The following is a 113,108-nucleotide window of genomic DNA, read 5'->3' as shown; positions in this document are numbered from 1 at the left end:
GACTGCCTGCCCGAGCCCGACTGGGCCCGGGAGATGGCGGGCTACATGGCGGCCGAGCCCGAGGTCGCCGCGGCGTTCGGCCATGTCGAGCCGGTACCGCGGCCCGGCTGGCGGCTGCGCACCGCCGTGCTCCCGCTGCTCGGGGAGAACGCGTGGGGCACGGCCGACTCCCCCGAAGGGGAGTTGTGGTGCCCCGCGGTCTCCGCCCCCAGCTGGCGCGCGGGCACCGTCACCGGCGAACCGACCGTTCCGTGGTGCGCGGTGGGCTCGTCGAACAACCTCGCGCTGCGGCGCAGCCGGCTGCTGCCGGGACGCCCGGCGTTCCTGCCGCACCTCGGCCCGGGCACCGGCGCCGGATCGGGTGAGGACACCGAGCTGGGCTACGCGCTGATGCGGGCCGGGCGGGGCGTGGCCTACGTGCCGCAGGCCGGACTGCTGCACGACTCGTGGATGCCGCCGTCCTCCGCCGAGCAGGCGCACCGCGGCTACATCCGGGGCAATGTGGAGGCCCTGGGCCACCACGCGCTGCGCGGCGACGCGCACGCCGCCCGGCTGCTCGCCGCCTACGTGGGGCACTTCCGCACCGACAACGACTACGGGCTGAGGGAGTTCGGCGACATCCTCGAGTGGGCGTACGGCTCCTTGTCGGCGGGGGCCGAGCGGCCCCCGCTGCGCAAGTCCGACCTGGCGCTGTCCGGCGCGGCGCCGGAGCCCGTCGCCGCCGCGGCGGTGCCGGTCGAACGCGGCGTGCCGGCCCAGGACGGGGGGCGGGCCCGGTGACCGGCCAGGACGGCGGCCGCGTGGCCGCACCCGACGGGCGCGGCGCCGGTCAACAGGGGTCCGGCGGGCGCTTCCTGCGCTGGGGCGTGCTCGGCGGCGCGCGCATCGCCGAGCACTTCGTGCTGCCGGCCATGGCCGGTTGCCCGCAGGCGCGGGTGACCGCTGTCGCGTCCCGTCGGCCCGACGCGGCCGAGCGGCTCGCGCGGGACCACGGCGCGCGGCCGTACGGCAGTTACGCCGCCCTGCTGGACGACCCGCGGGTCGACGCCGTCTACGTCGCCCTGCCGAACGCGCTGCACACCCGGTGGACCCTGGCGGCTCTGGCGGCCGGCAAGCACGTGTTGTGCGAGAAGCCGCTCGCCACGACCGCGGCCGACGCGCAGGCGGTCGCCCAGGCGGCCGCGGCTGCCGGACGTGTGGTGCGGGCGGGCTACATGTACCGCTGCCACCCGCAGTTCGCCGAGCTGCGCCGGCAGGTCCGCGAGGGCGTCGTCGGCGAGGTGCACATGGTCGAGGCCGCCTTGTCCTTCGTCCTCGACGACCCCTCCGACATCCGCATGTCGCCCGCGCTGGGAGGCGGTGCGCTGCTGGACCTCGGCTGCTACCCGGTCGACGCGGCGAACGTGGTGTTCGGGCGGTCGCCGGCGGGCGCGGCCGCGGTCCCGTACGTGGGCGCCACGGGCGTGGACGTGCACAGCTCGGGTGTCCTGGACTACGGCGGCGGGCGGACCGCCCTGGTCACCGCCAGCTTCCTCCTGCCGTGGCAGGACTCCCATCTCACGGTGCGCGGCGAGAAGGGCAGCCTCGTCCTCGACCACTGTTTCAACCCCGGTACCGGCGAGGGGCGCATGACGCGTCTGACCGCCGACGGCGAGCGCACCGTCACCACCTTCCCCGGTGTCGACATGTACGCCCGGATGCTGGCCGACTTCTCCGCGGCCGTGCACGGCGAGCCCGGTGTGCTGCCCGACCCGGTGCAGTCCCTCGGGGTGCAGCGCGGCCTGGAACTGCTCGCCGGCCAGGGACCGAACGCCGGCACCACTGCCCCCGTCCACTCGACGCGACAGGACAGGTAGCCCATGCGATCCGACGACCACCTGCTGGACGTGCCCGTCCAGCCCTTCGAACTCACCGAGCTGCGCCGCTCGAACCAGGAACTCAACATCGCCGAGTACCGCAGCGGCGCCACCGAACTGCGCAGCCGGCCGCTGGCGCTGTTCCTGGAGCTGACGCAGAACTGCAACCTCAAGTGCCCGATGTGCCGCTTCGGCGAGAAGTACAACCCGGCACTGAACATGGACGAGAAGATGTTCGACCGGCTCGCCGAGGAGCTCTTCCCTGCCGCGCACCTGGTGGACGTGCGCGGCTGGGGTGAGAGCACCATGCTCGCCGGGTTCGGCGACATGGTGCTGCGCGCCCTGGCCCACCGGGTCCGCGTCCGGGTCGTGACGAACGCGCAGATCAACCGCCCGGCGGTGTGGGACGCGATCATGCGCGGGCACGGCATCGTCACCGTGTCGTGCGACGCCGCCTCACCCGCCCTGTTCGAGAAGCTGCGGGCCGGCGGCACGCTGGAGCGCCTGGAGCGGACCTGCCGGTCGGTGGTGGAGGCGCGGGAGCGGTACGGGGTGCCCCGCGACCACGTCAACTTCAACGTGGTCTCCAGCATCGACAACCTCGACGAGCTGGCCGACATCGTGCGCCTCGCCGCGCGCCTGGACGTCTCCCCCGTCGTCATCCACCCCCTGGTGGCGCACCTGGACGACCCGTCGCACCTGCGGCGCGACCTGGAGCGGACCCAGCGGGCGTACGCGGAGGCCGCCGAGACCGGGCGCGCCGAGGGCGTCGTCGTCCAGCTCGGCGCGGCGCCCGACCCCTCCCTCGCCCTGCCCGACATGGTGCGCAAGCCCGCCTGCATGCACCCGTGGAGCTACGCGTACATCCGCTACGACGGGGCCGTCGGCTTCTGCGACCACCTCATCGGCAGCGACGAGTACACCCTCGGCACGCTGCGGGACAGCACCTTCGAGGAGATCTGGAACGGAGAGAAGTGGCAGTCCCTGCGGCGGGCGCACCTCACCGGCGACATCCCCGACGCGTTCTCGCCGTGCCGCTACACCTACGCGCAGCGTTACATCGACTTCGAGTACCTCGTGCATCCCGACCGCATCTCCGGGGTGGTCAGCAGCGCGACCCACGCGGACGTCACCCGCAGGCGCAGTTCCGCCACGGTGCCCTCGGTGCCGTTCGTCGCCGAACCGGCCGGTGCGGCGCAACCGCTGATCCCGGTCCGGATGCTGTCGGACAGTCTGCGCAACCTGCCGGCGCCCGGCGGGTCCTGACCGGCGGGACGCCCGCCCGCTCCGCCGCCCGCACACCCCCGAGGGTGAAGAGAGACGACGACAAGGAGACCATGCAACCGCTCCCGCTGGCCGACCCGGGCACGCCCGACGTACGGTCGCCCCGCAGGTTCCTGCTGTGGCTCGCGCTCCGGCAGTCGCGGACGGTCGCGGCCGCGGCGGCCCTGGGCGTCATCTGGATGCTGGCGCAGGCAGCCGTCCCGCTGCTCGTCGGCCGGATCATCGACCGGATGTTCACCGCGCCGTCGTCCGGCTCCGGCCCGGGACTGGCCGGGGCCGCGGCCGACTGCCTGCCGCTGGCGGGGCTGGCCGTGCTCCTGCACGGCTCCGGTGCCCTGCGCAACCGCTGCTCCGAGAGCAGCGCGCGCACGGCGAACTCCAGAGCGGTCCAGCTGGTGTGCCGCCGCGCTGTCGTGCCCGGCGGCTTCGGCGGAAGCCGCACGGCCGGCGGCCTGGCAGCCGTGAGCGGCGCCGACATCGCGCCGCTCGGTGACTTCCTGCGGATCGCCGCCCGGGCCGCCGGAGCGCTCGTCACCTTCGGCGCGGTCGCGGCGTTCCTCCTGGCGACGGCGCCGGCGCTCGGCTGGACGGCGCTGGTCGGCATGCCGCTGCTCGTGCTCGGCATCCATCCGCTGCTGCGCCCGCTGCTGGGCGGCCAGCACGCGCTGCGGCGGGTGCTGGACGACCTGAGCACCATGGCGGTGGATGCCGTGCACGGGCAGCGGGTGCTGCGGGGAGCGGGCGGAGCGGAGGAGTTCGCCCGCCGCTACCGCGCCCGCTCCCAGGAGGCGCGGGCGGCGAGTGTGCGGCTGGCCCGTACCGAGACCCTCGTGGACGGCGTGCAGGTGCTGCTGCCGGGCCTGTTCGGCCTGCTGGCCGTCGGGTGGTCCGCGCACCTGGCGCTGTCCGGTGCCATCAGCCCCGGCACGCTGGTGTCCCTGGCCGGCCTCGTCGCCTTCCTGGTCGTACCGCTCCAGACGGCCGCCGAGTTCTACGACAAGGCCGCCAAAGCCGAGGTCGCCGCCGGCCGGGTCCTGGCCGTCCTCACCGCACCGCCGCAGGCACCGGCTCCCCCGGCGCCGCTTCCGCTCCCGCCGCCGGGTGCGGGCCCGGAGCTGGGGGACGCGCCGGCGGACCTCGCCTTCCCCGCCGGGCGACTGACCGTCGTCCAGGCCCCGGACGCCACCACGGGCGCGGAGCTCGCCGACCGGCTGGCCGGGTACGGCGGGCCCGGTGCCTCCTTCCGCGGCGTCCCCCTCCAGGCCCTTGACCGCCGGGAGGTGCGGCAGCGTGTGCTGGTGGCCACGCCGCTGTCCGGCGTGTTCGCCGGCACGTTGCGCGAGGTGGTGGACCCGCGGGGCGAGCACAGCGAGGAGGACGTCGGGCGGGCGCTGCACGCCGCTTCCGCCGAGGACGTCGCACGCGCTCTGCCCGCCGGTCTCGCCTCCCCTGTCGGCGGCCGCGGGCACACCCTGTCCGGTGGGCAGCGGCAGCGCCTCATCGTGGCGCGGGCGCTGCTGGCCGACCCCGAGGTGCTCGTGCTGTTCGCGCCGACCCAGGCGGTGGACGCCTCCACCGAAGCGCGCATGGCGCGGCGCATTGCCGGCTTCCGTACGGGCCGCACGACGGTGGTCATCACCGACAGTCCCGCCTTCACCGCCCACGCGGATGTCCGCGCCGACCTCGCGGGCCGGCCGGCGGACGGGGAGGCGGACCGGTGAGCGGGCACCTGCCGGTCGCGGACCGGCGCGCGGTCGCCGGCTGGCTGCGCCGGGTGCGGGCGGGGCACGGCCGGACGCTCGCGCTGGTCCTGGGCGCGTACACGCTGTCGGTCGCCGCGAGTCTGGCCACCGGGCCCATCATCGGCCGGCTGGTCTCGGCGGCCGTGCACCACGACAGGCGCGTGCCGCTGGTGCCGCTGATGGCACTGGGTACGGCGCTGCTGGTGGCGCAGACGCTGCTCACCCGTTACGCCCGCCTGCGGGCCCGGGTGCTGGGCGAGGAACTCCTCGCGCAGTTGCGGGAGGACGTCATGCGCCGGGCGCTGGCGCTGCCGATGGACGTGGTGGAGGAAGCCGGCGTGGGCGACCTGCTGACCCGGACCACGCGGGACATCGCGGCCGTCGCCCGGAACTTCCGCTTCACCGTCTTCGAACTGCTCGGCGCGGTGCTGGTGATGGGCCTGACCGTGGTGGCACTGGGTGCGGTCGACCCGCTGTACGTCCTGCCGTGCCTGGTGTCCCTGGTGCTGTCCGCGGCGGTCACCCGCTGGTACCTGCGCCGCGCCCCCGGCTGGTACCTCGCCGAGAGCCAGGCGTACGCCGACGTCAGCGAGGGCCTGGTGGAGACCGGCTCGCACCCGCGCACCGTGGAGGCGCTCGACCTGGGAGACCTGCGGGTGCGGCGTACCGACCGGGACCTGGCCCGGGTGTTCCGGGCGGGTCTGCGCACCCTGAACCTGCGCACCACCTGGCTGCCTGCCGTCGGGCTGCTGTGCCTGCTGCCGCTTCCGGCGGTGCTCCTGACCGGGTTCGTGCTGCACTCCCACGGCCATGCGACGGTGGCGGCCGTGACGACGGCGGCGGTGTACGCGCAGCAGTTCGGCGAGCCGGTGAACCGGGTCTCCTACTACGTCGACGACCTGCACCTCGCGTACACCGCGCTGGCCAGGCTGCTAGGGCTGCCGGCGCCGCCCGGCGAGCCGGTCCTGCTCCAGCGCGTCCCGGCCCGCCCACCTCTCGCCGCGTCCGCGGTGCGCTTCTCCTACGACGGCGAACGCGACGTCCTGCACGGCGTCGACCTGGAACTGCGGCCCGGTGAGACGCTCGCCCTGATCGGGCCGAGCGGCGCCGGCAAGACCACCCTGGCCACGCTCCTGGCGGGCGCCCGGCCCCCCTCGGGCGGCGACATCCGCCTCGCCGGCGTACCGCTCGGCGCCCTGCCGGCGGCGTTGCTGCGCCGCCGCGTGGCCCTGGTCAGCCAGGAGCACCACGTGTTCGCCACGACACTGCGGGACAACGTCGCCCTGGCCGGCCCGCGGGCCGACCCCACCGTGTGGTCCGCGCTGCACGCGGTGGGCGCCGACTCCTGGGCCCGGCGGCTGCCGCAGGGCATCGCCACCCGGGTCGGCGCGGGCGGGGTGCCCCTGGACGCCCGGCAGGCCCAGCAGGTGGCCCTGGCCCGGGTCCTGGCCGGGGAACCGGATGTCATCGTGCTGGACGAGGCGACAGCCGACCTCGACCACGTGCTGGCCCGCCGCCTGGAGGAGGTGCTGGCGTCCCACCTGCGGGACCGCACCGTCGTCACGGTCGCCCACCGCCTGCACACCGCACGCGACGCCGACCGGATCGCCGTCGTCGCGGACGGGCGGATCACCGAGCTCGGCTCCCACGACGAGCTGCTCGCCCTCGACGGCGCGTACGCGCGGCTGTGGCGCACCTGGGCCCGGAGAACGCCCGCCCGCGGCCGGGACGCCGAACGCGTCACCGGCAGCCCCGCGCCGCGGGGAGCCATGCCAGACCGAACGTCATGAAAGGTGGAGACCACATGCGCGTCTGCGTGTTCGGAGCCGGGTACATCGGCCTCGTGACCGCCGCCTGTTTCGCGGACCTGGGCCACACCGTCGCCGTTCGCGACATCAACCCCGGCACGGTCGCCGCGCTGCGAGCGGGCCGGACCCCGCTGTACGAGCCGGGGCTGGCCGAGCTGCTGGCCGGCAACACCGAGCGGCTGTCGTTCACCCTCGACGCGGGCGAGGCACTGCGCCACGCGGACGTGGCCTACGTGTGCGTGGACACGCCGCCGACCGCCGCCGGGGACGCCGATCTGAGCCGGGTGTTCGCCGTCGTCGACTCCCTGCGCGGGGCCTCCCACCTCAAGGCCGTCGTGGTGAAGAGCACTGTTCCCGTCGGGACGGGTGCCCAGGTGCGCACCGCGCTCGACGCCGCCGGACTGCGGCACGTGGCGTACGCCGCCAATCCGGAGTTCACCGCGGAGGGCAGTGCCGTGGCGAACTTCCTGCACCCCGACCGGGTGGTGGTGGGCACCGGCGACGAGGTCGCCGCGACGTGCGTGTCCGAGCTGCACAAGGGGGTGGACGCACCGGTCGTCGTCATGGACGTGGCCTCGGCGGAAATGGTGAAGCTCACCGCGAACGCCCTGCTCGCCACGAAGATCTCGTTCGTCAACGAGATCGCGAACGTGTGCGGACTGGTGGGCGCCGATGTCGTCGAGGTCGCCAGGGCTGTCGGGATGGACCACCGCCTGGGCCCGCACTTCCTCGAAGCCGGCATCGGCTGGGGCGGTTCCTGCTTCCCCAAGGACTCCCTGGCGCTCAAGCAGATGGCGGGCAACTCCGGGTACACCCCGCAGCTGCTCAGCGCGGTGATCGAGGTGAACGACCTCCAGCGACGGCGCGCCGTCCAGCGGTTGAAGACGGCGCTGGGCGGCCTGGCGGGCGCCCGCGTGGCCGTGCTGGGGGTGACGTTCAAGCCGGGGACGGACGACATGCGCGAGGCGCCGAGCACCGTGGTGGCCGCCAGGCTGCTCGCGGAGGGCGCGGAGGTGCGCTACTGGGACCCGGTCGCCGTCCCGGCGGACGCGCACCCGTGGTCGTCGTGCACCCGCATGGCCACACCGGCCGCGGCGGCCGACGGCGCCGACGCCGCGATCGTCGTCACGCAGTGGCCGCAGCTGCTCGACGTGGACTGGGCCGCCGTGAGGCCGGCCATGCGGCGCCCCGTCCTGCTGGACGGCCGCAACCTGCTGGACCCTGGAACCATGGTCCGGCTCGGCTTCTCGTACATGGCGGTGGGCCGCGCCGCGTACGAACAGCTGTGACATCCCTCCCCGGCCCGGCAAGGAATCCCCTCATGCCCCAAGAGCAGGAACTGCGCGGCGGTTTCATCGGCACGACCGTCCTCGTCGACGGCACGGTCCGCCGCACGCCCACCTCCCCCTACGTACGGCAGGTGCTCGGCCACTTCGCCGACCAGGAGTGGCCGGGTGCGCCGCGCTGCCTCGGGTCCGACGCGCAGGGGCGGGACATGTTCACCTTCGTCCCCGGCCTGGTGCCCTGGGAGTACGACGAACGCGTCGCCGCCGTCGGCAGCCTGACGGAGCTGGCCCGTCTGGTCCGCGCCGCGCACGACCTCACCGCCGGCCACCGCCTGGCCGCCGGCGCGGAGGTGGTGTGCCACAACGACTTGTCGTACCGGAACACCGTCTACCGCGACGAGGGCCGCCTGCTGCGGCCGGTCGCGCTCATCGACTGGGACCTGGCGGGACCCGGCCGCCGGGTCCACGACGTGGCCCACCTGTGCTGGCAGTTCCTGCGGCTGGGCCCCGGCCGCGAGACGGACTGGGCCGGGCCGCGGATGCGGGCCGTCGCGGACGCCTACGGGCTGGCCGGCACCGACCGCGCCGACCTGGTGGCAACCGTGCTGTGGTGGCAGGACCGCTGCCGGCAGGGCATCGAGCAGGGCGCGGCCGCAGGCGACCCCGCCATGGTCGGCCTCTGCCGGCTGGGCGTCCCCCAGGAGGTGCGCGCCGCCCACAGCTGGACGGCCGCGCGGCAGCAGGAGCTGACCGCCTTCCTCTGAGACTTTGCGCCGCGGGGCTCGTGAACTCGGCGCCGCGGGGCTCGCGGGAAGGCGCGCCGGTGCTCCTACCCTGGAGAGGGGGGCGCGGGGAAGCCGCACAGCAGACGGAGGGAGGCGCGGGATGCGTGCTCACGTCGGGGACTGGATCGTCGTGGAGTCCGTGCATGTGGACGGCCACCGCCGCCGCGGCCGGGTCGTCGGCCTGGAGCATCCGGACGGCACACCGCCGTACACCGTGCGCTGGACGGAGGACCACCGGGAGACGCTCTTCTCCCCCGGGCCGGAGGCCCACGTCGAGGCCGAGGGCGAACACACCGGGCGCGGGGGCGGCGGCCGCTGACCGGCCGGGCGCGGCTGGACGGGCGTTCGCTGCCTGACGCCGGGTCAGGGATGTGCGCCCGGCCGTGTGGCGCGCGGCCCCTTCGGATACCCGGGTGGGGTATCCTCGCAGCGGCTGCGCCGGGAGGCGTGTGCCCAGGCGCGTTGCGAACGGAGGGGTCCGGCGGTGGCGGGCAGGCGGCAGGTCGGCGGGCGGGGCGCTGCCCGGCTGCTGCTGGCGTGCGCGGTCCTGGCCGGCCTGTTCCTGATGCACGGTTCTCCGTTCGGCGCGGCCGAAGGGTGCCATGGCGCGGCGGCCGCGCCTGCGGGCATGAGCGTCCCGGCCGCCGCCGCGATGGCGCCGAACGGCCCCGCGGCGGCGGCACACCGGCACCCCGGCAGCGCGCGGACCGGGGCCGTGCCGGCGATGCGCGGGCAACTGTGCGTATCGACCCCGGCCCGCCCCCGCCTTGTGTTGCCCGCCGGCGGGCCGCTCCTCGCCGTCGCCGTGCCGGCGGCCGCCCTCCTGGCCTTCGGCCGACTCCTGGGCGGGCCCCACCGGGCGAGGCGGCGCGGGCCGCCGCCACCGGGCGGGCGCCCGCTCCTGCTCCAGGTGTGTGTCGCGCGGACCTGACCGGGCCGCGCCGGGCCGGCAGTTCCTGCCGCGCTCCGGCGAGGTGCCCTGATGACGTCCGCGCACCCGGTGCGGGTGCGCCCACCCGGAAAGACCCCACCCATGTCTGCTTCTTCCCGCATCAGTACCGCCATGCGCCGCCGCGCCCTCGCGGCTGCCGCCGCGGCCGTACTCGCGACCGCCCTGGCCGCGTGCGGCTCCAGCGGCTCCGGCGGCCACGGCGCCATGCCCGGCACGCACCACGGCGCGATGCCGTCGGCCTCCGGCGCCGCCACAGCCACTGCCACCGCCACGTCAGGTATGCCCGGCATGCCCGGCATGGGCGCCACCGCGGGCGGCGACGGCCTGTCCGACCACGCGGACGGCTACCGCCTCACCAGCGCCGCCACCACGCTGCCCGCCGGCACCCCCGCCCCCTACCGCTTCACCGTCGCCGGCCCGGACGGCAGGCCGGTCACCGCGTTCCGGGTCGACCAGACCAAGCGGCTGCACTTCTACGCGATCCGCTCGGACCTGACCGGCTTCCAGCACCTGCACCCGGTCATGGCCCAGGACGGCACCTGGACCGCGCGCCCGGCCGCCCTCGCGCCCGGCTCCTGGCGGATGTTCGCCGCTTTCACCCCGGCGGCCGGGCCGGGCGCGGGCACCGCGTTCGTGCTGTCCCGCCCGGTCACCGTCCCCGGCGCCGCCACCGCGACCCCGCTGCCCGCCGCGTCGTCCACAGCCACCGCCGACGGCTACACCGTCACCGTCAAGGGCGACCTGATGGCGGGCATGGAGCACCCGCTGACCGTGCACCTCGCCACGTCGAAGGACGGGCGGCCCGTCACCGGCCTCCAGCCGTACCTGGACAGCTACGCGCACCTGACCGCCTTCCACGAGGGCGATGCCGCGTTCGCGCACCTGCACCCCGCCACGGCGGTCGACGGCGGCTCCGGCGGCCCGGACCTGTCCTTCCACGCCGAGCTGCCGAAGCCGGGGAACTGGCGGATGTTCCTCCAGTTCCGGGCCGCCGGAGCCCTGCACACCGCGGCGCTGACCCTGCGCGTGAGCTGACCGTGAGCTGACCCCGTCCGACGAGGGGCGCCGATCGGGCAGCGGCGCCCCCACCACCCGATCGGCCGGGCCGCCCCGCGCCTGCGCGCGGCGCCGCGCGGTCCCGCTCCCTCCACGGGGAAGGCTGTGACGTATGCACGCGATCCTGCACGCCCTGTCGATCACCGGCTCGATGGCCTGGGAGATCACCTGGGCCCTGATCCTGGGCTTCGCCCTGTCCGCCGTCGTGCAGGCGGTCGTCCGCACCTCCACCGTCGTGGCGCTCCTGGGCGACGACCGCCCCCGCACTTTGGCGCTCTCCGCCGGTCTGGGCGCGGCCTCGTCGTCCTGCTCCTACGCGGCGGTGGCGCTGGCGCGCTCGCTGTTCCGCCGGGGCGCCGACTTCACCGCGGCGATGGCGTTCGAGATCGCCTCCACCAACCTTGTCGCCGAACTCGGCGTCATCCTCGCGCTGTTGATGGGGTGGCAGTTCACGCTCGCGGAGTTCACGGGCGGCCCGATCATGATCGTCGTCCTGGCGGTGCTGTTCCGGCTGCTGCTGCGCGACCGGTTGCTGCGCACGGCCCGGGCGCAGGCCGAACGCGGCGTGGCCGGTGCCATGGAGGGCCATGCCGCGATGGACATGTCCGTACGGGGCGAGGGCTCCTTCGCCCGGCGCCTGCTGTCGCCGGACGGGTTCACCGCGACCTCGCACGTGTTCGTCATGGAGTGGGCGGCGATCCTGCGGGACCTGGTGGTCGGCCTGTTCGTCGCGGGCGCCATCGCCGCCTGGGTGCCCGACGCGTTCTGGCGCGCGTTCTTCTTCGACGGCCACCCGCTGGCGTCCAAGTTCTGGGGTCCGCTGATCGGCCCGCTGGTCGCGATCGCCTCGTTCGTCTGCTCCATCGGGAACGTGCCGCTCGCGGTCGTGCTGTGGAAGGGCGGGATCAGTTTCGGCGGGGTCGTCGCGTTCGTCTTCGCCGACCTGATCATCCTGCCGATCCTGAGCATCTACCGGAAGTACTACGGCGCCCGTATGGCCCTGTTCCTGCTCGGCACCTTCTACGCGGCCGCCGTCGTCGCCGGATACGCCGTCGAGCTGGTCTTCGGCGGCCTCGGCCTCGTCCCCGACCAGGCCGACGCCACCATCCCCGCCGAAGGCGTCACCTGGAACTACACCACCGTCCTCAACATCGCCTTCCTCCTCCTGGCCGCCGCGCTCCTGACCCGCTTCCTGCGCACCGGCGGCCTCGGCATGCTCCGCATGATGGGCGGCGCCCCCAGCACGGACAGCGACCACCCCCACCACTAGGGTCCGTCCGGCCGATCACTGCCGCCTCCGGACTCTGCGAGGCCGGGCCCTTCTCGGGCACCGTCGCCCCGGGCTCTCAGCGGACGATGGAGACCGCGAAGGGGGCGAACCCGCTGGAGCGGATCACGTGGGGCACGAACAGGATCGCGGCCTCGGTGGCGCGGGCGGTCCCGATCCCGCCGAGGTCCGTGATCCACTCCTGCTGCCAGCCGAGGTCGGTGAGCAGTTCACGGACGGCCTGCTTGGCCTGCGGGTCCTCGCCGGAGAGGAAGGCGGTCGGCGCCTGGGCGAGCGCGCCGGGCGCGGTCATCACGGGGAAGAGCATCGTGTTGAGCGTCTTGACGACGCGCGTTTCGGGGAGTGCCTCCTGGAGTTGCTCGGCCAGGCTCGAACCGGGGTAGAGCAGGTCGGCGGGCAGCCCGTCCGGTCCGTCGACGGTGGCGTTGGAGACGTCGACGAGGATCTTGCCGCGCAGTTCGTCGCGCAGTGCGGTGAGCCGCTCCAGGGAGCCGGCGCCCGGGGTGGCGTTGACGACGATCCGCGCCTCCTCGGCGGCGTCGGCGGCGGCGCCCGGCGCGCGGTCCACCGCCGTCACCCGGTGGCCTGCGCGGGTGAGGGCCTGGGCGAGGTTGCCGCCGACGCGGCCGTTGCCGAGGACTGCGATGGTGGTCATGGTGTTCTGTTCCTTCGGTGGCTGCGGGTCGTGGTGGGTGGTCAGCGGGAGAGCGTGGTGACGGCCCGGGCGTGGACGCCGGGCGCGGCGGCCAGGAAGCTCGCGCTCCGCGGGGTCCAGGGGCGGCCCTCGGCGTCGGTGATCCGTCCGCCGGCCTCGGTGACGAGCAGGGCTCCGGGGAGCAGGTCCGCGCGGGCGCCGGCGAACTGCCAGAAGGCGTCGAGCCGGCCGGCGGCCACGTCCAGCAGGTGCAGGGTCGCGGGGACGGAGACGCGGACGACGAGCGCGTCGAGGAGCATCGCGGTGATCGAGAAGCCGATGCGCCGCACGACCTTCTCGTCCTCGTCCGGCCGGGCCTGGCTGGTGGCGACCAGGCTCAGGCCGAGGTCCGCGGTCGGGGACACGTGCAGGGGCCGGCCGTCGAGGTGGGCGCCGGCGCCGGCGAGCGCGGTGTAGGTCCGGCCGGTCAGCGGCTGGTGGACCGCGGTGAGCACCGGCCGGTTGTCGCGCACGAGAGTGGCGGTAACCGCCCATTCGGACAGGGCGTGCAGGTGGTTGACGTTGCCCTCGGCCGGGTCCACGACCCACCACTCGCCGGACGGCAGCGCCCCGCCGTCCAGTTCGTTCTCCACCCAGCCGGCGTCCGGGCGCAGGCGCGTCAGGCGGGGGCGCAGGACGGCGAGGGCCGCGTCGTCGTTGGCGGCGAGCGCACCCATCAGCTCGTCACGGGTCCGATGAGCGGCCACGTCCCCGAAGCGCTCCCGCAGCACCGAACCCGCCGCGCGTACGGCATCGGCGGTCTGCGCGAGCAGGTCGGTGTCGGAGTCGGCGGGCGCGGCGATTTCGGCGGTCCGGATCGATTCGGACATGGTGGTGCTCCCATCGGAGGAGGGGGTGGTCGAGCAGACCGGGCGAAACCGCGTTCCGTTCGCGCCTGCCCTTCGAAAGTAGAGCGGCCGATCATTAACCTCAAGTGCATGTCACGCACTACTGAGATGACTCCCGCGCAATTGGATCTGCTCCCCTCCCGCAGTGCCCGCGAAGCCCGTCGAGATGCCCCGACGGGACGCCCCGACGGGACGCCCCGACGGGACGCTACTGGTCAGCAGCGTCCGGAGCGGTGAACAAGCCCTGGAGGGTCTGGGTCGCCAGGTCGAGCAGCCAGATGTGGGCGGGGTCGTCGTCGTAGCGCTGGTGCCAGAGCAGATAGAGCGGCACGGGTGGCAGGTCGAAGGGCAACGGCAGTGTGGTCAGGCCCAGTTGGTCGCGGGCGGAGCGGGTGACCGCGTCGGGGAGGGTGACCACGACGTCGGCGTCACGGGCGAGTTGCAGGGCGGTGTCCGTCGCGGGGGCGGAGACGATGACACGGCGCTCGTGGCCGAGGGCGGCGACGGCGTCGTCCACCCGGTTGCGCAGGCTCCCCCGCCGGGAGACGGTCACGTGATCGGCCGCGGCGTACCTCTCGACCGTCACCGGCCCGTCGGTGAGCGGATGGCCCGCCCGGACCGCGAGGATGATCCGGTCCTGGCCGATGAGGCGGTGACGGATGTCGGGCTGGGGCGGGGGTCCGGCGCTGGAGGCCACATCGACCTCGCCGCGACGCAGCTCAGGGGTGTCGTGGCCGGGCTCGACCGTGAGGCGCATCTTCACCTTCGGGGCCTGGCGGCGCACCGCGGCGACCAGGGCAGTCCCGCAGGCGGTGGTGAGGGCGTCGTGCAGGCGAACGGTGAACACCCGCTCCAGGTCCGCCAGGTCGAGGTCCGTACGCGAGGACAGCAACTGGTGGGCCTGCTGCACCAGGACGTGGACCTCGGTGCGCATGGCCAGTGCGCGGGGGGTGGGCGTCATGTGGCGTCCGGTGCGGACCAGGATCTGGTCGCCGGTGGCTTTGCGGATGCGGCCCAGCGAGCGGCTCATCGCCGGCGCGGTGACATGGAGCCGGTCCGCGGCTCCGGCCACGCTGCCCTCTTCCAGCAGCGCGTCCAGGGCGGTGAGCAGATTCAAGTCCAGTTGCATGGCAGTAACTATATGAATGAAGAGCATGCACTTGCTGTTAGGCGGTGTCTCTGGTGATCACGCGCGGAACCGGATGACGAGCGCCGCGCCGGACAGGTGGCGGAACGTGCCGGGCCCCGGCGGAGCACCGGTGGGCCACTGTGTTGGCGGTAGCGGGCACCCTGATGCCGCAGCGGCGGTGCCGCGGACGCCGACGGCCCTGCGGCAGCGGTCACTTGGCCGCCTCGGCGCTCCGGATGGTCCTGCTCCGCGTGCACACGTGTCCGGGCGCCCGCAGGGTGAGGTCATGGCAGAGACACGTGCCCGACAGTCCCGTGCGCCGTCCCACCGGTCCGGCTCCCGCAGCGGGCATCCGAAGGACGCGCACGACGCGGCCGAGCGGGCCGCCCACCTCCTCGGCGAGCTGATCCGGCGTCCGACCGAGGGCTGCTCCGCGGTCGCGCCGCTGGAGGAGGGCGGCTGGCGCGTCGGCGTGGACGTGGTCGAGGTCGCCCGTATCCCGGACACCACGAGCCTGCTGGCGACGTACGAGGTCGAGCTGGCCGAGGACGGCGCACTGCGCAGCTACCGCCGCGTCCACCGCTACCGGCGCGGCGCCGTCGACGAGTGACCCGCCGACCACTGAGCCGTCGCCGCTCCCGCCGCCCTGTCCCCCGGGGCCCACCCGAAAGATTGGTACCGCCGTGACCGTCATCACCGATGGAGTCGTGTGCCCCCCGCGTGCGGGCACGCTCTACGACGTTCTGGACCTCATCCTCGACCGGGGCATGGTCATCGACGTGTTCGTCCGGGTGTCCCTGGTCGGCATCGAGATCCTCAAGATCGACGCGCGCATCGTCGTGGCCAGCGTGGACACGTATCTGCGCTTCGCCGAGGCGTGCAACCGCCTGGACCTGGAGAACGACTCCACCAGCCGCACCGTCCCGGAGCTGTTCGGCGGGGCCTCCGCCGCCATAGGCAGGACCGGCGCCAAGCGGGCCGCCCGGTCGGTGGGCGACAAGGTCAAGGACGCCATCGGCGTCGGAGGCGACGGGGACGACGAGGACGAGGGCGACGAGGAGGAGCAGGAGCGGCCGCGGCGCAAGAGCTCGGCCCGCCGCTCCGGCAGTTCCTCCGGGAGCCGTTCCAGCTCTCGTTCCGGCAGCCGGTCCCGGCGTCACGACGAGGAGGACTGACCGTGGGGAGCACTTACGTCTACGGGGTGACCGCGGCGGACGTCGTCCTGCCCGGCCAGGTGCATGGCATCGGCGATCCGCCGGCCCGGCTGCGCACGCTGGTCGCGGGCCCGCTGGCCGCCGTGGTCAGCGCCGCCCCGCAGCGGCTGCGCGCCTACCGCCGGGATCTGCACGCGCACCAGAACGTGCTGCTGTCGCTGTCCGGCAGCGGCCCGGTGCTCCCGGCCCGGTTCGGCGTGGTGGCCGACGACGAGGACGCCCTGCTCGCCCAGCTGCGGACCGGCGCCGACGGCTACCGGGCCGCGCTGGCCCGGATCTCCGGCCGCGTCGAGCTGAACCTCAAGGTCTCCCCGGTCGAGGCCGGTCTCGCCGACCTCGCCCGCACCGACCCGCAGGTGCGGCGGCTGCGGGAGGAGGCGCGGCGGCGGCCCGGCTACGACACGAGTGTGCGGCTCGGCGAGGCCGTCGCCGCGGGCCTGCGCCGGCGCGCGGAGGAGGTGGGGCGGCAGGCGGCCGCCGCGCTGGCGGCGCTCGCCGACGAGACGGCTCCCGGCCCGGACGTTCCCGGCTGCGTGCTGAACGCGTCCTTCCTCGTCGCCGCCGACCGCACGGACGACTGCCGCGCCGCGGTGGACACGCTCGCCGCCCGGAACGTCTTCGGCGCCGGGCTGCGGCTGACCGGTCCGCTGCCGTGCTACAGCTTCTCCGACGTACCGGCCCTCGCGGGGACCTGACATGGGCCTCTTCACCGGTCTGCTGCTCCTGCCGCTCGCCCCGGTCCGCGGTGTGGGCTGGCTCGCCGACGTGCTGCTGGAGACGGCGGAGAACGAGATCGACGACCCGGCGGTGCTCCGCGCCCGGCTCGCCGAGCTCCACCGGGCCCTGGACGACGGCGAGATCGACCCCGAGCGGTTCGCGGCGGAGGAAGAACGGCTGCTGGACCAGCTCGAACACGGCACACTCCGGCGGCAGCGCGCCGCCCACCAGTCAGGAGACGTTCGGTGACGGACAGTTCGTGCAAGACCGCGATCGCCGCGGCGGTGGCCGGCGGCTACCTCCTCGGCCGTACCCGCAAGGCGAAGACGGCCATCGTCATCGGCACCTTCCTCGCCGGGCGCCGGTTCCCCCTCTCCCCGGCGGGGCTCGCCGCGGAGGGCCTGCGCCGGCTGCGGGAGCATCCCCAACTGGACGAGCTGCGCGCGCAGATCAAGGACGAGCTGTACATGGCCGCGAGCAAGGCCGCGTCCTCGTCCGCCGACCGGGGCTTCTCCTCCCTCGCCGGAGCACTCCGCGAGCGGGGCGCCCGCCGCCCGCAGGAGGAACCCGGAGAAGCCGGAGAAGCCGAAGACCGGGAGGACAGTGCCGAGGAGGACGAGCAGGGCCCGGAAGACGACGCCCGCGGCGGCGCGGAAAGCGCCGACGACGCGGAGGAGCCCGAGTCCCCCCGGCACGCGCCCCACCGGCACGACGGGCCGGCGGGCAGGAAGGCGGCGAAGCACGCGGCTCCGCCGGAGAAGGCCGCGGCCGCCAAGAAGACGGCAGCCAAGAAGGCGGCGGCCAGGAAGCCCGCGGCGAAGAAGGCCGCGCACAAGAGCGCGGCCGCCAAGTCCGCGTCCCGCCAGGGCGAGACGGCCCGGCGGAAGACCACGGGCCGGGCGGATTCCACGACCAACCGGCGCGGGAGGTAGACGGCGATGGCCAGGCAGAACGAGAAGTCCGACCGCCCCACCGGGCTGGAGGAACTGCGCGAGGAGTTCGGTCACTTCCTCAGCGGAATCACCCAGGGGTGGATCGACAAGGCCGGCGGCAAGGTGTCCGACCTGACCGACCGGCTGTCCGACATCGGCGAGGGCGAGGGCGGCATGCTCGGCGTGGGCAGCCGCGTCCTCCAGGGCGAGTCACCGTTCAAGGCGATGGCCGGACAGAAAGCCAAGGACGCCAAGGAGAAGGTCATGGGCACGGTCAAGAACGCCGTCGGGGGCGGCGGCGGTGGCGGCGGTGGCGGGGGCAAGGGGGACAACGTCAAGGCGGTGAACATCGTCGAGACGCTGGACGTCGGCGTCCCCCTGCGCACGGCGTACGACCACTGGACGCAGTTCGAGGACTTCAGCGGCTTCACCAAGGGCGTCCAAGGCGTCTCGCAGGAGGACGACGTCACGACCGAGTGGAACGTCAAGGTCGGCCCGTCCAAACGGAACTGGAAGGCGACGATCCAGGAGCAGATCCCGGACGAGCGGATCGTGTGGACGTCCGAGGGGCCCAAGGGCACCACGGCGGGCGCCGTCAGCTTCCACGACCTCGGCCCCACCCTGACGCGCATCCTCGTGGTGGTGGAGTACACCCCCGCCGGGTTCTTCGAGAAGACCGGCAACCTCTGGCGCGCCCAGGGCCGGCGGCTCCGCCTCGACCTCAAGCACTTCAGCCGCCATGTCACGCTGCACGCCGACGACGAGATCGAGGGCTGGCGCGGCGAGATCCGCGACGGCGAGGTCGTGCGCTCCCACGAGGAGGGCCTGGAGGACGACGAGGACGGCGAGGACAACGAGGGCGCGGAGGGCGCCGAGGACGAGGAGGAGTTCGACGAAGAAGAGGACGAAGAAGACGGCGAGGACCAGGGCGAAGACGAGGACGAGGACTGGGACGAGGAGGAGGACGAGGAAGAGGAAGCCGAGGACCAGGATGAGGACGAGGACGAGGACGAGCGTCCTCGGCGGCGCGGCCGGAGCCGGCGGTGACGGCACCGCTCGACTTCCCCACCGCCGACGACCCCTACCGCCACTCCCCCTCGACGTCCAACCTCGCCGACATCCTCGAACGCATCCTGGACAAGGGCATCGTGATCGCCGGCGACATCAAGATCGATCTCCTGGACATCGAACTCCTCACCATCCGGCTCCGGTTGTTCATCTCGTCGGTCGAGACGGCCAAGAAGGCCGGCATCGACTGGTGGGAGACCGATCCGGCCCTGTCCTCCCGCGCCGCCGAGCGCGCCCTCGCGCAGGAGAACGAGGAACTGCGCTCCCGAGTGGCCGAGTTGGAGGACCGGGAGGACGTCCCCGCCCGCAGCGCACCGTCCAGGGCGCGGACATGACGGCCCCCACCGACCGCGGTCCCGCGCCGGTCGGGCCGAGCGCGCCGGCCGGGCCGGCCGACGGGATGACGGCGACCTGCGTCTTCGCCGTCCGGCGCGGCGGCGATCCCGGCAGTCTGGCGGGCCGGAGCGGGCACACGGGCGGCGGGCCGCTGCGCCTGCTGCCGCTGGCCGGCTCCCTGCGGGCCGTCGTGCAGAGCGTCCCGGCGGCGGACTTCACGCAGGAGGCCCTGCGCCGGCGGCTGTCGGACCCGGTCGCCTTGGAGCGCTGCGCCCGCGGCCACCACGACGTGGTCGTGGCCGCCGCCGCGGACGGCCCGGTCGTTCCACTGCCGCTGGCGACCCTCTTCACCGACGACCGGCGGGCCGCCGAAGCCCTCGACCACCAGCGGCAGTTGTTCCTCGGCACGCTGGACCGGTTGGCGGGGCGCGCCGAGTGGTCCGTCAAGGTCCACCTCGGCCGGTCGGCCGGCACCGCCCCGGCCCCGGCCGCTTCCCGGACCGCGGGCACCGCGAGGGCGGCCGCTCCCGGGGCGGGCGCGGCCTACCTGTCCCGGGTGCGGGGCCGCGAGCGCGACCGCCAGTCCTGGCAGGACGCGGCGCTGCACGTGGCCCAGCGGGTCCACGACACCGCGGCCGCCCTGGCCGTGGCCGCGGTGCGCCGCCGTCCGCACGGCCCCGAGGTCACCGGCCGGGACCGGCACCAGGTGCTCAACGCCGCCTTCCTCGTCGACGACGCCCGGTCCGCGGAGCTGGCCACGGCGGTGCACGCCCTCCGGGGCTCCTTCACCGGTCTCGAGGTGCACATCGACGTCACCGGCCCGTGGGTGCCCTACTCCTTCACCGGCGGGGTCCACCCGTGACCGCCGCGACCGACACCGTCAGCTGGGTGGGGCCCGACAGCGGCGCGCCGCTGGGCGTCCCGCTCGTCGACCTGCTCGACCGCGTCCTGGCGACCGGCGTCGTCATCAGCGGCGACCTCGTCATCGCCATCGCCGAGGTGCCGCTGATCCGGCTCTCCCTGCACGCCCTGCTCGCGTCCGTCAGCGAGCGGGTGCCCGCCCCCTGGAGCGACGGAGGGCCCCTGTGACCGCCCCGACGGTGCGCCTCGACCCGGACAACGCCGCCCGGGACCTCGTCTCCCTCGTCCTCACCCTGGTCGAGCTGGTCCGCCAGCTCCTGGAACGCCAGGCCGTGCGCCGCCTGGACCAGGAGGACCTCACCGCGGACCAGGAGGAGCGGCTCGGCCTCGCCCTCATGCGGCTCGACGAGGCGATGACCGAGCTCTGCGCGCACCACGGACTCAGCCGCGACGACCTCAACCTCGACCTCGGCCCCTTGGGGCCCCTCCTCGCGGACAGCTGGCGCTGACCGCCGGGGCCCTGGCCGGGGCCGCCGCCGGGCCCTGGTCAGCGGGTCGGCGGGGTCAGGACGGTGCGGTCGAAGGGGCCGGGGTGGGCGGCGGCGTGGGCGACCGCTTCGTTGACCGCGTCGAGGCCGAAGCAGCGGACCTGCTCGGGGGCGAGGTCGAGGGCGCCCGAGGCGATCAGGCGGATGATGCCGGTGTTCGCCTCACGCGGGTACATCCACTGGCCGCGCACGGTGACCGAGTTGCGCATGATCCAGGGGTACGGCAGGGCGAAGTCGTCGCCGCCGAGCATGCCGACGCCGCCCATGAGGACCACGCGGCCGTACTCGCGCACGGTCATGGCGGCGGTGCGGGCCACCGAGCTGGGCGCGCTCGGCGGAAGCAGGTCCAGCACCATGTCGATCGGGCCGTGCGCCGCGGCGGCCATCGCGGCGGAGTCGGCGGCGCTGTCGCCGGTCAGCGGGACGGGCCGCACCCGGGTCCCGAAGCGGTCGGCGAGGAGGTCCAGCGCGGCCTGGTTGCGGCCCGGGGCGACCACGCACCCCGCCCCCATGGCCAGAGCGAGGGCGACGGCGCTGCTGCCGAGGTTGCCGGTGGCGCCGCTGACGAGCAGCGTCTCGCCGGCCGCGAGCCGGCCGGCCAGCAGCCCGCCGTAGGGGATGACGTGGCAGCCGACCGCGGACCAGCGCGCCGGGTCGTCGGCCGCCGCGGCGGGCAGCGGGTAGACGTTCTCCGTGGGGACCCGCATGAGCTGGGCGAACGACCCGTCGTGCAGGTGGCGGGCCAGCCGGGCGCCGCCCTCGCCGCGGGAGCTCCAGCCCTGGAGGGTGATGTCGGGGGTGAGGGCGTCGTCCCGCGAGCGGACCGTGCAGTCGCACCACACGAGGTCGCCGGGCCGCAGGCGGGTGGCGTCCGGGCCGACCCGGACGACCCGCCCGATGCCGCCGATGCCCGGGACGACGGGCGGGACCAGCGGGTACTTCCGCGCACCGCTGAAGACCTCGGCCGCATACGGCGCCACGCAGGTGGCGAGCACCTCGACCAGCACCTCGCCGCCGCCGGCCACCGGGTCGGGTTCCTCCCGCACCGCCAGCGGGCTGCCGAACCGGGTCAGAACTGCTGCGTACACGTGGGGCCTCCGTGATCGTTCCGGGCTGTCGTGATCGACCGTAGGAGTCCGGCCGCCCTGCGGGAAGCGACGATCCGGCATCCGTGGTATGCGTAGGTCGCATGGACATCTCCAGCACCGGCCTGCGGGTCCTGCGGCAGATCGCCGAGTCCGGCAGCTTCACCGCGGCCGCCGACCGGCTCGGCTATACCCAGTCGGCGGTCTCGCGCCAGGCCGCCGCCCTCGAACGCAGCGCGGGCGCGGTCCTGTTCGAGCGCCGCCCCGACGGGGTCCAACTGACGGCCGCGGGCCTGACGCTGCTGCGCCACGCCCGTACGATCCTGGACACGCTGGCGGCGGCCGAACACGACCTCACCGGCACCGCCCCGCGCACCGAACGGGTGCGGCTCGGGCTGTTCCTGAGCGCGGGCGCCGCCCTCCTGCCGCCCTCGCTCGCGCGCCTGGCGGCGAGCGACCCGCACGTCACCGTGACGACCACCGAGGGCACCACGCCCACCCTGGTCCGGGCGCTGCGCGCGGGTTCGATCGACCTCGCGGTGCTCAGCTCCCGCCCGCCGCACCGGCCCGTGGACAGCGAGTCGCCGCGCCTGTCGGTGGAGACCGTCGCGGACACCGAGCTGGTGGTGGCGGTGGCGTCGACCGGGGAGTTCGCCGGGCGCGACGCGGTGCACGTCGACGAACTGGTCGGCGCGCCGTGGATCGCCACTCCGTCGTCCGGGTCCGAGCCGCTGCTCGGGGTCTGGCCCGGTCTGCCCGGACGGCCGCGGATCGTGCACAGCGCGCGTGACTGGCTCACCAAGCTGCTGCTGGTCGCGGGCGGCTTCGGGGTGACGACGGTGCCCGCGGGGCTGTCCGGGGTGCTGCCGCCGAAGGTGAGCCTGGTGCGGGTGGAAGGCGCGCCGCCCGAGATCCGGCGGATTCTCGTGGCGCGCCTGCCCGGGCGGCGGTCGCCCGCGCTCGCGGCCGTCACCCGGGCACTGACGGCGGGCGCCTGACCGGCGCGCCCGCCGCCGTACGGCCGCAGGATTCCCCGGGGTTCGGGGCCTCAGGGGGTCAGGGCCTCAGGGGTGGTCCGGCGCTCAGGGGTTCCAGAAGATGGTGGCGGTCGCCTGGTCGAAGCGGCCTGCGGCGAGGTCCGGCAGGCGGATCGGCCAGTGCACGGTGAGGCCCTCGCGGCCCTCCAGCCCCGGGTGCCAGTCGGCGAGCAGCACCCAGTCCCTGGGGTTCTGCCCGTCGGGCGACTCGCGGTGGAAGCCCTCGCCGCCGTACTCGTCCGAGGGGTATCCGCCGAGCTGGAGCGGACCGCCGCCGGGGATGCGCCACCCCACCTCGTCCCACACCTCGCTCATCTGCTCGGCGCGGGGGTGGTCGCGCACCAGCGCGGTCCAGAAGTGGTCGGGGACGTCCGGGTCGCTGTACGACGGCAGGAGGACGTCCCGGCTCAGTCGCATCTCGCCCTGCGGGTACTGCTCCAGCAGCCGCAGCACCTGCTCCTGCGTCTTCGCGTCGTCGCTGAAGTCCGTGGCCCCGTCGCGCACTTCGCGTTCCTCGACGGCGGTGCCGGGCGGCAGGTACAGCGCCTCGCCCCCGCCGCCCCTGCCGTACGGGTCGTCGGCGTGCGCGAACAGCAGCAGGTGGCCGCCGGCGGGGAGTTGGAGGTCGGTCGCGTCGGCGGGGAGCGCCGCGAGGTCGATGGTGGCGATCAACGGGTAGTAGGGGTCGGGGAGTTCGGGCGGCAGCAGGAGCGGGCCCCCGAAGTGCCCCACGACCGGGCCGTCCCCGTCCGTCGACAGCGACGCGCAGGGGCGGGCGGCCGAGGCCGTCCACCGCTCCACCTCGGCGAGGGGTATGCCCTGTTCCACCGCCTCGTCGCGGAACGGGGCCAGCCGGTCGAGCAACTCTTTGTCCATACCAGGACCTTAGCCAGTCGGTCGGACAGCGCCGCCCCGCGCCCGGGCCCGGGGCGGCGGCCGTTCAGACCGTGACGACGACCTTCTTCCCGCCGTGCCGGCCCTCCTCGACATGGCGGTGGGCCTCGGCGACGTCGTCGAGGGCGAACACCTCGCCGATGGCGGGCTGGAACGCGCCGTGGCTGAGGCCCGCGCTGAGGAAGGCGGCCATGCGCCGCACCACGACGGGGTCGAAGAGGAGGTCGAAGCCGCGGTAGTTGAAGGACGTGAGCGAGGGGCCCGCCGGGAAGGGGGTCGGCCGGGGGTCCAGGAAGCCCGCGGCGACCAGGGTCGCGCCCGGGCGGACCGCCTGCACGAGGTCCTGCTGGCCCGGGCCCCGCACCAGGTCGAGGACGAGGTCGGCGCCGGCCCCGCCGGTGTGGCGGCGGACGGCCTCGGCGACGTCCTCGCGGTCGGTGACGATGACCGCTTCGGCGCCGGCGGCGAGCAGGTCGTCCGTGCGTGCGGTGTGCCGGGTGACGGCCAGGGGCACCGCGCCGAGGTAGCGGGCGATCTGCATCGCCGCCCGGCCGACGGCGCCGGACGCGGCGGTGATCAGGAGGTGGTCGCCGGGCCGGATCTTCGCCCGCTCCACGAGCGCGCCGTAGGCGGTGGAGTACGCGACCCAGACCGCGGCCGCCTGCGTGGTCCCGAGCCCGGCCGGGCGGGGGATGACCCGGCCGGCCGGGACGGTGGTGTACTCGGCGTAGCTGCCGCGGACGACCGCGTCCGGAACGGCCGTGAGCAGGACCGGGTCGCCGACCGCCAGTCCGGTGGTGTCCGGGCCCAGCGCGTCCACGACGCCGGTCCCCTCGACGCCCAGGCGCGCGTGCGGCAGGGGGACGGGCGCCGGCGAGGCGCCGGAACGCATCATCAGGTCCAGCGGGTTGACCGCGAACGCCTCGATCCTGACCCGTACCTCGCCGGCGGCCGGCTCGGGTACCGGCTCCTCGACGATCCGCATGACCTCCGGCCCGCCGAACGCGTCGAACACGACGACTCGTGGCATGGTGACTCCTCCGCATCTCGCTGTGCTGATCACTGCTGCCGATCGCTGCTGCTGAGCGCTGCTGCTGATCTCTGTGCACGACGTTACGGAGCCGCCCGTTACCTCTTGGTACCTTCGATGGTATGCAGAACGCGGCCGGACCGGTCTTCCTCACGGACTGCCCCACGCGGCTGGCGGTCGAGATCCTCTCCGACAAGTGGGCGGTGCTCGTGCTGTACGCGCTCGGCCGCCGCCCCCGCCGGCACGGCGAGATCGTCGACGCCATCGGCGGTGTCTCGCGCAAGGTCCTCACCCACACGCTGCGCCGGCTCCAGCAGTACGGCCTGGTCGAGCACCGCACCGAGGCGCGGCAGGCCGAATACCGGCTCACCGACCTCGGCCGGACCCTCGTCGAACCCATCGAGGTGCTCAACGACTGGGCGAAGCAGTACGGCGGGGCCGTCGCCGACTTCCAGGAGGCGGCGCAGGCCCCCGCCCACACCGACGGCCGTCCCCCGAACGGCCGCGCCGGTCAGGTGAGGGCGGGGTAGAGCCGGCGGGCGGTACTGGAGAGGATGGCGGCGCGGTCGGCCTCGGGGAGCACCGACAGCGCCGCGTGCGCCAGGCGGAGGAGCTCGGGCAGCGGCTGCTCGGCCGCGGGGAAGTTGGACCCCCATGCGATGCGGTCGGAGCCGAACGCGTCGAGCAGCGGCACCAGGAACCGGCCGGCGTCGGCGGTCTCGAGCGGCACGGTGTTGCGCATGGTGAGCTTCAGGAACACCTGCGGGTACTTCGCCAACGGCTCGATCTCGCCGAACGCGGCCTCCTCCCGGCCGGGGGCGATGGCGGGGTAGGCCATGTGGTCCAGCACCACCGTCACCCCCGGGAAGCGCTCGAGGACGTCGACGAGCTGCGGTATCCCCGCGATCCGCATCTGCACGCAGACCGGCAGCCCCGCCTCCTGCACCGCCGACCAGAACGGATGGGTGCTCTCGTCGCTCAGCCAGCCTGCCTGGCCGGGCATCGTGCTGCCCGTGGTGAACAGCCGGATGCCGGCGAACCGCGGAGTGCGCGCGGCGGTCCGGACCGTTCCGGCCGCGTCGGGCGCGAGCGGGTCCACGCAGCCGACGGCCACGAAACGGTCGGGGTGGCGCGCGGAGCTGTCGAGCACGTACCGGTTGTCATACCCGTAGGCGGTCGACGCCTGGACCAGGGCGGCCTTGGCGATGCCGGCCTCGTCCATGGCGGCCAGCAGCTGCTCGGCGGTGACCGGCCGGCCGGCGGCCCAGCCGGAGACCTTGCCTCCCACCGGGGCGAGCGGATAGGCGGCGGGGTCGTCGGACAGGATGTGCGGGTGGATGTCGATGATCTCGGGTGGCTGGGTCATGCGGATCTCCGGTCTCGGTTCGGACAGCGGACGACGGATGGCAGACAGCGGGGGGCGGGCGGCAGGCGGCAGGCTTCAGGCGCCGAAGGGGCGTCAGGCCGTCGGATAGTCGCCGGGCGCGAAGATCTCCTCGACCGACACCGCCGTGTCGAGCAGGTGCTGCTCGCCGGCGTAGCGGATGAGCGCTTCGAGGGACCGCGCGTTCGGCTCGATGCCGTACGGGATCGGGTCCTCGTCCTCCGGTATGGCCGCGCCCGCGGCGAGCCCGGCGACCAGTTCGGCGCGCCCCGCGCCGGCGTCCCGCTTCGCGGCGGCGAAGGCCGCGTACAGGTCGGTGGCGAGCCGGGGATGTTCGCGCGCGAGTTCCTCGCGCAGCACGATCACGCCGTGGATCGGGTAGATGCCGGTGCGGCGGTACCAGTCCCGCTCCAGCGGTTCGGGCGTGCCGAACAGCGAGTACGGCGGCTCGGCGGCCGGCTGCGGCGCGGTGTTCCCGTCCGTCCAGCCCTCCCTGGGCGCGCCCTTGCGGCCGACCCCGGCGTTGCCGGTCAGCGCGGCGTCGATCCGGCCCTGGTCGAGCAGGTCCACCAGGCTCTCGCCGGGCGCCACGGCTGACACGTTCGGCGGGGCGACGTAGCTCGCGACGTGCTCCTCGTCGTCGGTGACCCAGCGGACCGACGCCGGATCGACGCCGAAATCGTCGGACAGCAGGCCCCGCACCCACACACCGGTGGTCACCGAGTAGGCGCGGACACCGACCGTGCGGCCGACGAGGTCGCCGGGCACGCGGATGCCCGAGGTGGCGTGGCAGCGGATGTGGCCGTGGTGGAAAAGGCGCTTGGTGAAGACCGGTACGGCGATGACCGGTACCCCCGCCGCACGCGCCATCAGATACGTGGTCGGCGCCAACTCGCAGATGTCGTAGGCGAGTTCCCGGACCATCTCGCGGTAGGCCCGGATGATCGGCTTCGTCGGGACGAACTGGAGCGGGCCGCCGGGCAGCTCGACGCGGCCATCGGCGAGCGCCCGGGTGTGCGGATAGACGGTGAACGTCGACTTCAGCGAGGACACGGTTCTCAACTCCCTGTCACGGACCTGGCACAGCAATCGCGAGACAGATTGTCAGACAATGAATCTCACATCGTCAAGCAATTTGACACGATGGACGCGTGGGGCAGCCCGCGCCTACAGGCCGTATTGCCAGTACATGAGGCGTTTTGCTCCACCCTCAAGCAGCCCGCGTCCAAGTTAACCTCGTCGTAACGCTTGACAATCAATATCGAACCGTCTGACGATCCCGTCCATGGCCTCTGTGATGGAACCCACATCCCGCACTCCTGAGGCGGCACCGCCACGCAGCCGACGCGCTCTCGTGCGGTTCACTCCGGAGCGCATCGCGCTCACGCTGTTCACCCTGGCCGTGGTCGTACTGATCGCGGCACCGCTGGTGGAAGTCGTCATCCGCTCGCTCGAGAAGCAGACCGGTCTGACCAGCCACGTGTGGTCCGGTGCGAACTACCAGCAACTCAAGGCGTCGGAGATCCTGAGCTCCGCCCGCAACAGTGTGGTCATCGCCCTCGGGTCGATGGTGCTGGCCACCGTCATCGGCGTCGGACTGTCGTGGCTGGTCACCCGTACCGACCTGCCGCTGCGGCGGGCGTTCGAGATCCTCAACCTGATCCCGTTCTTCCTGTCGCCGCTGATCGGCTCGATCGCCTGGACGTACCTGGCGGACCCGAGGACCGGGTTCATCAACCGGGTGGCACGCAGCGCGGGGATCAGTCACGGCGCGATCTTCAACGTCTACTCGACGTTCGGCATCATCGTCGTGCTCGGCCTGTTCCTGGTGCCGTTCGTCATCCTGCTCACCGGCGCCGCCTTCCGGCAGATGGACTCCTCGCTGGAGCACGCGGCAGCCGCCTGCGGCGCCTCCGGCTGGCGGACGGCACTCCGCGTGACGCTGCCGCTGGCCGGCCCGGCGATCACGGCGGCGGCGATCCTGACGTTCGTCATGGCGATCGAGGACCTGTCGGTGCCGCTCGTGCTGGGGTACGGCAACGGCATCCAGACGCTGTCCACCCGCATCTACGACGCGGTCCAGACGTTCCCGCCGAACTACAACTTCGGCGCCGCCCTCGGCTGCGTGATGATGCTGATCACCGCGGTGTGCCTGTACTTCCAGCGCCGGGCGATGCGGGACCGCGGCTACGTCACGGTCACCGGCAAGGGCTCGCGGGCCGAACCGCTGCGGCTGGGGAAGCTCCGGTGGTGGGCCTTCGCGGCCGAACTGCTCTACCTGCTGTTCGCCGCGCTGCTGCCGATCGGCATCCTCACGCTGATCGCGTTCTCCAAGCGCTGGACCGGCCGGATCGACTTCGACGACCTGACCCTGGACAACTTCCACGCGCTCTTCGGGAAGGGGTCGATCGTCAAGACCGCCTTCCTCAACAGCCTGGAGCTGTCCGCGCTGTGCGCCTGCGTGGTCGTCGCGCTCAGCGTCGTACTGGTCTACGCGATCGAACGGGCCAGGATCACCGGGCGCCGGCTGTTCGAGGTCTGCCTGACGGTCCCCGTCGCGGTGCCGGGCCTGGTGCTGGGTGTCGGCCTGCTCACCCTGCTGCTGAAGACCTCGCTGTTCGGCACGCTGTGGATCATCGGCGTCGCCTACATCGTGCGGTTCCTGCCGTTCGCCCAGCGCTCGGTGTCCGCGGCGTTCCTGTCGGTGCACACCGAACTGGAGGAGGCCGCCCGCACCAGCGGGGCGTCCCTGACCCGCTACGTCTTCCGCGTACTGCTGCCCCTGGTCCGCCCCGGACTGGTGGCCGGGTGGCTGCTGGTGTTCCTCACCTTCATGCGGGAGCTGCCGATGTCGGCGCTGCTCCAGACGACCGGGACCCAGACGCTCTCGGTGGCCCTGCTCAACAGCCGGTCGTTCGACTCCCCCGGCGTGACGGCCGCGTTCACCCTGCTGCAGGCGGCCGTCCTGCTGGTGGCCGCGGCGGTCTTCTGGACGATCACCACGCGCCGCGACGGCGCCTCCTCCGACATGGCGGCCGGACTCTGATGGGTAGGAAGACCATGAAGACAACCACCGACGGGCGGACCGCGCCCACGCCGGCCCGCGCGGCCGCGCTGCCGGAGCGCACCGGACACCTGGAGGTCGCCGGACTCACCCGGGACTTCGGCTCCGGCGGGGTGCGCGACGCCTCGTTCTCCGTCGAGCGCGGGCAGCTGATCACCCTGCTCGGGCCGTCGGGCTGCGGCAAGACGACCACGCTGCGCTGCCTGGCCGGCATCGAGGTCCCCGACGCCGGCCGGGTCAGGCTCGGCGACACGACGATGACCTCGACCGCCGAGCGGATACACCTGCGGCCGGCCAAGCGCGACATCGGCATGGTCTTCCAGTCCTACGCGCTGTGGCCGCACATGACCGTCTTCGAGAACGTCGCCTTCCCGTTGCGCACCCGCGGCGAGCGCACCACCGCCATCCGCCCCCGGGTCGAGGAGATGCTCGACCTGGTCGGCCTCGAGGGCATGGGCGGGCGCCGGCCCAGCCAGCTCAGCGGCGGCCAGCAGCAGCGTGTGGCCCTGGCCCGCTCCCTGGTCTACCGGCCCGGCCTGCTGCTGCTGGACGAACCGCTCAGCAACCTCGACGCGGCGCGCCGGGACGCGGTCCGCCGCGACATCGGCCGCCTGCAGCGGGAACTGTCCATCACCGCCGTCTACGTCACCCACGACCAGGACGAGGCGATGACCCTTTCCGACCGCATCGTGGTGATGCGCGACGGCAGGATCGTCCAGAACGGGACGCCGGCCGAACTGCTCGCCGCGCCCCAGTCCCTGTTCGTCGCCGGTCTGCTCGGCCAGATCAACATCCTCGAGGGTGTCCTGGCCGCCGAGCACACCCGAACCGGCCCGAACGGCACCGAACGCGTCGGCGGGGTGGACATCGCCCTGCCCGACGGCACGACCCGGCTGACCGCCCGCATCGTCGGCGAGGCCGAGGTCGGCACGAAGGTCTCGATCGTGTGGCGCCCCGGCGACATCGCGATCGAGCGCGCGGACGACCCGTCGGACCCGGGCCGGGAGAACGCGCTGCCCGGCACCGTCACCGCGGTCCGCGTCGGCAGCTCGGTCACCGAGTACGACATCGACACCGGGATCACGACCCTGCGGGCCATCGGCCTGGGACGCGCTGCCGCGTCCGTCGGCTCCCGTGTCCGCGTGTCCTGTCCGGTGGACAGGTCCATATCCCTCAACCACTGAAGTCTGGAGACCCCTTCATGACCCTCGACAGCACGATCGTGCGATCCGCGAGCACCTTCGGCCCTATGCAGACCGACTGGGAGACCCGCATCGACATGGAGCGGCTGCGCACCGAGCGGCTGGCCAGGACCCGCGCGGCCATGGCGGCCGCCGACGTCGACTTCCTGATCGAACTGCGCGCCGAGAACGCCCGGTACAGCACCGGCATCAAGCGGCTGTACTGGCCGACCATCCAGCTGGGCGGCGGGCCGCTGGCCGTCCTGGCCGCCGAGGGCGACTCGGCGATCTGGATCATCGACCCGGACTACGCCGCCAAGAACATCCCCTGGGTGCCGGACGACCGGTTCCACACGCCGTACCAGATGGACCTGACGCAGGACGTCAACTCCTTCGTCGACGACCTGTACCACTACTTCGGCTCGAAGATCGAGAAGGCCCGCATCGCGGTGGACATCTGGTCCCCGTCGATGTTCGACGTGCTCACCAAGCGGCTGCCGGGCGCCACCTTCGTCAACGGGCAGGAGCTGATGATCGGCGCCCGCCAGATCAAGACCGCGGACGAGATCAAGGCCCTGAAGATCGCCTACGCCATCTCCGAGGCCGGCATGCAGGCCGCGGTCGACATCCTCAAGCCGGGCGTGCGCGAGTGCGAACTGGTCGGCGAGTGCTTCCGCGCCATGTGGGACCTGGGCACCGAGACCACGCAGTGCTCGGAGGTCGTCAACTCCGGCCCGGGCGCGCACCCCTACCGCCGTTTCCACAGCGACCGGATCGTGCAGCACGGCGACCTGGTCAACATGGACTTCGGCGGCTGCTTCTCCGGCTACTTCGGCGACTTCTGCCGCGCGTTCGTCTGCGGCGACCGGCCCACCCCGGCCCAGGTGGACCTGCTCAAGCGGGCCCACGAGTTGCAGTACGAGCAGCTCAACGCGCTCGGCCCCGGCGTCAGCCCGGCCGACATCTGCGCCAAGCTCGGCCGCAGGACCCTCGGCCACGGGATCGGCATCTCCGCCTTCGAGGGCCCCCACCTGCGCGCCCAGGACGACTACGAGCTCAAGCCCGGCATGACCTTCTCCGTCACCAGCCCGCCCATCGGCGAGGAGGGTGTCGGCGGCGTCCACCTGGAGGACGAGATCGTCATCACCGAGACCGGCATCGACCTGTACTCGACCTACCCGTACACGCTGGGCTGACCTTGTCCGGCAACCGTACGCCGGCCGCCGGCTGGCTCGTCGTGGGCGTGGGCCGCCATGTGGACCGCTTCGGTCTGCCGGCGCTCGCCCGCGCCCGGGGGTCCGCGGCGGTCGCCCTGTGCGGCACCGACCCTGTCCGCACCGCCGACCTGGCGGAGCGGTACGGGGTCGGCCGGCGGGGCTCGGCGGTCGAGGACCTGCTCGGGGACCCCGGTGTCACCCACGTGTACGTCTGCTCGCGCAACGAGCAGCACGAGCGGCACGTCACGCTGGCGGCCGCGGCCGGCAAGCACGTCCTGTGCGAGAAGCCGCTCGCGCAGGACCCGGCCGCCGCCCACCGCGCGCTCGCGGCCTGCGCCGGGTACGGCGTCGTCCTCGGCACCGGGTTCCACCTGCGGCACAACGCCGCCCACCGCGAGGCGCGGCGGCTGCTGGCCGAGGGCGCGATCGGCCGGCCGCTGTGGGTGGACGTCACCTACCTCCACCGGCTCGGGCACGGCGACTCCCCGGTGCGGCTGGCCGGTTCACGCCAGGTCACCACCGCCAGCAAGGGGGCGATGTCGGGGACGGGGGGCGCACGCCGTCGACCTCGCCCAGTGGCTGGCCGGCGACCGAATCGTCCGGCTGTCGGCGACGATCGCCGAACTCGACCCGACACCGGCCGGACCCCAGCGGGTGGTCCAGGTCAGCGCGACCACCCGCGGCGGGGTGCTGGTCACCTTCGCCGCGGGACGCGCCACCCACCCGGCCAACGGGCTGACCGTGGTCGGCGAGGCCGGGCGGCTGACGGTGTCGGACTCGATCGGGAACACCGGCGGCGGCACCCTGTCGCTCCGGTCGGCGCGGGGCAGCTCGGACACCGTCTTCCCCCCGCACGACGTCTACGCGGCCCAGTTCGAGGCGTTCACCGCCGCCACGGCCGGCGCCGCCGACGCGGGTCCGTTCGGCGCGTCCGGCGACGACGGCCTGTCGGCGCTGCGCGTCGCCGAGACCGTCGACCGGGCCCTGTCCGAACCATCAGCTCCGCAGGCCGTCGATCCGCAGGCCGTCGATCCGCCGGCCCGCCTGACACGAGGAACGTCGTGACCGTTGTGAACACCGTCATCACCAAGAAACTGGGCTACCTCGCCACCACCGAGCGGATGCTCGCCGGGCTCGGTCCCGTCGTCTACTGCCCGGACCAGCAGCCGGAGACGGTGCGCCGGCACCTCGCCGACGCGCGGATCGTCGTGGCCACCAAGGGCGTCACGATCGACGACTCCGTCCTGGACGGAGCACCGCACGTGCGGCTGATCGCCGCGCCCACCGCGGGCTTCGACTGGATCGACGTCGAGGCGGCGACCCGCCGCGGAATCCCGGTCGTCGCCAACACCGGCGCCGCGGCCGACGCGGTCGCCGAGTTCGCGCTCGGCGCCGTCCTGGCGCTGACCCGCCGGATCGTGGCGGCTGACCGCGACCTGCACGGCGGCACCGACTGGGGCCTGGTGCGCGACCGCTACTCCCGGGCCGACCAGCAGATCGGCTCCGACCTGACCAGCAGCACGGTGGCGATCGTCGGCCTGGGCCACATCGGGCTCAAGACCGCCGAGAAGCTGGCCGTGCTGCGCCCGCAGTCCGTCATCGGGTACGACCCGTTCGTCTCGGCCGAGCGGGCCCGTCAGGCCGGTGTCGAGGTGGTCGGCGACCTGGACGAACTGGCCGCGCGGGCCGACATCGTACTGCTGCACGTACCGCTGACGCCGCAGACCACCGGGCTGGTGGACACCGCCTTCCTGGCGAAGCTGCGGCCGTCCGCCCTGCTGGTCAACCCCTCGCGCGGTGAGGTGGTCGACGAGCCCGCGCTGGTCGCCGCGCTGCGCGAGGGCCGCCTGCGGGGCGCCGCACTCGACGTGTTCGCGCAGGAGCCGCTGCCCGCGGACTCGCCGCTGCGCGAGCTGGACAACGTCGTGCTCACCCCGCACATCGGCGGTGTCACGGCCCAGTCGGACGAGACCCGGGCCCGGGAGATCGCCGAGCGCGTCCTGGCCTGCGTCGCCGGCACGGCCCCGGTGGGCCTGGTGAACCCCGAGGTCTGGGACACCCGGCTCGCCGTCACCACTGACTGACCCGGAAGGAACGAACTACTCATGATCTTCTGCTTCTACGACAAGGGCACCCTCGGCGTGGTGCGCGACGGCCGGGTGGCCCCGGTCCCCACCGACGTGGTGCCGGCCGCGGCCACCCCGCAGCAGCGCCTCGTGGCCCTCATCGAGGGCTACGAGGCGGCCAAGCCCGGGCTGGAGACGGCCGCCGCGCACGCCGCCTCCCACGGCACGCCGCTGCCGCAGGTCGCTCTGGAGGCGCCGGTGCCCGCACCCACGCAGCTGCTGTGCGCGGTGAAGAACTACACCGACGACCGGCAGGCCGTCGAGGCCGACTTCTTCCTGAAGTCGGTGCTGTCGATCGTGCCGACCGGCAGCACCGTCAGCCTGCCGCCGGCCACGGCGCGCGTCTTCCACCACGAGCCCGAGCTCGCCGCCGTCATCGGCGTGGGCGGCACCGACATCCCGGCAGCCGACGCCATGCCGCACGTCTTCGGCTACACCGGCTTCCTCGACCTGTCCGCGCGCGACCTCGGCACCACCTACTACATGAAGAAGTCGCCGCGCGGCTTCGGCCCGATGGGCCCGGTGCTGGTGACCGCCGACGAGTTCGCCGACCCGCACGACCTCACCGTCGAGCTGTCGGTCAACGGCAAGTTGCGGCAGCGCTACTCCACCGGCCAGATGGCCAACCGGATCGACCGGCTGATCGAGGTGGCCTCGTCCGTCAGCGGACTGGTGCCCGGCGACGTGATCGCCACCGGGACGTACCACATCGGCATGGGCCCGATCCAGGACGGCGACCACGTCAGCATGACGATCCAGGGCATCGGTGAGCTGACCGTCGACGTCGTCGACCCGAGCGGGCGCGAGTGGGACGTCAGCGGGCTCAAGGTCGTCACCGACTCCGCGCCGGCCGGGGCGGCGAAGTGACCGTATCCGCCGTCTTCGGCTCGAAGTCCGCGCTCGCCGCCCTGCGGGCGCACCGGTGGGCGTCGACCACCGACACCTTCGAGTTCGCCGACATCGCGCCGGTGCACCGTGCGTTCCCCGGCGTGGTCCAGGGGGCGTACGACGTGGCCGAACTCGCCCTGGTCACCTTCCTGCAGGCACTGGACAACGGCCGGCCGGTGACGCTGCTGCCGGTCACCCTGCTCGGGCGCTTCCAGCACCACTGCCTGGTCACCGCCCGGGAACCCGGCAGCATCGCGGTCGACTCGCTGGCCGGCAAACGGATCGGCGTGCGGGCCTGGACCCAGACCACCGGGGTGTGGGTGCGCGGCTTCCTGCGCGACGACCACGGCGTGGACGTCGGCGACGTCGAGTGGGTCGTCTACGAGGGCGGGCACGTGGACGGGTTCGCCGACCCGCCCTACGCCACCCGCTCCACCAGCGGCAACACCCTGCCGGTCGACTTCCTCGCCGGCGCGGTGGACGCGGCGATCCTCGGCAACGAACTGCCCGACGACCCGCGGGCCAGGACGCTGCTGCCCGACCCGGCCCGCGCCGCCGCCGCGTGGTACGGCAGGTCCGGCGCGATCCCGGTCAACCACGTGGTCGTGGCGAGCGACGACTTCGCTCGGACAGGCGCCGGGTTGCTCACCGAGATGTGCCAGGTGCTCGCCGCGAGCGTGCCGCACCCACCGGCGGTCAGCTCCTCGCCGGACTTCCATCCGCACGGGTTCGACGCGCTCCAGCCGTCGCTGGACCTGGCCGGCCGCTACGCCTACGAGCAGGGCATCATCTCCCGGCCGATCAGCGCCGCCGAAGTGCGGGCCAGGACCGAGGAACTGACCGGCGTCGACTTCGGACGGCTCGCCGCCCCCGCCCGCCGCGCCGGCTGAGCACCGCGTGGTGAACCGGCCGCCGCCCGCGGCCGGTTCACCCCCGAGCACCACGAGGAGAAGCACCCGGACCGAGGTACGTGCCCGGGACCGGCAAGGACATCGGCGTCCTGCTGCAAGGCGCCGGAACCCGGGTGGACCTGCGAACCCCCCACACGACAGTCGCCCGCCACGTCATGACATGGCCGAAGGAGCCCTTGGTATGAACGCAACAGTGGTAGCACCCAGACGTCGCTTCCGTGTCCGCGCCCTGGTCGCGGCAGGTTGCGCCACAGCGCTGGCCGCACTGGCGGCGTGCAGTTCCAACAGCAGCGGCGGCGCGGGGGGTGGCGGCGCCTCGGTGGACATCTCCACCGTCAAGGCCCCGATCCTCACCGGCCTCAGCGGGGCCGAGCGGACCCGGGTGGCCACCCTGATCGCCCAGGCCAGGAGCGAGAAGTCGTTCACCTGGGTCGACTCGGTGGTCGCCCCGGCCACCGCGTCCGCGATGATCAGCGAGTTCCAGAAGCAGTACGGCCTCACCTTCAAGCCGACGTTCGAGCGGCTGACCTCGGGCGACCTGTCGACCCGCATCCAGCAGGAGGTCACCGCCCAGAACTTCAAGACCGACTTCTTCGGTGTCGCCTCGCCCCGGCTGTTCTCCACCCTGAAGCAGGCCGGAGCGCTGCTGGAGTACCGGTCGCCGGAGTCGTCGCACTACACGTACGCGTCGAAGTACGTCAGCCAGCAACCCGGGTACTGGATCGCGCCGGTGGCCTACTCCTTCGGCGTGATCGTGAACCCGGCGCTCTACAAGACCCCGATCACGAGCTGGAAGCAGCTGTCCGACCCCGCCCTCAAGGGCAAGTGGGACGTCGCCAACGTCAGTGCGAACGAAGGGTCGTTGTACTGGTACTACGGCCTGAAGCAGGTGCTGCCGCAGTCCACGTTCGCCAGTTGGGCGGCCAACAGCCCCACCACCTCCTCGGGCAGCTCCGCGCAGGAGGCGCAGAAGGTCGCCGAGAAGCAGGTCGACGCGACCGTCACCAGCGGTTTCCGGGCCTCGCAGATCGCGGCCCAGACGAAGGTCCCGCTCAAGGTCTACTACCCGAGCGAAGGCACGGTCCTGAACGGGCAGAGCTACGCGATCCCTTCGGGCGCGCCCGACCAGGCCATCGCGAAGCTCTTCGACGACTTCCTGCTGAGCAGGGCGGGCGAGCAGATCTACGTCGACAAGGAGGGGATAGCCTCCTTCTACCAGGGGGTGACCGCCCCGGCGGCCGACCTGCAGTACCAGCCGTCCATCGCGTCGATGAAGATCCTTCCGGTCAACACGGACAAGATCAGCACGAGCCAGCTGGACGACGCCAGGAACAGCTGGAAGAGCATCTTCTCCCGGTAGCGGGCCGCCTGATTCCATGACTACCGCACGCCGGTACGACGACCTGATTGAGGAGGGGTTCACGTTGACCTCGGAAGCCGGAGAGGACCGCTCGGAGTCCGGGAGGCTGCTGCGGGCACGCCGGGAACTCGCCCTGGCGATCCGCCGGGGCGAGTACCAGCCCAACCAGCGGCTGCCGGAGACCGAGCTCGCCGCCACCCTCGGCATCTCCCGGCCCACTCTGCGCTCGGTGTTCGTGGCGCTCGAGCAGGAGAACTACATCTCGCTCGAACGCAACCGGGGTGCCCGGGTGCGGCAGTTCTCACCGGTGGAGGCGATCGAGATCCTGCACACCCGCGAGATCCTCGAGTCCGCCGCCGCGGGGCTGGCCGCCGCGAGGATCACGCCCGAGGAGTGCGAACGGCTCGAAGCCCTCCTGGAGAAAATGGTCCCCGCCGCCGTGGAGCACGACTCGCCGGCCTACTCGTCGGCGAACCGCGAGTTCCACGGCTTGGTGATCAACGCGTCCCGGCAGCCGACACTGATCCGGTTCATCCGCTCGACGCCCTACCCGCTGGTGATGAGCCAGTACCGCGACCCGAAGACGCCCCACCCGCGGACCGAGTCGCTGCGCGAGCACAAGGCGATCCTCGCGGCACTGTGGACCGGCGACTCAGCGGCCACGGAGGCGGCGATGCGGTTCCACCTCGCCGCCACGCGCCGGGCGCTCATGCTCGGTTCGACCGAGGCGGGCGGCGCGAGGGAGGGGTCGTGACCGGCCACGGCGTCGGGGGCAGGGCCGTCGTCGTGACCGGGTCGGGCCGCGGGCTCGGACTCAGCTACGCCCGGCACCTGCTGGCCGGCGGGGCGCGGGTGGTCCTCAACGACCTCGACGCGGAGTACGTGCACGCCGTCGCCGGGGAACTCGACGCAGGCGACGCCGTCGCGTGGTGCGCGGGGTCGGTCGGCGATCCGCGCACCGCCGATGCCCTGGTGGAGACGTGCCTGCGGCGCTTCGGACGCATCGACGGGCTGGTCAACAACGCCGGGGTGCGCCCGGAGGGACTGAGCTGGGAGGAGGACCCCGAGACCACCCGCCGGGCGGTCGAGGTGAACCTGCTGGGCACGCTCTACTGCGGGGCCGCAGCGCTGCGCGTGTTCCAGCGGCAAGGCAGCGGTTCGGTGGTCAACGTGTCCTCGCGGGCCCAGACCGGCGTCGAGCAGAGCGCCACCTATGCGGCGACGAAGGGCGCCGTCGCGTCACTGACCTACTCCTGGGCGCTGGACGCGCCGCCCGGGGTCCGGGTCAACGCAATCGCACCGCAGGCGCGGGGCACGGGGACCCGGCGGGCGGGCTGGGTCTCCCGGCCGGAGGAGCCGGACCCGGACGACATGGCGCCGCTGGTGACCTTCCTGCTCAGCGACGCCGCCCGCGGTGTCCAGGGCCAGGTCGTCCGCCTGATCGGCACGCCCGACGGTCTGGCCCTGGGGCTGGTCCACCACCCGCGCGGCGGGCGGCTGCTGGCCGACCCGCGCGGGTGGACCGTCGAGCGCATCGCCGCCGCATTCGACGCCGAGTTGGGCCGCGAACAGGACCCGGTCGGCGCCCTTCCCCGCCCCGTGGCCTACCTGCGGCTGGACGAGGAGTTCCTCAGGGTGCACCAGTAAGTACGCCACCGCGGCGGCGCAGACCCAGCCGCATACCGGCGGCCGGCCGTAGGAGCGGCCCCGTCAGGGCGTCAGGAGGGAGCGGGCGGCGGCGTCCTCGCCGGCCTCCAGGAGGTTCGCGGCGGCGCCCACGATCAGCGGGTCCGGCTCCCCCACCACCGCGTCGTCACGGTCGGTGTACGGGAAGCGGGCCAGCACACTGCGCATCGCCTCGACCCGGGCGCGCTTCTTGTCGTTGCTCTTCACCACCGTCCAGGGCGCGTACGCGGTGTCTGCCCCGCCGTTCGCGCGGGAGACGCGGCCTAATGGAACTGCGGGATGATCAGGTAGAGGCCGTAGAGGACCGCGCAGGCGCACAGGACGAAGCAGGCGCTCGCGGCGACCGCCTGCGCGGTGCCGCCGCTCCCGCTCGCGCGCTGCTCGTCGCGGGCGGACAGCGCCCACACGCCGATCGCGAAGACCACCACGACGCCGACGGTGGTGCCGAGGCTGACCACGGCCACCTCCGCCAGCGAACCCCATTTCACGTCCATGCCGCGGCCCTCCTGCCGTCGTAGCCGTCATGACCGTCGTAGCCGTCGATTCCCCGGCTGTCCCCGCTGCCCCGGCCGCCCTGGTCGCCGTTCACACGCCGGCCTTGGCGCTCGCCGCGGCCTGGACCGGGGGCCGGTGGCCGTCGTTGACGTTCTTCGCGTCGACCGGGTTGCGGCGGGACAGCAGCACGATCACCGCGGCCACCACGACCGCCGCCAGCGCGATCAGTACGGTGCCCAGCGTGCCGCCGTGCACCACCGCGCTCGCCGCGACCGCGCCGACGGCCGCGGCCGCCGGCAGCGTCACCAGCCAGGCCAGCGCCATCTGGCCCGCGGTGCCCCAGCGCACCTCGGCGAGCCTGCGGCCGACGCCCGCGCCGAGGATGCCGCCGGAGCAGACCTGCGTGGTGGACAGCGCGAAGCCGAGGTTGGCGGAGGTCAGGATGACCGCGGTCGACGCGGACTCCGCGGCGAAGCCCTGCGGCGACTCGATGTCCACCAGTCCCTTGCCCATGGTGCGGATGATCCGCCAGCCGCCGATGTAGGTGCCTGCCGCGATGGACAGGCCCGCGGTGAGGACCACCCACACCGGCGGGCCCGAACCGGCGCCCAGGGCGCCGCAGGAGATCAGGGCGAGCGTGATGACGCCCATGGTCTTCTGCGCGTCATTGGTGCCGTGGGCGAGCGAGACCAGTGACGCCGACGCGATCTGCCCGGTCCTGAACCCCTTGGACACGGTGTCGGACGAGGCGCGCCGGGTGATCCGGTAGGCGAGGTACGTCGCGCCCAGCGCCGCGAGCCCGGCCACGAAGGGTGAGGCGACCGCGGGGATCAGGATCTTCTCGACCACCTGGTCGAAGTTGACCCCGTGCCGCCCGGCGCCCACCCACACCGCGCCGATCAGCCCGCCGAACAGCGCGTGCGAGGAGCTGGAGGGCAGGCCCAGCAGCCATGTCACCAGGTTCCACACGATCGCCCCGACCAGCCCGGCGAAGATCATGCCCGGCGTGACGAGCTGGTCGTTGACGATGCCGCCGGAGATGGTTCGGGCCACCTCGGTCGACACGAACGCCCCGACGAGGTTGAGCACCCCGCTGATCGCGACCGCCACCTTCGGGCGCAGCGCGCCCGTCGCGATCGAGGTCGCCATGGCGTTCGCGGTGTCGTGAAAACCATTGGTGAAGTCGAACGCCAACGCGGTGACGATCACCATTGCCACAAGGAAGTTTATGTGGTCCACGTCACCAGGAGAGCATTACTTGGCGTACTCAGCGAGACATGGGCGTGAAGGTCCGGTACATGCGGGCGACGGGGTGTGACAGCGCTGTCGCGGGGCACTCGGCGGGCATCGGGTGCGTGTGCCGGCGGCCGGTGGGCCGGGCGCCGCGAGCGGGTCGCGTACGGCCCGGCCCCGGTAAGAGGGGGCCGGACCGCGCGGGTTGGGGGTCGCTCGGTGCCGGAGCCGCCGGTCAGCCGACCTGGCTGCTGTCCTTGTGCGCGCCCCAGCCGTGCCAGCGCTCGACCTCGATCCAGGCGCTGACCCGGGCGCGGTCGCGGCGGGAGTACGGCTTGCCGGTGTACTGCCGGGCGAGCCGGTCGATGTCGGCGAGTCCCTCGTCGGGGACCAGCCCGGTGATCCGGCCGACCACGCTGACGTGCGTGTACCAGCCGTCCTTGTCCAGCACGGTGAGCGTGACGCGGGGGTCGTTGCGCAGGTGGTCCACCCGCTTGCGGGCCTCGTCCATGTTGATCAGCACCCGCCCGTCCTCCCAGAGGTACCAGGTCGCGGTGGACACCGGCTGGCCGTCCGGGCGCAGCGTGGTGATCACGGCGGGGTTCGCCTTTTCGAGCATGGCGACGGCGTCGGCGGGCAGCGGCGGCTTGGACATCTGCGTCCTCCAGGACGTGCGGTTGCGGCGTTCTTGATCTTCGCCATTCTGCAACGCCCGCCCCGCGCCAACCACCCGGCCACGCCCCTGGCGGTGCTCAGCGCTCGTAGCTGCCGGTCAGGCGGGCGCGGGCGAGCACGGCGGCGGTGATCCCGGACAGCAGGGCGCGGGGGCGGGCTTGTTGCGGGGGCGGCGCGCCAGGGCCGCTGCCCAGGGGTGCGGACAGCGCGAAGAGCTGGAAGACGTAGTGGTGCGGCCCGTGGCCCTTGATGGGGCCGGGGCCGCGGTAGCCGCGCCCGACGGTGCCGCGCAACGGCTGGACTCCGGTGGCCGGTTGGCGTGCGTTCAGGCCGCCGGGCGGCAGCTGCTCCACCGCGGGGTCCACCAACGCCACGCAGTGCACGGCGGGTTTGGCGAGGGGGACGTCGATGTCCTCGATGACGAGCAGGAGTTGTGCGGTGCCGGGCGGCGGCGCGGTCCACTCCAGCGGCGGGGACACGTTGGCGCCGCCGATCCGCTTCTCGCACTGCTCCAGCGGCAGCGGCCCGCCTTCGGTGAACGCGCTGCTGGTGAGCGTCAGCGTCTCGGGGCCGTCGAGGTGGGGCAGGTGCCACGCCAGGTGGGCGTCGCCCGCCCTGCGGTCGTGCAGGAGCCGGCCGAGCAGCGTCATCGCGCGCCCCCGATCGGGGCGGGGCGCCGGCCGGCCGAAAGCCGGGGGCACGGCGCCGGTGGGCGGCGGTGGGACGTGGTCGGTGCCATGGCTGTCTCTCCTGTGCGGATCGGCCGGCTTCGGCGGCCGGCGTCAGATGGTGCGGGCGAGCCGTTCCAGCAGTGGCGCGGCCGCGGCGAGCCGTTCGAGTTCCGCGCCGGTGAAGACACCGCTGGTCAGGGCGTGCGTGAGGAGTTCGGTCCGGGCGTCGCGCTTGTCCGACAGCGCCCGGCGGCCGGTGTCGGTGACGGTCAGTACCGCGCGCCGGCCGTCCTGCGGGTCGGGGCGGCGGTCGACGAGCCCGCGGGCGCGCAGGGCGCCGATCGTCGTGCCCATCGCCTGCGCGCTGACCTGCGCCTGGCGGGCGAGCTCGGCGGAGGTGGTGGGGCCGGAGCGCTCCAGGTGGGACAGGGCGCTGCGCTCGGGCAGCGTCAGTGCACCGGGCGCGGGCAGGTGGCGGACGCGCCGCAGCAGCACGCTGACGCTCGAGAGCAGCAGCGCGGCGACCTCGTCGGGAGCCGGACCGTCGTCCATATGCTCAACCTAGCTTATCAAGTGCCTTGAGCACATACGGCGGCGGCCCCGCCTGGGCATGCGCCGCGCGCCCGGGCTTGATGCGGTGCTTCATACGGGGCCTGTACGGGCATGAGCATGGCAACGATGTCCGCCCGGCACTCCACTCCCCCACTCCCCCCACGGAGGTCCGTATGAGGTGGCGCTCCGCCCTGTCCGCCCTGTTACTGCTCGTCGGCTGCGTCCTCGCGGCCGCCACCACGGCAGGCGCCCCCGCCGGCGCCGCCACGACCGCCGCGACGGCCGGGGCCGCCAGGCCCGCCGCTGTGGCGCCCGCCGTCACCGACCACACCGTCACCCTCGTGAACGACACCGGGCAGCGCGTCTGGGTCGGCAGCAATGTCAACGCCGACGGCTCCACCGCGCTGACCGGCCTGCCGGTGCTCGACGACGGGCAGTCCGCCACCGTCACCATCCCGGAGGACTCCGCCGCCGGGCACTGGCGCGGGAAGTTCTTCGCGCGCGAGGGGTGTTCGGGCACGGACGGCAGCACGTTCCACTGCGCGCTCGGCGACTGCGGTGCGTCGGTGGGCAGTTGCACCACCGGTGAACAGCCGGTCAGCCTCGCGGAGTTCAACTTCGACCCGTCCGACAGCCTCGCCCCCTGGTACAACGTCAGCTACGTCAACGCCTTCTCCGTACCGGTCACCATCGACCCCGACGGCGTCGCCCCGCCCCCGGACGGCGGTGCCTGCGCCCAGGAGGGCTGCCCGGACGACCTGCTGCCGTACTGCCCGTCGGCCGACCTGACCACCGACGCCGGGACCGGCCTCAAGCTGTGCGTCAACCCCGACCGCGACGCGCAGACCCCGTACAGCGACGCGATCGGCGGGCACTGCCCCTGGGCGTACGCCTGGTCGAAGGCCGACACCGTCCCCGGCAACACGGTCGTGCGCGACTGCACGTCGTGCAGCGGCTTCACCGTCACCTTCCACTGACGCCGGCGCCGCCATCCGTGGCGGTGCCGAAAGACGCCAACCGAGGTGCCGCCTCGGGACCATGATGAGCCGTCAGCTGTCAGTGGCCCGAGGTGGCCTTCAGGCCCACCACGGAAGCGACCAGCAGGCAGACGAAGAAGATCCGCGCGGCCGAGACCGGCTCGCCGAGCAGCAGCATGCCGACCACGGCGGCCCCGGCCGCGCCGATCCCGACCCACACGCCGTACGCGGTGCCGATCGGCAGGGACTTCGCCGCCAGCGACAGCAGCAGCATGCTCGCCACGATGCCGGAGCCGGTGAGCAGGCTCGGCCACAGGCGGGTGAAGCCGTCGGTGTACTTCATACCGACCGACCAGACGACTTCGAGCAGGCCGGCGAGAACGATCAGGACCCATGCCATGACGGCACCTCCGCGGGTTGGTGACTACGGGGGTGCACCGTCTTTGCAGGGTCCCGGTACGGTGCGCTCGTCGGGGCGATCTGTCTCCACCGTAGCAAAGCGCCGCACGCCGGGCAGGGCGCTCAGACCGCGGGCGGAGCGGGCGCTTCCGGCGGCGGCGACGGGGCGGGCGGACCGGGCAGACGGGGCGGTGCGGCGGCACCGGGCGGGTCCGGCGGGAGCGGAATCCAGCGGTGCGACCAGGCGATGACGGCCTCCAGCACCGGTTCCAGCTCACGGCCCTTGTCGGTGAGGTGGTACTCGGCCGGGGCGTGGCCGCCCGCGCCGGCCCGGCGGTCGAGCACGCCGTGCTCCTCCAGGGTGCGCAGCCGCTGGGCGAGCATGGTGTCGCTGAGCCCGGGCACGGCGGCCCGGATGTGCGCGAAGCGGTGGTGGCCGGTGAAGACCGCGCGCAGGATCGCGCCGGTCCAGCGCCCGCCGATCAGTTCAATGGCGGCGTGGAAGCGTTCGCACACCCGGTGGATCTCGCTCGCTGCGTCGTCCCTGTGCGGCATCGGGCACCCCCGTCTGCGGAGGGCGCCGCCGAGCGCGGGCGAAGGGCCCGCGCCCGGCGGCGCCGGTGGAGTGTCAGGCGTCCTGGCCGACGGGCGCGGGCCGCAGCGGGCGCAGCGCCTCCTCGACCCGGACCAGCTCGTCCAGCATCGCCTTGGCCGAGGCGAGCATCGTCTCGTTCGGCTGCACCTTGGACTCGTCGTCGACGAACTGCCGGACGAAGGGGATGCTGACGGCGTCGGCGACCGGGGTCATCTTCAGGGTCGTCACGACCTGCTTGACCATCTGCACCGCGCGGGTGCCCGCGGAGACGCCGCCGTAGCTGACGAAGCCGACCGGCTTGTAGAGCCACTCGTTGTGCAGGTAGTCGAGGGCGTTCTTCAGCTCGGCGTTGTAGCCGTAGTTGTACTCCGGCATCACGAACACCAGGGCGTCGACGCCGGAGATGCGGGCGCTCCAGTCGCGGGTGTGCTGGTGGGTGTACTGGCCCAGCCGCGGGTGGCCCGGCTCGTTCATGAAGGGCAGCGCCACCTCGGCGAGGTCGATCAGGTCGATCTCGTCGAAGCCGCCGTGCGTGCGGGCCTCCTCCTCGAACCACTCGGCGACCGGCAGGCCCACCCGCCCCGGCCTGGTGCTCGCCACAATGATCCCGAGCTTCGCCATCGCGTGTCTCCTTCTGCGTATCCACGGGCCGGGTCCTCCGGCGGCACTAAAGATACCTTAGTGACGTACGGGGGCCGTCCCGCCCCGGCCACCAGCGGCCCGCCCACGCGGCACACACCCGGCATCCGTCGCATACTGCCCTCAGTGCGTCCCCCACGTGCCGGAGGTAGCCATGGCCACGGCGGCCCCGCCTCCGGGCGACCCGGACCGCGGGGCAGACGGGTCCCGGCGCGGGCGCTGGGCCGCGGTGCGAGGACGGGCGGTGGCCGCGCGCCACGCGGCCGAGCGGCGCTTCCCCGTGCTGACGGAGCTGACCGCGCGCCTGCTGTCGGTGAACCTGCTCGACGCGGCCACCCGGCTGGCGGCGCAGCTCTTCCTCACCGCGGTGCCGTTCATGTTCGTGGCGGCGGCCTTCAGCCCCGACACCGTCCGCACGCACATCCTGGACTCCGCGCAGGACCTCTTCGGGCTCAACAGCACCGCGCAACGCCAGCTCCAGGAGCTCTACGGCCCCCAGCACGGCGCCGACACCGGCACCGAGCGGCAGACCACCGGGGCGATCGGGGCGGTGATCGCGCTGCTGGCCGCGACCGCGAGCAGCCGGGCGATGGCGCGGGTGTGCGAGCGGGCGTGGCAGTTGCCGAAGGCGGCCGCGCGGGTGGTGGTGTGGCGGTGGTTCGCCTGGATCGTGGCGTGGGTGGCGGTGCTCTTCCTCCAGGGGCCGCTGCGGCACGGACTGGGGGCCGGGCCGTGGCTGGGGGTGCCCCTGATCTTCCTCGCCGACCTCGCGGTGTGGTGGTGGTCCCAGCACCTGCTGCTCGGCGCGCGCCTGCCGTGGCTGCCGCTGCTGCCCGGCGCGGTGCTCACGGCCGCGGCGATGACCGCGCTGTCGGTGACGGCCCGCGTCTACATGCCGGTCGCCCTCAACCGCAGCCTGGCCGCCTACGGTCCGCTCGGCTCGGTCTTCACCCTCCTGTCGTGGCTGATCGCGATCTGCGTCGCGCTGACCTTCACGATCACCGCGGGCGCCGTCCTGGCCACCGAGCCCCCGCTCTCCCGCCACCTCCCGCCCCTCCCGTCCCCGCCGGGCCCCACGCCGCCGGAACCGCCACCACCGCCACCGCCCGCCGCGCAATCCCGTTGCCCCACCCGCCCCCCGCGGTGAACGATCCCCCGGTGACCACCTTGTTCCTCACCGTCGGCCTGCCCGGCGCCGGCAAGACGACCCTGGCCCGGCAGATCGCCGCGGAGCACGGCGCGCTGCGGCTGACCCCCGACGAGTGGATGATCCCGCTCTTCGGGGACTCCCAGGCGAACGGCAAGCGCGACGTCCTGGAGGGGCGGCTGATCTCCGTCGCGCTCCAGGCGCTGCGGCTGGGCACGGACGTGGTGCTCGACTTCGGCTGCTGGTCGCGCGACGAGCGGTCCGCGATCCGCTGGCTGGCCGCGTCCGCGGGCGCGTCCTGCCGGCTGCGGTACCTGCCGGTCGACCACGCCACCCAGCGGGCCCGGATCGCCCACCGCCAGGCCACCACCCCGGAGGCCACCTTCCCGATGACCGACGCGGACCTGCTGAGCTGGCGCGCCCGGTTCGAGGAGCCCACCCCCGCCGAACTCGCCGCCGACGCGCCGCCCGGGCCGCCGCCGTCCCCCTACCGGTCCTGGGCCGCCTGGTCCGCGGCCCGCTGGCCGTCGTCGGCGTCGTAGCGTCATAGCGGCGGAGTGGCGGGGTGGCGGGGGTGCCGCCGGTCGGGGCGTGCCGCGGGGCGCGGCCAACGGTGCTCCGGGACAACGCGGGCGTACGCGTGGTCGAATGGGTCCGTCGCCGTTCCGAGCCGTACTGCCAGCGGAGGAGAGCATGCCGCAGAGCGCCGTTCGTACCCGGGTTTCCGCCTACGCCGTCGCGCGGGCGGACGGGGGCATGCTGCTGACGAAGCTGTCGGACGCCTCGCCGGTGTTCGAGCCGGGCGCGTGGCACCTGCCCGGCGGCGGCATCGACCCGGGCGAGCAGCCCGCCGACGCGCTCGCCCGCGAGCTGCGCGAGGAGACCGGCCTCGAGGTGCTCGACGCCCGCCTGCTCGGCGCCCGTACGTATGCCGCGCACCGGCTGGGCGTCAGCTGGCACCTGGTCGCGCTGTTCTACCTCGCCCGCCTCGCCCCGGGCCGGCCGGCCGTCACCGAGCAGGGCGGCTCGACCGCCGCGGCCCGCTGGATACCGGTGGCCGAGCTGCCGGGGATGCGGCTGTCCCCCGCCGCCGCCGACGCCCTGCGGATGGCGCCCTGAGCGCAGCCGGCCGCGCACCCGCCGAGCCGGAGCAAGCCTGGCGCCGTCACCCGATCGTGCGACAAACAGGCGTACGGCCAGGCTTTCACGGCGCTGAAAGTTACCGGCGGAAGCACCTGTCGTCGCAGCTCCGGGCGCGGCCAAGTGGTCTGGACCACCGGGGGTTTTGCCAACCCCTTTACGGAACGGGGTCGTCCATGCGTCACTCGTGGCGCGTTCACCACGCGCACCACACCCGCACCAACTCCCCCCCTTCTCCACCGCGCAAGGGCCGCTTGTGAGGGCGGGGCTACGCGAGTAGACCCCACGCCGGACGGAAACGAGCACCCCCCGCGCCACCACCCGCACGCTCCCCCCACCTCAACGTGCATGGAGGAAAGCCTTGTTCTCCCGAAACCGCACCGCCCGCAGCGTACGACGGCGCAACCTGACCACCGCCGCGGTGCTCACCACCGGCCTGGCGCTGGCCGCCGCGGTGTCGACGACCGGCGCGGCCACCGCCGCGCCCGCGCCGTCCGGCAGCAGCTCGATCCCCGTCGGCCAGGGCTACATGGGCATCGGCTACGTCCAGGACACCCAGAACTTCACCCCTGACCCGCAGCACCTCCAGACCGACGCCAAGGGCATCATGTCCCCGGACGCGACCTACCCCGAGGGGATCGACGTCTCGCACTACCAGGGCTCGATCAACTGGTCGTCGGTGAAGGCCGCGGGCATCCAGTTCGCCTACATCAAGGCGACCGAGAGCACCACCTACACCGACCCGAACTTCAGCGCCAACTACCTGGGCGCCTACAACGCCAAGGTGATCCGGGGCGCCTACCACTTCGCGCACCCGGACCTGTCCACCGGCGCGGCGCAGGCGACCTACTTCGCCGCCCACGGCGGCGCCTGGTCCGCGGACAACCTGACGCTGCCGGGGATGCTGGACCTGGAGGGCGGCTGCTACGGGAAGACCACCGCGGCGATGCAGTCGTGGATTCTGGACTTCTACAACACCTACAAGGCCAAGACCAGCCGCGACGTGGTGATCTACACCAGCCCGAGCTGGTGGAACACCTGCACCGGCGGCTGGAGCGGCATGTCGGCCAAGAGCCCGCTCAACGTGGCCCACTGGACCACCGCTGCGAGCCCGACGATCCCGAGCGGCTTCCCGTACTGGACGTTCTGGCAGTACTCCGACTCCGGTTCGGTGAGCGGCGTCTCGGGCGCGGTGGACCGCGACCGGTTCAGCGCGAGCAGTGCGCGGCTGCTGGCGCTGGCCAACAACACGCCCTGACCGGCGGCCGGGAGACCGGGAACCGGGCCGGGGTCCGGAGAGCCGGGGAGCCGGGGAGCCGGGGAGCCGGGGAGCCGGGGAGCCGGCCGATGCTGACGCCGCCCGGGTGCTGCGGCGTCAGCGGGCCGTTCCGGTGGCGGCGTACGCCCGGGCCAACCGGCCGACGCCCTCCCGCAGTTGGCCGGTACTGACCGCGCTGATGTAGCTCAGCCGCAGGTGGGGAGCCGGCGCCTCGGCCGCGAAGTAGGGCCGTCCGGGCGTGACGGCCACCCCCGCGTGCAGCGCCGCCGCGGCCAGGGCCTGCTCGTCGGTGCCGTCCGGCAGCCGCAGCCACAGGTGGTAGCCGCCGGACGGTACCCGCAGCCGCAGCGCGGGCAGTTCGCGGCGCAGCGCCTCGGCCGCCGCGTTGCGCCGCTCGCGCAGGGCGCCGCCCAGGGTGCGCAGGTGGCGCTGCCAGGCGGGCGAGCCGACCAGTTCCAGCGCGGTCTCCTGGAGCGGACGCGGCACGAAGAAGCTGTCCACCACCTGGGTGGCACGCAGCCGTTCCAGTACCGGCCCGCGCGCGGCCAGCGCCCCGACCCGCAGCGAGGGCGAGGTGGCCTTGGTCAGCGACCGCACGTGCACCACCACACCGTCGGGGTCGTCCGCGGCGAGCGGCGCGGGCGCCGGCGGGGCGTCGGCGTGGGCGAGCCGCCGGGCGAAGTCGTCCTCGACCACGAACGCCCCCGCGGCCCGTGCGACACGCACCACTTCCGGGCGGCGCTCCGCGGACAGGGTGGCGCCGGTCGGGTTGTGGAAGAGCGGCTGGCAGACGAACACCCGCGCACCGGTGGCCCGGAACGCCTGGGCGAGCAGATCGGTGCGCACCCCGTCCTCGTCCACCGGGACCGGCACCGGGCGCAGTCCGGCCGCGCGGGCGGCGGCGAGCGTGCCCGGGTAGGTGGGCGACTCGACGAGGACCGGCGCCCCCGGGGCGGCCAGCGCGCGCAGCGCGGTGCCCAGCGCGCTCTGGCCTCCGGCGGCGATCAGCACGTCGGCGCCGCCGAGCGCGGCGCCGGGCCCGGCGATGTCCCGCGCGAACCACGCCCGCAGTTCCGCGATCCCCTCCACCGGGGGCCGCTCCCAGGTCCCGGGTCTGCGCCCGGCCCTGGCCAGCGCGCCGGCCAGGGCGCGTTCGGGTTGCAGCGACGCGTGCAGGTAGCCGCCGACGAGGTCGATCACGCCGGGCGGGGGCACGGCGAGCGTGGCGAGGACGCCGGAGGCGTCGGCGGTCCGCGGGCCGGGTGCCGGGGGCGGGACAGGTGCCGGGAGCGGGGTGTGCGGGCCGGGGGCCGGGGGCGGCACCGCGAGCCCGGGTGGGGGCGCCGGCCCGTCGCCGGGGGCCGGGTCGGCGCAGAGGGCGACCTCCTGCCAGGACAGGTCGCCGCGGGCCCGGTGGGGGGCGTGCGGCCGGGTGCGGAAGACCCCGGCGCCCGGGCGGGAGGCCACCTCGCCCTCCGCGACGAGGACGGCGATCGCGCGCGAGACCGTCACCGGGCTGACCCGGTGGCGCTCCATCAGGGCCCGGCTGGAGGGCAGTCGGGCACCTTCAGGGCACTGGGCCAGCTCGGCCCGGAGCGCGGCGACCAGGTGGTCCACACTGCTACCCTCATTCATGTCAGCACAAGATAGCGCTACTGCGCAGCGGTGGGTAGCAGCGAACCACGGCGCCCTGCTCGCCGCCACCGGCGTGCTCAGCTTCTCCTTCAGCTTTCCCGCCACCGCGTGGGCACTTCGGGGCTTCGGGCCCTGGACGTCGACCGGGCTGCGCGGGGTGCTCGCCGCGTTCGCCGCCGGCGCCTGCCTGCTCGCCGGCCGGGTACCGGTCCCGCGGCGCCGCGACTGGCCGGGGCTGCTGGTGGTCGCTGCCGGGTGCGTCCTCGGCTTCCCGCTGCTGACCACCCTCGCCCTGCGGACCTCCTCGACCGCCCACTCCGCGGTCGTCATCGGCCTGCTGCCGCTGGCCACGGCGGCGGTGTCGGTCGCGCGCACCGGCGAGCGCCCGCCGCGGCTCTTCTGGTACGGCGCGGTCGCCGGTGCCGCCGTCGTCATCGGCTTCACCCTCCAGCAGAGCCACGGCCGGCCGACCGTGGCCGACCTCTACCTGTTCGGGGCGCTGCTCGTCTGCTCGGCCGGGTACGCCGAAGGCGGCCGGCTGGCCCGGCACATGCCCGGGTGGCAGGTCATCGCCTGGGCCGTGGTCGCCGCGCTGCCCGCCACTGCGGTCGTCACCGCGCTCGCGCTGCCGGCCGAACCGGTGCGCCTGACCGGGCACGCGCTCACCGGCATGCTCTACGTCGCGCTGGTCTCGCAGTTCGGCGGCTTCGTGGTCTGGTACCGCGGTATGGGCGCCATCGGGGTCGCCCGCGCCAGCCAACTCCAACTCGCCCAGCCGCTCCTGACGTTGGCGTGGTCGGTGCTGCTGATGGGTGAACACCTCTCCCCTGTCACGCCGTTCGCCGCCCTGGCCGTCCTGCTGTGCATCGCGGCCACGCAGCGCGCCCGGAGCTGACCGCCGGCGGCCGCCCCCGGTGCCGAGTCGGCCCTACTCCACAGGCCCGGCCAACTCCTCGTTCAGCTCGGCCAGTTGGCGGGTGAAGATACGGGCGCCGCCCTGGGCGGGGTGGCGGACGGGCCGTGCGGGCACACCGCCCCGGGCCAGCGCCGCTTCGGCCTTGCGGCCGACCGCCACGTATGTGGTGATCCCGAACGCCTCGGCCAGGGCGAGCGCGACAGGCGCGCCCGCGGCCACCTCCGAGGCGCGCGGGGTGCGGTTGGAGGCGGGGCGGCCCGGGGCGTGCGGATGGTGCGGGTAGATCGGCCAGAACAGCGGCAGCGCCCCGCGCCAGGCGGCCATCGCGCCCCACACCACCGCCGAGGACGCCTCCCACCCGAACGCCGGATGCTCCGGCACCCGGAAGCCGTCGCCCGCCGGGTCGCCGGTGATCAGGCCCGGCCGGGCGGTGAGTTGGCGCACGCTCGTGAACGAGATGCCGCTGACGGTGTGGCCGCGGTAGCCGGGCGCCTCGCCGACCAGCATGACCCGGGGGCGGCCGCGGGCGATCAACTCCAGGTAGCGGCGCAGGTTCGCCGTCCGCAGCCGCCCCGCCGGGTCCGCGCCGTACAGGAACTCCGCGTCCTCGGGCGCGGGCAACTCCCGCAGCAGCGACCAGAACCGCGCCGTGTCGACCCCGCCCGCACCGTTCACGCCGTACCCGCCCACCCTTGTCCACGCACCGCCACCCCCGCACCGTACCGCTTCCCACCGGCCGCCCGGGTGCACGGGCGAGCTGACCGGTGGCCCGGCACCGAGGTGCTAGCCGGCGAGGACGAGGAGGACCTCGTCGATCTCCTCGCCGCGCGCGTTCGCGTAGCCGCGGTCGGTGCCGGTCACCGCGAAGCCGCACTTCTCCAGCACCCGGACCGACCCGGCGTTGTCCGCGGCGGCGCGGGCGTGCAGCGGGCGGTCGGGCACCTCGGCAAGCAGCGCGCGCAGCGCGGCGGTGGCCGCGCCGCGGCCCCAGTGCTCCCGGCCGATCCAGTACGTGACCTCGCGCTCCTGCGGCGGCCCGAACACCGCCACGTGTCCCAGCACCCGGCCGTCGGCGGCGGCCACCGTGCGCTGCACCGCCTGCGGGTCCGCCCGCACCCGCGCCCAGTGCTCCTCGAACCGGCCGCGGTCCGCCGGGTCCTGCGCGGTGAACGCCGCCATCCACACCGCCTCCGGGTCCGCCATCTGCGCGAAGAAGACCGGCAGGTCGCCGTCCTCCATCGCCCGCAGCACCACGTCCATCGCGCACCCTCCCCGTTTGCCGTCCGCCGTGCGGCAGCGCCGCGGCCCGTACGCTACGCCACCGCGCCGCGCCCCAGCACCGCGTCGAGGGTGCGGCGGCCGACCGCGGCCATCAGCGGGTTGTCCGCGGAGTGCGCGAGGAAGACCAAGGCCAGCGCCAGTGCCCACCCCCGCGCCCTGGTCCAGGTGGCGTCGTCGGCCCGCCCGTACGCCGCCCGCAACCCCGCGCGGCCCGGGGCGGACAGCAGCATCCAGGCCACGGACAGGTCGGTGGCCGGGTCGCCGGAGGTGAGATCGCCGAAGTCGATCACGGCGCTGACCCGGCCCCGGTCGACCAGGATGTTCGCCGGGTGCAGGTCGCCGTGCAGCCACACCGGCGGGCCGTCCCACACGGGCGCGGCCAGCGCCCGCCGCCACACCCGCAGCGCCGCCTCGGCCGCCACCGGGTCGGCCAGGTGGGGCAGTTGGGCCACGAAGTTCTCGGTGCGGCCGGCCAGCGGGATGCCGCGCGCCGCGTTGGCGGGGGCGTCGGGCGGCGCGGGCCGGTGCAGGGCGGCCAGGAAGCCGCCGAGGGCGAGCGCGGTCTCTCCTTCGTCGGCCGGGGGTGTCCGCGCCGCGGTCTCCCCGGGCAGGTAGGGCACCACGCTCCACGCCCACGGGTAGCCGCGGCCGGGGCGCCCGGTGCGCACCGGCGCCGGGACCGGCAGCGGCAGCCGGCCGGCGAGGCCGGGCAGCCAGCGCTGCTCGCTCAGTACGAGTCCGGCGGCCGCCGCCCGGCGCGGCAGCCGCACCAGGTGATCGCGGCCGAGCCGGCAGACCATGTTGTCCCAGCCGTTGGCCGGCGCCCCGAGGTCGTGCCCGGCCAGGTCGGGATGCTGGTCGGCGAGCAACTGCCGTACCAGTTCCCGGGAGATCGCGGTCTCGGCGGCGGGCATCGGGTGGGCGTCCACGGCCCCATCGTAGGGGCGGCGGCACCTGCCAGGCCGCGCCGCAGGGCGGCTTGCCACTGCCGGGCTGCGGGCAGGTGCCGGGCGGCGGGCAGGTGGCGGTCTGCGGGCACGTGTCGGCCTCCGGGCAGGCGCCGGCCTCCGGGCACGTGTCGACCTCCGGGCACGTGTCGGCCTCCGGGCAGGTGCCGGTCTGCGGGCACGTGTCGGCCTCCGGGCACGTCCGGGCGGGGCGGCCGTGGTCGGGTATCGACGTGGCGCCGGCGCACACCCGGGGCGCGGAGCCGACGTCGCCGTGGACGGCCGACGCCTGCGCCGCTGCCGCGCCGGCCACCAGCGCCACGAGCGCCCCGAGCGCCGTGCACACGATGCGCACCGGCGAGCCAGCGCCACCCGTGCGCCGGGCAGGTGGCCTCCTGCGGTCGCCGTCGGCCGCGGCCGCCCTCGCGGCGCGGGACGCGTACACGGCCGCGCCCGTTGTCCCACGAAAGGGGGTCACCGTTGCTTTTCGGCCACGCCGTAAGAGCCCGCCGCTGAGGATCGGCGGCAGCCGGGGCGCGGCAGCAAGGGCTGGCGGCGTGACGGGGCGGCACCGCCACCCTAATCGCACAGTCGTTCGAACATGTGCCAGAATCCAGCCATGCCCCACTCCTTCCCCGACGACCTCGTCCAGGCGCAGCACGACTGGTACACCACCTACCGCGAGTTGGCGGCAGGCGCGGGCGCGGGCGCGCGTACGACCGTGCTGCGCCGCCGCCTGGTCCGGCTGTCCGTCCGGATCAGCGCGCACCCTTTCTGGGCCACCCTCCCCGGCACCGCGCCCGCCGCCCGGATGGAGCTGAAGCAGCTGACGTGGGGCGCCCGGCCCCCGCACCGCGCGCCCCAGCACCGCGCCCCCGACCAGACCCCCTGACGCCGGGCTCCGGCCCGGCCGCGCGCGCCCACGTCCGCCCGCCCGCCCGCGTCCACGCCCCGCGCCCCGTAGCCCGTCCCCGCACCCCGTCCCCCACCGCCCGCACCCACCCCATCCGCCCCAGCCGCCGCCCCTTCGCCCGGATTGCGGAGAGCGCTCTCACCACGCCTTGACACGGCGCGTCCCGACCCCGCAGGGTACGGACCCTAGAGAGCGCTCTCAGCGTCACCGCAGCCGCCCGGCCGTCGGACAGAGGTAGGTCTCGTATGACTTCACGCAGCGCCGCAGGATGCGAGGCGCCCGCGGCCGCGGGCGGGGCGGCGGGCCTGGTCGGGGAGGCGCTGCGGCGCCGTGCGGCCGTGGCCGGTGCGCCCCCGGCCGCGTACCGGCCGCCGCTCGCCGAGCCCGACTTCGGCCCGGACGTCCGGGTGGTCGGCCCGGGGACGCCGGTGCGGCAGGTGCGGGCGGCACTGGAGGAAGGCGGGGGTGGGCGCGTCGTGCTGTTCGGGCCCGGCCGGTACGCCATGGACGTACGGCTCGGCCCGCACACGTCGGTCGTCGGGCTCGGCGCGCACCCGGAGGACGTCACGATCGACGGCGCCGTGCGGGTCGCGGGTGCGCCTGACCGGTGGGAGGGGGCCGGGTCCGGGTCCCCCACCGGGCCGCTGCACCGGGTGCGGGTGCGCGGCCGGGTGCTGCCCGCCGCGGCGGAGGACGCCGCGGAAGACGGGCGCCGGCTCCCCGTCGGCGTCGAGGGGTGGGAGCAGGAGCCGGCCGGCGGGCCGCGCCGCGGGCGGCCGTTCCTGTACGCCGCCGAGGGCGGCCACTACCGGGTGTTCCTGCCGGGTCTGCGGCAGGCGGCGACGGGCGCGGACCGGGCGGCGGGCGGCGCGCCGGGCTGCTCGGTGCCGCTGGACCGCTTCTACGTGGCCCGGCCGGCGGACTCGGCGCGCGCGCTGAACCGGGCGCTGTCGCAGGGCCGCCACCTGCTGCTGACGCCCGGCGGGTACGACCTCGCGGACACCGTCCGGGTCAAGTGGGCCGGCACGGTGGTGCTGGGGCTGGGGCCGGTGGTGCTCCGCCCGCGCCCGGGCGTGGCGTCGATGACGGTCGCGGACGCGCGCGGGGTGCGGATCGCGGGGCTGGTGTTCGACACGTTCGACGCGTTCGACGCAGTGCCCGACGGCCCGCCCGCGGCGCTTGAGGTCGGTGCCCGGCGGGGCGGCCGGAGCGATCCGCGCGATCCGGCGTCGGTGCAGGACGTGTACTTCCGGACGGCGGGGGCGTACGGGGCGGGCGGCGCGCTGGTCGTGCGCAGCGAGGGGGTGCTGCTCGACCGCGTCGGCGTGTGGCGCACCGGGTCGGGCCGCGCGGGCGGTGCGAACGGCGGTGCGGTGTCCGGGGCCGTACCCGGCGGTGGCGGTGGCCGGCGGCTGGTCGCCGCGGGCGGCCCGGCGGCGCGCTGAACCGGGGCGGTTCGCACCGTACGCCCCCTGCCGCGCGGGCTCGCCGCCTCCGTACGATGGCCGGACCGGCCGGACCGACAGACCCGGGGAGGCCACGGTGGACGTCCTCACCGCCCAGTCCCTGCGCGGCATCTGGGCACCGACGCTGCTGCCGCTCGACGCGGACGACGCGATCGACTTCGACCGCCTCGACGAGGCCCTGGCGGCCGTGCTCGGCTCGGGCGTGCACGGCGTCTACACCAACGGCACCGCGGGCGAGTTCCACACCCTCGACGAGGGCGAGTACGACCGCCTGCACGCGCTGGTGGCCGCGCGCTGCACCGCGGCCGGGGTGCCCTTCCAACTCGGCGCGAGCCATCCCGCGGGGCGGCTGTCGCTGGACCGGGTCCGCCGCGCGGCGGCGCTGCGGCCGGGCGCGATCCAGGTGGTGCTGCCGGACTGGCTGCCGCTGCGGCCCGACGAGGCGCTGGCCGCGCTGCACGGGCTGGCGGCGGCCGCGGGCGGGGTGCCGCTGGTGCTGTACAACCCGCCGTACGCCAAGACGCAGCTCACCCCGGAGTTGCTGGCGCGGATCGCCGAACAGCTGCCCCAGGTCATCGGGTTGAAGGTGCCCGCGGTGGACGTCGCGCGCGGCCTCACCGACCGCTTCGCGGTGTTCGTGGCCGGCCACACCCTGGCGACGGGCCGCCGCGGCGGCGCGGCCGGGTCGTACTCCAACGTGGCCTGCATGAGCCCGGCGGGCGCGGTCCGCTGGTACGACCGGATGTCCGCGGACCCGGCGGGCGCGGCCGGCACGCAGGAGCGGCTGCGGGGGTTCCTCGACCGCCATGTGGCGCCGCTGGCGGCCGCCGGCTACAGCGATCCCGCGCTGGACAAGGCGCTGTGCGCGGTGGGGGGTTGGTGCCGCACCGGTACCCGGGTCCGCTGGCCCCACCGCTGGCTGCCCCCGCGGGAGGTGCCGCCGCTGCGCGCCGCCGCGCTCGCCGCCGTGCCCGACCTCCTCGCCGACCCGCTCGGCGCGGCCCCGGGGAAGGGATGAGGGGCCGATGACGGCCGAGCCCCGCGTGCTGCCGTTCGGCGCGGCCGCCGCCGGGTACGAGGTGGGCCGTCCCCTTGTCGGACACGGCCTAAGCTGAGCGGCATGCCCGCCAGGTCCGTCGACGCCGTGTCGCGCGCTGCCGTGCGCGTCCTGCCCGCGGGGCCGCGCACCGCCCGGCGCGCCGTCGGCCCGGCGGGGCCCGGCGCGGTCAGACTGCTGCCGGGGGCACCGGCCCCGCACGCCCGCCTCCCCCGGATCGGAAGCACCGACGCATGACGTCCAGCGACCAGCCCCAGCGCGCGACCGACGGCATATCCGGCGCGGCCGACGCGCCCGCAGGTGGACCCGCCGGTGGACCCGCAAGTGGACCCGCAGGTGAATCCGCGGGTGAGGACGGCCGCCGGCCCGGCGCCGGGTCCTGGCGGCGCTTGGTGCGGGGGCGGCGCCGGCCGTGGGTCGTGGCCGCTGCCGTGATCGCCGGGCTCGCGGTGCTCGCCGCGAGCGCCGACCTGCTCATCGCGCACACCGCACGGGAGCGCATCGCCCGGGCGGCGAGCTGCCGGCTCAAGCCGGTCGGCCGGGTGTCGGCGGAGCTGTCGGGGAGCCTGGCGGGGCTGCGGATACTGACCGGGCACGTCGGCACCGTACGCATCCGCGCCGAGGACGTGGAGCGCGACGACATGGACCTGACCGTCACCGCCGAGCTGCACCAGGTGACCACCAAGGGCGCCATGAGCGGCGGCAGCGCTACGGCCACCCTGGCCTACGACGAGTTGGGCAAGCAGCTCACCCGGGGCGGTGCGGGTCTGCGCCCGGGGCCCGACGGCCACGGCGGCCTGGTGCTGACCGGCACCGTCGTCGGCATCCCGCTGCCGGTGACCGTGCACACCTCGATCAGGACCGGCAGGGACTCGGTGACCGTCACGCCGACCGATGTGGACGTCCTGGGCCGGAACATCCCGGTGGCGCAGGCGCGGAAGGGCAAGGGCGGCTCGGGGCTCGCCGCGCAGCTCGCGCCGCGCACCGTGAAGGCGCCGCAACTGCCCGCGGGGGTGGTGCTCACCGGTGCCCGGACGAGCGCCCAGGGGCTCGCGCTGTCGCTGTCGGTGCCCGCGAGCGTGTCCTCGGGCGGCGCCAAGGGCTGCGCCACGTAACGGCGTTGGCACTCCACTCGACCGGCCCCGCCGCCGCTGCCTAAGATGTGCGCAGCCACCGGGGGCCGTTCGGCGGACCGGAGTTGCACACGCAGAGCACCGTTGTGAGGGGTCATATGCCAGCCGCAGACGCGTCGTCGAGCACGTCCATCGACATAACGGTGCCCAGTGTCGCCCGCATGTACGACTACCTGCTGGACGGCAAGGACAACTACCCGGCCGACCGCAGCGCGACCGAAGAGCTGCTGGGGCAGGTGCCGAGCATGAAGGTGCTCGCGCTGAACAACCGTCAGTTCCTGCGCCGGGTGGTGCGGGTGCTCGCCGAGGACTACGGCATCAAGCAGTTCGTCGACCACGGCTCCGGGCTGCCGACGCAGGACAACGTGCACGAGATCGCGCAGCGCATCCACCCGGACGCGCGGGTCGTCTACGCGGACAACGACCCGATCGTGCTCGCGCACGGCCGGGTGCTGCTGGAGCAGAACGAGAACACCGCCGTCATCCAGGCCGACTTCCGCGACACCGACAGCATATGGGAGAGCGAGGAGGTGCACCGGCTGATCGACCTGGACGAGCCGGTGGCCGCGCTGTTCGTGTCGGTGCTGCACTGCGTGAAGGAGACCGAGGACCCGGCGGGCATGGTGCACCGGGTCCGAGACCGGCTGCCGGCCGGCAGCTTCCTGGTGGTGTGCCAGCTCGTCAGCGACGACCCAGAAGTGCGCAGCGGCGTCAGCGCGTTCATGGACCAGTCGACCGGCGGCAACTGGGGCGAGGTGCGCGAGCCCAGCGTCCTGGAGACGTACCTGGAGGGCACCGAGATCATCGAGCCCGGCCTGGTCGAGGTCTCCACCTGGCGCGCCGACAACGAACTCGCCCTGGTCCAGCCGAGTTACGAGTGGATCGAGTACGGCGGCGTGGGCCGGGTGCGCTGAGGCGGACGGCCGCCCCCGCGCGGGGGCGGCTACTCGTACCGCCGCAGCGCCTCTTCGAGCAGCACCCGGCTCTCCGCCGGGGTGGCTGCCAGCGCGCTCAGCTCGTCCAGCGCGGCCCGGTAGCGGTCCACGTCCTCCAGCCGGTCGAGGTACATCGCGCTGGTCATGTGCTCCAGGTAGACCATGTCCGGCAGGAAGCCCTGCGCGAAGCGCAGGTAGGTCACGGCCGCGCCCGGGGTGGCGGCGGCGCTCGCCTCGTAGGAGGCGATCTGGAGCCGTACGCCGGGGTGCCGCAACACCTCCAGCAGGTAGTGGAGTTGGTCGCGCATCACCTGTGCGCCGCCGATCGGGCGGTGCAGCACGCCCTCGTCGATGAGCGCCCACAGCACCGGCGCGCCGGGCTCGGTCATCCGCCGCTGCCGCTCCAGCCGCAGCATGACGCGCTGTTCGCGCTCCTCGGCCGACGCGAGGCGGTGGCCGACGAGCACCACGGCGTGTGCGTAGGCGGGCGTCTGGAGCAGGCCGGGCACGAACTGCGTCTCGTAGGTGCGGACGACGTGGGCGTCGCGCTCCAGGCCGATGAGCTGCTGGAGCCAGTCCGGCACCACCTCGCCGTACTGCTGCCACCATTCCGGGCGGGCGGAGCGCTCCACCATGGCGAGGATCTGGCCGCGTTCGGGCTCCTCGACCCGGTAGAGGCTCAACAGGTCTTCCACGTCACGGGACTTGAGGTTGACGTGCGCGGTCTCCATGCGGCTGATCTTCGAGGCGTGCGCGCGGATGTGCCGGCCAGCGTCGCCGGGGCTGATCGCCCTGTTCTCCCGCAGCGCCCGCAGGTAGTTGCCGAGCACGCGGCCCATCGCCGTGGCGCCCATCTCGGGGCGGCGCTCGAAGAGCTGTATCGGCGAGACGGGGTGCGGCGCGGCAGGCATAGGGGCTCCCAACGCAGAGACTGGAAGGGCCATTATTGCACCGGGGTACCGCTGTGGTCTGCCCGTATACCGCGAAGGCCCGGGATGCGCCAGGGAGCATTCCGCTCGTGCGCAACCCGGGCCGCGTGAGGCGGTTTCGGGGCGGCGTCAGCCGGTGTACGGGTCGAAGTCGCCGTCCTTGGCGCCCTCGACGAAGGCGGTGATCTCCGCGCGGGTGTAGACCAGCGCGGGCCCGTCCGGGTGCCGGGAGTTGCGCACCGCCACGCTGCCGTCCGGAAGCGCGGCCACCTCCACGCAGTTGCCGCTCGGGTTGCTGCGCCCGCTCTTGACCCAGCGGACCCCGGAGATCGAACTGGCCTGCACACCGTTCTCGAACTGCTGCACCTGGCATCACTCCTACGTCGGTCGGGGCGGCATACGGATACGCTCACGCACCAGGAATCACGGCAGTTGCCGCGGCGACCCGGCGCATGTGCCGCTGCAATTCCCGATGCAATTGCAGCGGCAATTCCTCGACTCACGGTACTGTCGGTGCCGCGCGGTGTCGACACATGCGTGAACGCCCCGAATTCGGGGTAAGATCAGTGCCGTTTCCGGGAGCTTGCAGCTCAGGGGGCCGCAAAAGCCCAGGTCGCCAACGGTCCGCGCCGGCACGGCAGGTGCACGACCGTACGGGGATCGTGCACCTGCCGTGCGCAGGGCGGCGCCGTCCGCCTCAACGCCTGTGCTAAGCCGCTTCGTTCGGGCCTGGCGGCGGGTCGGCCGGGTGGCCGTCGGGCCACCAGCGGCGCACGTCGAGCACGGCGGCCAGCAGGGGCGCGGTGAGCTCCGGCCGGCCGTCGAGCGGTAGCCGCGCGATCAGGCCGAGGAGCGCGGACCGGCCGACCGCGGCGGCGTCCGCGACCGCCGCACGCCAGAAGGCGGGCCGGCGTTCGGGCAGGGTGGTGGACGCGGCGAGCGCGAGGTCCGCGTGCGCCTCGGCCCGTTCGGAGAAGACGGGGTGGCGGGCGACGACGCCCGCGACCTGGTCGAGGAGCGCGGGGGTCAGGTGCGGCGCGAGGGCGGCGACGGTGTACGGGAAGGCCCCGAGCCACCGCCTGTCGGCGGCGCGCCGGCGCAGGAGCCGGCCGACGAGGTCGGCGGCGTCCCGCTCCCCGAGCCAGGGAATGATCCGGACCAGCGTGTAGTGGTCCAGCACGGCCGTCTGCTCACGCAGCCTGCCGGTCACCATCTCCAGCAGTTCGGCGCGCGCGAGGGGCCCGGCGGTCGCGGCGAGCAAGGCGTACGCCTCGGTCTCCCCCTCCGGCGACAGCTTCCGGGCCACCCGCAGCGCCTGCCGCCGGGCCGCGTCGTCCAGGTGCGGCCCGACCGCGTCCAGCGCGCCGAGCAACTGCCCTTCCGCGTCGTCGTGGTACTCCGCGCCGACGTCCTCCTCCGCCAGGCGCTCCAGGGTCTCGGCGACGGCCGGCAGGCACTGCGAGGCGGGCACAAGGGCGAGGAGGCAGCCCAGTTGGGCCAGCCGCCAGACCTGATTGCCGGGGTCGAGCAGCGCCGCGTACGCGGCGAACGTGCGGTCGGGCGAAGCGGCGCCGGAGCACCGCTCGGCCGCCTCCCGGACCACGTCCAACCCGGGGCAGTACACGGCGTCGACGTGTCCGTGCGGCAGGAGGACCGTGGTCAGCGCCTCGTGCAGCGTCGCGCCCGCCCGGTCCGGAGCGGCCTTCCCGGCGAGCGCGGCGAGGGCGCACGCCCGGTCGCACACGTCGTGGAGCGCACGGGCGGCCCCCAGCGCCGCTTCGGCCTGCGCGTCCGACAACCGGCCGGGCCCCGGGGACTGCCGGGACCTGCTGCCGCGGTCGGACGGGCCCGGGCCGAGGGCAGCGAGCAGCTCCCCCGGTGTCGTGGCCCGCGCGAGCACCGGGCGCTGGACGCCCTCCCGGTCCCCCCGGTACGCCGCCGCGCGGGCCCGGCGCAGCAGCGCGGCGCGGTCGTCGGGGTCCTGCGCGCGTGCGGCGAGCCGGGCGAGCACGAGCGCCGTGGTCCGGGCGTCCGCCGCCGCGGGAACCGCCCGGGCGGCCGCGCCGAGCGCGGCGGCGTCCAGACGGGGCGCCAACTCGTACAGGAGCGCGGCCAGTTCGTCACCGTCGACCAGCGCGGAGATCTCGCCGAGCATCCGCAGCTGGACCTCGGGCGGCCGGCCGGGGGTCAGCCGCGCCAGCGCCCACGCCCACACGGCGGGCCGGCGTGACCACGTGTCGGGCCGGCTGCCGCGCCGCGCCGCGGACAGGCAGCCGGCGAGTTCGTCCCGCGTCAGGTGGGGCGCGAGGAGTTCCAGGGTCCCGTCCGACGTACCGTCCGCCAGGACATGGGCCGCCGCCCGGCGCAGGAGCCGGCCGGACGCGAAGGAGGCGCAGGCGGCCACCACGTCCACCGCGGTGGCGGGCGCGGTGCGGAACAGGTCGTCGACGCGCTCCTCCAGCACGGCGGTGCGCTCGGGCTCGGGCAGCGCGCGGACCAGCGCCGTCCAGCGCCGGTGCCGGGTCTCCGGTTTCCCGGCGCGCAGCAACGCGGTCGCCTTCGTGACGAGCGGGTCCCGGCGGGGGCCGGTCAGGCGGGGGATCGAGGCGGCCAGGATGGCGGCCGCGGCGTGCGCGTTGGCCGCGGGCAGTTCGCGGTCGACCAGGTCCGTGAGTTCCCCGGGCCCCAGGTAGGGGGCGAGTTCCTCCGCCACCAGGCCCCGCCCGCCCCTGAGTTCCGGCGCGGACCGCTCGGCGGTGAGCCGCCACGCGATCAGCTGCTCCCGGACGTCGGGCGCCGCCACCCGCAGGGCCGCGCGCAGCGCCTGGGTCCGTTCGTGGAAGCCGTCGCCCGTGCGCGCCACCTCCAGGACGTCGCCCAGGAGTTCCGGCAGTGCCGGAAGCGCCGCGTGCAGCACCTCCCGGAAGTGGTGGCGGTCCTCGCCCTGCCGCAGGCCGGCCAGCAGTTCGCGCTGCGCCCGCTCCGGGAACCACGGGCTCGCCGCCGCGAAGACCGCGGCGCGGATCTCCCCGGAGCGCTGCCGGTCGGCGTCGGCCGCCGCCAGCGCGCGCTCCAGCAGCGTCTCGCGCGTCGCGTCGTCGGCCAGGCCCAGCAGCCGGATCAGCGCGTTGGTCCGCTGGACGGGAGTACGGATGCGCTCAGCGGCCCGGATCGCGAGCCCGAGGAGGTGGGCGCGCCGGCGCGGCGGCAGTCCCGTCGCCGCGGCCAGCCGCCGGTACGCCTCGGAGCGCTGCACCGGGTCGGGCACGAGGCCGGTGTACGCATCCGCCTGCCGGAAGGTCCAGACGCCCTGCCGCACCAGGGCCACCAGGAGGGCGGCGGGCACCGTGGCCGCACGGGTCACGATCGAGCTGCGGATCAGCTCGTAGCGGATTTCCAGGGCCATCCCGGCGTCCTGGCCGGCGCCGGGATCGGCGCGGTCGGTCGCGGACGCGGCGAGGCCGCGCGCGCGTTCGAGGTCGGCGAGGTACTCGCGGACGAGGCCCGCGCGGTCGTGGGCGGCGAACCAGGTGTTGGTGCCGCCGTGCGCACCGGACGCGGCGGCCAGCAGCCGGTGCAGCAGGTCCGCCCGGCCGGCCGCCGCGAAGTGCCCGCCCAGGTGCACCAGGGCGTACCGGTCCAGGTCGTCGGCCGGGACCGGGTGGGCGAGGCCGGGCAGCCCCTTGTCGAGTCCGCCCCAGCGCCGGGCCAGGTCGGCGGCAAGGCGGTCGTGGAGCTCCGCCCGCCGCCGCCGTGCCGCGTGGCAGGAGTGGTCCTGGAGCAGGTCGTGCTGGACGACCGTCCCGTCCTCGGGGCGGTGGGTCAGCAGGCAGCGGCGCGCGAGCAGTTCGACGGCGGAGAGCACATCGGCGTCGTCCAGTCCGCGGTGCCGCCACACCAGTTCCACGGCCGCGACCGGTACCGGCCCGCGTGCGGCGAAGACCGCGAGGTCCTCGTAGCAGGACCGGACCACCTCCGGCAGGGCGTCGGTGCTCGCCCTGATCGCGGCCGTCAGCGAGCCGTGCCGGTAGTCGAGGAACTGTTTGACCAGCGCGTCCGGGCGCGGCCGGTCGAGCGCGTCCGCCAGTCCGGTCCAGCTGTGGCCCTCGGCGGCCATCGCCCCGCAGATCGCCAGTGCCAGCGGCAGCCCGCGGCAGTGGCCGAGCACCTGGCCGGCCGCGCCGGGCAGTTCGTCCGGTGCGACCCGAGCGTAGGCCGCGAGCAGGTGCCGGGCGGGCTCGGCCGGCAGCGTCTCCACCAGGATCGGGCGGCAGCTGTGCGGCACCGTCTCCAGGTCGCGGGTGGTGGTCAGCAGGGCGCTGCCGGGGCCGAAGACGTCCAGTGCCAGGAGCTGTTCGGCCGAGGTGACGTTGTCGACGACCACGAGGCAGTCGAGGGTGCGGAGCCGGTCGCGCAGGGCCGGCAGTCCGGCCGCGGGATCGGCGCCGGTGGCGGGCTCGTCCAGCGCGGCGAGCAGTTCGCCCCGGCAGGCGTCGGCGGACCGGCCGTCGGCCGGCAGCCACAGGACGCCGTCCCGGAACCGCCGCGCGACCCGGGGGTCGAGGGCCACCGCCCGGGCGAGCACCGACTTGCCCGCGCCGCCCATGCCGACGAGTACCACCACGGGGGTGCGGGGCGGCGGTTCGGCCCCGGGGTCCGCGGCGCCCACCGCGGCGACGGCCCGTTCGTGCAGGTCGGGGCGGGCGAGATACTCCGCCGGGAGATGGAGCCGGGGGTCGGCCGGGGCGCGGGCGGGGTCCGGGCGGGCGGGGTCCGGGTCGGCGGTGCGCGGGCGCCGCCCGGCGCGGGCGGCCTGCCACAGGCGCTCCCACGACGCCCGCGGCCGCCGCCGGAAGCCCGGGGTGTGCCGTTCGGCGCGCTCGGCGAGGAAGTCGAGGACCGGGGCCAGCGTCTCGAACGACCGGGGGACGTAGGTGCCTTCGAGCCAGCCGTACCAGGTCGACTCCGACACGGTCCGGCGCGGGCGCGCAGCGGGCCGGCCCGGACCGGGCGCACCGGTCCTGCGGTTGACCGCGCGGTCGATCGACGCCCAGCCGGTGCGGCCGGACGCCTCCCACAGCTGGTGCAGCGCTTCCGTCCACGCCTCGGCGCCGGGGGCCGGCCGGTCGTTCACCGCCCGGTTCCCGGGTCGTGCGGACCCCGGACCGGACCCGGGCCGCGGGAGCCGGAGTGCCGGCTGCCGGCCTGGCGGGCGCCCGGAACGCTCCGGGTCGGCCCGCCCGGACCCGGCGGCCAGGCGGCGTGTCGGGCCTGATGGGGCCCGAGCGCTCCGCATCCGCGTGGGCGCCGGCCGACCACGGGAGGCACACCGTGCACGTACCGGACCGATCCCGCTTCCGCTTCCGCTTCCGCCGCTTCGGACGCCGCCTGGGCGGCCCCGCGGTCCAGGCCGCCGTGTACGGCGCCGCGACCGCCGCCGGTTCGGGCGCGGTCGAACTCGCCGTCAGGGTGCTCGCGCACCGGTGACCGGGGCGGGCCGCCCTCCGGTCCGCCCAACGTCCAGACCGCCACATCTCCCCCAAGGTCCCGCCCTCACGGTAGCGTTTCGCGCGCGCCGCGGGGCGGCCTTGGCACATCGCCGGGCGCCCGTGCCCCGGCCGGAGCCGGTCACGCCGCCCGACGTACCTCGAGGAGCAGCGCCTGGCCCGGGTTGAGGGTCGGCAGCGGCACGCCCGCCTCGGCGAGCACCGCGCCCGGCAGCCGTACCCAGCCCGCCAGCGCCTCGGTGAGCCAGGCCGGGCCGCCGGTCTGGTGCAGCGACGGCAGCCCGAGCTCGGTGCGCACCCGCACCTCGTAGCTCCCGTCGGCGGCGAGCCCGGGCAACTGCACCCGGCCGTACTGCGCTTCGGTGGACGTCGCGGTGCGCGCCCAGCAGTACAGCGCCGCGGAACCGTCGTACGCCACGACGCCGTGCAGCAGCCGCGCCTCCCGCTGCGCGTCGCCCGGCCCGGTCAGGTCGGCCCGTACGGTGCGGCCGCCGTGCAGCAGCGGGCGCAGCTCCCGGTACATCGCCGTCCAGGCGGTGATCCGCGCCAGTTCCTCGTCGGTGCAGGACGTCAGGTCCTGCTCGATGCCGGCGTGCCCGAACAGCGCGGTGGCCAGCCGGAAGGAGACGTCCGTCTCGCGGTGCGTGGTGTGCGCCGGCGACGGGCCGAAGTGCGCGCCGACCAGTTCGGGGGGCAGCAGCTGCCCGGTCCAGCGCTGGATCGACTGCCGCTCCACCGGGTCGTTGCAGTCCGAGGCCCAGACGCGGTCGGTGCGCGCGAGCACCCCCAGGTCGACCCGGCCGCCGCCGCTGGCGCAGCTCTCGATCTCCAGCCCGGGGTGCCGCTCCTTGAGGGTGTCCAGCAGCCGGTACAGCGCGCGCACCTGGGCGTGCGCGACCGGGCGGTCCGCCGGGCCGTGCACGGCTTCGTGCAGGTCCCGGTTGTGGTCCCACTTCAGGTACGCGATGCCGTACGCGGTGACCAGCGTGTCGATGCTGTCCAGCAGGTACGCCCACGCGTCGGGGTTGGTGATGTCCAGGACGTACTGGTTGCGGGAGGTCGGGCCGCGGCCGGCGGCCGGGCCGAGCACCCAGTCCGGGTGCGCACGGGCCAGCTCGGAGTCGGGGTTGACCATCTCCGGCTCGAACCACAGCCCGAACTCCATGCCGCGGGCCCGGACATGGTCCGCCAGCGGGGACAGCCCCCGCGGCCACACCGCCGGGTCCACCTGCCAGTCGCCGAGCCCGGCGTTGTCCGCGCGGCGGCCGAGGAACCAGCCGTCGTCCAGCACGAACCGCTCGACACCGACCTCCGCGGCCTTGTCCACCAGCCGCAGCAGGCGGTCCAGGTCGTGGTCGAAGTAGACGGCCTCCCAGCTGTTCAGGACCAGCGGGCGGGGCCGGGACGGGTGCTGCGGGCGGGCCCGCAGCAGCGTGTGGAAGCGGTCGGCCAGGCCGTCCAGCCCGGCCGCGGACCAGGCGTACCAGCTCACCGGCGTCCGGTAGCTCTCCCCCGGTGCGAGCCGCACCTCACCGGCCCGCAGCAGCTCGCCCCCGCCGAGCGCCGAGGCGTGCACCCCCGCGCCCTCCGGCAACTGCTCCACCAGGAAGCGCTGGTCGCCGCTCCAGGCCACGTGCACGGCCCACACCTCGCCGGACCGGAACCCGAAGCCCGGGGTGCCGACCGCCAGCAGATACGGCGAGTCCAGCCCGGGCTTGCCCCGCCGCACCTCCCGTGCGTACGTGCCGTGCGCCAACTCCCGGCGCTGCGGGGACCGTTCACGGCTCCACTTGCCGGTGAAGTCCAGCAGCTCGCTCGCCCGGCGCGGCACCGGCAGCAGGGTCACGACCTGCCCCAGGTCGTACGGTGCCGGGTCCGCGTCCACCGCGGCGCGCCGGGTCAACTCCGCCGACACCCCCAGCACGCCCGACGGCTCCAGCCGGTAGGTCAGCGCGACATCCACACCCGCGCCGGTGTCGGCCAGCTCGATCCGCACCTCGCCGCCACCGCGGGGGTCCGCGCGGTGCTCCACCCGCGACGTCGCCAGGCGCGGCGCCCCCGCGCCCCCGTCCAGGTGCCCGAAGTGCGCGGGCGTACCCGACCATCCCTCGGCCTCCGTCGGCCACACCGTGAACCGCCGACCGCAGTCGATCGAACTGTTCAGCACCGCGGCCTCACCCGTCAGACTCAGCGCCCCCAACTCCGCGTCCGACAGCTCCCCCAGATCCGCACCCCAGTGCAGCACCCTCGGGACCGGCTCCGTCATCTCCACGACCAAGCTCGTCCCAGCAGCTCGCAACGCGACCACCCGCGCCGATGAGTCAGCCATGCGAGGGCTCCTCCCTGCGATCCAGCACTCCACGACCCCGCGAATCTAACGACCCTTTCCTTCCACCGTCAACATACCCCGCCCCCGGGGTGCCCCTGCGGACCAGCGCCATCCTGGTCCCGGTCCGCCCCCGGCCCACGGACCGTCCCCCACTGAGCGCGCAGTTCCCCGCGCCCCCTGGCGGGGCGCAGCACCCCACGATCAGCTCCGCGCCCGCGCCCGCACCCGCACCCGCACCCGCACCCGCACCCGGCAACGCAACCCCACCCCCAACGGCGCGCCCCCGCCAGGGGCGCGAGGAACTGCGCGAGCAACCACCCACCAACCTGCAACCCGGCAACGGCACCGCACCCCCCAACGGCGAACCCCCGCAGCGGCCCCACCCCCGGAGGGATTTCTTGCCGCAGGAAATGTAAGGTGCGGGTCATGCCTCTGGATGACCAGCCGCCGGCCGCGTCACTGGTGCTGCGCACCCTGCTGCAAGGCCCGCTGACGCGGGCGGAGATCGGACGGCGCACCGGACTGTCCCCGGGCGCCGTGACGAAAGTGGCGAGCCCGCTGCTGGCGGACGGCTGGCTGACGGAACTGGGCGGCCCGGTCCAGCCGCCGACAGGCGAACGCGCGTCGGGCCGCCCGGCGACCCCCTTGGCGGTGCGCCCGGACCGCGCCCACTTCGTGGGCGTGAAGGTCACCGCGGACGAGCTGATCGGCGTCCTGACCGATCTGACCGCCCGCCCGCTGGCGACCGGCCGCACCGACCTGCGCTCGCACGACGTGGTGACGGTGGTCGCCGACCTCGCCCGGCTGGTGGCGCGCCTGCGCGCGGACGGCACGGGCTTCGGCCGGGGCGACGTGCACAGCATCGGCGTCACCCTCGCCGGGGACGTCGACGCCCGCGGCGGCACCGTGCGCTACTCCCCCTTCCTCGACTGGCGCCAGGTCCCGCTCGCCGCGCTGGTCGGCGCCGCCACGGGGACACCGGTGCTGGTCGAGAACGACGTGCGCGCGCTGACGGTGGCCGAGCAGTGGTTCGGCGCGGGCGTCGGCCTCTCCTCGTTCGCCCTGGTCACGGTCGGCGCCGGGATCGGCTGCGGCCTGTCGGTCGGCGGGCGGGTGGTGTCCGGGGCGTACGGCGTGTCCGGCGAACTGGGCCACCTGGCGCTGGGCGGCACCGACCGGGTGTGCACCTGCGGCAACACCGGCTGCGTGGAGGCCGTCGCCTCCTCCCGCGCGATCACCGAGCAGGCGCGGGAGGCGGCCGGCGACCCGGAGCTGAGCATGCCCGGGGCGGTGCGGCTGGCCTACGCCGGCCACCGGGAGGTGCGCGCGGTCTTCGCCCGGGCCGGACGGGCGATGGGGCTGGCGCTCGCCGCGGTCGCCAACCTGGTCGGCCCGCAGCGGATCGTCATCTCGGGCGAGGGCGTGTCCTCCTATGACCTGTACGAGGAGGAGATCCGGCAGACGTTCGCCGCCCGCGCGTTCGGCGCCGCGGCGGAGTGCGACCTGCTGGTGCGGCCGCTGCCGTTCGAGGAGTGGGCGCGCGGGGGCGCCGCGGTCGCCGTCCAGCACCTGCTGGCCCCGCCCGCACCCGCGGGCGCGTGAGCGGAAGTCCGGCCCGCCGTCACCGCGCCGGGCGCAGGTCCCGCACGACGCGGAACCGTTCCAGCACCGCCATCGTCGTGTCGTCGACGGTGAACCCGGGGTCCGCCAGCGCCTGGCGCATCTGCGCGCTGTGCCAGAACCGCTCGTGCCCGGCCCGCCAGGAGGCGACGCTGTCGTATCCCTCGCCCTCGTCCCTCGCGTGCGCGAGGTCGACCTCCCCCAGCGGTACGACGCGGACGCCGGTCACCTCGATCACCGCGACGGGCCGGTGCGCGGAGTCGACCACCACCGACCGTTCACCGGCCTTCGGCAGTTCCTCGCCCTCGTGCGCGTAGTCGGCGACGAGCCCGGTCGTGGAGGTCTTGGTGCCGTCGAGGACCGCCGCGACGAGCTGGTCCCGCAGCGGGCCCGGGAAGGCGAACTCGGCCGTGGGCAGCGCCGCGAGGTCGGGGGGCAGGTCGGAGGCGTTCGTCATGCCGTCACATTAGCGGCGGCGCGCCACCGTACGGCCGTGTGACGAGCGCCCGTTCACATCCGGTGGCACAGGCGGTAGCCGGTGCCGCGTACCGTGAGCAGCAGGGTGGGGTTCGCGGGGTCCGGCTCGATCTTGCGGCGCAGCCGCGCCACGCAGGCGTCGACCAACCGCAGGTCGCCCGGGGTGTGACGGGTGTGACGGTGTCCCCAGACCCGTTCCAGCAGGGTCTGGCGGGGCATCACCCGGCCTTTGCGGGCGGCGAGTGCGAGCAGCAGGCGCGCCTCGGTCGGGGTGAGGCGGACCGTCGTGCCGTCCCGGACCGCGGCGAGGGTCGCGGTGTCGACGGCCAGCGGTCCGAGGTCGAGCACCCCTTCCGAGGGGCGCGGGCGGGGTCCCGGGCGGCGTAACAGGGCATGGAGCCGTGCTTCGAGGACGCGCGCGCCCACCGGTTTCACGAGATAGTCGGCGGCGCCGTTCTCCAAACCGGTGATGACGTCCTCCGGGTTGCCCCGGGTGGCGAGAATGACCAGCGGCGCGGGATATTCGGCCTGAATTCGACGGCATGTCTCGAAGGTGCCGGAATTCGGTGCCGCGGTGTCGAGGACGACCAGGTCCACCGCGTCGACCGGTTCGCCGAGTCCGCCCCTTCCGCGCGGTTCGCGGGTCCGGTCGGGGCCTGCCGTCTCCCCGTGGGCCGCGGTCACCCGGTGCCCCATGGCGCGCAGTACGGCCACGAGGGAGTCGTCGCAGGTCGTATCGGCCGTGACGAGCAGAAGGTGGTGCACCGGGGTGGCTCCCTGAGCGTGCTGGGGTCGAGTGAGGGTCGTGCCGCACGAGGCTGCCACACCGAAATGACCGGCGGCTGTTACACGGTGACAGCTTGGTCATAAAACTTTCCCCGGGCCGCCCTTCCGAACAAAGCTCCCTGGGAAAGTCCGCCTCGACGAAGGAGACACGAGTGCACAGGGACGAATGGCCCGCCGGATGGCCGGAACCGGAAAGAGCGGCCCCTTTACACCAGGTACGCGGCCGGGTTCTGGCCCGTGTGGTGGGAGGCGCTCTCGCGCTGGGGCTGGCGGCGTCGGCCGCGGTCGTGGGCGGTGGTACCGCGCTGGCCGCCTCGGGAGGTTCGGGAGACTCGAAGGCGCTGTCGGCCATGGCCGGCTCCCGTACCCGGGACATCACGCTGGTGACCGGTGACCGGGTCGCCGTGACCACCACCGCCTCCGGCCGGGACGTCCTGGCCGTGCGGCCGGCCTCGCACGCCGCCGGTGCGGGCGCATTCGCCTCCTTCCAGGACGGCTCCGGCGACCGGTACGTGATCCCTGCGTCCGCCCTGCCGTACGTGGGACGGCAGTTGGACCTGTCCCTGTTCGACGTCAGCGCGCTGGTGAAGGACCCCTCGGCCGCTGACCGGGTGCCGGTGACCGTGTCCTTCACCGCCGCTGCCGGCAGCAGCCCGACCGCCCCGGCCGGGCTGACGCTGACGTCCACCACCCCGGCGCCCGCCGGCGCCCCGGCGGAACAGGGCGTCTCGGCCGGCGGCTACGCCACCGCCGGATCGGGCCGGCAACTGGCGCGGCTGCTCAAGCAGCGGATCGGCGCCGACGTCAAGGCAGGCCGCAGGCCGGGGAGCACTCCGCTGTTCCACCAGGTGGCCTCGGTCCGCAGGACCGGCACAACCGGCACGACCGGCACGACCGGCACAACCGGGTCGGCGGGCACGGCTGCGGACGCCCTGCGCGGTGCCACGTCGGACGGCTACAAGCTCGACATCCTCACCCTGGACGCGGAGGACCGCTCCGGCGCGGGGGCCACCGGCGAGGTCCTGCTGACGAACACCGATGACGCGTCCGTGTTCGCGGCCGTGCTTCCGGTCGTCGACGGCGTCGAGAAGGTGGCGGTGCCCGACGGCCACTACAGCGCCGCCATGCTGGTGCCGACGTACGACACGGCCGGCGCGGTCACCGCCCAGTCCCTGGTCACCCGCTCCGACCTCACCGTGTCCGGCGCCACCACCGAGGACCTGGACGCGCGTACGGCCACGGCGGCCGTGACCGCTGCCACCCCCCGCCCGGCGGTGGCCGACTACCTGAGCGCCAACTGGGCGCGGGTGGACGCCACCGGGCAGACGCCGGTCTCCTACGCCCCGACCGCCTCGGTGACCTCCACCGACGGCACGCCGGTCTACGTCAACCCCCAGCCGGCGGCTGCCGTCGGCGCGGTCGGCTACGACGCACAGTGGTCGGGCCACGCGCCCGACGCCGGCGACTACCGCTACGACCTGGACTCGGCCGCCTCCGACGAGGTCTCCGCCGACCAGCAGATCCACGTCACGAGCGGGCAGCTCGCCGCCGTCGCGGCCCGCTACGACCGCGACCCGGCCAGCCCCGCCGACGGCCAGGTGACCAGCGGAGAACTGACCCAGAACGCTCCCGCCTCGTTCTCCGCCATCGCGACGCAGACCATGCCCGCCCGTGTCACGGACTACCTGAGCACCTTCAACGGAGGGGACTGGCTCCAGGAATCGTTCACCGGTGACCTGGTCTTCATCGGCGAGCGATCCGTGCTCGCCGGACACGGCTACTCGGTGGACTGGGCGCGCGGACCGCTGGCCCTGGGCCTGGGCCGGTACCCGGACACGATCCCGTTCGGGGACTGCGAGGCATGCGTCGCCGGCGGCGACCTGCTGGCCTTCCTGGAGACGACCGACAGCGACGCGGGCCACGTCGGCGACCCCAGCGTCTACGCCGACAACTCCCCCGTGGAGCAGGCCAGTCTCTACCGTGACGGCACCCTGCTGGACAGCGAGGACGGTCCGGGCGTCTACACCGAGGGCCAGGACACGCCCGGGGGCCGCTACCGGCTCGTCGCCGACCGCGACGCCGGCGCGGAACCGAACGTCAGCCAGTCCACCAGCAGCCACACCGAGTTGACCTTCGGTCTGCCCTCGGCTGCCGACACCGGCTCCGTCCTGCCGGCGAACCTGTCCTGCGCGGGCCAGTCCGACAGCACCCCCTGCCTGATCCTGCCGCTGCTGACCGCGCACGACGACCTGGCCACCGACGGCACCGGCACCAGCCACCGCACCGACCAGCGGATGGGCCTGGAGATCGGCCACGTGGCGTACCAGGGCGCCGGCTCGCGGGCCGCGATCACCTCCGCCGCCGTCCAGGTCTCCTTCGACGACGGCCGGACCTGGCAGAACGCGTCCGTCACCGGCTCCGCCGGCCACTACCAGGCCCACTGGACCAATCCGGCCGCCGCCCGGGGCACCAACCCCTCGATCCGGGTGAGCGCCACGGACGCCGACGGCGACACCCTCAGCCAGACGGTCATGCACGCCTACGCCGTCGCCACCACCACGTCATGACCGCCGCCCCACCGGACAAGGAGACCGATCCCGGGATGACCACCCGCACCCGCCTGGTCCGTACCCTGCGGACCGCCGCGACCGTCCTGCTGCCCCTCGCCCTGGCGATGTCCGCCGCCGGCACCGTCCAGGCGGCCGTGCCCGCCCCGGCGTCCGGCGCGGCGCGCACCCTGCCGGCCGACGTGCGGAACGCCTGCGCGGCGGTACCGGCCGGGCAGGCCCGCTGCCTGGCGCAGATCCGCACCGACGTCTCCGGCGGCCTGGGCGTGCGAGGGCCCAGGGCCGCCGCGGGAGCCGCCGACACGGCGCTGCCCGACGGCTACGGCCCGGCGGACCTGAGGTCCGCCTACGACCTGCCCGCCACCGGAGGGGCCGACCAGACCGTCGCCCTGGTCGACGCCTACGACGACCCCACCGCCGAGGCCGACCTCGCCGTCTACCGCGCCACCTACGGGCTGCCCGCCTGCACCACCGGCAACGGCTGCTTCCGCAAGGTGGACCAGGACGGCGCGGCGAGCCCCCTGCCGCAGTCGGCGGGCACCTCCGGCTGGGCCACCGAGACGGCGCTCGACCTGGACATGGTCTCCGCGGCCTGCCCGCAGTGCCACATCCTGCTGGTCGAGGCCGACGAGCCCACCGAGCAGGACCTGGCGCACGCCGTGGACTCCGCCGCCGCACTGGGCGCGACCGAGGTGTCCAACAGCTACGGCGCCACGGAACACAACGGGGACGCCGCCATCGCCGGGTCCTACAGCCACCCGGGCGTGGCCGTGGTGGCCTCCTCCGGCGACTCCGGGTACGGCGTGCCGTCCGCCCCGGCGGTCTACCCGGGCGTGGTCGCGGTGGGCGGCACCTCGCTGACGCCGGCCGACAACGCCCGCGGCTGGCAGGAGACCGCGTGGATCGGCGCGGGCAGCGGCTGCTCCGCCTGGTTCGCGAAGCCGGCCTGGCAGCAGGACACCGACTGCCCGGGCCGTACCGTCGCGGACGTCTCCGCGGTCGCGGACCCGCAGACCGGCCTGGCGGTGTACAACACCACCGGAGCGACGGCGGGGTGGCTCGTGGTGGGCGGCACCAGCGCGTCCTCGCCGTTCATCGCGGGGGTGATCGCCCTGGCCGGGAACCCCTCGGCCTTCCCCGACGCCTCCCGGTTCTACTCCGCCGAGGCGGCCCCCGGCCTCAACGACGTGGTCGCCGGCTCCAACGGCAACTGCGCCGGGGACTACCTGTGCACGGGCGCGGAGGGATACGACGGACCGACCGGCAACGGCACTCCGAACGGCCTGAGCGCCTTCTGACAAGTGCGCGCACGCACGCGGCCCGCCCGGACACCTCCGGGCGGGCCGCACGACCGCAGCCGTACCGCGCGGCGGCGTTACGCCGCTTCGCCCTCGCTGCGGACCAGCAGCACCGACACCGGCGCGACCTTCGCGACGCCGCGGCTCACGCTCGGGTGCAGCAGGCCGGAGATGCCGCTGTAGTGGCCGGGGCCGACCGCGATGAGGTCGCTGCCCAGCTCCTCGGCGCGGTCGATGAGGATCGCCGCCAGCTCCTCGCGCAGGCCCTCGTCGACCTCGCCGTCCGCCGTGATGCCGTCGCCGCGCAGCCGCGCCACGGCCTCGTCCACCACCTGGCGGCTCTCGTCGGTCTCCTCGACCGGGACCACGGTGCTGGCGATGACGCCGCCGATGACCTGGGAGGGCCGTATGTGGATGACCTGGACCTCCGCGCCGGTCAGCTTGGCGAGGGAAGCCACGGCCTCGACCACGGCCGCGCCGTGGGACGTGCCGTCGACGGCGGCGAGGATCTTCTTGTACATGGGTCCAACTTCCTTGTCATACGGGGTCTCGCGGGTCGGCGGGCCCTCCGCTGCATTGAGCGGCCGGGCGCGGTGATCCATTCCCGGCAGCGGAGTGGCGTGGGCCACTTTCGCGGGGCCGCTCTCGCGGGGCCGCCCGATTTCGGCCGCGGGGCTCGACGGCGCGGCGGCCCGCCCCTTGAATGAGAGGAGGCGCCGGGCCGGGCTCGGCCGGGCGGCGCGAGGGTCGAACGACGACGAAGTCGGGATGACGATGGCGGAGATGGGTGCGCTCAAGCGGCGGCGGACGCTGCTGGAGCACGAATGGGCCCGGGTGGTGCCGCAGTTGCGGTCCGCCGGGCGCGGCGCGGCGCCCGCGCCGCCGGTGCGGCCGGAGGTGACCGAGTCGTGGGCGCGCTCGCTGCCGACGGTGGACCCGGGCCTGGAGAGCGCGCCGCCCGCGGCGGGCGGCACCGCGCGCTGGGCGCGCTCCCCGCTGTACCGGCCGGTCACGGAGCTGGCCGGCGAGCTGCTGAGCATCGCCGAGGACGCCGGCTACGTCGCCGCGGTCACCGACGAGGCGGGCACCATCCTGTGGACGTGCGGCGGGCGGGTGATGCGGCGCCGGGCCGAGCGGGTCAACTTCGCGCCGGGCGGGCGCTGGGACGAGGGCGCGATGGGCACCAACGCGCTGTCGCTGGCGCTGCGCAACGGCCACCCCAGCACCGTGTTCTCCGCCGAGCACCTGGTCGCGGCCCTGCACGGCTGGGTCTGCTACTGCGCGCCAATCCACGCCCCGGACGGCCGGGTGCTCGGGGTGCTGGACCTGTCCACCACCTGGGACCGTTCGCACCCGCTGGCGCTGCCGACCGTCCGCACCCTGGCGTCGGCGATCGAGGCGCGGCTGCGGGACGGGGCCGGGCGGGACCGGGCGCCGGAGCGGGCCCGGCCGGGGGTGGAGCTGCGCTGCCTGGGCGCGGCCCGCGTCACCTCGGCCGGGGCGCCGCTGCGCCTGCCGCCGCGGCAGGTGGAGGTGCTGGCGCTGCTGGCCCTGGAGCCCGGCGGCTTCACCCCGGAGCGGCTGCGGGAGTCGCTGTACGGGGACCGGCCGGTGACCGCGTCCACGTTCAAGGCCGAGGTGTCCCGGCTGCGGCACGCGCTGGACGGCGCGGTCGCCACGCGGACGTACGCGCTGACCGCGCCGGTGGTGTGCGACGCCGTCGAGGTGCTGGCGGCGCTGGGCCGCGGTGACACCGGTACGGCGGTGGAGCGCTACCGGGGGCCGCTGCTGCCGCTGTCGGAGGCGCCGGGGGTGGTGGCCTGGCGCGGGCACCTGGAGGTGGGGGTGCGGGAGGCGGTGCTCGCCTCGGCCGATCCGCGGTTCGCGCTGCGCTACGGCGAGCGGGCGCCGTACGACACGCAGGTGCACGAGCACGCGCTGCGGCTGCTCGGCCCGGGCGATGTGCGGCGCGGCATCGCGGTGAGCCGGGTCGAGGCGTCCCGCCGCTGACCGCCCGGACCCCGGCCGCTCCCGCCGCGGTTACCCGGCGAGCCAGGCGAGGGCCGCCACCGCCATGGCGCTGACGCCGGTGTCGAGGGTCGGCTGGATGACGGGCGCGAAGGCCGGGCTGTGGTTGACCGGGATGTCCGCGGCGGTGGTGCCCTCGCGCACGGCCCGCTCGTACCGTTCGGGGTCGGTGCAGCCGACGCCCCAGTAGGTGAAGGGCACGCCGAACGCCTTCGGGATCTCGCTCATGTCCTCGCTGGCGGTCTGCCGGTCCAGGGTCTGCGCGCTGTCGCCGGAGTACGCGCTGAACGCCGCCGCGACGCGCCGGGTGGGGGCCTCGTCGTTGACGGTGGGCGGGAAGGCGGCGGTCTTCTCGATCTCCGGTTCCCGCGGCGCCCCCGACGCCTGGCACTCGGCCCGGACGATCCGCTCGACGGCGTCCAGCACCCGGGCGCGGGTGGCGTCCAGCAGCGCGCAGGAGCAGACCCCGGCGAGGTCGAGGTAGCGCGTGACGGTGTCGATCCCGGCCGGGACCGACAAGGCCGACATAACGGACGGGCTGGGCATGCGGCGAGCATAGACGGAAGTGGGGGCGGCCGCCCGGGGTGAGGGGCCCGCGCCGATCGCACCAACCTTTCGCCAACCTCCGGCCGCCACAGTGGGCTCCGTCGTACCCTCCGCGACCTCCGAGGAGCCCCGCATGGCCTACGCGCAACCCGGCACCGAAGGCAGCATCGTCAGCTACGCCGCCCGTTACGACAACTTCATCGGGGGCGAGTGGGTCGCGCCCGCCGAGGGCCGGTACTTCGACAACCCGTCACCGGTGACCGGCGAGACCTTCTGCCAGGTCGCCCGCTCCACCGCGCCGGACGTCGAGGCCGCGCTCGACGCGGCACACGCGGCGGCCGGCGCCTGGGGCCGCACCTCCACCACCGAGCGCGCGGTGATCCTCAACCGGATCGCCGACCGCATCGAGGAGAACCTGGAGAAGCTCGCGGTCGCCGAGACCTGGGAGAACGGCAAGCCGGTGCGCGAGACCCTCGCCGCGGACCTGCCCCTCGCGGTCGACCACTTCCGCTACTTCGCGGGCGCGATCCGGGCGCAGGAGGGCTCGATCGGCGAGATCGACGCGGACACGGTCGCCTACCACTTCCACGAGCCGCTGGGCGTGGTCGGGCAGATCATCCCGTGGAACTTCCCGATCCTGATGGCCACCTGGAAGCTGGCGCCGGCGCTGGCCGCGGGCAACTGCGTGGTGATCAAGCCCGCCGAGCAGACCCCGGCGAGCCTGCTGCTGGTGATCGAGCTGATCGCGGACCTGCTGCCGCCCGGCGTGGTCAACGTCGTCAACGGCTTCGGTGTGGAGGCCGGCAAGCCGCTGGCGTCCAGCCCGCGGGTGGCGAAGGTGGCGTTCACCGGCGAGACCACCACCGGGCGGCTGATCATGCAGTACGCCAGCGAGAACATCATCCCGGTCACCCTGGAGCTGGGCGGCAAGAGCCCCAACATCTTCCTGCCGGACGTGACCGCCGCCGACGACGACTACCTGGACAAGGCCGTCGAGGGCTTCGTGATGTTCGCGCTGAACCAGGGCGAGGTCTGCACCTGCCCGTCGCGCGCCCTGATCCACTCCTCGATCTACGACGAGTTCATGGCGCGCTGCGTGGCCCGCACCCGCGCCATCAAGGGCGGCGACCCGCTCGACCCGGCGACGATGCTCGGCGCCCAGGCCAGCAACGACCAGTACGAGAAGATCCTCTCCTACATCGACATCGGCCGGCAGGAGGGCGCCGAGGTGCTCACCGGCGGCACGGCCCGCACCGTCGACGGCCTGGAGGGCGGCTACTACATCGAGCCGACCATCTTCCGCGGCACCAACGACATGCGGATCTTCCAGGAGGAGATCTTCGGGCCGGTGGTCTCCGTGACCACCTTCGACTCCGTCGACGAGGCCCTCAAGCTCGCCAACGACACCCTCTACGGCCTCGGCGCCGGCGTGTGGACCCGCGACGCGAACACCGCCTACCGGATGGGCCGCGAGATCAAGGCCGGCCGCGTGTGGACGAACTGCTACCACGCCTACCCGGCCCACGCCGCCTTCGGCGGCTACAAGAACTCCGGGATCGGCCGGGAGAACCACAAGATGATGCTCGACCACTACCAGCAGACCAAGAACCTCCTCGTCTCCTACTCCCCGAAGGCGCAGGGCTTCTTCTAGCCCCCCGCGCCAGAGGCGCCTGGCCTGGCCTTACGTCAGGCCGGGCGCCTCTTGCACACGCTCAGCGCCGCCGAGGAGCAGTGCCAGGCCTCCTCCCGACATCTCCCACCAGTCGAGCACCTTCTTCTGCAGCAGGGCTCAACACGGAGTCGCACTACCGCGATCTGCATCCGCCATGATCCGGGCCATACCCGGGCCAGCGGCTCCTGGTCTCCTACAGCGAGAACAGGCCGGGCTTCTTCCGACACCCGTCCACGGTGCGTCTGACCTGGCCTGGCGCCGGGTCGGGCGCATGGGTGCTCCTTCACCACCGGGGTCGGTCGCCGGCCGACGGGGGCACCCCCGGGCGCGGATCGCCCCGGCGTCCCCGCTCCGTCAGGGGTTGACAGGAGTGGAGCGCGCCGCGGGCAAGGTGACGTCGAAGCGGCAGCCGCCGGGGACGTTGTGTGCCGTGGTGCGGCCCTGGTGCGCTTCCACGATCCCGCGGACGATGGCGAGGCCGAGGCCGGCGCCCGCCGGCGGGGTTCGCGCGCCGGTGCCGCGCCAGCCGGTGTCGAAGACGCGGGGCAGGTCGTCGGGCGGGATGCCGCCACAGCTGTCCGTGACGGACAGGATCACTGAGTCGGACGCGTTGTCGCGCCGGGCGGACACCGCCACCGTTCCGTCCGGCGGGGTGCGGTGGATCGCGTTGGTGAGGAGGTTCGCCAGCACACGGGTCATCTCCCGGCTGTCGACTTCCACCGGCGTCCGGTCGACGTGGTCGCCGACGAGGTGCACGCCGTGCTCGGTGGCGAGCGGGTTCGCGCCCGCGATCGCGTCGCCGACCAGGTCGTAGACGGATATCCGGGTCGGGGACAGGGCGAGGACACCGGCCTGGATGCGGGAGAGTTCGAACAGGTCGCCGACCATGCCGCTGAGCCGGTCGACCTCCGCGCGGATCTGCCGGTGGTAGCGCGCGGGGTCGTCGGCGATGCCGTCCTCCAGTGCCTCGGTCATCGCACGCAGGCCGGCCAGCGGGGTCCGCAGGTCGTGCGAGATCCAGGCGACCAGCTCCCGCCGGGATGCCTCCAGGGCCCGCTCCCGCTGCCGCGACAGGGCGAGTCTGGCACTGGTGGCCTCCAGTTCCCGCCCCAGTGCGGCGAGTTCCGCGGTCGGGGTGCTGTCCGGGGCGGCGAAGATGTCGTTGTCACCGAACGCCCGGGTGGCGGCGGCCAGCGCGCGGCTGCCCGCGACCACCTGCCGGCCGAGAATGAAGGCGACGCCGAGCGAGACCACCGCGGCGATCGCGCAGACCATGGTGACCACGCCGAGGTCGTGTTCGGACAGGAACATGGCCCTCGCCACGGACAGGGTGCCTGCGAGCATCGCGGCCACGGTCACTGCCGCGACGACGGCCAGCGACAGCGCGAGGGAGCGGTGCCGCAGAAGGCGCAGGGCGGCGGCGCCGAGCAGGCCGGCGGCGACCGCGCCGAGCGCGGCATAGGCGGCGATGATCAGGATATCGTGCACGGTCCCCCGCCTTCCTCCGGCCGCCGCCCGGCCGTGGGGCGGGCGGGCTCCGGGGCCTGCCGAAGCTCTTCCGGGCCGGCCGGCGGGTCGAAGCGGTAGCCGATGCCCCACACGGTGGTGATGAGCCGGGGACGGGCGGGGTCCTGCTCGATCTTCTCGCGCAGCCGCCGGACGTGGACGGTGACCGTGGACAGGTCGCCGAACTCCCAGCCCCAGACGCGGCGCATCAGTTCCTCGCGGCCCATGACACGCCCGGGGTGCCGCAGGAAGAACGCGAGGAGGTCGAACTCCCTTATGGTGAGGGGGAGTTCGCGGCCGTCTTGCAGCGCGCGGCGGGCCGCGGGGTCGAGCGCGAGCGGGCCCGAGCGCAGCCAGGGGACGGCCGCGGGGGGCGCGGCGGCGCGGCGCAGCACCGACTCCGCCCGGAGCACGAGTTCGCGCGGGCTGAACGGCTTCGTGACGTAGTCGTCGGCGCCGACCTCCAAGCCGAGGATGCGGTCGTCCTCGTCGCCCCGTGCGGTGAGCATCACCACCGGCACCGGGCCGTCCTGCCGTATGCGCCGACAGACCTCCAACCCGTCCATGCCGGGCAGCATGAGGTCGAGCACGACCAGGTCCGGTCGGGTCAGCGCAGCCAGGGTCACCGCCGACGGGCCGTCCGCGGCCCGGTCGACGGCGAATCCCGCCCGCTCCAGGTAACTCGCGACGACCTCGGCGACCGTCGGGTCGTCGTCCACCACGAGGATTCGCCGGCGGTCCGGGACGGGTGGGGTCGGCTCGGGCACGGTTGCGCTGCTCATGGACACGAGTCTGGCACCCGGCCACTGACGGTGACCATGCCCGCTGCCCCGCCCGCGCGCACCGTCCGGAACTCGTAAGAACCTGCTACCCCCGCGCTGCCCCCTCCTGCGGTGGCTCTTCCGGCGGTCCCGGCGTGCGCAGCGCGGTGAAAGCGCGACCGCCCGCGGTCCATGCGGCGGTCACGGTCCAGCCGGTCGTGTAGGCGTGCCGGTCGAGGGCGCGGGTACCGAGCAGCGCCCACGGAAAGGGTGTGCCGTGGGCCCGGGTGCCGTCGTGGAGGCGGACGTGCAGGCATTCGTCCCGGTCGGGCGGGCCGGGTGTGCTCTCGGCGATCAGGGTGCCGCCGGCGCGGAGCAGCCGGCGCAGCCGGGTGAGCAGCGCGTCCGGGTCGCCGCCGATGCCGATGTTGCCGTCGACCAGCAGGGCGGTGCGCCAGTGGCCCTCGCGGGGCAGCCGTTCGAAGACAGACCGGGTCAGGGCGGGGCCGCCGGCCGCGCGTGTTCGGCGCACGGCGTCGGCGTTGACGTCGATGCCCAGGGTGGTCCGGCCGCGCGCGGCGAGTGCGGTGACCATGCGCCCCGGTCCGCATCCGACATCCAGGACGGGACCGGTGCAGGCGGCCAGCACGGTGCGGTCGGCGGCGTCCGGGGGCGCACACCAGCGTTCGACGTCCAGGTGGAGCAGGCGCCGGTCCGGGCCGGACAGGTACAGCGGGCCGCGACCGGTCCGCATCGCCGCCGTATAAGGGTCCGCGGCCGACCACGCCGGTGGGGCGGACACCGTCATCGGGAGGGTCACCGCTCACCCGCCGGCACGCAAGTGGGCCAGTGCGGTGGCGAAGCGGGTGCCGGGGGCCCGCGCCGCCACCCACGCCGCGTCCGCGGCGGTGTCCACGTCCCGCAGCACCGGCAGGTCCCGCACGGTCAGCCCGGCCGCGGTCAGCCGGTCGCGCTGCGCCCTGCCGGTGTACGGGGTGGACATCGGCACGCCGAGCACGAGGTCCGGGTCGGGCTCGGCGAGGCCCAGCGCCCAGAACCCGCCGTCGGCCGCCGGCCCGAACCAGGCACCGGTCCCCGGCTCGGGCGCGGTGTGCAGCAGGGCCGGGGTGACCTGGGGGGTGTCCATGCCGATGAGCAGGGTCGGGCCGTCGCAGTGCCCGAAGGCCGCGGCCAGTCGTTGGTCAAGGCCGCCGGCGACCTGCGGGACGACGTCGATGCCCGGCGGCAGCCAGGCCCCGGGGGCGCCGTCGAGGACGAGCAGCCGCCGGTCGGCGGGGGTGGCGGCGACAGCGGCCAGGGTGTCGGCCAGGGCCGCGGCGGCCAGATCGGCGGCCTGCTGCGGCGTGAAGGGCGGGCAGAGCCGGGTCTTGGCCCGGCCCGGTACAGGTTCCTTCGCGATCACGACGAGCGTCGCCATCAGACGGTCACCGGCTTCCGGTCGGCGCGGGCGGGAGCGGCGAGCACGGCGCGCATGTCGTGGACGGCGTGCCAGGTGCCGCGCCAGGTGCCGGTGACCTTGGACCTGCCGGTGCGCGGCTGGTAGGGCACGTCCTGCTCGATGACGCGCCAGCCGGCCTCGGCTGCGAGGACCACCGTTTCCAGCGGGTATCCGCTGCGCCGGTCTCGGACGCCCAGGTCGAGCAGGCGCCGGCGGCGGGTGGCGCGCATCGGGCCGAGGTCGCGCAGCCGCAGGCCGGTACGCCGGCGCAGCATGCGGGTCAGGGCGGCATTGCCGGCGCGGGCGTGCGGCGGAAACGCGCCGCGAGCCGTCGGGCGGCGGCGGCCCAGCACGAGGTCGGCTTCGTCGGCCGCGATCCGGTCGACGAAGTCCACGAGCAAGGCGGGGTCGAGCGAGGCGTCGCAGTCGCAGAAGCAGACGAACTCGGCCTCGGCGGCGAGGAGTCCGGCGTGGCAGGCGGCGCCGAAGCCGCGGCGCGGTTCGTGCACGACGGTGGCACCGTACTCCGCGGCGATCCGGGCGGAGCCGTCACGCGAGCCGTTGTCCACGACGACGGCCCGCCACCCGGGCGGGACCCGTTCCAGCACCCAGGGCAGTGCCTCGGCCTCATCGAGGCAGGGCAGGACAAGATCGACGGAACACGTCATGGGGGAACCTCAGGGTGTCGGGTGATCGGGTGGTGGTGTGACGTGGCGGCAGTGCGGCGACCGGGCGGCGGTGCGGCGACCGGGCGGCGGTGCGCGGGGGCGCGTCGCCTCCGGACGGACCGTCAAGACGGCCGGCCGGGAACGACGGGACCGTGCGCCGGAACCGCTGTGCCCGAATCGGGCTGCGGGGAACGCCCGGTCGGGTATGTGCGGTGTCAGGCGTCCGTGGCGTCGGCCGGCGGGTCCGGGCGGCGCGCCGGGCGGCGGCGGTCACCCCGGTCGCGTCGATCTCGCCACAGGCGAACAGCCAGGTGGAGTGCGGACAGGCCGAACAGACCGGCGGTGACCGCCAGCCAGCGGGTGCGGAAGACGCCAGGGTCCAGCAGCGTGACAGCCCGGTAGTGTGCACCGCTGTCGGTGGAGATGAGCGGCCAGTAGACGAGGAGCAGCATCAGCGACACGAACGCGGGGACCCGGATGTGGTTCACCACCGCGACGCGGCGCGGTGAGTTCGGCCGTCCGGCGCGTACCGCCCGGTGCAACAGCCAGTCCGCGCCGCCGTACAGGGGCACGGCCACCAGGTCGTGGACGACAGCGGCGCCGACCGTCCACTGCACCACACCCCACCAGTCGCCGGCGAGCAGCCGGACCGCGGCGTAGCCGCACAGCGCGAACGAGGCCAGCAGGGCGGCGAGATGCCACCACGGTTCGCCGTACAGGACGCGGAAGATCCTCACGCCCGCTCCCGGGCGTCGGTGGCGCCGAAGGTGAGCCGGCCGACCCACTTGGTGTTCATCACGCCCGGCGCGGCGGGCACGATGACGCGGGCCGGATAGCCGTGGTCGGGGGTGAGCGGGGCGCCGTTGACCCGCAGGGCCAGCAGCGAGCGGGCGTCACGCACCTGCCCCGCGCTGAGTGCGACCGCACGGAAGGAGCCGGAACGCTGCACGGACTCGACGAACACGCCCGGCGGATCGCCGCCGTGGCCCACCAGGGCGGCGAGGTCTCGCAGCCGTACGCCCTGCCAGTGCTGGTCGTCGGTGGACCAGCCCTCGACGCAGGCGATCGGCAGCGCCGCGGTGCTCTGCGCCATCCGGTGCAACTCGGCGAGGCTCAGCCGGATCGCGCCGGCGGCGCCGGTGACCGTCAGCCGCCAGTCCTCGCCCACGTCCTGGGGCCGGATGTGCGCCGCGGCCGCGGGCTTGTTGACGGCGAAGGCGCCCGGTCCTGCGCCCGGGGACCGGCCGTGCGGCGCGAGCAGCGCGGCCCGGCGCAGCGGCCCGCCGATGCTCTGGCCGGCGGTCACCACCAGCAGCGTGAGGGAGCCGAGCCCGACCATGCCGAGCGCGCCGCGCCGGGAGATCGTCGGTTCCGAGGGACGCATCGGCACCAGGCCGGTCGCGTCGGGCGGCTCCGGGCGGGTCCGCGCGGTGGGGGTTCGCAGCTCCTCCCACAGGTCGCGGCTGCGCAATGCCCGCACGACGGAGGGAAGTTTGACAGCCACGTGCGCCAGCGCGGCCCCGCAGAACACCCAGGCGCCGTAGAAGTGCAGCGGGTAGAACGAGCCCGGGAAAAGGTAGTCCACCTGCGTGTTGAGGATGCCGGTGGTGAACTCGAAGAGCCCGCCGCCGACCAGCAGCAGCAACGACAGCCGCTCCAGCGCGTGTCCGAGTGAGCGGACCGGCGGCAGCGCGAACAGCTTCGGCACCACCGACCACAACTTGGCCAGCAGCACCGGCACCAGCGCGATCCCCAGCGTGACGTGCACTCCCTGGTTCACCCGGTACAGCCAGTACGGGTGCGTGGGCCAGGAGAAGAGGTAGAAGCCGAGCAGGCCCTTGTCCGGTGTCTTGTCGTTCACACGCGCCAGGCCGGGGTCGTACGCGGCATAGGACAGCAGGCCGGTGACGAAGACCACCGGAAGGCCGACCAGCAGGACGGTGCCGAGCACGGACGTCAGCCACGGGCCGCGCAGCGGACTGCGCCAGGGTGCGAACCGGCGGGCAGGGGGGACTTTCATGTCGGCCGACCCTAGTGGCGTGAACAGGTCCTTCGACCGGATCGACCCATGACGAAAGTCTGACGTCGACCGGGACCGCCCGCAGACCTTTCGGAAGTCTGACGTCCGGCTGAGCTGCCGCGCCGGCACCTCACCGGGTGTCTAGGGTGCGGCAGGTGAGCTTCTTCCCCGCCGGTCCGCACCCCTCCGCCGGTCCGTGCCCCTCCGAGGGCCCCCTCACCGACCCGGGCCCCGCGCAGACATCGTCGGACCGGCCCGAACGACCCGCGCCGGACGGTGGGCCGCGCCGCCGGGATCTGCTGGCCGGTGCCGCGGCCCTGCTGCTGTTCGCCGCGGTGGCGGCAGTCGGCGCCTGGCTCCAGCACGACGGCCACGCGCTGCGGTCGCCGTTCCCGCCGCTGGAGGCGTGGTGGCACCCGCACGCCGGACCGGGCACACCGCTCACCGTGCTGGTCGCCGCAGCCGTCATCGGCTACGGGCCGTCCGCCGCCGCGCGGTTGCCCCGGCACGCCCTGCCGTGGGCGGCGTGGGCCGCGGCGTCGGCGTGGACCTGGTCACTGGCCCTGGTGGACGGCTGGCACCGCGGCGTCTCGGGACGGCTCCTGGAGACCGGGGAGTACCTCACCCAGTTGCACCGCTTCGACCACCTCGGGCCGGCGCTGCGCACCTACACCGCGCACATCCTGATCCACTCCCCGCAGAACTGGACCACCCACATCGCCGGTCACCCGCCCGGCGCCGTGCTGACCTTCGTCGCGCTGGACCGGATCGGGCTGGGCGGCGGCACCTGGGCGGCGGCGTTCGTGATGACCGCCGGCACCTCCCTGGTTCCCGCGGTGCTGCTGACGCTGCGGTTGCTCACCGGCGAGTGGCGGGCACGGACGGCCGCGCCGTTCCTGGTGCTGGTGCCGGGAGCGGTGTGGGTCGGGGTCGCCGCGGACGGCTACTTCGCCGCCGTCGCCGCCTGGGCGCTGGCGCTGCTCGCCGTCGCCGCGACCCGCACCTCACCCGTGTCCCGTGCGGCGGCGGGGTTCGGCGCGGGACTGCTGCTCGGCGCTGCCTGCTACCTGTCGTACGGGCTGGTGCTGCTCGTGGTCCCGGCGGCCGTCGTGTTGCTGTGCGCCCGCAGCGTCCGCCCGGTGCCATACGTGCTGGCCGGATGCGCGGCCGTGGTGGCCGCGTTCACCGCGAGCGGCTTCGAGTGGTGGCAGGCGTACGGGCTGCTGCGGACCCGCTACTACCAGGGTGTCGGCGGCATCCGACCGTACGGCTACTGGTTCTTCGGGGACCTGGCCACGGTGGTCGCCGCGGCCGGCCCCGCATCGTTCGCCGGTCTGCGCCGGGTGCTCGCGGCGCGCGGCCGGTTCTCCGGAGGGCCGGGACAGGAACCGGCCGGACCGCCCACCGCGCCCCGCGGCGTCGGTGCCCTCCTGGCCCGGTGGCAAGGCGAGGAGCAGGCGCTCGCGGCCGTCCTGCTGCCCTGCGGCTTCCTCCTGGCGATGCTCGCCGCCGACCTGTCGGGGATGAGCAAGGCCGAGACCGAGCGGATCTGGCTGCCGTTCAGTCTGTGGCTGCCGTCCTGCGCCGCGTTCCTCCCACGACGCGATCACCGCGGCTGGCTCGCCGCCCAGGCGGTGGCCGCGCTGCTCCTGAACCACCTGCTGCTGACCAGCTGGTGAGCGCACGCGACCGACCCGCGACCGGTGCTCCGCGCCGAAGCGCACACCCACGAACCAGGCGGCGCCGCGGCACCGCCCCGAACCGCTGGACCACCACACCCAGGAAGGCCGGCCGCATGCGCGTACTCGTCACCGGTGGCGCGGGATTCATCGGAGCCCACATCGTCGCCGCCCTGCTGGCCGGAGGCCACGAACCGGTCGTGCTCGACGCCCTGCTCCCCACCGCCCACCCGGTTGCCCCGCCGGCACCGCCGCAGGCCGAGTGGTTCAGGGCGGACGTCAGAGATCCCACGGCGGTGACGCGGGCGCTGCGAGGTGTCGACGCCGTGTGCCACCAAGCGGCCATGGTGGGGCTGGGCAAGGACTTCGCCGACGCACCCGCCTACGTCGACTGCAACGACCGGGGAACCGCCGTCCTGCTCGCGGCCATGGCCCGGACCGGGGTGCGGAAGCTGGTGCTCGCCGGTTCCATGGTGGTGTACGGGGAAGGACGTTACGACTGCCCGCGCCACGGACGGGTGACGCCCGGACCACGCCGCGTGGACGACCTCGCCGCCGGCCGCTTCGAACCGGGATGCCCGCACTGTGGAGCCGAGCTCGCCTCCGGCCTGGTCAGGGAGGACGCGCCCACCGATCCCCGCAACGTGTACGCGGCGACCAAACTCGCCCAGGAACACCTGGCCGCCTCCTGGGCACGCGCGACCGGCTCGCGGGCGGTGTCCCTGCGCTACCACAACGTCTACGGCCCCGGAATGCCGCGAGACACCCCCTACGCGGGCGTGGCCTCCTTCTTCCGCTCGGCACTGGCCCGCGGCGAGGCCCCCAGTGTCTTCGAAGACGGCGGCCAGCGGCGGGACTTCGTGCACGTCCGCGATGTGGCGGTGGCCAACTCCCTCGTGCTCGGGGGCATCGAGCGTCGCCCGCCCGGCACGTTCGGCGCGTACAACACCGGCAGCGGAACCCCGCGCACCATCGGCGAGACGGCGACCGCGCTCGCCGACGCGTACGGCGGTCCGGCCCCCGTGGTCACCGGGGAGTTCCGGCTGGGCGACGTCCGCCACATCACCGCCGACTCCGCACTGCTGCGCGAGGAGTTCGGCTGGCGGCCAGAGGTCGCCTTCGCCGACGGCATCACGGAGTTCGCCCGCGCGGCGCAACGCCCGGCAGCCCCCAGCCAGCAGGCCGCGGCCGGGACCGCGGTGGCGCGGCCGTAGCGCGAACAGCGCACCGGCAGGCTCGGGTGCCGCCGAGGCGGAGGTTCGCGGTGCAGACGGCCAGGACCGCGTGTTCGGCCTCCGCCCGGTGGAGGCGCGGTGCCCGCCTCGAAGGCCGGCGGCCAGGGCGCCTACCAGGCGGGGCGTGCTGCTGATCCGGGTTGCGAGCAGGCGGCCGACCGCTGCGGGCCCCGTCGGCGTCGTCGTTGCCGATGTCGGCCGACGCCCGCTCCCGGGCGCCGGCCGCCGCCCTGATCGCACTGGTCCGCCATGCCCTGAACGGAGCGTCAGTACCGCAACCGACCCGGCCCTCCCGGCCGCCGCCGTGGTCGGGCCGGGCGCTGCCTGTGTTCGCGCCGTCGCGTGATCAGGCACCGGGCCGGGGCGCGGCGTCGGGGGCTTCGGAATCGGCATTGGCCAGCACCGCGGCGAGCAGACCGGGAAAACGCTCCTCGAACTCCTCGGTGCGCAGGCGTGCGGTCTGCTGCTGGCCGGTGTGCGTACGCCAGATGAGCCCGCACGCGCGCAGCACGCGGAAGTGGTGCGAGGCGTTGGATTTGCTGATGCCCAGGGCGTTGTAGATGTCGTTGCACTCCGTCTCGCCCCGGCGGGCGAGGAGGCTGACGATCGCGAGCCGGAGCGGCTCGCTCAGCCCGTGCAGAGCCTCGGCCAGGCTGACGTCGGCCAGGTCCGCGTGAACAGGGTCTCGCATGGGTCTTCTCAGTCTCCTCGGTTGCGGAACGGCAATCGCGACGGCGGCCCTCACGCCTCAGCCGGACGGCCGCCGTCACGATCGATTGTCCCGGCCGGGAGCGGGCTCCGTGCGCCAGTGGCCGCCCCGGCCATCCGCCACTTCCCGCCCCCCTTCCCAAAGGTTCAACAACCACTGTACCGTTAGACCATGAATCCTCGCATCTACCTCTTAGCCCTCGGCACCTTCACGGTCGGAACGGAGGGGTACGTCATCGCCGGGGTCCTGCCCGACGTGGCGCACGACCTCCACTCGTCGGTCTCCGTGGGCGGACAGATGGTGACGGTGTTCGCTCTCGTCTACGCACTCGCCGGGCCGCCCCTGATCGGCGTCTTCCAGCAGGTCCGCCCCAAGCGTCTGCTCATCGGGGCGGCACTGGCCTTCGCGGCGGCCAATCTGCTGGCCGCCGCCGCCCCCGACATCTGGGTACTGGCCGGCGCCCGGGTGTTCGCGGCGGTGGGCGCCGCGCTCTTCGCGGCCCCGGCCGCAGCCGCCGCGGCGGCGCTGTGCACACCGGAGGAACTGCCCCGCGCGATCGCGGTGACCGCGGGCGGCAACGCCATCGCGCTCACCCTGGGAGCGCCCATCGGCACCCTGGTCGGCGGCGCGTTCGGCTGGCGCTCCGCGTTCGTGTTCGTCACCCTGCTCTCGCTGGTGACCGCCGCGGCGGTGGCGTTCGGACTGCCCGAGATCCCGGCGGCGTCCTCGTCCGTCGCCGGGCGGCTGAACCTGCTGCGCCACGGGGCCGTCCGCTGGGGACTGGCCACCACGCTCGGCCTGTTCCTCGCCGCCTACAGCGTCTACACCTACCTGTCCCCGGTCGTGCAACGGTCCGCCGGACTCGGCAGCAGCGGGGTGGCGTCGCTGATGATCGTCTTCGGCGCGGGCGGCTTCCTCGCCGGCCGGGTCGTCCACTCCGTACTCGCCCGCTGGCCGATCGCGGCGGTCCTGCGGACCGTCCTGCTGGTGATCGCCGGCCTGCTGGCCGTACTGACCGTGCTGACGGTCACCCATGTCTCCACGGTGGCCCGGGTCGTGGAGTTCCCGCTGCTGTTCGCCTTCGGCGCCGCCTGGTGGTCCGGCGGCATCAGCCAGCAGACACGGCTGGCCGGCCTGGCACCGCAGCAGCGGCCGCAGGCCCTGGGACTGCACTTCTCCGCCCAGTTCCTGGGAGTCGCGATCGGCGGCGCACTCGGCGGGCTGGCCCTGTCGACGGTGAGCGCCGGAGCCGTTCCGGTAGTGGGCGGACTGGTCGCCCTGGCCACGCTGGTCAGCGTCCGCCAGACCATGCCGGCGCCGGCCGCAGAAGCGTCTGCCGCTGAACGGCCCGAGACGGCCGCGAGCAGCCCGACTCAGGTCCGGTGACGGTCCGGCCTGTGCCGCCGCACCCGACACGGCCCGGGGAGCGGTCAACTCGCCCGCTCCCCGCCCGCCGACCGGGAGCGCGGAGGCGCCAGCCGGAACCCCACCCCGCGGACGGTCTCGATCAGTTCCGGCACCCCGAGCTTCTTGCGCAGGCCGGCGATGTGGACGCCGAGGGTCCGGGTGTCACCGGCACCGTCGTGGCCCCAGACCGCGGTCATCAGGTGAGCCCGCGTGAAGACCCGTTCGGGGTCCGAGACCAGGACGGCCAGGAGGTCGAACTCCTTGCGGGTCACCCGCACCTCCCGATCGTGCACGGCGATCCGCCGCCGGCGCAGGTCGACGCGGACGTAGCCGATCTGGTGGACCTGGTTGTTCGGGCGCATCCGCCGTGACGGGACCGCGGTACGGGCCCGTGGCTCCCACAGAGCCAGCGCCCGCCGGCTCGCCGCCTCCACGCGGGCGGTCAACTCGCGTGCGCTGCACGGGTAGACGATGTAGTCATCGGCGCCGAGCCGGAAACTCAAGACTCGGTCCAGTTCGTCGTTCCGCGTGCTGATCATGATGACCGGTACATGCGACACCGCCCGAACTTCCTGGCAGACGTAGAATCCGTCCACATCGGCGAGAAGGACGTCGAGGAATACGGCGTCGACATCGTCGCAGCGTTCCAGGACGACACCGCTCTCATGTCCCGTCTCGACTTCGTAGCCCTGCTCGCGTAAGTCCTCTGCGATACCGAAAACCAATCCCTCGTCGCGGGAAACGGCGAGAACATGCATGCGTCTGCCCCCTCTTTAAACGGCATGGCCACAGGCCGATCAGCTGGTATGACTCGGCAACCAGAAACAGGAGATCGGAAGATCAGGAATACTCACTTCGGATTTCTCCGGAAGGAGTGGAGCACCCGGAGGACAACGTGGCGCGCCGGACCTCTCCGTCGCCGCACCCGCCCCCGCCTCCACGCCGGAACCATGCGCGGCCGCTCCGGTCCACGCTCCGAAAAAACCTCTGCGACCTGCGACAATCGACCTGTCGGACACCGGACGAGCGACCGGGACGGGCAACGCTGCGAGCCAGGTCTGCCGCCGCACGCGAGCTGCGGCACATGTACGAGGCGGAAGTCGGCCGGGCGGACGCGTCGCCGTTGCCGTTGCCGGTACGCCCTCCATCCGTCATCCGTTCCGGTCGGCCGGCGCGCAGCACTGATGGCGGTCCGGCCCGCCGGGCACAAAGCACTGTACCTCTCCACTTTCGCGTCGATGCACATCAAATGGACTTCGGTCGGCACAACCCGTTCAGTCTACACAGGCGAAGTGACCCGTCAAGTAGACATTATGTTTAGTTTACTTGTTTTGTGGATTACAAGGCCGGCCGTTAATGGCGGCGCACATCCAGCCTCGCAACGATTGGGCGAAACGGCTGGCGGACCTCCGTATTCAGCCAGCGTCTCGTCTTGTTATGAACGCCGATTTGCGCCATTCATCGAGCGGACCGAGGATGAGGCCGACAGCCGGTCGGAGGCAGCAGAGGGACGGGAACGATGAGGAGTCAGGCCGGACGGCGCGTTCTGGTGGCCGGCGGGACCTCCGGTGTGGGGCTTGCCACCGCCAAGGAGTTCGCCGCGCTCGGGGCCGAGGTCACGGTCGTCTCGCGCAGCAAGGAGCGGGTGGACGCGGCAGTCGCCGAAGTGGGCGGCCGGTGCCGCGGCGAGGTCCTGGACCTGCGCGACGCCGACGCCGTCGCGGAGTTCTGCGCAACGGCCGAATTCGACCACGCGGTCTCCAGCACGGCAGGCGCGGCCCGGGGGCGGGCGGACGATCTGCCGCTGGCCGCGGCACGGGCGGCCATGGACAGCAAGTTCTGGAGCGCCTACCACCTCGCCCGCAGCGTACGCCTGCGCCCCGGAGGCTCGCTGACCCTGGTGACCGGCCATCTGTCAGTGCGCCCGGGGCCCGCTTCCGCGCTCCAGAGCGCCGTCAACGGCGCTCTGGAGGCACTGGTACGGGCACTGGCGCTGGAACTGGCCCCGATCCGGGTCAACGCCGTCTCCCCCGGGGTGTTGCGCACCCCGCTGTGGGACTCCCTGCCCGAGGAGGAGCGGACCCGGATGTTCACGTCCGCCGCGCAGAGGCTGCCGGCGGGCCGGGCGGGCGAGGCGTCGGACGTCGCCGACGCGATCGCCTTCCTGACGGGCAACGGTTACACCACGGGAGCCACCGTCGTCGTCGACGGGGGCGGCGTCATCGCCTGCTGAGCGCGCCCGTCGGTCAAAGAGCTCCGCCCATGCCCCGACGCCGGTCCACCCCTCCCTCCGTACACCTCGCGGCGGGAGGGAGGGGTGGCCGGCGTCTTACGCCTGTCGTGCGGCGGGGCGCTCAGGGACGACGAGGCAGCAGGAACAGCCCCCTCGGTCCTCGGCGGGCGGGTACGGGGGCCGGGCGCCGAGCTGCGTCAGCGTGCGCTCGACGATCTCCAGCAACAATTCGCGCTGCGTGCCCATCACCAGCTCACCGGGTTCGTCAGCTCCAGCCCGGACGCCGAGTCGCGCAGGGTGATCACGTCTCCGTCACGCAGTTCCACGCCGTCCTTGTGGGAGCTGACACAGGAACCCAGCAGAAGGTAGACGACCGTCCCCGGGGGGAACAGCCCGGCACGTCGCAGCAGCAGCCGTTCCATCAACGCTCGCGAGTAGATCATGGCCCGCCGACCCAGAGTGCCCTGTCTGCGCCAGACGGCCGACCCGTCGCGTTCGACGGACGCGTACACGGTGCTGACGGCCGGCAGGTCCGCGAGGACGACATCGGAACAGACGGCCGAAGGGTGGAGCTTGGAGAGGTTGGCCAGGTTGCGGTGCGCGGTGCGCAGCCCGGCGTCGGAGAAGTCGTTGGCGAGGGTGTGGCCGAGGTAGACGGCCTCGCCCCGCGTGTTCACGCAGTAGATCGCGCAGTACTCGGCTTCCGTGCCGCCGCCGACGACCATGGAGGTGCCGGTCAGCGGCTGCCCTTCGGCGACGAGGAGCGATCCGGGCCCCTTGTAGTAGAAGTCCAGGTTGCCTTTCTCCACCCTGACGTCGTTCACCGCGGCGTGCGAGTACCCGAAGCTGTAGACCGCGGAGAGCGCCGGCGAGGCCGGCAGGAACGGGACTTTGACGGGCAGCCGCGCCGCGCCGGGCCGGGCGGCTGCACTGTCGGGGACGCCGAGTCCGGCGGTGTAGCGGTGCCAGGACTGTCCGCTGTCGGCGAAGTCCACCGCCAGGTCGTACCAGGACGAGGTGCCGCCGACGCCTTCCGGCGCGGGGGCGAGGGAGGCACTCAGCGCCGACAGCAGGAGCGCTTGGCCGGTCGCTTCGAGCGGAGCCTCCCGCGTATTGATCGTCATGTCGTCTCTCTCACTCGATGGTGGCTGGAGGCGGTGACCGGTCACTTCTTCGCGAAGACCTTGAAGCTCCGTCCGTCCACCGCGATGTCCCGCACCTCCACCAGGCGGTCCGCGGTCTGCGGTCCGTCGACCAGGCAGCGGGTCTCGGTGATGAGCACGCCGCCGGGAAGCAGGACCCGCTGGAGTTCCGAGAGCGGCACGGACGGGGCGGCCGGGACGTGCTCGGCGACGACCACCTCGTAGCCGACCCGCTTGTCGTAGTGGTAAGTACCGGCGGTCTCCAGCGGCAGCGTTGTGCCCGTGAGGTCGGAGCGGACCCGGATGCGCTTCGCCTTCGCGTACGACGCCCACTGCAGCAGATAAGGGGTCAGCTCCTGCGCACCGGTGACGACATCGAGGCGGCCGCGGGCCAGCGCCGGGACCAGGCGCAACGATCCCGGCCGGACCAGCAGGGCTCGCGGGGCGGCCCCGGCGTCCTGGACGGACTCGGCGAACGGCGTGAGATCCCCGGAGCCGAGCAGTGCGCCCGCGTGCTCGGCGTAGACCGTCCGCCAGTCGCGGTCGACCGCCGCCCAGTCGGAGATCCGCAGCGTCTCCTCCACGGTCAGGCGGTAGCGGCCGAGCAGAAACGCCTTGAAGGGCTGGTACTGGAGGATGCGGTCGTGGTCCCCCACGATGGAATAGTCGCCCACCCAGTTGTTGATGAACGACCGCGTCCCGACGATGCTGCCCAGACCCAGGTAGTCGCTGTTCCAGCCGACCATGGCGTCCCGACCGACCCAGGCGTAGTCGCGCAGGGTGATCGCCGGCTGCGTCGTCATCGAGACGGTGCGCGCGCCGACCGAGGGGCGGCCGTACGCGCCGTGGTCCTGGCGGAGCAGCAGGCTGCCCGGCGAGAGCCAGGCGCCGTCGCCGATCGTGATGTCGCCGCCGGCGTTGATGCCGCTGCCCTTGCCGAACCGCACGTAACGGCCGATCCGGAGCCGCGGGATGAGGTGCGCGGCCAGCCCGTACTGGTGGTCGGCGTGCGGGGCGCTGAAGTAGGCGCCACCCTCGAAGTGCGTGGGGAGTATCCAGTGCTGCCCGGTGCCTTCCTTCACCAGCAGCGGGTCACCGCCGGTGTCCACGGCGAAGTGGCCTTCGGGCAGGCCGAGTTCGGCCGCCAGGTCGGCGAGCGAGGCGGCGACCAGCCGTCCGAACTCCATCTGCTGCTGCTCATCGCCGACGGCCGAGGACCGTTTGCGCAGTTCCTTGAGCACCTGCGCATACCGCACAATCGGGTACGGGACGGCGGGCATGTCGGCGGCCAGCCTTCCCGACAACTCGCGCGGCGCGACCCGCTCCACGGTGGTGTTCACGTCGAAGTAGTCGGACTTGTCCAACAGATCTCCTTCAGAACAGCTCCCGGGGGAATCCGGCGCCTGTCCGCCGAGGCCCGCGGTCGCCGCTGACCGCCGCCTCCCGTTCCCCCGGAAGCTCACCCCGATAGCGTCGCTGCGGCCGCGAGGAGATACAAGAAAATCAGCTCTAGGTTTTCATCATTTCCAGACCCGCCACATTTAAGAATTTTCAAGGAAATCACTAAAATGCCTGGTGGGAGCGTTCCTGGTGGGAGCGTTCTTGCCGGCGACGGTGTGCAGTTGGGGCGACAAGTGGCGACGCCCCTGGAAGACGGTTTTTCGACCAGGAAATCCATCTCCAGCGCCGTTTACAGGGCTGGGGTGAGCAGTGCGCGCGATGGGTCCCGCGGCCTCTCGTGGTGGTGCGCCGGTGGCGTGTCCGGGCCGGCCGCGCGTGGGCGTGCGCGGCCGGCCCGGGGGTCGCCGTTCGTCAGCCGGAGCAGGTGAGCTTGGGTGCGGCCCAGTCTCCGTGGTCGTAGGCGTTGCCGTCACCGGCGTCGCCGACCACGAGGTCGAGGGTCTGCACACCGGTCAGGTCCGCGGTGAGCTGCTGGGCGGGATCGTTGCCCCTGATCGTCCCCGTGGCGGCGAGGGTCTTGCCGTCGCCGAGCACGCTGAAGGTCATACTGCCGTTCCCCCCGGCGTCGGCGTCGTTACCCACCGTGGAGGTGAACTTCGAGCAGTTGCCGCCGAGGTAGAGGGTGACGTCGCTGATCGAGTTCGTGCCCAGTCCCTTCGGGTAGACGGTGCCGTTGATCGTGAGCGGCGAGCCGTCACCGGCGTTGGTGCCACCCACCGACTGATCGCGCTCCACCGGGCCCCAACCGTTCGTGGACGCCACGAAGTCGAGGTCACTGACGTCGTTGACGCCGGTGGGCGGCGGCGGGTTGACGACCGACACCTGGGCGTCCTGCCGCAGCCACTGCGCTACGCCCCCCTGGGCGAAGGTCGCGGTGGCGCTGATCGTGGCGGTGGCCGCCTTGTCGGTCGGCGCCGTGAGCTGCCAGGTCGCCGTCGCGCTCTGGCCGGGCTCGACCTCACCGAAGACCTGCGGCTGCGTGTCGAAGGTGAAACCAGGGGCGGCGAGGCTGATGTTGACGCCTTCCGCGGCCTTGGCGCTCTTCGGCACCGAGACGGTGGTGGTCACGCTCACCGCCTTGCCGCGCTGCACGCTCGCCGCCGACGGGGTGACCGCAAGCGCCGCGGACGGCTTGTCGTTGCCGGTCTTCGTGAACGACAGGTTGTCGAACTGGTCGGTGTCGTAGGAGGTCAGGCCCAGACCGCCCTGGCCGGCGCGGTAGCTGCTGTCGCTGACGGAGCCGATGTCCTTGCCGTCGACGGACGCGGTGATCTGCGAACCGCTGAAGGACAGGCCCAGCTTGTGCCACTTGCCGGTGCCCAGCGCGGTGGTCGCGGATCGGGTCAGCACGGTGCGGTTGCCGCTCGCGTCGCTCTTGAAGACGGTCCAGGCGCCGGTGTCACTGATCTGGAAGTAGTAGCCCTGTTGGTGGGACTGCGGGCGGTTCTGGGTGCCCGCGCGGCCGATCAGCTCGACGGTGCCGGGCTTGGCCAGTTCGACGTCGGACTGGAGCGAGTAGTTCGTCCAGGTCGGGTCGCCGACCAGGGTGAAGGCGTCGGAGTCGTCCTGCCACTCGATCGGCTTGACGGGCGCCATCTGCTGCAGGCACATCCCCCTGCGTCCGGCGGCGCACTTCTGCACCTCGAACGAGCCCTGCATGTCCGAGAGGTACTTGGCCTCGGTTCCCGCGGCGTCGTTGTCGAAGGTGTCGGAGTAGGGCAGCTTCAGCGCGTGCGCGGCCGGGGCGGTGGCGGTGCCCTTGCCCTGCCCGGTCGTCGTGGTGACCGTGTAGATGTAACCCGGCTTCATGGACAGCGAGTACGTGCCGTCGGCCGACGGCGTGATGTCCTCGGTGTGCGTGAGCTGCGTCGAGGAGGTGGGGTCGTCGACGTCGGTGGCCCACACGTGCGCGGTACCGGTGGACAGGCCGCCCTTGACGGTGAAGTGCGCGGTCTGCGCGGCTGTGGCGCTGGTGGTCTCCAGGACGGTGGAGTAGTCCTTGCCGTTCGGGGACTTGAGCGTCACGTAGCTTCCGTTGGACTCCGAGCCGCCGAGGTAGCCGGAGCCGTCGTCGATGAACGTCCAGCCGGGCTGGGCGAACTGGGTGACCTGCGCGGTGGCCCAGGTGTTCTCACCGATGCTGTAGTTGCCCGACCAGGGTGACCCGGCGGTGGCAAGACCCACGGTGGAGTAAGGCAGGTTCGGGTAGATCGCGGCGATCAGCGGCCAGTTGAAGTAGCTGGTCATCTTCGCGTCGACGTAGCCGCGGGTGATCGAGCGGATCAGCGCGGGCGCGCCGGTGTTCATGTCCTGCGAGCCGTTCTCGGATGCCCACAGCGGCTTGCCGTTGTCCTGTGCGGTCTTCGTGCTGGAGCAGCTGTCGGCGGGGCCGCCGTCCCCCTGGCAGGGGTAGTGGGCGCCGATGATGGAGACCGCGTTGTCGAAGTCGGGGTCCTTGGCCATGTCGTCGGCGACGTCCCAGCCGCTGTCGTCGGCCACGATCTGCACCTTGGAGTACCCGGCGTCGTCAAGGGCCTTGCGGAGCTGGACGTACCAGTCGGCGTCGTGGCCGCGTTCGTTCCAGCCGCCGAGGTACTTGATGTCCAGTCCGTGCTGCTTGGCGCATCCCAGCCAGGAGACGAGGTAGTCGATGGTGTCGGTGGACCAGAAGCCGCCGTTGATCCAGCCGGGCGCGGCCCATGCCAGGCCGTACAGGCCGATGTTCGGGTTGCGCTTGACCGCCTGCTCGGCGAGCCAGAACTCGTAGCCGGCGTCGCAGTTGATCTGGCCCTTGGCATGCTCGATCGACGGCTCGGAGCCGTCGGTGGAGTTGGCGTCGCCGCCGATCTCCAGCTTCAGCAGCTGAAGGTCGGCGCCGTAACCGGGCTTGAACATGTAGTCCAGGATCTGCGACTGCTGGGCGGCCGGATAGTCCGTCAGCAGCCGGGAGTTGCCCCCGCCGCCGCTGATCGCGCCGATCCCGTCGAACGTCCGGCCGCTCTTGGCCCCGTCCACGCTGATCGCCGTACCGGGGTCTGCGTGGGCCGGCGTGGCGACTGCTGCCAGCAGGGCAGCGAGCAACGCCAGCACCCACACAGAAGTGAGTCTCCGCACACGAGTCATTACCCGAGGCATGGTTGACGCCCTTCACTAGAGGAGGATGTCGCACAGTGTTTCGACGTGTTGCAGTCCCACAGCTCCAGCCGGGTGCCGTCGGCCCCGCCGCCGCCGGTGGCCTCCAGGCATTTGCCTGCCACGCCCGACCGGACCGGGCCGGTGCCTCCTGACGGCCCGGTGCCGGTCGAGCGTGAGATCGGAGTGAAGCACTGGTCGGAGTTGTCGGTGGGGTTCCACTGCTCGTACTGGGTGTCGGAGGCACCGCAATTCCCGTCGGCGGGAGCGAGCGCGATCGTCAGCGCTGCAGCGTCATCGCGTAGATCTCGAGGTCGCTGTCGCGTTGCCAGTCGAGGCCGCCCGAGCCGGGGGCGACCCAGGCCGGGACGGACGGGGCGGTCAGGGAGAGGGAGCGGACCTGCTTTCCGGGGGCCAGGGGAACGGTCGTCTCGTAGAGGGAAGCCTTCGTCGTGGTCTTTCCGGTGCCCGCCTTGAGCTGGTAGGCGGTCGTCAGTGCGACGGAGTTGCCGAAGTCCGGGGCCTTGTTCGCCCAGCCGGTGAGTTCCAGCGGGACCGTCGCTGTGCTGCCGTCGGTGTACGTGACGACCGCGGTGGCCGACGCGGCGCCGGTGCTGCCGTTGTCGGAGGCGCCCACGATGTGGAGGCTGCCGTAGTCACCGGACGGGAGGGCGATGGCCTGGCCGGTGGACTTGACGAAGTTCTGGCTGGTGCCGGCGGTCGGGGGCGCCTGGTAGGTGACGCCGCCGAGGGTGACCGGGCCCGGTGCGGGCAGTTGGTCGGCGGCGAAGCTCAGGCCCGTGCCGTCGAAGTCGCCCTGACCGGGCGCGTCGAGCGTGGCAACGCCGTCGTTGTTGTAGGCGCTGTCCAGGTCGACGGCGCACGACGTGGCGGTCCGGATCGCGCACTTTCCGGCCGGTCCGACCACGACGGAGACGGTCTTCTTCACCGGGGCGGCGCCGGGGATCTCGGCGGTGACCGACACGGCGTAGGTGCCCGCCGCGGTTCCGGCCGGCGCGGTGATCCGCAACCGGTCGTTCACCTGGGCGGGGAGCCCGTTCGAGGCGGCCGTCGCCGTCGTGTGCGACGGTGACACCGACCACCCCTTCGGGGCCGCGGCGGTCACGGCGACCCGCGCGGTGTGCGGGGCGGTGGCCAGCAGCGTCAGGCCGACCTGCTGCTCCGACGGGCCATCCGCCGTGGGCTGCACGGCGACCTGGTCGGGCGAGACGTCCGCGCTGAGCTGCGTCTGCGGGTTCGGCGCCGTGTCGATCGACGGCGGCGCGTCCTTCGCGGCCGTCGCCCACGCGGTGGGCGTGGTGCTCAGGGCGAAGTCGATCCGTCCGCCGTGGGCGATGTCGGACTGGCCGACCCATGCCTTGTCCCACGCCTTGCCGTTCACCTTCGCGGAGGCGATGTACCGATCGGCCATGCTGGTGCCCGGCGCCGAGATCGTCAGGGTGCCGCCCTGCTGCCTCCCGTAGGCGCCGATCGACACCTGGGCGTTCGGGAACTGCGGGGTGGTGAGGACGTCGAAGTTGCCGCCACTGGTCGTCGGGTAGAGGCCCAGCGACGACATCACGTACCAGGAGGACATCTCCCCCATGTCGTCGTTGCCCGGGATGCCGCCGGGGGTGTTGGTGAACAGGGTCTCCTGCGCCTTGACCACGGTCGCGGTGTTGCCGGGCTGCCCGGTCCACGCGTACAGGTACGGCGCGATGAGGTTCGGCTCGTTGTTGGGGTTGTACTTCGTGGAGTCGTAGTAGTCGTACGGGTCGCTGACCCACTCCGTGTGCGCGGTCCCCGACGGGTCGGAGAGGAGGTCGTCGTACGCGAAGAAGTCGTTCAGCCGGCTGGTCGTCGCGGCCTTGCCGCCCAGCATGCCGACGAGCCCCGCCGGGTCCTGCGGCACCAGCCACTGGTACTGGGTCGCGTTCTGCTCGTGGAAAGCGTGGTCGCTCGTCACCGGGTCGTACGGGGCCAGCCAGGTGCCGTCGGTGGCGGTGCGCGGCCGGAACTGGCTGGTCTGCGTGTCGAAGACGTTCTTGTAGGACTGGCCGCGCTCGGCGAACATCGCGGCGTCGGCCGGGTGGCCGAGTCCCTTCGCCATCAGCGCCAGTGAGGCGTCGGCCGCCGCGTACTCCAGCGTGGCCGACGTGCCGTAGTAGCAGTCGTTGTCGTTGGACTTGGTCGGGCAGCAGTTGCCGCTCGTGCCCGGGGCGCAGTCGGCGTTCGGCTTGATGTTGAGGCCGTAGGGGATGTATCCGCGGTCCGCGTAGTACGCCACCCCGGCGCGCCCGTTCTCCCGGACGTCGGCGGCCGGTACCTCGGTCGCGTTCGCCCGCAGGTACCGGTACGCCTCCTGCGCGTCCGCCCCGGTGAGCAGCCCCTTCGACCAGCCCTCGACCAGGAACGGCGTGACCGGGTCGCCGGTCATGATGTTGCCCTCCTGGTCCTCCAGGTACCAGCGCGGCAGCCCGCCGCCCTCCCGCGCGACCGCCAGGATCGACATGTCGATGTCGTGCGCGACCTTGGGGACCAGCGTCTCCAGAAGCTGGTTCTGCGTCCGGAACGTGTCCCACAGCGAGAAGTTGCTGTAGGGGGCGTAGCCGTTCGCGGTGTGCAGCTTCTTGTCGGCTCCGACATAGCGCCCGTCGACGTCACCGATGAGGTTCGGATCGAGCATGGAGTGGTAGAGCGCCGTGTAGTACGCGACCTGCTGGCCGTGCGAGCCGCCGCCGATCGCGGCCTTGTGCAGCATCGTGTTCCACTGCTTGTTCAGCGCCTTGTGGGCCGCCTCGAAGTCGAATCCGAGCTTCCCGGTCTCCGTCGAGAGGTTCTTCCGGGCGCCGGCGAGCCCGGTGAAGGACAGGCCCACCTTCGCGACCACCGGAGCGTCGTTCTTCGTCGTGTCGAACGTGACCCACGCCCCGTTGGCGCCCTTCGCGGCCGAGTCACGCGATCCCGCGCTGCGGTCGGTGCCCTGCCAGGTGCCGTACGACGTGAACGGCCGGCTCAGCTGGGCGACGAAGTAGGTCTTCTTGGAGTCCTCGACCCACCCCTCGACCGTGCGGTCTCCGACGACGTGGATCTCGGACTCGCTCACTCCGGAGCCGGCGTTGAACATCACGTTCGCCTGGCTCGTCCGCGGGAACGTGTACTGCTGCCACCCGGTCCGCGCGGTCGCCGTCAGCCCGACGGCCACGCCGTACTTGTCGAGCTTCGTCCCGTAGTAGTCGGGGGCCGTCGTCTCGTCGGTGTGGCTGAACGTCGAGGCGTACTGCGCCGGATCGGTCGTGCTCACCTCGCCGGTGGTGGGCATCATCGGCAGGTAGTTGAACCGGCAGCCGTTGATGGTGGTCTGGCTGAACCCGGTGACGGCGCCGGCGGACTCGGTGTCGCATCCGGTGCCGCCGGCCGTCTTCACCAGCGGGCTCTCCTGCACCAGGCCGAACGGCGCACCCGCGGCCGGGAAGTCCAGGCCCTCGTTCTCCGTCCCGATGAACGGATTGACCAGCTTGGTCAGATCGCTCCCCGCTCCGGGCACCGCGTCGGAGGCCGCCACGGACTGGGGGGCGGCGTGCGCGCTCACCGCCGTGCCGGCGGACCCGGCCAGAGCGAGGGCGACGCACAGTGCCGCCGCCCGCAGTCGACCCGTGGTGCGTCGTGCCGTCGGCCCGTTCCGGCTTGTTGCGTATCGCGTGGAATGCATAGCGTCCTTACCGCGTTGCCACTCGAAGACATCGTTGTCATGCGCAGAACGACGGTAGGTCGACAAGCCATCACCCGCAAGGGGTGCGGCGCCCTGCCGAGACGGCATCGGCGGGGGCGGACGACCCCGAGCCGGGGCCGTCCGGCGCCGTCCGATCGTCAGCGGAAGGCGGAATCGCGATCAGGTACCGCACCGCGACGCCGCAGATGGACCTGCCCGAGAGCTTCGGCTCGCCTGGTGGGACGAAGCAGATGACACAACGGCAACCTCTCCGGCGATGAACGGTGTTGAGCCCTCGCTTCCTCCTACCGCTCGCCGGGTGCCGCGCCCGCCGCGCGAGGGCGACGGCGTGTGGCGCATCGCCGCCATCACCTCCATCTACCGCAACGACGCTCTCCCCCGTCCTCCCCCGACCCGGCAGAGCCGACCGCCTGGGCCGGACGCCCTCCCGAAAGGATTCCCACCCCGAGGCGAAGGTCCGTCCCGTCACCGCCGACCTGCGATGACGCAACGCCAACGCCCGCCATCCGGACGTCCTGCCGCCCAACGTAAGGAGCGCGCCCGCATCCGTAGCGAGAAGGGCATCCGGTGGGGCGGACGCCCGCTGGCTGGCGGCATGACCGGCGAAACTATGTGCGCACTCCTGCGGGTAGCATCGTGTCCGGCCGCAACTGGCGAAGGTGGAGAACCACCAGGAAGTGGCTGACTTTCCGCGTGAGCGTCGACCGCCTGGGCGCCTGGGCGCCTGCGTCAGTGATGTCCCGCTGACACAGGAGGCTATGGCGTGGATCTGCGTTATGGGATCAACCCGCAGCAGGCGGCGACTACCGCGCCGGTGCAGCTTGGCCAATGTCCGGTCCGGGTGGTGCAGGGCAACCCGTCCTACATCAACCTGCTGGACGCACCCAACAGTTGGCAGCTGATGCTGGAGGCGAACCGGGCCCTGAACCGGCCAGCCGCCGACCACGCGCCCTTCGACCGGATCGTCGTCACCGTGCAGGCCGCCGATATCTCCCCTGCATGGGTCCGGCAGCTCACGAAGGGCGGCCGCCGCTCGGCATCCCGACCCTCGTGGACGGGGGCAGCTTCGCCTACCGCACCGTACGGGCCGCCGGTGCCGAGGATCACTACGAGCTGGGCGCCGTCGGGCACGGCCCGCACGGACGGCACCTCGCGCAGCGCCTGGTCACCGAGATCCGGACGTGGGACCGCGAGTACCGCGGGGACCGCGCCCGTATCGAAGTCCATCCGGCCGGCACTCCGGACCGCCAGTTGCCCGCAGACCGCCGTATCGAGCGGCGCCACACGCGGATCACGACCAGCTCACGACCCTGCGGCACCCGTCTGGAGCCGGCAAACCGCTGAACACCAGGACGCCTGACCATTAGCAGGACTAAGCTGTCTCGACTGTACGCGAATTGGGGGTAACACCATGTACCTGCTTGATATGCCCATCGACGGGAGGTCGGAGCGGCTTTTACTCGAAGTGAGTGACGTGGACGAGGGCCTCGTCGACGTTGCCAGGCCAGGGCAGGTCGTAGCACGCGGTGCCCGTTCCCTTCAGGAGATGCTGCGGGCCGTTCGCCCAGTGGCCGACTCGTTCGTCACGACGTTCTCCGGGCTCACGCACGCCCCCGACGAAATCAGCGTATCTTTCGGTGTTGCGCTGAACGCCGAGACCGACGCGATCATCACCAGCGTTTCCGCAGCGGCGAACTTCTCCGTCTCCCTGACTTGGCGACCATCGCACTCAGGTGGCAACGGTCGCCAGGCCCCCGTATCGGATGAAGCCCCTGAGGCGCCCGGGTCCGGAGCCGCGCCGGCACCGGACTCCGACGCCGAGGATGCTGGCTCCGCCACCGTTCGCTAACCACCGAAAGACGGTGCCATGGCGTACAAGGCGGCGTACATACGCATTTTCGCCGGGACGACGAACCAGGCAGTCGGCGCCGGGTTCCTCGTCACCGATGAACTCGGTCTGACCTGCGCGCACGTGGTTGAAGCGGCTCTCCGGTCCCAAGCTGACGCTACGGCGAGTCGGGTCGAGGTGGACCTGCCGCTGCTTCCCGGCGGCTCCTCCGCCCGCTTCACCGCATCAGTGCACCGAGTCTATGAGCGCCACGACATCGCCCTGCTCAGGTTTTCGGACCTGCCGCCGACGGCAACTCCGGTACGCCTCGTTGACAACTCTGACGTGTGGGGGCACCAGATACGCACGTTCGGTTTCCCCCGGGGCCACCCTAAGGGCGTGTGGCATGTCGGCATCCTGCGCGGGCAGCAGGCCGACCTACGTATCCAGAGCGACCTGGCCCCAGGAAACGGGTACCGGATTACCCGCGGTTTCAGTGGTGCTCCGGTTTGGGACGAGCAACTCTCCGGAGTTGTTGGCATGGTGGTGCAGGCGGAGTCCGAGAACACGCCTGCCGCAGTCCTGGTGCCGACCGGCCAACTAGTCGAAGTCGATCCCTCCCTACGCCCACTGGCTGTCCCGCCCTCACCGTTCCGGAGCCTGCAGCCGCTCGGCACCGAGGACACCTCGCTGCTACTCGGCCGCACGGCAGAGCGGGACAGCTTGGTGGCACGTGTACGGGCCGAGCCGGCCGTGACACTCGCTGGCCCCTCCGGGTGTGGGAAGTCCTCGCTGGCCCTCGCCGGCGCCGTGCCGATACTGCGCGCATGCGGGTACGCAGTCGTCGTCCTACGGCCCGCCCAGCAGCCGCTCCCACTGCGCTCCCTTGCCTCCGAACTGCTCGCACTCGTGGAAACGGGAGTGCCCCTCGTCGGTCCTAGGACACCGGCCGCGAGCCGGGAGGCATCCTGGAACGAACTTGAAGCCCGGGAGCAGAGGGTTGCGCGGGTACAGTCGCAACTCGAAGGGACTGAGGCGGCGTTATGTGTCGCAAGGACTCTGGCGCGTACGGGTTCACGGCGGCTGCTGATCGTGATCGACCAGTTCGAGGAGGCGTTGGAAGCCCCGAGCGGTCTGCGTTCTCTGGTGGAGGTCGTCACGCGCTCCGATCTCGTTCCCTACGTCAGACTTCTGATGACCCTGCGCGCCGACGTTCTTGCGGAGGTGTTGGCAGATCCCGTGCTGGGGCCGGTAGCAGGCCGGAGCGTGCACCCCCTGCTTCCCATGAGCCGGAGCCAACTGCACCAGGTCGCCGCCGACTCCGTCGGGCGGGTGCCCGGGATCCACTATGAGAGCGGGCTCGAGGAGAAGATACTCAACGATGCCAGCGGCATGCCTGGCGCGCTTGCCCTGCTGGTTCACACCCTGGACCTTCTGTGGCGACACCAGACGCACGGCAGCCTGACCCACGAGGCATACGAGCATCTCGGAGGTGTCAAGGGAGCACTGAGCCGACATGCGGAGGAAGTGTGGCGGCAGAACATTCCGCCGACACTGCAATCCGACGCGGAACAATTGCTCAAGCTGCTGGTACGGCTCCCACTGACCGCCTCCGAGGCCCCAACGCGCCGCACTATCCTCTTAGGCGATCTCAAGCCCGCCCAGCAAGAGCTGGCGGCACGGCTGGCCACCACCCGTCTCCTGGTCACTGGCCAAGACCTCGACGGCCGTCAGGACACGGTTGAGTTGGCGCATGAGGCGCTCATCACTGGCTGGGACCGGCTGTCCCAACTGCTGCGCGACGACCGCCTCTATCTGGCCTGGAACGCGCAGGTGCGCCACGACGCGGAACGGTGGCAGAAGACCGGCCGCACGGCTGACTACCTACCGGGGCCTCGGCTGCTGGAGGAGGCCGCACCCTGGCTTCATCAGCGCGCGGGTGACATGGAAAACACCGTCAAGGAGTTTCTGACGGCAGGGCAACGCCGTCAGAACGCAGTACGCAGGCGTCGCCGGACCCTGGTGACAGCGTTGACCCTGATCGTGTCCGCAGCTCTCATCCTGGGCACGTTGTTCGTACAGCAGAGCAGGGAGAGCGCCCGACGGGGCGCCGAGGCCGACTCCCGCGCACTGGTTGCAGCGGCATCCGACCGAGAAGCGCAGGACCCCGCAGCCGCGATGATCCTCGCTGTTGCCGCCTACCGCACCTCCAACACCCAAGAGGCGCGCAGCGCACTCCTGCGGTACTACCTGGCCAACCGCGACACTCGCCGGGTCCTCACAGATCCGGCCGGGGAGATCAAGAGCGCCCAGAGCGACCGGGATGGCTCGGTGATTACCGCCGTCACCGCGGGGGGACGGGCCACTCTGTTCACCGATGCCCTGGGCGACAAGCCGAGGACGACGACGCTCACAGGTCCGGCTGGCGCGGTGACGCCACTGGCTTCCGCCGACGGCAATCGGGTGGGATACCTCACCGCGCATACAGCGGTGTGGTTCGACGTCCACGGTGACGGCACAGTAGGTCCGGCCGCCACCTTGCCCCTGGGTAGGGGTGTCGACCTGGGAGAAGACCCCGACGAACTGGGAGGCGCTTCCGCCGCGTTCTCCCCGGACGGCCGACGGCTCGCAGTCGTGCAGGACGGAGGGCTCGTGTGGTGGGATCTCGCTGCCCCCCTGACACCGCATCGGATAACTGTCAGGCAGGAGGGAGAGGGCACTGCGCAGGTATGGGCAGGAGCTAACGAGGACACATTCGTCACCTCCTCGATCCATGGGTCCTTGAACAACCAGCGCATCGCCGCGGTCGATGTCGCAACCTCCCAGATCCGGACACTGGCCACTGGCGTCGGTGAAGCGGACGTCTCCGGTGACGGGCGGTACGTCGTGATCTGCCAGAGGGACGGCAAGCAAGTCCGCTACCAGCGGTTGCGCGTCGCCAATGGATCAGGGCAGACGTACCAATTCAGCGATACGAACAGCGCAGACGACGGCTACTGCCAAAGGATCACCGCCGACACCGTTGGCGATCGCTTCACTCTTGACGCGACACTTGACTTGCTGGTCACCCTGGGAGCCGGCACGGATGCCTCTGCAGACGCGTACAGCTACGCGCGAACGGGCACGCCCGTGCAACTGGTCTCCTCACCCTCGGGGACCGCGCTACTCACCTACGAGGGGAACGCCCTCTACGCGAGAGACGCAGGAGCCACCCTGCTGAACCCCGCGCAGGCCGAGCTGACACCGGACGGCCACATGGTCACGGTCGACAAGGACCGCGCCGAGATTGAACTGCGCCGCCCCGACGGCGACCACGGCGTGCTGCGCACCGCCCCGTTGAGCAAGCCCGCATGGGAAGGGGATCTCGGCCTCACCGTCAGCCCCGACGGCAAAACACTTGCCCTACAGGAGTCCGCAAACCGTATTGTCGTCCGCGACGCAGCGACTTTGCGGCCCGTGGGCGTGGTCAACCTGCCCGGCGTGGCTGCGACCAGCAATGGTCAGGGGCCTTCCGTCCAGTTCTACTACGACGGGTCCGGGCAAATAGTCACTCTGACCGGCACCGAGGTCGCACGATGGGAAGCCCGCACCGGAGTCCTCCTCGACAGACTGGACCTCTCCAGCTTCCTCTCAAAGGACGCCACCGAGGACATGGGGATCGAGCCCGGCCTCCGGGGAGGCACTGTGGCCGTGGTGGCACCCCACGACCCGTCTCTACTTGTCGTGGACCTCGGCAACGGTCACATCGTACAGCGGCTGCACATCGGCACCGGCGCTACAGGAGCGTCGTTCGACACCTCGGGCCGCTACCTCGTGGTGTTGCGCACCGGTGGCGGCCTGGAGCTGTGGACGACGAACCCGCTCACCCGCCGGGTGGGACCCCTGCCGAGCTTCGACAAGGACGTGTCATGGATCGGCGGTTTCATCGACGACGGAGGCCATTACCTCCTCGCCGCGCAGAACCACCTACGCCTGTACGACATCAGCAAGGGTACCTTCACGAGTTCCGACGACCTGGGCTCTTACGATCCAAGCACCACCTTGCGCAGCGACAACCCGTACGGCTTCCTCTCCTCCAGCAAAGGAAAACTTCTCTATGCCCAGGAGTTCGGCCCTAATGCCATCATGCTGCACACGCTGCAGCCGGACCCGAAGGTGTGGGCCGCCGCGCTATGCGCTGTCACAGGAGACCGCAGACTCAGTAACAGCGAGCAGATAGGACTCCCGGCCCATATGCCGACGGGAGACCCGTGCGGTTGATCTGCCGGAGGGTTACGCACCACGTCATACCTGATGGGCCGCTCATCCCCGCCGGTAAGGTTCGCCTACGCCAGCCACGCTGCGGTCTGCGCGCCGCCGTCCACCAAGTTACTCAAAGTGACCAACCGTGGCTGTCCCCAGGAAGGCAGCCGACACGCACCGAGTGCTCGGCGAAGGCTGTCGTCCGGGACCGCACCCTTTGCGCGCCCCCGAACGGTAGCCGACGCTCACCAGCGTCAAGCGCTCAGTGCCGTGCCCACGTCGGTACCCTCCGCAGTTCATCCGCACTGCTCGGGGTCGTCAGTTCGACGCCAGCCGCACCGGCCGGGCGGGCGCAGACGGCCACGTATGCGCGGTTCAAGATCCGGGCCATCCCCGGGCCAGCGGCCCGGCCAGTGCTTCCACGACTGCCATACGCGCAGGTCGGCGAACCGCTGGCGCTGTAGCACCAGCAGACCAAGAACCTCCTCGTCTCCTACTCCCCGAAAGCGCAGGGCTTCTTCTGACAGCCGCCCAGCATGCGCCCGACCTGGCCTTATGGCATGCCAAGCGCGTCTGGCGCACTCCCAGCACCGCCGAGGCGCAGCCCCCTGCTTCCCCCCGATATCTCCCACCGGGGTGCTTCCGGGAATGCCTCAGCGCGGAACGCCCCCGGTGGGGCCTGCCCCGCCTCCGTCCGGCGCCGCATCGATTCCTCGGTGCGGTCGTCGTCGTGCTCCCGCGCCAGAAGGAGATGCCGGCGTGCCGGAGGTCGTAGGGCCGTTCTGCGAGCGGCAGGGTCGGCTCGTCCGCGGTCGGCGCGGCGGCCCGCGCTGGTGGGCGCCCTTTGCCGACCGGAACGGGGCGGGTGGCGGCCGGTGGTCTGCCGGCCGCCACCCGCCCCGCGGCTCACACGACGAGCGACAGCAGCATCACGAAACCGAGGGCGACCACCGAGATCACCGTCTCCATCGCCGACCAGGTCTTCAGCGTCTGCGGGATGTCCATCCCGAAGTACTCCTTGACCAGCCAGAAACCCGCGTCGTTGACGTGCGAGAAGAACAGCGAGCCGGCGCCGACCGCGAGCACCAGCAGCGCGGTGTGGGTGCTCGACATGTTCGCGGCGAGCGGGGCGACCAGGCCGGACGCCGAGATGATCGCCACCGTCGCCGAGCCGGTGGCAACCCGGATCAGCACCGCGATCAGCCAGCCGAGCAGCAGCGCGGAGATGTGCCAGCCGTCCGACCAGTCGAGGATCATCTTGCCGACGCCGCAGTCGATCAGGGTCTGCTTGAACCCGCCGCCGGCACCGACGATCAGCAGGATTCCGGCGATCGGCATCAGCGAGGAGTCCACGGTCGCGGAGATGCGGTCCTTGCTGAAGCCGGCCGCCCGGCCGAGCGTGAACATGGCCACCACGACGGCCGCGAGCAGGGCGATCAGCGGGGTGCCGATGACGTCGAACACCCGGTAGACCAGGGACTTCTTGTCGTCCACGATGACGTCGACGAGCGCCTTGGAGAGCATCAGCACGACCGGCAGCAGCATCGTGCACACCGTCGCCGCGAAGCTCGGACGGCGCTCCAGCTCGTCGGAGGCCCGGGCCGGCGTCATGCGGTCCGGCGGGGTGACGTCCACCCAGCGGGAGGCGACGCGGCCGAACAGCGGGCCGGCGATCGCCAGGGTGGGCAGGGCGACCAGCACGCCGAGCGCGAGCGTGGTGCCCAGGTCCGCGTGGATCGCGTCGATCGCCGCCAGCGGACCCGGGTGCGGCGGCACCAGGCCGTGCATCACGGACAGGCCGGCCAGCGCGGGTATGCCGATCCGGATCAGCGACTGGCCACTGCGCCGGGCCACCAGGAGCACCACCGGGATCAGCAGCACGATGCCGACCTCGAAGAACAGCGGCAGCCCGATGAGGCCGGCGATCAGCGCCATCGCCCAGGGCAGCCGCTTCTCGCTCGTCCTGGCCAGGATGGTGTCGACGATCTGGTCCGCGCCCCCGGAGTCCGCCAGCAGCTTGCCGAGGATGGCGCCGAGCGCGATCAGCGTGCCGACGCTCGCCACCGTCGAGCCCAGCCCGGTGGTGAAGCTGGTGACGGTGTCGGCCAGCGACGCGCCGGCCACCGCGCCGAGCACCCCCGAACCGATGGTGAGGGCCAGGAAGGCGTGCACCTTCCAGCGGGTGATGAGCAGCACGATGACGGCGATGCCGGCCAGCGCGGCCAGGGCGAGCCGGGTGTGGCCCGCGTCGGCGATCGGGGGCGGGGTGGCGGCGGCCAGCAGCTCGACGCTGAGTGCGGACACGAGGGGCTCCAAGGGGACGGGACAGCGGGGCGGGGACAGCGGGGCACGCACACCGGGGAAGGTGCGGGACCGTGCGGGAACGTGCGGGGGCGGGAGGCGACGGGTGGGGGCGGTCCGCGCGGAACGGGGAGGTTCCGGCGGTCAGACAGCGGTCAGACGGCGTCCAGGCGCTGCGGCAGTGCGGCGAGCGCCCGTTCGGCGATCTCCTGCGGACCGCCGGTGATGGACACCACCGCGCCCGCCTCGTCGGCGTCGAGCGGCTCCAGCTCCTCCAGTTGCGAGGCGAGCAGGCCCGACGGCATGAAGTGCTGCGTCCGGGCGGCCAGCCGGGAGGCGATGAGCTCCGGCGGGCCGTCCAGGTGGAGGAAGAACAGGCCGGGCGCGTCGGCGCGCAGCCGGTCACGGTAGCGGCGGCGCAGTGCCGAGCAGCTCACCACGCCGCTGCGGTCGCCGCGTTCGGCGATCCAGCCGGCGATCGCGTCGAGCCAGGGAGCCCGGTCGGCGTCGTTCAGCGGGTGGCCGGCCGACATCTTGGCGATGTTGGCCGCCGGGTGGAAGTCGTCGGCCTCGGCGTAGGGCACGCCGAGGCGCTGCGCCAGCAGGCCGCCGACCGTGGACTTGCCGGAGCCGGAGACTCCCATGACCACGATCACGGGGAGCGGCGCGGAGGCGGCGGCCGTCATGCTTCCTCCCTTTCTGCGGGGTGTTCCGTGGTGTCGGACGGGTTCGGACACCGCCGGGTGGTGGTCAGGGGCCCCGTCCGGCGGCGTGGCGACCACTGAACACCCATAGGTACTACTTATTCAAGAGGATGTGAAGCAAACGTCATATGACTGTGATGGCCGGTCGGCGGACCGGCCGCCCGGTCGGCTCTACGCTTGGCGCATGCCTCAGCAGGATTCCCCGCGCGACCAGCGGGAGCGCAGTGCGGGCGGCGGCCTGCACTCCCGCGTGCTGGCCGAACTCGGCCCGGCCATCGCCTCGGGCGAGCACCCGCCCGGCACGGTGTTGCGGATCGATGAACTGGAGTCCCGCTACGGCGTCTCGCGCACGGTGGTGCGGGAGGCGGTGCGGGTGCTGGAGGCGATGCACCTGGTCGAGTCGCGCCGCCGGGTGGGCGTCACCGTGCGCCGCACCGAGGAGTGGAACGTGTTCGACCCGGCCGTCATCCGCTGGCGACTGGCCGGCGCCGACCGGCCCCGCCAGCTCCGGTCGCTGACCACGCTGCGCACGGCGGTGGAACCGGTCGCCGCCGGACTGGCCGCGGCCACGGCCACGCCCGAACAGTGCCGCGAACTCACCATGCTGGCCGCGGAGATGGCGGCGGCGGGGCGCGCGGCGGACCTGGCCGCCTATCTGGTGCACGACATCGCGTTCCACCGCGTGGTGCTGAACGCCTCCGGCAACGAGATGTTCGCCCGGCTCGGGGACGTCGTGGCCGAGGTGCTCACCGGACGCACCGAGCACCACGTGATGTTCACCGCGCCCGATCCGGAGGCGGTCACCCTGCACGTGCGGGTGGCCGAGGCCGTCCGGGCGAGCGACGCGGTCGCCGCGGAGTCCCTGATGCGGGAGATCTGCGTCGGAGCGCTGCGCGAGCTGGACATCCTGGCGCCGTAGGGACCGCCCCCGAGCGTCACCGGGGCGCTACGACCGGGACCACTTCTGGTTGCTGCCGCCGTTGCAGTTCCACAGTTCCACCAACGCGCCATTGGCCGTGGCGGCGCCGGTCACGTCCAAGCACAGGCCCGACTGCACGTTGGTCACGCTGCCGTCGGCGTTGAGGCTCCACTGCTGGTTGGTGCCGCCGTTGCAGTCGTAGATGATCACCGGTGTGCCGGCGGTGCCGCCCTTGCCCGAGGCGTCCAGACACTTGTCGCCGTACGCGACCAGTTCCTGCGACGAGTTGAGCGTCCACGACTGGTTGGTGCCGCCGTTGCAGTCCCAGATGTCGGTCTGCACGCCGTTGGCCGTACTGACGTTGGGAATGTCGAGGCAGCGGTCGGAACCGGCGCCACGCAGCACCCCGCTGGTGCCGCCGCCTCCACCGCCATTGCCGCCGCCGGGGTTGCCGCCCGTGCCCCACCCCCACTGAAGGCGGTCCAGGCCGGACTGGTTGGTGACGCCCACCGAGAGGTCGGTGCCGCTGCCGCTCAGGGTGGTGATGGCGCACGAGGCGTTCTCACAGGGCCCGGGGCCCTGGCTCTGGGTCGCGCCCTTCACGCCCGTCCACAGGACGGAGCCGATGCCCATACTGCGCACCGTGTCCGTGATGGCGTACAGGTACGACAGGTCGTTGTTGCCGTCTTTGGGTCCGTTGTAGTTGACGCCGGTGTTCATGGGGACACCGAACTCGGTCAGCACGGCACGGTCGGCGTTCCCGCACAGGTTGCCGGTGAAGTCGCTGACCCATGCGGCCTCCGTGGTGTGCGAGTCGCCGAACATGCCGTAGATGTGGATCGACAGCAGTGTGCCGGACAGGCGTGAGTCGGCGCCGACGGCACACAGGTTTCCGTCGGAGTACAGTCCGGGCACAATCACGTGGCCGCGGGGGAGGTCGGGGTAGCGCGCGAGCCAGGTGGCCTCGAAGTCGGTCAGATCCGTGGCGTCGTACCCGTACGGCTCGTTCATGATGTCGAAGTAGAAGTTGCCGTGGCCGCCGTACTTGTCGATCATCGTGTCCCACATCTGGTAGAAGGACGCGCTGTCGCTCACCTTGCCGCCTTGTAACCAGGGGGCCACGATGACGTTCATGCCCAGTGCGGTGGCGGCATCCAGGGCCGTGGTGTAGGTGTTCCACCAGGTCCCGGAGGTGGTCGCCGCGTTTAACCCCATCCGGACGGTGTTGGCCCCGAGGTTCTGGAAGCCTGTGAGGATGGCCGTGGACTTCGTGTAGGCGGTCGCGTAGCTGTCCGAGGTCGACAGGCCGACGGGGACGTTCGGGCCTGTGATGAAGTTGTCGTCCGGGTCGGCCCAGTTCACTCCGTGGAACTGGCTGGTGGACGCGGCGGCGGTCGCCGAAGCGGCGTGTGCCGCGCCACCGCCTGCCAGCAACCCGGCCGCCATCAGGGCGACGGTTGCCAGGGCGGCGGTCATGCGCGTGACTGTGCTGATCACTGCGGTCTCCTCGCGGTGTGTGAGGGTGAGCGGCAAACGTGTCTGCTTCATGTGTGTGCGTCCGGACGCGCGGCAGGTCCGCTGACGGTCCACTGCTGGTTGGCCTGGCCGTTGGCCGGTGGCCTGGCCATCATGTCCAGGCCACCGGCGGAGGACAGGGGCGTCCGTGCGGGCCGAGCAGGCGTCCACGAGCGTGGCGCCTCGGAGCGCGATGACCGGTCGGCGGGCTCGAGGCGGTGTCTCCGTGGACCGGTCGGCCCGGTCCACGGAGACACCGCCTTCATGGCCGCACAGGTGCGGGTGCCGTGCGGCGGCCCGTCATCACGGCGGGCCGGTCACGGGCCGGAACCCGGTCGGGCCG

Annotated in this window: 101 protein-coding genes, 5 pseudogenes and 2 riboswitches (1 of these 108 running past the window's edge); of the genes and pseudogenes, 61 read left to right on the top strand and 45 right to left on the bottom strand. The window is 73.3% G+C overall.

Translation table 11 applies throughout. The annotated features are described in order from the left end of the window. The 10 genes from WA788_RS23130 to WA788_RS23085 all read left to right on the top strand — a co-directional run. Positions 1-780: the 3' portion of a glycosyltransferase gene (locus WA788_RS23130; RefSeq protein WP_335980360.1), read on the top strand. 312 nt of this gene lie to the left of the window's left edge; the window shows 780 of its 1,092 coding nt (coding positions 313-1,092); the start codon falls outside the window, past its left edge; it ends in the stop codon at positions 778-780. Beyond that, entirely contained in the window at positions 777-1,856 is a 1,080-nt protein-coding gene (locus tag WA788_RS23125) for a Gfo/Idh/MocA family protein (protein ID WP_335980358.1), read from the top strand. Before WA788_RS23130 ends, WA788_RS23125 begins: the two co-directional genes overlap by 4 nt. A 3-nt stretch (positions 1,857-1,859) precedes the next feature. Continuing rightward, positions 1,860-3,122 carry an SPASM domain-containing protein gene (locus WA788_RS23120; RefSeq protein WP_335980355.1) on the top strand — a complete coding sequence of 421 codons (1,263 nt, stop codon included), beginning with the start codon at positions 1,860-1,862 and terminating at the stop codon, positions 3,120-3,122. A 44-nt stretch (positions 3,123-3,166) separates the two neighbouring features. After that, complete coding sequence (locus WA788_RS23115; protein WP_335980352.1) at positions 3,167-4,861, top strand: ABC transporter ATP-binding protein; 1,695 nt, start codon at positions 3,167-3,169, stop codon at positions 4,859-4,861. After that, positions 4,858-6,672 carry an ABC transporter ATP-binding protein gene (locus WA788_RS23110; RefSeq protein ID WP_335980349.1) on the top strand — a complete coding sequence of 605 codons (1,815 nt, stop codon included), beginning with the start codon at positions 4,858-4,860 and terminating at the stop codon, positions 6,670-6,672. The genes WA788_RS23115 and WA788_RS23110 overlap by 4 nt, the downstream gene beginning before the upstream one ends. A 14-nt stretch (positions 6,673-6,686) precedes the next feature. Continuing rightward, positions 6,687-7,979, top strand: a complete 1,293-nt coding sequence (locus WA788_RS23105; protein ID WP_335980347.1) for a UDP-glucose dehydrogenase family protein — start codon at positions 6,687-6,689, stop codon at positions 7,977-7,979. 32 nt (positions 7,980-8,011) lie between these two features. Continuing rightward, positions 8,012-8,740, top strand: coding sequence for a phosphotransferase family protein (locus WA788_RS23100; RefSeq protein ID WP_335980344.1), 729 nt, complete (start codon positions 8,012-8,014; stop codon positions 8,738-8,740). 121 nt (positions 8,741-8,861) lie between these two features. Beyond that, positions 8,862-9,080, top strand: a complete 219-nt coding sequence (locus tag WA788_RS23095; RefSeq protein ID WP_335980342.1) for a DUF1918 domain-containing protein — start codon at positions 8,862-8,864, stop codon at positions 9,078-9,080. Positions 9,081-9,794: 714 nt separating this feature from the next. Further along, positions 9,795-10,748 (top strand): hypothetical protein, encoded by a 954-nt coding sequence (locus tag WA788_RS23090; RefSeq protein ID WP_335980340.1) that lies wholly within the window; start codon positions 9,795-9,797, stop codon positions 10,746-10,748. A gap of 133 nt (positions 10,749-10,881) precedes the next feature. Further along, the gene (locus tag WA788_RS23085) at positions 10,882-12,039 is read left to right on the top strand and encodes a permease (protein WP_335980337.1); all 1,158 of its coding nucleotides are present in this window, start codon (positions 10,882-10,884) and stop codon (positions 12,037-12,039) included. 76 nt (positions 12,040-12,115) lie between these two features. Here WA788_RS23085 and WA788_RS23080 read toward each other — a convergent pair whose 3' ends face one another. The 3 genes from WA788_RS23080 to WA788_RS23070 all read right to left on the bottom strand — a co-directional run bounded on the left by WA788_RS23080 (position 12,116) and on the right by WA788_RS23070 (position 14,728). Then, positions 12,116-12,712: an NADPH-dependent F420 reductase gene (locus WA788_RS23080; RefSeq protein ID WP_443034082.1), complete on the bottom strand. Its 597-nt coding sequence runs from the start codon at positions 12,710-12,712 to the stop codon at positions 12,116-12,118. Positions 12,713-12,753: 41 nt separating this feature from the next. After that, positions 12,754-13,581, bottom strand: a complete 828-nt coding sequence (locus tag WA788_RS23075) for an inositol monophosphatase family protein (RefSeq protein ID WP_335980334.1) — start codon at positions 13,579-13,581, stop codon at positions 12,754-12,756. Between the two features lie 226 nt (positions 13,582-13,807). Continuing rightward, complete coding sequence (locus WA788_RS23070; RefSeq protein WP_335980332.1) at positions 13,808-14,728, bottom strand: LysR family transcriptional regulator; 921 nt, start codon at positions 14,726-14,728, stop codon at positions 13,808-13,810. Between the two features lie 286 nt (positions 14,729-15,014). Here WA788_RS23070 and WA788_RS23065 point away from each other — a divergent pair, with 286 nt between their 5' ends. The 10 genes from WA788_RS23065 (at position 15,015) to WA788_RS23020 (ending at position 20,365) form a co-directional block, all read left to right on the top strand. Continuing rightward, positions 15,015-15,338, top strand: a complete 324-nt coding sequence (locus WA788_RS23065; RefSeq protein WP_335980329.1) for a gas vesicle protein GvpO — start codon at positions 15,015-15,017, stop codon at positions 15,336-15,338. Between the two features lie 73 nt (positions 15,339-15,411). Beyond that, the gene (gvpJ, locus tag WA788_RS23060; protein WP_335980326.1) at positions 15,412-15,903 is read left to right on the top strand and encodes a gas vesicle protein GvpJ; all 492 of its coding nucleotides are present in this window, start codon (positions 15,412-15,414) and stop codon (positions 15,901-15,903) included. A gap of 2 nt (positions 15,904-15,905) precedes the next feature. Further along, positions 15,906-16,637 (top strand): GvpL/GvpF family gas vesicle protein, encoded by a 732-nt coding sequence (locus WA788_RS23055; RefSeq protein ID WP_335980324.1) that lies wholly within the window; start codon positions 15,906-15,908, stop codon positions 16,635-16,637. A gap of 1 nt (position 16,638) precedes the next feature. Further along, a complete protein-coding gene (locus WA788_RS23050) occupies positions 16,639-16,908 on the top strand; it encodes a gas vesicle protein GvpG (RefSeq protein WP_335980322.1) in 270 nt (89 codons plus the stop codon). Next, entirely contained in the window at positions 16,905-17,591 is a 687-nt protein-coding gene (locus tag WA788_RS23045; RefSeq protein WP_335980320.1) for a hypothetical protein, read from the top strand. The genes WA788_RS23050 and WA788_RS23045 overlap by 4 nt, the downstream gene beginning before the upstream one ends. A gap of 6 nt (positions 17,592-17,597) precedes the next feature. Next, positions 17,598-18,638 carry an SRPBCC family protein gene (locus WA788_RS23040; protein ID WP_335980318.1) on the top strand — a complete coding sequence of 347 codons (1,041 nt, stop codon included), beginning with the start codon at positions 17,598-17,600 and terminating at the stop codon, positions 18,636-18,638. Further along, positions 18,635-18,994 (top strand): gas vesicle protein, encoded by a 360-nt coding sequence (locus WA788_RS23035; protein WP_335980316.1) that lies wholly within the window; start codon positions 18,635-18,637, stop codon positions 18,992-18,994. The genes WA788_RS23040 and WA788_RS23035 overlap by 4 nt, the downstream gene beginning before the upstream one ends. Then, a complete protein-coding gene (locus WA788_RS23030) occupies positions 18,991-19,857 on the top strand; it encodes a GvpL/GvpF family gas vesicle protein (RefSeq protein WP_335980314.1) in 867 nt (288 codons plus the stop codon). Before WA788_RS23035 ends, WA788_RS23030 begins: the two co-directional genes overlap by 4 nt. Further along, positions 19,854-20,084 carry a gas vesicle protein gene (locus WA788_RS23025; protein ID WP_335980312.1) on the top strand — a complete coding sequence of 77 codons (231 nt, stop codon included), beginning with the start codon at positions 19,854-19,856 and terminating at the stop codon, positions 20,082-20,084. The genes WA788_RS23030 and WA788_RS23025 overlap by 4 nt, the downstream gene beginning before the upstream one ends. Next, complete coding sequence (locus WA788_RS23020) at positions 20,081-20,365, top strand: gas vesicle protein K (protein ID WP_335980310.1); 285 nt, start codon at positions 20,081-20,083, stop codon at positions 20,363-20,365. Before WA788_RS23025 ends, WA788_RS23020 begins: the two co-directional genes overlap by 4 nt. A gap of 38 nt (positions 20,366-20,403) precedes the next feature. On the opposite strand, the gene WA788_RS23015 is transcribed toward WA788_RS23020, so the two are convergent. After that, complete coding sequence (locus WA788_RS23015) at positions 20,404-21,492, bottom strand: zinc-binding alcohol dehydrogenase family protein (RefSeq protein ID WP_335980309.1); 1,089 nt, start codon at positions 21,490-21,492, stop codon at positions 20,404-20,406. 101 nt (positions 21,493-21,593) lie between these two features. Between WA788_RS23015 and WA788_RS23010 the strand changes: the two genes are divergently transcribed. Next, positions 21,594-22,487, top strand: coding sequence for a LysR family transcriptional regulator (locus tag WA788_RS23010; protein ID WP_335980307.1), 894 nt, complete (start codon positions 21,594-21,596; stop codon positions 22,485-22,487). 84 nt (positions 22,488-22,571) lie between these two features. Here the strand turns inward: WA788_RS23010 and WA788_RS23005 are convergent, their stop codons facing one another. Both WA788_RS23005 and WA788_RS23000 read right to left on the bottom strand, forming a co-directional pair. Then, positions 22,572-23,402: a DUF1963 domain-containing protein gene (locus WA788_RS23005; RefSeq protein WP_335980306.1), complete on the bottom strand. Its 831-nt coding sequence runs from the start codon at positions 23,400-23,402 to the stop codon at positions 22,572-22,574. A gap of 64 nt (positions 23,403-23,466) precedes the next feature. Beyond that, entirely contained in the window at positions 23,467-24,450 is a 984-nt protein-coding gene (locus WA788_RS23000) for a zinc-dependent alcohol dehydrogenase family protein (RefSeq protein WP_335980303.1), read from the bottom strand. A 122-nt stretch (positions 24,451-24,572) separates the two neighbouring features. On the opposite strand from WA788_RS23000, the gene WA788_RS22995 reads away from it, so the two are divergent. Continuing rightward, the gene (locus tag WA788_RS22995) at positions 24,573-24,980 is read left to right on the top strand and encodes a winged helix-turn-helix transcriptional regulator (RefSeq protein ID WP_335980302.1); all 408 of its coding nucleotides are present in this window, start codon (positions 24,573-24,575) and stop codon (positions 24,978-24,980) included. Here WA788_RS22995 and WA788_RS22990 read toward each other — a convergent pair. Continuing rightward, positions 24,962-25,816, bottom strand: a complete 855-nt coding sequence (locus WA788_RS22990; RefSeq protein ID WP_335980299.1) for an amidohydrolase family protein — start codon at positions 25,814-25,816, stop codon at positions 24,962-24,964. The two genes, WA788_RS22995 and WA788_RS22990, sit on opposite strands and share 19 nt — an antisense overlap. A 93-nt stretch (positions 25,817-25,909) precedes the next feature. Next, positions 25,910-26,887, bottom strand: a complete 978-nt coding sequence (locus WA788_RS22985; RefSeq protein WP_335980298.1) for a 4,5-dihydroxyphthalate decarboxylase — start codon at positions 26,885-26,887, stop codon at positions 25,910-25,912. Positions 26,888-27,188: 301 nt separating this feature from the next. On the opposite strand from WA788_RS22985, the gene WA788_RS22980 reads away from it, so the two are divergent. From WA788_RS22980 to WA788_RS22930, 11 genes and pseudogenes are all read left to right on the top strand, one after another. After that, positions 27,189-28,880 carry an ABC transporter permease gene (locus tag WA788_RS22980; RefSeq protein ID WP_335980296.1) on the top strand — a complete coding sequence of 564 codons (1,692 nt, stop codon included), beginning with the start codon at positions 27,189-27,191 and terminating at the stop codon, positions 28,878-28,880. A 14-nt stretch (positions 28,881-28,894) separates the two neighbouring features. Then, complete coding sequence (locus WA788_RS22975; RefSeq protein ID WP_335980294.1) at positions 28,895-30,082, top strand: ABC transporter ATP-binding protein; 1,188 nt, start codon at positions 28,895-28,897, stop codon at positions 30,080-30,082. A 17-nt stretch (positions 30,083-30,099) separates the two neighbouring features. After that, positions 30,100-31,275: a M24 family metallopeptidase gene (locus WA788_RS22970; protein ID WP_335980291.1), complete on the top strand. Its 1,176-nt coding sequence runs from the start codon at positions 30,100-30,102 to the stop codon at positions 31,273-31,275. A gap of 41 nt (positions 31,276-31,316) precedes the next feature. After that, positions 31,317-31,604, top strand: a pseudogene (locus WA788_RS36105) (Gfo/Idh/MocA family protein); the annotation flags it as partial. Next, the gene (locus WA788_RS36100; protein WP_443034083.1) at positions 31,489-32,361 is read left to right on the top strand and encodes a Gfo/Idh/MocA family protein; all 873 of its coding nucleotides are present in this window, start codon (positions 31,489-31,491) and stop codon (positions 32,359-32,361) included. The pseudogene WA788_RS36105 and the gene WA788_RS36100, both read left to right, overlap by 116 nt. Continuing rightward, the gene (locus tag WA788_RS22955; protein ID WP_335980283.1) at positions 32,358-33,380 is read left to right on the top strand and encodes an NAD(P)-dependent oxidoreductase; all 1,023 of its coding nucleotides are present in this window, start codon (positions 32,358-32,360) and stop codon (positions 33,378-33,380) included. The genes WA788_RS36100 and WA788_RS22955 overlap by 4 nt, the downstream gene beginning before the upstream one ends. 21 nt (positions 33,381-33,401) lie before the next feature. Further along, complete coding sequence (locus WA788_RS22950) at positions 33,402-34,289, top strand: fumarylacetoacetate hydrolase family protein (RefSeq protein ID WP_335980281.1); 888 nt, start codon at positions 33,402-33,404, stop codon at positions 34,287-34,289. Beyond that, positions 34,286-35,200 (top strand): hypothetical protein, encoded by a 915-nt coding sequence (locus WA788_RS22945; RefSeq protein ID WP_335980278.1) that lies wholly within the window; start codon positions 34,286-34,288, stop codon positions 35,198-35,200. The genes WA788_RS22950 and WA788_RS22945 overlap by 4 nt, the downstream gene beginning before the upstream one ends. A gap of 202 nt (positions 35,201-35,402) precedes the next feature. Continuing rightward, positions 35,403-36,581 (top strand): ABC transporter substrate-binding protein, encoded by a 1,179-nt coding sequence (locus WA788_RS22940; RefSeq protein WP_335980277.1) that lies wholly within the window; start codon positions 35,403-35,405, stop codon positions 36,579-36,581. Positions 36,582-36,597: 16 nt separating this feature from the next. Then, a complete protein-coding gene (locus WA788_RS22935; protein WP_335980275.1) occupies positions 36,598-37,335 on the top strand; it encodes a GntR family transcriptional regulator in 738 nt (245 codons plus the stop codon). Continuing rightward, positions 37,332-38,228 carry an SDR family NAD(P)-dependent oxidoreductase gene (locus WA788_RS22930; RefSeq protein WP_335980272.1) on the top strand — a complete coding sequence of 299 codons (897 nt, stop codon included), beginning with the start codon at positions 37,332-37,334 and terminating at the stop codon, positions 38,226-38,228. Before WA788_RS22935 ends, WA788_RS22930 begins: the two co-directional genes overlap by 4 nt. A 63-nt stretch (positions 38,229-38,291) precedes the next feature. Here WA788_RS22930 and WA788_RS22925 read toward each other — a convergent pair. The 6 genes and pseudogenes from WA788_RS22925 to WA788_RS22900 all read right to left on the bottom strand — a co-directional run. Beyond that, positions 38,292-38,501: pseudogene (locus WA788_RS22925) on the bottom strand (polyphosphate kinase 2); the annotation flags it as partial. 29 nt (positions 38,502-38,530) lie between these two features. Continuing rightward, on the bottom strand, positions 38,531-38,761 hold the full coding sequence (locus WA788_RS22920; RefSeq protein ID WP_335980270.1) for a hypothetical protein: 231 nt from the start codon (positions 38,759-38,761) through the stop codon (positions 38,531-38,533). A gap of 91 nt (positions 38,762-38,852) precedes the next feature. After that, positions 38,853-40,001, bottom strand: coding sequence for an inorganic phosphate transporter (locus WA788_RS22915; RefSeq protein ID WP_335980268.1), 1,149 nt, complete (start codon positions 39,999-40,001; stop codon positions 38,853-38,855). A 229-nt stretch (positions 40,002-40,230) separates the two neighbouring features. Beyond that, entirely contained in the window at positions 40,231-40,650 is a 420-nt protein-coding gene (locus tag WA788_RS22910) for a PPOX class F420-dependent oxidoreductase (protein ID WP_335980265.1), read from the bottom strand. A 97-nt stretch (positions 40,651-40,747) separates the two neighbouring features. After that, on the bottom strand, positions 40,748-41,320 hold the full coding sequence (locus tag WA788_RS22905) for a YbhB/YbcL family Raf kinase inhibitor-like protein (RefSeq protein ID WP_335980263.1): 573 nt from the start codon (positions 41,318-41,320) through the stop codon (positions 40,748-40,750). 132 nt (positions 41,321-41,452) lie between these two features. Then, on the bottom strand, positions 41,453-41,893 hold the full coding sequence (locus tag WA788_RS22900; protein ID WP_335980261.1) for a MarR family winged helix-turn-helix transcriptional regulator: 441 nt from the start codon (positions 41,891-41,893) through the stop codon (positions 41,453-41,455). 173 nt (positions 41,894-42,066) lie between these two features. Between WA788_RS22900 and WA788_RS22895 the strand changes: the two genes are divergently transcribed. Next, positions 42,067-42,870, top strand: coding sequence for a thaumatin family protein (locus WA788_RS22895; RefSeq protein WP_335980259.1), 804 nt, complete (start codon positions 42,067-42,069; stop codon positions 42,868-42,870). 79 nt (positions 42,871-42,949) lie between these two features. On the opposite strand, the gene WA788_RS22890 is transcribed toward WA788_RS22895, so the two are convergent. The 3 genes from WA788_RS22890 to WA788_RS22880 form a co-directional block, all read right to left on the bottom strand. Further along, positions 42,950-43,270: a DMT family transporter gene (locus WA788_RS22890; RefSeq protein ID WP_335980257.1), complete on the bottom strand. Its 321-nt coding sequence runs from the start codon at positions 43,268-43,270 to the stop codon at positions 42,950-42,952. Between the two features lie 31 nt (positions 43,271-43,301). Next, positions 43,302-43,366, bottom strand: a riboswitch (guanidine-III (ykkC-III) riboswitch). Positions 43,367-43,392: 26 nt separating this feature from the next. Continuing rightward, on the bottom strand, positions 43,393-43,824 hold the full coding sequence (locus tag WA788_RS22885; protein WP_335980256.1) for a winged helix-turn-helix transcriptional regulator: 432 nt from the start codon (positions 43,822-43,824) through the stop codon (positions 43,393-43,395). A 73-nt stretch (positions 43,825-43,897) separates the two neighbouring features. After that, positions 43,898-44,485, bottom strand: coding sequence for an NADPH-dependent FMN reductase (locus WA788_RS22880; protein ID WP_335980254.1), 588 nt, complete (start codon positions 44,483-44,485; stop codon positions 43,898-43,900). A gap of 262 nt (positions 44,486-44,747) precedes the next feature. Between WA788_RS22880 and WA788_RS22875 the strand changes: the two genes are divergently transcribed. The 4 genes from WA788_RS22875 to WA788_RS22860 all read left to right on the top strand — a co-directional run bounded on the left by WA788_RS22875 (position 44,748) and on the right by WA788_RS22860 (position 48,048). After that, positions 44,748-45,650, top strand: coding sequence for a hypothetical protein (locus WA788_RS22875; RefSeq protein ID WP_335980253.1), 903 nt, complete (start codon positions 44,748-44,750; stop codon positions 45,648-45,650). Between the two features lie 11 nt (positions 45,651-45,661). Continuing rightward, the gene (locus tag WA788_RS22870) at positions 45,662-46,192 is read left to right on the top strand and encodes an AAA family ATPase (protein ID WP_335980251.1); all 531 of its coding nucleotides are present in this window, start codon (positions 45,662-45,664) and stop codon (positions 46,190-46,192) included. Between the two features lie 151 nt (positions 46,193-46,343). Continuing rightward, positions 46,344-46,769, top strand: a complete 426-nt coding sequence (locus WA788_RS22865; RefSeq protein ID WP_335980250.1) for an NUDIX hydrolase — start codon at positions 46,344-46,346, stop codon at positions 46,767-46,769. Positions 46,770-47,151: 382 nt separating this feature from the next. After that, a complete protein-coding gene (locus WA788_RS22860) occupies positions 47,152-48,048 on the top strand; it encodes a GH25 family lysozyme (RefSeq protein WP_435137902.1) in 897 nt (298 codons plus the stop codon). A 117-nt stretch (positions 48,049-48,165) separates the two neighbouring features. On the opposite strand, the gene WA788_RS22855 is transcribed toward WA788_RS22860, so the two are convergent. Next, positions 48,166-49,704, bottom strand: coding sequence for an aminotransferase-like domain-containing protein (locus WA788_RS22855; RefSeq protein WP_335980249.1), 1,539 nt, complete (start codon positions 49,702-49,704; stop codon positions 48,166-48,168). Here WA788_RS22855 and WA788_RS22850 point away from each other — a divergent pair. Further along, positions 49,703-50,599: a DMT family transporter gene (locus WA788_RS22850; protein ID WP_335980247.1), complete on the top strand. Its 897-nt coding sequence runs from the start codon at positions 49,703-49,705 to the stop codon at positions 50,597-50,599. The genes WA788_RS22855 and WA788_RS22850 overlap by 2 nt on opposite strands. Positions 50,600-50,632: 33 nt before the next feature. Here WA788_RS22850 and WA788_RS22845 read toward each other — a convergent pair whose 3' ends face one another. The 3 genes from WA788_RS22845 to WA788_RS22835 form a co-directional block, all read right to left on the bottom strand. Beyond that, positions 50,633-51,295 (bottom strand): uracil-DNA glycosylase, encoded by a 663-nt coding sequence (locus WA788_RS22845; protein WP_335980246.1) that lies wholly within the window; start codon positions 51,293-51,295, stop codon positions 50,633-50,635. Positions 51,296-51,403: 108 nt separating this feature from the next. After that, positions 51,404-51,880, bottom strand: a complete 477-nt coding sequence (locus WA788_RS22840) for a GNAT family N-acetyltransferase (protein ID WP_335980245.1) — start codon at positions 51,878-51,880, stop codon at positions 51,404-51,406. Between the two features lie 53 nt (positions 51,881-51,933). Further along, positions 51,934-52,830, bottom strand: a complete 897-nt coding sequence (locus WA788_RS22835; protein WP_335980244.1) for an aminoglycoside phosphotransferase family protein — start codon at positions 52,828-52,830, stop codon at positions 51,934-51,936. 637 nt (positions 52,831-53,467) lie between these two features. Between WA788_RS22835 and WA788_RS22830 the strand changes: the two genes are divergently transcribed. From WA788_RS22830 to WA788_RS22805, 6 genes are all read left to right on the top strand, one after another. Continuing rightward, complete coding sequence (locus WA788_RS22830) at positions 53,468-53,740, top strand: hypothetical protein (RefSeq protein WP_335980242.1); 273 nt, start codon at positions 53,468-53,470, stop codon at positions 53,738-53,740. Positions 53,741-54,006: 266 nt separating this feature from the next. Next, positions 54,007-55,206, top strand: coding sequence for a hypothetical protein (locus tag WA788_RS22825; protein ID WP_335980240.1), 1,200 nt, complete (start codon positions 54,007-54,009; stop codon positions 55,204-55,206). A 97-nt stretch (positions 55,207-55,303) separates the two neighbouring features. Continuing rightward, entirely contained in the window at positions 55,304-56,245 is a 942-nt protein-coding gene (locus WA788_RS22820) for a dihydrodipicolinate synthase family protein (RefSeq protein WP_335980237.1), read from the top strand. Between the two features lie 102 nt (positions 56,246-56,347). Then, positions 56,348-56,521 carry a hypothetical protein gene (locus WA788_RS22815; RefSeq protein ID WP_335980235.1) on the top strand — a complete coding sequence of 58 codons (174 nt, stop codon included), beginning with the start codon at positions 56,348-56,350 and terminating at the stop codon, positions 56,519-56,521. Positions 56,522-56,703: 182 nt separating this feature from the next. Continuing rightward, complete coding sequence (locus WA788_RS22810; RefSeq protein ID WP_335980232.1) at positions 56,704-57,399, top strand: LmeA family phospholipid-binding protein; 696 nt, start codon at positions 56,704-56,706, stop codon at positions 57,397-57,399. A gap of 116 nt (positions 57,400-57,515) precedes the next feature. Beyond that, the gene (locus WA788_RS22805; RefSeq protein WP_335980229.1) at positions 57,516-58,331 is read left to right on the top strand and encodes an SAM-dependent methyltransferase; all 816 of its coding nucleotides are present in this window, start codon (positions 57,516-57,518) and stop codon (positions 58,329-58,331) included. A gap of 29 nt (positions 58,332-58,360) precedes the next feature. On the opposite strand, the gene WA788_RS22800 is transcribed toward WA788_RS22805, so the two are convergent. From WA788_RS22800 to WA788_RS22790, 3 genes are all read right to left on the bottom strand, one after another. Then, entirely contained in the window at positions 58,361-59,263 is a 903-nt protein-coding gene (locus WA788_RS22800; RefSeq protein ID WP_335980228.1) for a helix-turn-helix domain-containing protein, read from the bottom strand. Between the two features lie 147 nt (positions 59,264-59,410). Beyond that, complete coding sequence (locus WA788_RS22795) at positions 59,411-59,647, bottom strand: DUF397 domain-containing protein (RefSeq protein ID WP_335980226.1); 237 nt, start codon at positions 59,645-59,647, stop codon at positions 59,411-59,413. Between the two features lie 343 nt (positions 59,648-59,990). Further along, the gene (locus WA788_RS22790) at positions 59,991-64,415 is read right to left on the bottom strand and encodes an NB-ARC domain-containing protein (protein WP_335980224.1); all 4,425 of its coding nucleotides are present in this window, start codon (positions 64,413-64,415) and stop codon (positions 59,991-59,993) included. Between the two features lie 197 nt (positions 64,416-64,612). Here WA788_RS22790 and WA788_RS22785 point away from each other — a divergent pair, with 197 nt between their 5' ends. Then, positions 64,613-64,768: a hypothetical protein gene (locus WA788_RS22785; protein ID WP_335980221.1), complete on the top strand. Its 156-nt coding sequence runs from the start codon at positions 64,613-64,615 to the stop codon at positions 64,766-64,768. A 141-nt stretch (positions 64,769-64,909) separates the two neighbouring features. Here WA788_RS22785 and WA788_RS22780 read toward each other — a convergent pair whose 3' ends face one another. Continuing rightward, the gene (locus WA788_RS22780) at positions 64,910-67,117 is read right to left on the bottom strand and encodes an alpha-galactosidase (RefSeq protein ID WP_335980219.1); all 2,208 of its coding nucleotides are present in this window, start codon (positions 67,115-67,117) and stop codon (positions 64,910-64,912) included. A 426-nt stretch (positions 67,118-67,543) separates the two neighbouring features. Between WA788_RS22780 and WA788_RS22775 the strand changes: the two genes are divergently transcribed. Next, positions 67,544-68,719: an ROK family transcriptional regulator gene (locus WA788_RS22775; protein ID WP_335980216.1), complete on the top strand. Its 1,176-nt coding sequence runs from the start codon at positions 67,544-67,546 to the stop codon at positions 68,717-68,719. A gap of 19 nt (positions 68,720-68,738) precedes the next feature. On the opposite strand, the gene WA788_RS22770 is transcribed toward WA788_RS22775, so the two are convergent. Together WA788_RS22770 and WA788_RS22765 are read right to left on the bottom strand one after the other, a co-directional pair. Beyond that, positions 68,739-69,194 (bottom strand): ASCH domain-containing protein, encoded by a 456-nt coding sequence (locus tag WA788_RS22770; RefSeq protein WP_335980213.1) that lies wholly within the window; start codon positions 69,192-69,194, stop codon positions 68,739-68,741. 53 nt (positions 69,195-69,247) lie between these two features. Beyond that, positions 69,248-69,979: a response regulator transcription factor gene (locus WA788_RS22765; RefSeq protein ID WP_335980211.1), complete on the bottom strand. Its 732-nt coding sequence runs from the start codon at positions 69,977-69,979 to the stop codon at positions 69,248-69,250. A gap of 260 nt (positions 69,980-70,239) precedes the next feature. Between WA788_RS22765 and WA788_RS22760 the strand changes: the two genes are divergently transcribed. Together WA788_RS22760 and WA788_RS22755 are read left to right on the top strand one after the other, a co-directional pair. Beyond that, on the top strand, positions 70,240-72,567 hold the full coding sequence (locus WA788_RS22760) for a hypothetical protein (RefSeq protein WP_335980209.1): 2,328 nt from the start codon (positions 70,240-70,242) through the stop codon (positions 72,565-72,567). After that, the gene (locus WA788_RS22755) at positions 72,564-73,865 is read left to right on the top strand and encodes a S53 family peptidase (RefSeq protein WP_335980208.1); all 1,302 of its coding nucleotides are present in this window, start codon (positions 72,564-72,566) and stop codon (positions 73,863-73,865) included. Before WA788_RS22760 ends, WA788_RS22755 begins: the two co-directional genes overlap by 4 nt. A gap of 77 nt (positions 73,866-73,942) precedes the next feature. Here WA788_RS22755 and WA788_RS22750 read toward each other — a convergent pair whose 3' ends face one another. Then, on the bottom strand, positions 73,943-74,386 hold the full coding sequence (locus WA788_RS22750; RefSeq protein ID WP_335980206.1) for a universal stress protein: 444 nt from the start codon (positions 74,384-74,386) through the stop codon (positions 73,943-73,945). 247 nt (positions 74,387-74,633) lie between these two features. On the opposite strand from WA788_RS22750, the gene WA788_RS22745 reads away from it, so the two are divergent. Further along, positions 74,634-75,875 (top strand): GAF domain-containing protein, encoded by a 1,242-nt coding sequence (locus tag WA788_RS22745; RefSeq protein ID WP_335980204.1) that lies wholly within the window; start codon positions 74,634-74,636, stop codon positions 75,873-75,875. Between the two features lie 30 nt (positions 75,876-75,905). On the opposite strand, the pseudogene WA788_RS22740 reads toward WA788_RS22745, so the two are convergent. Further along, positions 75,906-76,337: pseudogene (locus WA788_RS22740) on the bottom strand (amidohydrolase); the annotation flags it as partial. A gap of 235 nt (positions 76,338-76,572) precedes the next feature. On the opposite strand from WA788_RS22740, the gene adh reads away from it, so the two are divergent. Continuing rightward, complete coding sequence (gene adh / locus WA788_RS22735; protein WP_335980202.1) at positions 76,573-78,090, top strand: aldehyde dehydrogenase; 1,518 nt, start codon at positions 76,573-76,575, stop codon at positions 78,088-78,090. A gap of 375 nt (positions 78,091-78,465) precedes the next feature. On the opposite strand, the gene WA788_RS22730 is transcribed toward adh, so the two are convergent. From WA788_RS22730 to WA788_RS22700, 7 genes are all read right to left on the bottom strand, one after another. Further along, positions 78,466-79,599, bottom strand: a complete 1,134-nt coding sequence (locus tag WA788_RS22730; RefSeq protein WP_335980201.1) for a sensor histidine kinase — start codon at positions 79,597-79,599, stop codon at positions 78,466-78,468. Next, a complete protein-coding gene (locus WA788_RS22725) occupies positions 79,584-80,399 on the bottom strand; it encodes a response regulator transcription factor (RefSeq protein WP_335980199.1) in 816 nt (271 codons plus the stop codon). Before WA788_RS22725 ends, WA788_RS22730 begins: the two co-directional genes overlap by 16 nt. Positions 80,400-80,484: 85 nt before the next feature. Beyond that, positions 80,485-81,132: a class I SAM-dependent methyltransferase gene (locus WA788_RS22720; protein WP_335980197.1), complete on the bottom strand. Its 648-nt coding sequence runs from the start codon at positions 81,130-81,132 to the stop codon at positions 80,485-80,487. Positions 81,133-81,201: 69 nt separating this feature from the next. Then, on the bottom strand, positions 81,202-81,816 hold the full coding sequence (locus tag WA788_RS22715; protein ID WP_335980194.1) for a TIGR04282 family arsenosugar biosynthesis glycosyltransferase: 615 nt from the start codon (positions 81,814-81,816) through the stop codon (positions 81,202-81,204). Beyond that, positions 81,816-82,505: a glycosyltransferase family 2 protein gene (locus WA788_RS22710; RefSeq protein WP_335980192.1), complete on the bottom strand. Its 690-nt coding sequence runs from the start codon at positions 82,503-82,505 to the stop codon at positions 81,816-81,818. Before WA788_RS22710 ends, WA788_RS22715 begins: the two co-directional genes overlap by 1 nt. A 215-nt stretch (positions 82,506-82,720) precedes the next feature. Beyond that, positions 82,721-83,242 carry a hypothetical protein gene (locus WA788_RS22705; RefSeq protein WP_335980190.1) on the bottom strand — a complete coding sequence of 174 codons (522 nt, stop codon included), beginning with the start codon at positions 83,240-83,242 and terminating at the stop codon, positions 82,721-82,723. Then, positions 83,239-84,525, bottom strand: coding sequence for a molybdopterin-dependent oxidoreductase (locus tag WA788_RS22700; RefSeq protein ID WP_335980188.1), 1,287 nt, complete (start codon positions 84,523-84,525; stop codon positions 83,239-83,241). Before WA788_RS22700 ends, WA788_RS22705 begins: the two co-directional genes overlap by 4 nt. A 155-nt stretch (positions 84,526-84,680) precedes the next feature. On the opposite strand from WA788_RS22700, the gene WA788_RS22695 reads away from it, so the two are divergent. Together WA788_RS22695 and WA788_RS22690 are read left to right on the top strand one after the other, a co-directional pair. Next, entirely contained in the window at positions 84,681-86,204 is a 1,524-nt protein-coding gene (locus tag WA788_RS22695; protein ID WP_335980185.1) for a hypothetical protein, read from the top strand. Positions 86,205-86,320: 116 nt separating this feature from the next. Then, positions 86,321-87,418 carry an NAD-dependent epimerase/dehydratase family protein gene (locus WA788_RS22690; protein ID WP_335980182.1) on the top strand — a complete coding sequence of 366 codons (1,098 nt, stop codon included), beginning with the start codon at positions 86,321-86,323 and terminating at the stop codon, positions 87,416-87,418. Between the two features lie 367 nt (positions 87,419-87,785). Here the strand turns inward: WA788_RS22690 and WA788_RS22685 are convergent, their stop codons facing one another. Further along, on the bottom strand, positions 87,786-88,130 hold the full coding sequence (locus WA788_RS22685) for an ArsR/SmtB family transcription factor (RefSeq protein ID WP_335980179.1): 345 nt from the start codon (positions 88,128-88,130) through the stop codon (positions 87,786-87,788). 189 nt (positions 88,131-88,319) lie between these two features. On the opposite strand from WA788_RS22685, the gene WA788_RS22680 reads away from it, so the two are divergent. After that, on the top strand, positions 88,320-89,534 hold the full coding sequence (locus WA788_RS22680) for an MFS transporter (RefSeq protein ID WP_335980176.1): 1,215 nt from the start codon (positions 88,320-88,322) through the stop codon (positions 89,532-89,534). A gap of 44 nt (positions 89,535-89,578) precedes the next feature. On the opposite strand, the gene WA788_RS22675 is transcribed toward WA788_RS22680, so the two are convergent. Further along, complete coding sequence (locus tag WA788_RS22675; protein ID WP_335980172.1) at positions 89,579-90,313, bottom strand: response regulator transcription factor; 735 nt, start codon at positions 90,311-90,313, stop codon at positions 89,579-89,581. A gap of 761 nt (positions 90,314-91,074) precedes the next feature. Between WA788_RS22675 and WA788_RS22670 the strand changes: the two genes are divergently transcribed. Next, on the top strand, positions 91,075-91,788 hold the full coding sequence (locus WA788_RS22670) for an SDR family oxidoreductase (protein WP_335980169.1): 714 nt from the start codon (positions 91,075-91,077) through the stop codon (positions 91,786-91,788). 245 nt (positions 91,789-92,033) lie between these two features. On the opposite strand, the gene WA788_RS22665 is transcribed toward WA788_RS22670, so the two are convergent. The 4 genes from WA788_RS22665 to WA788_RS22650 all read right to left on the bottom strand — a co-directional run bounded on the left by WA788_RS22665 (position 92,034) and on the right by WA788_RS22650 (position 101,115). Then, on the bottom strand, positions 92,034-92,912 hold the full coding sequence (locus tag WA788_RS22665) for a hypothetical protein (protein ID WP_335980167.1): 879 nt from the start codon (positions 92,910-92,912) through the stop codon (positions 92,034-92,036). A gap of 41 nt (positions 92,913-92,953) precedes the next feature. After that, complete coding sequence (locus tag WA788_RS22660; RefSeq protein ID WP_335980165.1) at positions 92,954-94,294, bottom strand: acyltransferase; 1,341 nt, start codon at positions 94,292-94,294, stop codon at positions 92,954-92,956. Positions 94,295-94,742: 448 nt separating this feature from the next. Continuing rightward, positions 94,743-97,505 (bottom strand): NPCBM/NEW2 domain-containing protein, encoded by a 2,763-nt coding sequence (locus WA788_RS22655; protein ID WP_335980163.1) that lies wholly within the window; start codon positions 97,503-97,505, stop codon positions 94,743-94,745. 298 nt (positions 97,506-97,803) lie between these two features. Beyond that, entirely contained in the window at positions 97,804-101,115 is a 3,312-nt protein-coding gene (locus WA788_RS22650) for a GH92 family glycosyl hydrolase (protein WP_335980162.1), read from the bottom strand. Positions 101,116-101,741: 626 nt separating this feature from the next. Here WA788_RS22650 and WA788_RS22645 point away from each other — a divergent pair. The 5 genes and pseudogenes from WA788_RS22645 to WA788_RS22630 all read left to right on the top strand — a co-directional run. Next, a pseudogene (locus WA788_RS22645) lies at positions 101,742-101,842 on the top strand (integrase); the annotation flags it as partial. A 50-nt stretch (positions 101,843-101,892) separates the two neighbouring features. Continuing rightward, positions 101,893-101,977: riboswitch (ZMP/ZTP riboswitch) on the top strand. Between the two features lie 42 nt (positions 101,978-102,019). Then, positions 102,020-102,244: pseudogene (locus WA788_RS36095) on the top strand (hypothetical protein); the annotation flags it as partial. An 11-nt stretch (positions 102,245-102,255) separates the two neighbouring features. Further along, positions 102,256-102,600, top strand: coding sequence for a hypothetical protein (locus WA788_RS22640; protein WP_335980161.1), 345 nt, complete (start codon positions 102,256-102,258; stop codon positions 102,598-102,600). A gap of 67 nt (positions 102,601-102,667) precedes the next feature. Further along, positions 102,668-103,105, top strand: a complete 438-nt coding sequence (locus tag WA788_RS22635) for a CU044_2847 family protein (RefSeq protein ID WP_335980159.1) — start codon at positions 102,668-102,670, stop codon at positions 103,103-103,105. An 18-nt stretch (positions 103,106-103,123) separates the two neighbouring features. Further along, on the top strand, positions 103,124-107,344 hold the full coding sequence (locus WA788_RS22630) for an nSTAND1 domain-containing NTPase (RefSeq protein WP_335980157.1): 4,221 nt from the start codon (positions 103,124-103,126) through the stop codon (positions 107,342-107,344). Positions 107,345-108,232: 888 nt separating this feature from the next. On the opposite strand, the gene WA788_RS22625 is transcribed toward WA788_RS22630, so the two are convergent. Further along, on the bottom strand, positions 108,233-109,630 hold the full coding sequence (locus WA788_RS22625) for a GntP family permease (protein ID WP_335980154.1): 1,398 nt from the start codon (positions 109,628-109,630) through the stop codon (positions 108,233-108,235). A 152-nt stretch (positions 109,631-109,782) separates the two neighbouring features. Next, entirely contained in the window at positions 109,783-110,313 is a 531-nt protein-coding gene (locus WA788_RS22620) for a gluconokinase (protein WP_335980153.1), read from the bottom strand. A gap of 202 nt (positions 110,314-110,515) precedes the next feature. On the opposite strand from WA788_RS22620, the gene WA788_RS22615 reads away from it, so the two are divergent. Continuing rightward, a complete protein-coding gene (locus tag WA788_RS22615; protein ID WP_335980151.1) occupies positions 110,516-111,250 on the top strand; it encodes a FadR/GntR family transcriptional regulator in 735 nt (244 codons plus the stop codon). Positions 111,251-111,277: 27 nt separating this feature from the next. Here WA788_RS22615 and WA788_RS22610 read toward each other — a convergent pair whose 3' ends face one another. Then, complete coding sequence (locus tag WA788_RS22610; protein ID WP_335980149.1) at positions 111,278-112,747, bottom strand: ricin-type beta-trefoil lectin domain protein; 1,470 nt, start codon at positions 112,745-112,747, stop codon at positions 111,278-111,280. Between the last annotated feature and the right edge of the window lie 361 nt (positions 112,748-113,108).

Origin of the sequence: Streptomyces sp. CA2R106 (genome assembly GCF_037034245.1) — a bacterium.
Classification (GTDB): Bacteria; Actinomycetota; Actinomycetes; order Streptomycetales; family Streptomycetaceae; genus Actinacidiphila.
This window is presented reverse-complemented; position numbering and strand designations above follow the sequence as displayed.

What these genes read in the sequence shown, in the direction of transcription:
- WA788_RS23120 (WP_335980355.1), top strand. Translation starts at nt 1,860, where the DNA reads ATGCGATCCGACGACCACCTGCTGGACGTGCCCGTCCAGCCCTTCGAA.
- WA788_RS23105 (WP_335980347.1), top strand. Translation starts at nt 6,687, where the DNA reads ATGCGCGTCTGCGTGTTCGGAGCCGGGTACATCGGCCTCGTGACCGCC.
- WA788_RS23100 (WP_335980344.1), top strand. Translation starts at nt 8,012, where the DNA reads ATGCCCCAAGAGCAGGAACTGCGCGGCGGTTTCATCGGCACGACCGTC.
- WA788_RS23095 (WP_335980342.1), top strand. Translation starts at nt 8,862, where the DNA reads ATGCGTGCTCACGTCGGGGACTGGATCGTCGTGGAGTCCGTGCATGTG.
- WA788_RS23090 (WP_335980340.1), top strand. Translation starts at nt 9,795, where the DNA reads ATGTCTGCTTCTTCCCGCATCAGTACCGCCATGCGCCGCCGCGCCCTC.
- WA788_RS23085 (WP_335980337.1), top strand. Translation starts at nt 10,882, where the DNA reads ATGCACGCGATCCTGCACGCCCTGTCGATCACCGGCTCGATGGCCTGG.
- WA788_RS23080 (WP_443034082.1), bottom strand. Translation starts at nt 12,712, where the DNA reads ATGACCACCATCGCAGTCCTCGGCAACGGCCGCGTCGGCGGCAACCTC.
- WA788_RS23075 (WP_335980334.1), bottom strand. Translation starts at nt 13,581, where the DNA reads ATGTCCGAATCGATCCGGACCGCCGAAATCGCCGCGCCCGCCGACTCC.
- WA788_RS23070 (WP_335980332.1), bottom strand. Translation starts at nt 14,728, where the DNA reads ATGCAACTGGACTTGAATCTGCTCACCGCCCTGGACGCGCTGCTGGAA.
- WA788_RS23065 (WP_335980329.1), top strand. Translation starts at nt 15,015, where the DNA reads ATGGCAGAGACACGTGCCCGACAGTCCCGTGCGCCGTCCCACCGGTCC.
- WA788_RS23050 (WP_335980322.1), top strand. Translation starts at nt 16,639, where the DNA reads ATGGGCCTCTTCACCGGTCTGCTGCTCCTGCCGCTCGCCCCGGTCCGC.
- WA788_RS23040 (WP_335980318.1), top strand. Translation starts at nt 17,598, where the DNA reads ATGGCCAGGCAGAACGAGAAGTCCGACCGCCCCACCGGGCTGGAGGAA.
- WA788_RS23030 (WP_335980314.1), top strand. Translation starts at nt 18,991, where the DNA reads ATGACGGCCCCCACCGACCGCGGTCCCGCGCCGGTCGGGCCGAGCGCG.
- WA788_RS23010 (WP_335980307.1), top strand. Translation starts at nt 21,594, where the DNA reads ATGGACATCTCCAGCACCGGCCTGCGGGTCCTGCGGCAGATCGCCGAG.
- WA788_RS23005 (WP_335980306.1), bottom strand. Translation starts at nt 23,402, where the DNA reads ATGGACAAAGAGTTGCTCGACCGGCTGGCCCCGTTCCGCGACGAGGCG.
- WA788_RS23000 (WP_335980303.1), bottom strand. Translation starts at nt 24,450, where the DNA reads ATGCCACGAGTCGTCGTGTTCGACGCGTTCGGCGGGCCGGAGGTCATG.
- WA788_RS22995 (WP_335980302.1), top strand. Translation starts at nt 24,573, where the DNA reads ATGCAGAACGCGGCCGGACCGGTCTTCCTCACGGACTGCCCCACGCGG.
- WA788_RS22990 (WP_335980299.1), bottom strand. Translation starts at nt 25,816, where the DNA reads ATGACCCAGCCACCCGAGATCATCGACATCCACCCGCACATCCTGTCC.
- WA788_RS22975 (WP_335980294.1), top strand. Translation starts at nt 28,895, where the DNA reads ATGAAGACAACCACCGACGGGCGGACCGCGCCCACGCCGGCCCGCGCG.
- WA788_RS22970 (WP_335980291.1), top strand. Translation starts at nt 30,100, where the DNA reads ATGACCCTCGACAGCACGATCGTGCGATCCGCGAGCACCTTCGGCCCT.
- WA788_RS22950 (WP_335980281.1), top strand. Translation starts at nt 33,402, where the DNA reads ATGATCTTCTGCTTCTACGACAAGGGCACCCTCGGCGTGGTGCGCGAC.
- WA788_RS22940 (WP_335980277.1), top strand. Translation starts at nt 35,403, where the DNA reads ATGAACGCAACAGTGGTAGCACCCAGACGTCGCTTCCGTGTCCGCGCC.
- WA788_RS22935 (WP_335980275.1), top strand. Translation starts at nt 36,598, where the DNA reads ATGACTACCGCACGCCGGTACGACGACCTGATTGAGGAGGGGTTCACG.
- WA788_RS22920 (WP_335980270.1), bottom strand. Translation starts at nt 38,761, where the DNA reads ATGGACGTGAAATGGGGTTCGCTGGCGGAGGTGGCCGTGGTCAGCCTC.
- WA788_RS22910 (WP_335980265.1), bottom strand. Translation starts at nt 40,650, where the DNA reads ATGTCCAAGCCGCCGCTGCCCGCCGACGCCGTCGCCATGCTCGAAAAG.
- WA788_RS22905 (WP_335980263.1), bottom strand. Translation starts at nt 41,320, where the DNA reads ATGACGCTGCTCGGCCGGCTCCTGCACGACCGCAGGGCGGGCGACGCC.
- WA788_RS22900 (WP_335980261.1), bottom strand. Translation starts at nt 41,893, where the DNA reads ATGGACGACGGTCCGGCTCCCGACGAGGTCGCCGCGCTGCTGCTCTCG.
- WA788_RS22895 (WP_335980259.1), top strand. Translation starts at nt 42,067, where the DNA reads ATGAGGTGGCGCTCCGCCCTGTCCGCCCTGTTACTGCTCGTCGGCTGC.
- WA788_RS22890 (WP_335980257.1), bottom strand. Translation starts at nt 43,270, where the DNA reads ATGGCATGGGTCCTGATCGTTCTCGCCGGCCTGCTCGAAGTCGTCTGG.
- WA788_RS22885 (WP_335980256.1), bottom strand. Translation starts at nt 43,824, where the DNA reads ATGCCGCACAGGGACGACGCAGCGAGCGAGATCCACCGGGTGTGCGAA.
- WA788_RS22880 (WP_335980254.1), bottom strand. Translation starts at nt 44,485, where the DNA reads ATGGCGAAGCTCGGGATCATTGTGGCGAGCACCAGGCCGGGGCGGGTG.
- WA788_RS22865 (WP_335980250.1), top strand. Translation starts at nt 46,344, where the DNA reads ATGCCGCAGAGCGCCGTTCGTACCCGGGTTTCCGCCTACGCCGTCGCG.
- WA788_RS22850 (WP_335980247.1), top strand. Translation starts at nt 49,703, where the DNA reads ATGTCAGCACAAGATAGCGCTACTGCGCAGCGGTGGGTAGCAGCGAAC.
- WA788_RS22855 (WP_335980249.1), bottom strand. Translation starts at nt 49,704, where the DNA reads ATGAATGAGGGTAGCAGTGTGGACCACCTGGTCGCCGCGCTCCGGGCC.
- WA788_RS22840 (WP_335980245.1), bottom strand. Translation starts at nt 51,880, where the DNA reads ATGGACGTGGTGCTGCGGGCGATGGAGGACGGCGACCTGCCGGTCTTC.
- WA788_RS22830 (WP_335980242.1), top strand. Translation starts at nt 53,468, where the DNA reads ATGCCCCACTCCTTCCCCGACGACCTCGTCCAGGCGCAGCACGACTGG.
- WA788_RS22825 (WP_335980240.1), top strand. Translation starts at nt 54,007, where the DNA reads ATGACTTCACGCAGCGCCGCAGGATGCGAGGCGCCCGCGGCCGCGGGC.
- WA788_RS22815 (WP_335980235.1), top strand. Translation starts at nt 56,348, where the DNA reads ATGCCCGCCAGGTCCGTCGACGCCGTGTCGCGCGCTGCCGTGCGCGTC.
- WA788_RS22805 (WP_335980229.1), top strand. Translation starts at nt 57,516, where the DNA reads ATGCCAGCCGCAGACGCGTCGTCGAGCACGTCCATCGACATAACGGTG.
- WA788_RS22800 (WP_335980228.1), bottom strand. Translation starts at nt 59,263, where the DNA reads ATGCCTGCCGCGCCGCACCCCGTCTCGCCGATACAGCTCTTCGAGCGC.
- WA788_RS22780 (WP_335980219.1), bottom strand. Translation starts at nt 67,117, where the DNA reads ATGGCTGACTCATCGGCGCGGGTGGTCGCGTTGCGAGCTGCTGGGACG.
- WA788_RS22775 (WP_335980216.1), top strand. Translation starts at nt 67,544, where the DNA reads ATGCCTCTGGATGACCAGCCGCCGGCCGCGTCACTGGTGCTGCGCACC.
- WA788_RS22770 (WP_335980213.1), bottom strand. Translation starts at nt 69,194, where the DNA reads ATGACGAACGCCTCCGACCTGCCCCCCGACCTCGCGGCGCTGCCCACG.
- WA788_RS22755 (WP_335980208.1), top strand. Translation starts at nt 72,564, where the DNA reads ATGACCGCCGCCCCACCGGACAAGGAGACCGATCCCGGGATGACCACC.
- WA788_RS22750 (WP_335980206.1), bottom strand. Translation starts at nt 74,386, where the DNA reads ATGTACAAGAAGATCCTCGCCGCCGTCGACGGCACGTCCCACGGCGCG.
- WA788_RS22745 (WP_335980204.1), top strand. Translation starts at nt 74,634, where the DNA reads ATGACGATGGCGGAGATGGGTGCGCTCAAGCGGCGGCGGACGCTGCTG.
- adh (WP_335980202.1), top strand. Translation starts at nt 76,573, where the DNA reads ATGGCCTACGCGCAACCCGGCACCGAAGGCAGCATCGTCAGCTACGCC.
- WA788_RS22725 (WP_335980199.1), bottom strand. Translation starts at nt 80,399, where the DNA reads ATGAGCAGCGCAACCGTGCCCGAGCCGACCCCACCCGTCCCGGACCGC.
- WA788_RS22720 (WP_335980197.1), bottom strand. Translation starts at nt 81,132, where the DNA reads ATGCGGACCGGTCGCGGCCCGCTGTACCTGTCCGGCCCGGACCGGCGC.
- WA788_RS22715 (WP_335980194.1), bottom strand. Translation starts at nt 81,816, where the DNA reads ATGGCGACGCTCGTCGTGATCGCGAAGGAACCTGTACCGGGCCGGGCC.
- WA788_RS22710 (WP_335980192.1), bottom strand. Translation starts at nt 82,505, where the DNA reads ATGACGTGTTCCGTCGATCTTGTCCTGCCCTGCCTCGATGAGGCCGAG.
- WA788_RS22700 (WP_335980188.1), bottom strand. Translation starts at nt 84,525, where the DNA reads ATGAAAGTCCCCCCTGCCCGCCGGTTCGCACCCTGGCGCAGTCCGCTG.
- WA788_RS22690 (WP_335980182.1), top strand. Translation starts at nt 86,321, where the DNA reads ATGCGCGTACTCGTCACCGGTGGCGCGGGATTCATCGGAGCCCACATC.
- WA788_RS22685 (WP_335980179.1), bottom strand. Translation starts at nt 88,130, where the DNA reads ATGCGAGACCCTGTTCACGCGGACCTGGCCGACGTCAGCCTGGCCGAG.
- WA788_RS22680 (WP_335980176.1), top strand. Translation starts at nt 88,320, where the DNA reads ATGAATCCTCGCATCTACCTCTTAGCCCTCGGCACCTTCACGGTCGGA.
- WA788_RS22675 (WP_335980172.1), bottom strand. Translation starts at nt 90,313, where the DNA reads ATGCATGTTCTCGCCGTTTCCCGCGACGAGGGATTGGTTTTCGGTATC.
- WA788_RS22670 (WP_335980169.1), top strand. Translation starts at nt 91,075, where the DNA reads ATGAGGAGTCAGGCCGGACGGCGCGTTCTGGTGGCCGGCGGGACCTCC.
- WA788_RS22665 (WP_335980167.1), bottom strand. Translation starts at nt 92,912, where the DNA reads ATGACGATCAATACGCGGGAGGCTCCGCTCGAAGCGACCGGCCAAGCG.
- WA788_RS22640 (WP_335980161.1), top strand. Translation starts at nt 102,256, where the DNA reads ATGGGTCCGGCAGCTCACGAAGGGCGGCCGCCGCTCGGCATCCCGACC.
- WA788_RS22635 (WP_335980159.1), top strand. Translation starts at nt 102,668, where the DNA reads ATGTACCTGCTTGATATGCCCATCGACGGGAGGTCGGAGCGGCTTTTA.
- WA788_RS22630 (WP_335980157.1), top strand. Translation starts at nt 103,124, where the DNA reads ATGGCGTACAAGGCGGCGTACATACGCATTTTCGCCGGGACGACGAAC.
- WA788_RS22620 (WP_335980153.1), bottom strand. Translation starts at nt 110,313, where the DNA reads ATGACGGCCGCCGCCTCCGCGCCGCTCCCCGTGATCGTGGTCATGGGA.
- WA788_RS22615 (WP_335980151.1), top strand. Translation starts at nt 110,516, where the DNA reads ATGCCTCAGCAGGATTCCCCGCGCGACCAGCGGGAGCGCAGTGCGGGC.